The sequence below is a fragment of the Cellvibrio sp. ATLC23 genome (genome assembly GCF_057196725.1).
Genome location: NZ_JBXUOS010000014.1, coordinates 1 through 115,343, shown reverse-complemented (window position 1 = coordinate 115,343; position 115,343 = coordinate 1). Strand labels below are relative to the sequence as shown.

The following is a 115,343-nucleotide window of genomic DNA, read 5'->3' as shown; positions in this document are numbered from 1 at the left end:
CGACTGTTACCAGAACTTTGACTACGGCAACGCGAGGCTACGAAACTGCAGTTGTGAAATACAATGCTTTGGTTGCCAAGGTGGAGCCATTGCAAACCCAGTTGAATACCGCAATTGCTGCTTATAATTCTGCCGCAACAGATGCGGCCAAGGCGTCCCGGTTAACGGCATATAACAATCTGGTGACCAGATACAACGCGCTGCTGGAGCAAATTGGTGCGGCTGCGTCAGCAGTAAATACTGCACAACAACAAATTGCGCCCGCCACTGCAGCAGTTGCGACTGCCACCAATATTTACAATGCAGCAGTTGCCGCAACTACTGCAGAAAAAGCCAGAACCGCTGATTTAACAACTGCGGTCGCCAATGCGTTGGCTGCATTTAAAGCGCTGGATGTTGAATACAAGGCGGCACTCAGGTTGTGCAAATGTACGGTGTAGCCTTGATGCGCTTGTCGCGCAAAGGTGAATGATTTTTTAGCTGTCTGATTGACTCAGTTGTTGCCCGGTTTATGCCGGGCTTTTTTTTGAGGGCTATAGTTTGTTTACATTGAGCCAGAGTTCTGGCCTGTGCACGGGTGTATCTGGATGCATTTCCGGATTCGGAATGCGCAGAATAAGACGATTGGCAAGATTGGTGCGGTTTAGGGCGTCCTTAATCAGAGTGTTGTTGAAAAATAATAGATCGAAACTGCCATCCGCAATGGCCAATTCCAAACCTTGGTTGAGCTTGTGATGTAAGGCGCGATTGTCTTTGCGAACATAGAGATACATCGCATAGGGGTAGATCAACAGCAGTCTTTCTTCGACTTTTAAATTCAATGTAGGGTGGCTGGCGATCTCTGCCCAGGGTTCATGAACTGCACGTGGAAAATAATCAAACCTGCCGCCGTCTAACATATAAAACAAGCTGGGGTACTTTACCGCTTTGACCACCGGCAAACCGGCTGCTTCCAGAACGCGGGTGGAACCCCAAAGTGAGCCCATGCCGGCGTGCAAGGATTTTAAATCGTCGAGGTTGGATACGGCATCGTATTTAGGTTGGTCTTCACGCCTAATGAGAAAGACTCTATGACCTAGCAAGCCTTTTAACAGGGGGATACGGACGGGCAGCATTCGTTCATCTAAATCTTTTGATGAGCCCGCCCACAGCAAATCCAAAGAGCCGTCTTCCACTCCCGAGGCCCAGCGGCCTTCCGGTATGACTTCGTCTAACTGTTCAATCTGAACGTTAGGATCTACTTTTTCCAAGGCGAGTTTAAGTAGCGAAAAAATAAGTTCTTCTTTTTCCCCTTCAACCTTATTTATCTTTAATGTTTCTGCGGTAGCGAGGGGAGCGAACAGCACTATGGCAGTGATAAGGGATAGCAATCGACCCGACATAGAATGACCTCATGCTGGCACAGAGTTTTATAGGAAGCAGCCAAAAGCCCCAGTACCAACGGGGATTTTGGCTGGCGAACAAATTCCGCTTATGGTTTCACTGACTTACCTACCGTTAAGCGAGTGAAAGTCACGCTGGTATAGTCACCAGCCGCTTTGTCCTTTTCCCAGTCGCCGGTACCCGGGCATGCTGCATACCAAGAGCCAGCTTGATCGGCTGAGCTACATTGGTTGTATGCACCGGCTTTAAAGTACATGGCATCGCCCAGGTAGCCATAGGGGTGGTCTTTCGGGTCTACCTTGCCATAGGCATCAACATTGTTGGCAAGATTGATTTCATATTTGACTGTTTCGTGATTGGGCGAGCTGAAGGTGAGGTACATAATGTCTTCGTGCACATTGATTACATAGCTAAATTCTTCACCTAAGGCTATGCCTTTATCACCTGGGTCCTCTGGGTTTTCCCAAGTGTTGCCCCAGATGGGGTAAGCGATATCGATGCGGTTGGGATTGTCTTTGGCAAGATTGCGTTCGTAGTTCCAAAACACCGAACCCTTGGCGTGATTTGGCCACTTTTTGTAATAAATTTTGATGGGTTCATTGCCCCAGCCAAAACCGGTTTTCTTCTTCAGTTCATCAGAGCCCTTGTCAGCATGAATTTGCCCGACAACCACTGAATAGGCTGGGGGTTTGTTGCCATATTTCGCTCTTGTCGCCACATGATCAACATACAGCGTGGCTTCTAGCTTGCCGCCGACCATGGCGAATTTACGCGATAGCGGGTGAGTCTTTATTGCAAAGTTATTGCGTGGGTCGTGTGTACCAATTTTTGTTTTGGTGCCGCGCAACATTTGGCGCAATTCACTGCGAGTATTGGTTGAACCGGAAGTTGTGGTGGCAACATTGGGCGCGACAAAAACCATATGTCCCTTTTCATTCAAATAGAAAAAATCGTTGTGGCTGTATTTTTTTATTTGTTTCACATCGATTTCATCGACCTTGCCATCACTATTGGCATCCATGGGCAAGGTGAGTTTCCATTGGCTGAGGTCAAACTTGGTGGCAGGTACATTTGAGTCGGCAGCAGTTGCTACTACAGGGAGCAGCACCAGTGCTCCCAGCGTGGATGTCAAAGTGGAATTCAGCCATTTCATTTTCATAGATCACCTTTAGTCGTTATTTTTTTGCTCAATCTGCTAAGCAAAAGATAATTTCAACATGCTCTAAGAGTGCTGCACCCAGTTAGATATGGTTGCCAGCTTTGGTGTGGTTTCGCTTGTCGAGAGCATAACCAAACCCAATACGCGCTCTTATGTACACTAGTTGGTTTACGCGTGTTTTCCATTATTTAATGATGAAAACTACGGTAAAAGGGTGGATTAAAAGCTCCAGATTTTATGCGGTATATCTGGAGCTTTTTTAAACGAGTCAGATCAAAAAACTATTATTTGGCAAGTTCCGCGACTCTTACGTCTGAGGTGCTGCTGTCGTAAGTAAGTGCGGTGGCGCCGATTGTTGCACCACTGAGATCAGCACCTACAGCGTAAGATTCGAAGTTATCTTCATACACTATGGTTGTGCCGGCTTTATCAGAGTAGAGCTTCACATCGTCTACATAAAAAGCTTTGCTTGAGGTAATGACAGCCGAGTTGTCTGCAAGTCTGAATGCAACCGCTGAAACCCCGCCAACCGCAGTGCTGGACGCTGGATACGAAAGAGCATTGGCGGTATCGCCATCGATAACAATAGTCACCGTCGCTTGTGCGGTGCCAGCATAATCCCAGGTGATCGCAATAGTTTGCCAGGCACCGGGTTTGAACGGCGTATTAACGGTAATGCCCGCTTGGTCGCGAATACTGAAAGCTGAGGTTCCAATAAGGAGGTCAAGAATTGCCCGGCCACTGCTAGTGGAGTTGGCGGAGTTAAACAACGTAATGTAAGCGTTTTTTTCAACTCCATTTGAATCTACGAGATCGGCATCTTTCAAGAAAGACAGGGTTAACTTACCTTGGAGCTGGTCATCGCCCGGGATTACAAATCGCAATTCACCTGTGTCACCGGAGTTAGCGTCGTAAATCTTGGCTACTTTTGACAGGGCGGCGGCGGAGCTAGAGCTAACTGCCACCGAGCTAGGTGCTGCAGAGCTAACCGCTACGGAGCTGGGTGCTGCAGAACTGACTGCCACCGAGCTAGGTGCTGCAGAGCTAACAGCCACAGAGCTAGGTGCCGCAGAGCTTGGTGTGCCTGGATTAACCGGTGCAGGTTGATTTAAACCGCCACCGCACGCACAAAGTACGCTGCTTAGGCCGAGTACAATAAGGGCTTGAGTCTTTTTCATGTTGCTACCTTTAAGGATTATTGGAATAGGTATTGATGTTTTGATTGATAACATCGCTTATATTGGTATTACCAAATATCAATATAAATTGTCTTTGTTGGTAATAATTTAGGATCCTAAGGGCTTTTTACGCAAGGTACAACCGAAAATTATCTTCCTTCTAGATTATTTGGTAACTAGAAGATAGGTGAAATGTTAAAAGATATGCATCATTGGCAGCCTTCTTGGTCATTCCAAAGAGGTATTTTTGTATTACAGGTTGTTGGGGTGAGGCGGAGTTGGAATGGCAAACGGCTCATGCGCCGGTAACCAAGGGATGGCGTGCGCCAGCTTAAAAGGTGGGGGTAAGTCCGCCATTAATCTAGCGGGTGCGTGCGAGTCAGAATTGGCTGATTTTGTGCTAGTATGCGCCCACTTTATCCATCGCTGGGGCCGATGATCATGCATTGTCCGTTTTGTAGTGCGGAAGATACCAAAGTTATCGATTCGCGCCTGGTGGCAGAGGGCGATCAGGTTCGCCGCCGCCGCGAGTGTTTATCCTGCCATGAACGTTTCACCACCTTTGAAGTGGCTGAATTGGTGATGCCGCGCATCATCAAGCAAAACGGCACCCGCGAGCCCTTCGATGAAAACAAACTGCGTGCCGGTTTATTGCGTGCGCTGGAAAAACGCCCGGTAAGTATTGAGGCTATTGAATCGGCCATTAACCATATCAAACACTATTTACAGGCGACCGGCGAGCGCGAAGTGAAAGCCTTGTTGGTCGGCGAAAAAGTGATGGAGCAATTGCAAAAGCTCGATGAAGTTGCCTATGTGCGCTTCGCCTCTGTGTATCGCCGCTTTAAGGATTTGAACGAATTCCGCCAGGAAATCGATCGCCTCGAACAGCAACCCGAAAGCGACTAATTTTTTGATGACCCTATCCGCAATTGATTTTGAATTTATGGCGCACGCGTTCCGTTTGGCGGAGCGCGGCCTCTACACCACTACGCCCAATCCGCGGGTCGGTTGTGTGTTGGTAAAAGACGGGCAGGTGATTGCGGAAGGCTGGCATATTCGCGCCGGTGAAGCCCATGCTGAAGTCAATGCGTTACTCGCGGCGGGCGACAAGGCGCGCGGCGCAACTGCGTACGTCAGCCTTGAACCCTGCAGTCACACCGGTAAAACCGGCCCTTGTTCGCAAGCGCTAATCGATGCCGGTATCGCGCGGTTGGTCTATGCCATGGAAGATCCAAATCCTCTGGTCTCGGGCAATGGTATCGCCATGGTACGCGCCGCTGGCATGCAGGTCGATGGCCCGGTGTTGGAAGACGATGCACGCGCGCTCAACCCAGGTTTTGTTCGGCGCATGGAGCGCAAGCTGCCTTATGTGCGCTGCAAAATGGCGATGAGTATCGATGGCCGCACGGCCATGGCATCCGGCGAAAGCAAATGGATCACCGGCCCCAAAGCGCGCGCCGATGTTCAGCGTTTGCGCGCCCGCTCCTGTGCGATTGTTTCAGGTGTCGATTCTATTTTGCAGGACAACGCCTCGCTCACTGTGCGCGTGGATGAACTGGGTTTGCCCAATGCCGACGAAGCAGCGGCGAAACAACCCTTGCGAGTGATTCTGGATTCGCAACTGCGCACACCGCGCAACGCCTTGATGTTTAAACAATCCACCCCGATATTGCTGGTGCATAACGGCAAGGTTGATGCGGCGCAATTACAGGGCTGGCCGGATTTTGTCGAGCTGATTGCCCTGCCGGGCAAAGATGGCCGCATTGATTTAACTGCGCTCTTGCGCGAACTCGCCAAGCGGCACTGCAATGAAGTGTTGGTCGAAGCGGGTGCAACACTTTCCGGCAGTTTTTTACGCCGAGGCCTGCTCGATGAAATCATTATGTACATGGCGCCAAAACTGCTCGGCAGCAATGCGCTGCCGCTGTTTAATTTGCCACTCGATACTATGTCGGCCGCGCTCTCGCTGAAAATTAAAGATATTCGCGCCGTTGGGCGGGATTGGCGTATCACTGCCGCGCCCGACACTGAATACTAAATAGGTAATCTTTTGAACGACCAAGCTCCCGACTCTTCGCCGAATCCAACTTTGCCACAGGCCGACAATACCGCTGCGCTAAGCAAACGTTTTTGGGCGTTTATGCTCGATGCGGTCTTTATGATGATCGCGCTGATTATCTTGATGCAATCCATGGGGCTGCTGGATCCGGCCAGCTCTAATGATATGCAGCTCGCCCAGAAAGAATTACAGGAGCGGGTAAATGCTTTGTCTGATTCGCAAAAATCCCTGCTGGCGATTTCGCCCTTTATCATCTTTTTTGTCTTGCACGGATTTCTGTTGCAGCAATATGGCCAAACTATTGGCAAGCGCATGATGGGCATCGCGATTGTCACGCTGGATAATCAAAAGCCCACGTTTTTACTGTTGATCGTCCAGCGCTATTTGTCGCAATGGATCATGGGCATGGTGCCGGTAGTGGGTATATTTTTGCGGCTCGCCGACATACTGTTTATTTATCGCGCTGACCGCCGCTGTATCCACGATCATCTCGCCAAAACCAAAGTGATTGATTTGCGTATTCCTGCTAGTCAGGGCAAGCCCACTAGCATCATCGTATAATTTTTGGCAGCACCGCCTCCGAGGTAAAACTATGTTCACCGGCATTATCGAAGCCATCGGCGAAGTGGTGGCGTTACAACCCAAAAATGGTGACCTGCGCCTACGCATCAAAACCCACAATTTGAATCTGGGCGATGTTCATTTGGGTGACTCTATCGCCACTAATGGCGTGTGCCTGACGGTGGTGGAATTGCCCGGCGATGGTTACTGGGCGGATGTGTCGCGCGAAACATTGGATAACACCACCTTGCCCGGCTGGAAAGTCGGCCAGCGTGTCAACTTGGAAAAAGCTCTCACGCCGCAAACCCGGCTGGGCGGCCATATTGTCAGTGGCCATGTGGATGGTGTAGGTGAGGTGGTCATCCGTCAACCCGATGCGCGCTCTGAGCGCTTCCGCATTCGCGCACCTAAAGCATTGGCAAAATATATCGCCCACAAAGGGTCAATCACGGTGGATGGTACTAGTCTTACCGTTAACAAAGTGGATGGCGCTGAATTTGAACTCAATATTGTCCCGCACACACTGCAGTGGACGATTATGGATAGCTACAAAACCGGCACCCAACTCAATCTGGAAGTCGATGTACTGGCCCGTTATCTGGAACGCTTGATGCTCGGCGACAAAGCCGCCGAAGGCGAAGGGCAGGGCATCACCCTGGAGTTTTTGGCGAAGAATGGTTTTGCGTGATTACTGGCAGATGTTGTGAGATATTAATGGCATAGTATGCCAATCGCGCGTCTTCAGGAGTTCAGATTATGCCAACTAGAAATATTGTGCTCACAGACCATCAAACCCATCTCATAGAACAACTTGTAGACTCAGGCCGCTACCAGAACGCCAGTGAAGTCTTACGTGAAGGGTTGCGTATGGTAGAGCGTCGCGAGCAGGAAGATGAGTTGCGTCTTGCGAGATTACGCGAGGCGGTACAGCTCGGAATTGATGATTTCGAAGCTGGTCGTTTTCAGTCTTTTGATTCAACCGAAGCGTTAAGCCGGCATTTGAAAGGGTTGGCGGATGAGGTAATCGGAAGCTAATGACACCAACCAAATGGACGCTCGAGTTTTCGTCCTCAGCATTAAAGGACTATCAGGATATTTTGGCTTGGACACTCGATAGGTTTGGTGCACAGCAGGCCAGAGTCAACGCCCGAGCAATCGAGTCCGCTTTTCAGGAATTACATCAGGGGCCTGATGTGGTGAGCCTTAGATGGCGACCCGAATTGGGTGTTCGCGTCGCCAGCCTGCATGTGGCTCGCAACGGGTATAAAGGTCGGCACATGATTATTTTTAGCCTGCCAGCGTTAGAAGACGAGGCGGTGATCAGAGTGCTGAGATTGCTTCACGACAGTATGGATCTGCAGCGGCACCAGTTATTTACTGATGCAGAATGATTTGTTTTTGAGAATTGACTATGCAACTCAACACCATTGAAGAACTGATCGAAGATCTGCGTCACGGCAAAATGGTCATCCTGATGGATGACGAAGACCGTGAGAACGAAGGCGATATCATTATGGTCGCCGAACAGGTGCGCCCGGAAGATATCAACTTTATGGCGACCCATGCGCGCGGGTTAATTTGCCTGACGCTCTCGCCGGAGCGCTGCAAGCAGCTGGAATTGCCGCTGATGGTGAGCGATAACAAATCCCAGCATTCGACTAATTTCACCTTATCAATTGAAGCCGCTGAAGGTATAAGCACCGGTATTTCGGCGGCTGACCGTGCGCTCACTGTACGCACCGCGGTAAAAGCGAATGCAAAACCGAGCGATATAGTTCAGCCCGGTCATATCTTCCCCCTCATGGCGCAACCCGGCGGTGTGATGAGCCGAGCTGGCCATACCGAAGCGGGTTGCGATCTTGCGCGCTTGGCCGGATTTGAGCCTGCGGCAGTGATAGTAGAGGTGATGAATCCAGACGGCACCATGGCGCGCCGTGCGGATCTTGAGCGATTTGGCGAGCAACACGGGCTGAAAATCGGTACCATTGCCGACCTGATTCACTACCGCGCCACCAAAGAGCAAACCGTTGCCTGCATCAATACCCGCAAAGTAGAGACACTCTACGGTGAATTTGAGTTGCGCACCTATCGCGACTTGGCGCGCGGCGATTTGCATTTTGTAATGGTGAAAGGCGAAATCGACGCAGAGCCAACGTTGGTGCGTGTGCATGTGATGGATATTGCCCGCGATGTGCTGAGCCTCAAGCGCACCTCAGTCGCCGGTGGCAAAAGCTGGACCTATCAAGATGCGCTGCGCAAAGTGAGCGAAGAGGGTAAGGGTGTCGTACTGCTGATCTGCCACGACGAATCGACCAAAGAAGTAGAAGACAGTATTGATTGGCTGATCTCAGGCAAACAAATGCGCCGCAGCTCAGAGGTGCTCTACAAACAAGTAGGAACCGGCTCGCAAATCCTACGCGATTTGGGCGTGCGCAAAATGCGCGTGATGTCCGCCCCTATGCGCTATTCCGCGCTCTCGGGTTTTGATTTGGAAGTGGTGGACTATGTTTGCCCGGAGGGTGATTAACCCCTCCCCAGCCCTCCCCTTAAAAAAGGGAGGGAGCAGGGCGCGCTCCGAAATCAAGTAGGGAGTGAGGCTCCTCCCCCATGTGAAGGGGGCGGTTGGGAGGGGGTAAATGAATTTAAAAATTTGAAATCTTAAAGAGAAAATAGCATGAGCAATATCAAAGTTGTTGAAGGTGATTTTTCCGCATCAGCAGGCAAATACGCCTTGATCGTTAGCCGCTGGAATAGTTTTGTAGTGGAAAGTTTGAAAGACGGTGCATTGGATACCTTGCGTCGCCACGGTATCAAAGATGAATACATCACCATCTATTACGCGCCCGGCGCATTTGAATTCCCACTGACCGCACAAAAAATTGCTGCGAAAAAAGAATTCGATGCAATCATCGCTCTGGGGGCAGTAATTCGCGGCGGTACACCACACTTTGACTATGTCGCCGGTGAATGTACTAAAGGTTTGGCTCAGGTTTCCCTGCAATACGGTGTACCGGTAACCTTTGGTGTGTTGACGGTAGATTCAATCGAACAAGCTATAGAGCGCTCTGGTACCAAAGCAGGTAACAAAGGTGTTGAAGCTGCTTCAACTGCGCTGGAAATGGTTTCCTTGTTCGGCAAAATCTAATTTCGCTAAACGTTTACGCGCGAAATATTTTTTAGTTAGTATTTTATTTCATGCCTGCGCACGCAGGCATTCAAGTTCTTTATCAGGTAATTGTTCATGACTACTCCTTCAGGTCACGCCGGAGCATCCGCGCAAAAAGGCCACACCGCTGCAACTCGCCGTATGGCTCGCCACTACGCAATGCAAGCGCTGTATCAATGGCATATGACCGGCAACTCACTCAACTCAATCGAAGCGGAATTCCGCACTGATAACGACATGAGCAAAGTGGATGTGGAATATTTCCACGATATTCTCCACGGTGTGCCTGAGCATTTAAGTGAACTTGATGCGGTATACGAACCCTTCCTAGTCGATCGTTCACTGGTGGAGTTGGATGCAATTACGCGCGCGCTGCTGCGCCTTGCCAACTACGAATTTAAATTCCGTATCGATGTGCCCTACAAAGTAGTGATTAACGAAGCTGTGTCACTCGCGAAAAAATTTGGGGCAGAAGACAGCCACAAATTTATCAACGGTGTGCTGGATAAATCCGCGGCGGTATTGCGTTCGCTGGAAGTCAGTGCCGAGCGCAAAACACGTTAATGCGTTGGGCGGTCGTTGATCGCCCCTTACTTCAAATAATATTTCACTCTTCTAAAACGGCGTAACAGTGCCCAGCGAATTCCAACTCATCCAGCAATTTTTCCAACGCGAGCAAGCTGAACAGCCTGCGGAAGGTGTGTTGCTGGGCATTGGCGATGACTGCGCACTGTTGCAAATCCCTGCCGGCAAACAATTAGCAGTATCAGTCGATACGCTGGTTGCCGATGTTCATTTCCCAGCCGATGCAGAACCTGAACTAATTGCCGAGCGCGCGCTCAGAACGAATTTGAGCGATCTCGCCGCAATGGGCGCTGAGCCATTGTGGTTTACACTCGCATTAACCTTGCCCGAGGCCAGTGAAGACTGGCTGCGCAGTTTTAGCCGCGGTTTATTTAAGTGTGCACGTGAATACGGCATAGTTTTGGTGGGTGGTGATACTACATCCGGGCCTTTATCGATCACCATTCAAGTGATGGGTGCAACCCTGCCGCAACAAACATTGCGTCGCGATGGCGCCAACATCGGCGATTTTGTATTAGTCACTCATTATCTGGGCGATGGTGCAGCGGCATTAGCGGCGATCCAAAACACACAAGTGTTTACCGATGAGCACAGGGCCTATTTACACGAGCGTTTTTATCGCCCAACGCCGCGCCTGCTTGAATCGGCATTGATACGTGAATTTGCCAGCAGTGCGTTGGATATTTCTGATGGTTTAGTGGCCGACTTGCAACATATTTGTGATGCGAGTGACTTGGGTGCGGTGATTGATGTGGAAAATCTGCCGCTATCGCCTGCGTTAAAATCGTTAAATAGCGATGCACAAACCTATCAGTGGGCGCTCAGCGGCGGTGATGATTACGAACTGTGCTTCACTGTGCCGCCGGAAAAAATGGCCGATATCGCCATGTTGATCGCACAGGGAAAATTGCAGGCTACAGTGGTCGGCGAGCTGATTGCCGGCAATAAAGTCATCTGTGAGTATGAAGGTCAACCTTTTGCGCTCCCTCAAACTGGATATCAACATTTTTAATAATGAATACACCCAGCTTTAAACAGTTGTTGGCCAATCCCAATCATTTATTTGCATTTGGATTTGGCAGCGGCCTTGCTCCCAAAGCGCCGGGCACCTTCGGCACACTCGCCGCTATTCCCTTTTTTTTACTGCTGCAACATATATCCTGGCCGGTGTATTTAAGTTGGCTATTGGTTACCTTTGCATTGGGTGTGCTCTGGTGCGATCGCTCATCTAAAGCCTTGGGTGTGCATGATCATGGCGGCATTGTATGGGATGAATTTGTCGGCTTCTGGATTACCATGTTTATGGCGCCCGCCGGTTGGATCTGGATCCTGATTGGCTTCGTATTATTTCGCTTGTTCGATATTGTAAAACCCTGGCCAATTAATTGGCTGGATAAAAAAGTTCACGGCGGATTCGGCATTATGATCGATGATGTGCTTGCTGGAATTTATGCGCTGCTAGTCCTGCAGCTGATTGCGTTTTTTGTGAGGTAGTCGTGACTATTCGCTTTGTGGAATCTACCAAATTACCTACGCCATTTGGCATGTTCACCATGCACGGTTTCAGTGATGATGAAACAGATAAAGAACACGTGGTGCTGACGATGGGGGATTTGAGTGATGGAGAGCCATTGCTCGCGCGCGTACATTCCGAGTGTTTGACCGGAGATGCACTATTCAGTATGCGCTGCGACTGCGGCCCGCAATTGCAAGCGGCCATGCACAAAATTTCGGTAGTAGGGCGCGGCGTTATATTTTACTTGCGTCAGGAAGGGCGCGGTATTGGGTTGCTGAATAAAATCAAGGCCTACAATCTGCAAGACCAGGGTGCCGATACAGTTGAGGCCAATGAACAATTAGGTTTTGGCGCAGACATGCGCGATTACTCGATTCTTAAGCCCATGCTTGAACATCTCGATATCAAAGCATTGAAACTGCTCACCAATAATCCGCGCAAAGTAAAAGCGTTGCAGGATATGGGTATTAATGTGGTGGAACGCATCCCGCATCAAACCGGTCGCAATCCCCACAATGCCAAATACCTTGAAACCAAAAAAGGTAAACTCGGCCACTTATTTAACAGTGAAGACGACGAATAACTTCCAGTATTTTTTTGAGATGAAGACCATGACAAGAATAGCAATTGCCGGTGCCGCAGGCCGAATGGGTAAGGCGCTGATTGAAGCTACGCAAAAAAATCCACAAACCACATTGGGTGCCGCAACTGTGCGCGCCGGCAGCTCACTGATTGGTGTAGATGCCGGTGAGCTGGGCAATGTGGGCAAACTTGGTATCACACTGGTCGATAACATCGCCGCAATGATTGATCAGTTCGATGTGTTAATTGATTTCAGTTCACCGCAGGCGACACTTGATCACGTAAAAATTTGCGCCGCGCACAATAAGCCTATAGTGATTGGCACTACCGGTTTTAGCGCAAGCGAAAAAGCCGAGCTGCTCGCCTATCAAACACAAATTCCTTTATTGCTCTCAGCGAACTTTTCTACCGGCGTGAATTTGTGTTTTAAATTATTGGATCTCGCCGCGCGTGTGTTAGGCGATGAATACGATGTAGAAGTCTATGAGGCCCATCACCGTCATAAAGTTGATTCGCCTTCAGGCACCGCCGTGCGTATGGGCGAAGTACTCGCGAATGCGCTGGAGCGTGATTTGGAGAAGGTAGCCGTGTATGGCCGCGAAGGGCAAATCGGTGCGCGCCCGCGCGATACCATTGGGTTCGCCACTGTGCGCGGCGGCGATGTAGTGGGCGACCACACGGTGATGTTTATGGCCGATGGCGAGCGCGTGGAAATTACCCACAAAGCTTCCAGCCGTTTGGCATTCGCCAATGGCGCCGTGCGTGCGGCGGTCTGGTTGCAGCAGCAAAAGACTGGATTGTTTGATATGCAGGACGTTTTGGGCTTGCGTTAATTATTTTCAAAAACATGCAGGGATTTGATAATGGCTGGCTCCAGTTTATTAATGTTGATTGATGATATCGCCACTGTGCTTGATGACGTGGCGGTCATGACGAAAGTGGCCGCAAAAAAAACGGCGGGTGTATTGGGCGATGATTTAGCTCTCAACGCGCAGCAAGTTGCCGGTGTACGCGCCGAGCGTGAGTTGCCGGTAGTCTGGGCGGTTGCCAAAGGTTCGATGCTGAATAAAGTCATTCTGGTTCCAGCCGCATTACTGATTAGCGCATTTATTCCCTGGTTAATTGTTCCCCTGTTGATGGTCGGTGGCGCCTATTTATGCTTTGAAGGGTTTGAAAAACTAGCACACAAATATCTTCACTACAGTGCTGAAGATACCGCTCATCACCGCGAATTAATTGCAGCGGTAGTCAATCCTGAAGTCGATATGGTTGCGTTTGAAAAAGAAAAAATCAAAGGCGCCATACGCACAGATTTTATTCTCTCAGCTGAAATTATTGTGATTGCACTTGGCTCGGTAGCGGCGGCCACTTTTGCGCAGCAAGCCACAGTGGTGGTCACTATTGCCGTGCTTATGACGGTAGGTGTCTACGGTTTTGTAGCCTTAATCGTAAAGTTGGATGATATAGGCCTGCATCTGTGCGAAAAATCAGGCGCTGTCGCCCAATTTTTCGGCAACATATTATTGGCGGCTGCGCCACGTTTAATGAAACTGCTCTCTGTTGTCGGTACTGCGGCTATGTTTATGGTGGGTGGCGGTATTGTGACGCACAACATTCCTGTTATTCATCACGCGATTGAGCATATTGCTGTTGCAACTGAGCCGGTGGGCTGGCTTACATCGTCACTATTAAATGCTGGCGTCGGGGTGGTAATTGGGGCATTGGTGTTGGCAGTAGTAACCTTGGCTACAAAGTTATTTCGCAAAAGCTAATGTCGAGCTGAATTAGGGCAATATCCATTGGACAGTCGCGGGCGACTCCCGTAGAATTCGCGGTCAGATTGCGGCCGCCTGAAACGGCTCTGCACAAGAATACAAAACGGTTCGCACAAGAACATAAAAAGGCGAGATGAGATCAGAGTTTCATCTCGCTTTTTTACAACCAAACGTTTTACAGTCAGATCAATTTTGCCTTTGTACTCAATAACTTATCGCGCTGTCCACTTTATAAGTGTCAATGCGACCGTTTTTTTGAGCCTGAAAAAACTGAACGTCTGTGCGATTTGGATGACGAACCTACAACGATTTATTAGCTTGCTTTAAGGGTATCCCGCAGGGTTTGTGACTGCCGGTGTTCTCCAAGCCAAAACCCAACCAGCTCAGGAGGTTGTTTTGACTACTCAGGAATCCCTTCCTGCCCCGAAGAAGGCCATTTTGGTTCTTGCCGACGGTAGTGTTTTCCGTGGTACCGCAATTGGTGCTGAAGGTTTATCGGTAGGTGAGGTGGTATTTAATACCGCAATCACCGGTTATCAGGAAATCCTTACCGATCCATCCTACGCACAGCAAATTGTTACCCTCACTTATCCCCACATCGGTAATACCGGTACTAATAGCGAAGACGAAGAATGCGAGCGCATCTGGGCAACCGGTTTGGTGATTCGCGATCTTCCGCTGTTAGCGAGCAGTTTCCGCAATCAAGAAAGCCTTTCGGATTACCTTAAAGCACGCAATGTGATTGGCATTGCCGATATAGATACCCGTCGCTTGACCCGTATCCTGCGCGATAAGGGCGCTCAAAATGGCTGCCTGATGGCCGGCGATGACATAGATGAAGCCAAGGCGCTTGCTGCTGCTAAAGCCTTTGGCGGGTTGAAAGGCCTGGATCTCGCCAAAGAAGTCACCGTAAGTGAATCCTATCAGTGGAATGAAAGTACCTGGGCGCTGGGTGAAGGGCATAAAACCTTGACCGGTGCGAAAAAATTCAAAGTCGTAGCTTACGACTACGGCGTTAAGCGCAACATTTTGCGTATGCTCGCGGATCGCGACTGCGAATTGATTGTAGTGCCTGCAAAAACGCCCGCAGCCGATGTGTTGGCAATGAACCCAGGCGGTGTTTTCCTCTCCAATGGCCCTGGCGATCCTGAGCCTTGTACCTATGCCATCGAAGCAATTAAAACCATTTTGGAAACCGACATCCCTGTATTTGGTATTTGCCTTGGTCACCAACTCTTGGCGCTAGCCTCGGGTGCCAAGACTATCAAGATGAAGTTTGGCCACCACGGTGGCAACCATCCGGTACAGGATCTGGCCACCAAGCGGGTCATGATCACCGCGCAAAACCACGGTTTTGCGGTTGAAGAATCCAGCTTGCCCTCCAATCTTAAGGCGACCCATAAGTCGCTGTTCGATGGTTCTCTGCAGGGTATTCACCGCACGGATAAACCTGCGTTCAGCTTCCAGGGGCACCCCGAAGCGAGCCCTGGTCCACATGAGGCCGACATCCTGTTTGACCACTTTATTGAATTGATGCAAGCCCGCAAGTCTTAATCGGAGCCGACATGCCAAAACGTACAGACATAAACAGTATTTTGATTCTCGGCGCTGGCCCGATTGTAATCGGTCAGGCCTGTGAGTTTGACTACTCTGGCGCCCAAGCCTGTAAGGCCCTGCGTGAAGAGGGTTACCGCGTCATTCTGGTTAACTCTAACCCAGCCACCATCATGACCGATCCGGCCATGGCGGATGCAACCTATATCGAACCGATTGAATGGCAAACCGTTGCCAAGATCATCGAAAAAGAGCGCCCCGATGTAATCCTGCCCACCATGGGTGGGCAAACCGCATTGAACTGCGCCTTGGCACTGGCCAAAAACGGTGTGCTGGAAAAATACAATGTGGAGTTGATCGGCGCGAAAGAAGAAGCCATCAACATGGCGGAAGACCGCAACCTGTTTGATCAGGCGATGAAGCGTATCGGCCTCTCCTGCGCGCGCGCCAAAATCGTTCACAGTTTGGAAGAAGCCAAAGAAGCGCCAAAAGAATTTGGCTTCCCCTGCATTATCCGCCCGTCATTCACTATGGGTGGCTCAGGTGGCGGCATCGCTTACAACTGGGATGAGTTTGAAGAAATTTGTACCCGCGGTTTGGACCTTTCCCCCACCAACGAATTGTTGATCGACGAATCTCTGCTCGGCTGGAAAGAGTACGAGATGGAAGTGGTGCGCGACAAAAACGACAACTGCATCATCGTCTGCTCGATTGAAAACTTTGATCCGATGGGCGTTCACACCGGTGATTCGATTACTGTTGCGCCAGCGCAAACCCTGACCGACAAGGAATACCAAATCATGCGTAATGCATCGATTGCGGTATTGCGTGAAATCGGCGTGGAAACTGGCGGTTCTAACGTGCAATTTGCGGTGAACCCGGTTGATGGCCGTATGGTGGTGATCGAGATGAATCCGCGTGTATCGCGTTCATCGGCACTGGCTTCAAAAGCTACCGGTTTCCCGATTGCAAAAATCGCCGCGAAATTGGCCGTGGGTTATACCCTAGATGAATTGCAAAACGAAATTACCGGCGGTGCAACACCGGCTTCGTTTGAACCATCAATCGATTACGTGGTAACAAAAGTACCGCGCTTCACCTTTGAAAAGTTTGGCGATGCCGATGCGCGTTTAACTACACAAATGAAGTCCGTAGGTGAGGTGATGGCAATCGGTCGCACCTTCCAGGAATCCTTACAAAAAGCCCTGCGCGGTTTGGAAGTTGGCTCTGCCGGTTTTGAATCCAAAGTGGATTTCACTACCGAAGAAGGCGCCGCAAAAGTTCGCCGCGAATTGACTACCGCTGGCGCTGAGCGTATCTGGTATGTCGGCGATGCTTTCCGTATGGGCATGAGTGTTAACGACGCCTTTAATCTCTCTAAAATTGATCCTTGGTTCTTGGTGCAAGTTAAAGAACTGATTGATTTGGAATTGTCGCTGCGCGGTAAATCATTAACTGATTTGGATGCAGACAAATTATTCCAGCTCAAGCGCAAAGGTTTTTCCGATAAGCGTTTAGCGCTCTTGCTCGGTGCAACCGAAAAAGAAGTGCGTCACTATCGTCAAGGTTTAAGTATTCGTCCGGTCTATAAGCGTGTGGATACTTGTGCCGCGGAATTTGCTACCTCAACGGCGTACATGTATTCGACTTACGAAGAAGAGTGCGAAGCGAATCCGAGCGATAAGAAAAAAATTCTGGTTATCGGTGGTGGTCCAAACCGTATCGGTCAGGGTATCGAATTCGATTACTGCTGTGTACATGCGGCACTGGCGATGCGCGAAGACGGTTACGAAACCATTATGGTTAACTGTAACCCTGAAACCGTTTCAACCGACTACGACACTTCTGACCGTTTGTTCTTCGAGCCAGTAACACTTGAAGATGTATTGGAAATTGTCCACAAAGAAAAACCGGTTGGTGTGATTGTGCAGTTCGGTGGCCAGACGCCGCTGAAGTTGGCGCGCGCGCTGGAAGCCGAAGGTGTGCCGATTATCGGTACCAGCCCGGATGCAATCGATAAAGCCGAAGACCGTGAGCGCTTCCAACAAATGATCCACAAACTGGGTCTGTTGCAGCCGCCTAACGCGATTGTGCGTTCACTCGAAGAAGCATTGCTTGCGGCTGACAAAGTTGGCTATCCATTAGTGGTTCGCCCGTCCTATGTGTTGGGTGGCCGTGCGATGGAAATCGTATATAAAGAAGAAGAGTTGCGCACCTACATGCGCACCGCAGTACAAGTATCGGAAGATGCACCGGTATTGCTCGATCACTTCCTCAATAACGCGATTGAGGTAGATATAGATTCTGTGTCTGACGGTCAGCAAGTAGTGATCGGCGGCATCATGCAGCATATTGAACAGTGTGGTGTTCACTCAGGTGACTCAGCTTGTTCACTGCCGCCTTACTCGCTGCCAGCAGATGTGCAAGATGCAATGCGCGAGCAAGTTAAACAAATGGCAATTGAATTGGGTGTGATCGGTTTGATGAACACCCAGCTCGCTTATCAAGATGGCAAGATTTACGTTATCGAAGTGAACCCGCGTGCATCGCGCACGGTGCCGTTTGTTTCCAAGTGTATTGGTGTTTCTTTGGCAAAAGTGGCTGCGCGCTGTCAGGCGGGCATGTCATTGGCGCAGCAGGGCTTCACCAAAGAAATTATCCCAACCTATTTCAGTGTGAAAGAGGCGGTATTCCCATTCAATAAATTCCCGGCAGTTGACCCGATCCTCGGGCCAGAAATGAAATCCACCGGTGAAGTGATGGGTGTGGGCGATACCTTCGGTGAAGCCTATGGCAAATCACAGCTGGGTGCTAGCAACCGCATTCCTGAAACCGGTACCGCGTTCCTGAGTGTGCGGGATATGGATAAAGATGGCATTGTGGGTGTTGGTAAAGATCTTGCCGAACTCGGCTTTAAATTGGTAGCAACACGCGGCACTGCTGCAGTATTGGAATCTGCTGGCTTGAGTGTGCAAGTTGTCAACAAGGTTCAAGAAGGTCGTCCGCATATTGTGGATATGATCAAGAACGATGAGATCGACTTAATCCTTAATACCGTAGAAGGGCGTCAGGCTACGCGTGATTCATCATCGATTCGCCGCAGTGCCGAAAATCACCGTGTTTATTACAACACCACACTGGCTGCCAGTCAGGCAGTTTGTATGGCGCTGAAACAGGGTCAACATATTGAAGTTCGCCGCTTGCAGGATTTACATCTGCGACTGAATAAATAAGGATTGTCCATGAGTACTAAGTTCCCCATGACGAATCAAGGCGCTGAAAAATTAGCGCTGGAATTGGAAGACCTGAAAAAAGTACAGCGCCCGCGCATCGTCAACGCGATTGCCGAGGCGCGTGCCCATGGCGATTTGAAAGAAAACGCCGAATACTCTGCTGCGCGCGAGCAGCAGAGTTTCTGTGAAGGTCGCATTCAGGAAATCGAGGGCAAACTCAGCAATGCGCAAATCATTGATGTGACCAAGATTCCTCATACCGGCAAAGTGATTTTTGGCACTACGGTTACTATTATCAACTTGGATACCGATCAATCTGTCACCTATCAAATTGTGGGTGACGATGAGGCTGACGTGAAAGCCAATAAGATCTCGGTGAACTCACCTATCGCGCGCGCGTTGGTGGGTAAAGAGGAGGGTGATGTAGTTGTGGTTAGAGCACCTGGTGGCGATGTGGATTACGAAATCGATAAGGTTGAACATATCTAGTCGATGTAGTGAGCATCTCCCATAAAAAAACCGCCATTGAACATGGCGGTTTTTTTATGGGCGCTTAAATGAGATGTATCGATTAGCGCTGGATATTAGACAGTTTTGGGTTGGCTCTTTTATTGTGGCGATAGAGTAAAACTACTTTGCCAATTTCCTGAATCAGTTCAACATTGGGCAGTGCAACAAGCTCAGCGACAACTTCTTTGCGCTCTTCGCGCTCGGCAATAGCCAGTTTCACCTTGATCAGCTCATGGTCGTCCAGTGCGCGATTGAGTTCAGCAAGAACCCCATCGCTCAAACCATTGCCTGCAATAGTGACGATGGGATTAAGCTTGTGGCCTATGGTACGAAATTGTTTTTTACGCTCTGGGTTAATCGGCATAAACTTACCTTAACGAATGGAAGAAATAATGGCCGGCATTCTACTCCATTCTGTGTGTCGAGGTTTGGAATTGCCACAAACTGGGTCCCGTATCGCTTGATTTTATTGTCTATTCGGGGCGGTTTTACCTGTCTGCACTTGCAATATGTGCACTGAGCCCCCAAATGAACGGCATAGATAGTTTTGTCTGGCCGCTAGTCTAAGGTATCCTGAGCGTTCGTATACCGAGATGATAAATGGTCGCCTATAAGGTTCGATTGGGTGTTATAGGGCGTTAAGCTGTGAAAAAATCGACGATTTAAGCTGACGAATGTGTAAGTATCTGCCTTTCCCTGTTTATAGATCGGGCATTTTAGTTGCTAGCCATTAACAATTTGATGTAACTGTGAGGAATTTTCCTTGAACGATATAACCAAGAATCTCGTGCTCTGGCTGGTCATTGCCGTTGTCCTCTTCAGTGTTTTTGAGGGCTTTAACAAGCAATCGGCTAGCAACACGCTCAATTATTCCGATTTTATTTCCAGTGTGCGCGATGATCGAGTGCAGGAAGTGACTATCGATGGTTTGGTTATTGAGGGTGTTAACAGAGACAACTCTACCTTCAAGACTATTCGCCCACAGGTTCAAGACCCCAAGTTAATTGACGATCTTTATAACCACAATGTGGTGATCAAAGGGCGCGAAATTGAACAGCCAAGCTTACTTAATCAGCTACTGGTGGCCAGCTTCCCGATCTTGATCATTATCGCCGTATTCTGGTTCTTTATGCGTCAGATGCAGGGTGGTGCAGGTGGTAAGGGTGGCCCCATGAGCTTTGGTAAAAGCAAAGCGCGCCTGCTTGGTGAAGACCAAATCAAAACCACCTTTGCCGATGTGGCTGGTGTCGATGAAGCCAAGGAAGAAGTGCAAGAGCTGGTGCAGTACTTGCGCGACCCCACTAAATTCCAGCGCTTGGGTGGTCAAATCCCTCGTGGCGTCTTAATGGTTGGCCCTCCGGGTACCGGTAAAACCTTGCTGGCAAAAGCAATTGCGGGTGAAGCTAAGGTGCCTTTCTTTTCTATTTCCGGTTCTGATTTTGTTGAAATGTTTGTCGGTGTTGGTGCAAGCCGTGTGCGCGACATGTTTGAACAGGCTAAAAAGCAGGCACCGTGCATTATTTTTATCGATGAGATCGATGCTGTCGGTCGTCATCGCGGGGGCGGTCATGGTGGTGGTCACGACGAGCGCGAGCAAACCCTGAACCAATTACTGGTTGAGATGGATGGTTTTGAGGGCAATGATGGCGTCATTATTATCGCAGCAACTAACCGCGCTGATGTATTGGACAAGGCCTTGCTGCGCCCGGGTCGTTTTGACCGTCAGGTTTATGTTGGTTTGCCCGACATTCGCGGTCGCGAGCAAATCCTTAAAGTTCACATGCGCAAAGTGCCTATCGATGAGCGTGTTAGTGCGTCGGTTATTGCTCGGGGAACACCAGGTTTTTCTGGTGCTGAATTGGCTAACCTCGTCAACGAAGCGGCGTTGATGGCTGCACGCGGCAACAAGCGTTTGGTCACCATGGAAGATTTTGAAAAAGCGCGCGATAAAATCATGATGGGCGCCGAGCGCAAATCTATGGTGATGAGCGAAAAAGAGAAAGAAAATACTGCTTACCATGAAGCTGGTCACGCCATTATTGGCTGTATGGTGCCAGAGCATGATCCCGTGCATAAAGTCTCGATTATTCCCCGTGGCCGGGCTTTGGGTGTAACGCACTATTTACCCGAAGAGGATAAGTACAGCTACAGCAAACGCGCCCTAGAATCCAGCTTGTGCAGTCTTTTTGGCGGTCGAATCGCGGAAGAGATGACATTGGGCTTGGATGGCGTTACCACTGGCGCTTCTAACGATATTGAGCGCGCAACAAGCTTGGCGCGCAATATGGTGACTAAATGGGGTTTGTCGGCTAAGTTGGGCCCACTTCACTATGGTGAAGAAGAGGGCGCTTATCCGGGCATGGCAACGCAGCAATATTCTGGTGAGACATCCAAGCAAATCGACGAAGAAGTTCGCCGTATTATTAATGAATGTTATGCGCGTGCAACAAAAATCCTGGAAGATAACCGCGATATCCTTGAGGCGATGAAAGATGCGTTGATGGAATATGAAACTATCGACTCTGATCAAGTAGCTGACTTAATGGCTCGCCGCAAAGTGCGCCCGCCGCGTGAGTGGAATGATGATGACTTCAATAGTCATCTGCGCGATAAAGATGTTCCGGGTGAAAACCCAGCGGGTCCTATTGGCGGACCAGCAAATACTCATTAAGTATTTGCGTTGAATATCAACAACAACCCCGAGCTTGCTCGGGGTTGTTGTTTTATTCCTCGCAAGGTTTTAAAAAAGCATTCGAAACGCTCAGGGTATATATGCAATTTCCTCCATCCTCACTTATTTGCGGCCAGCATCTACTGGATATTTCTCGCCCGGTGGTGATGGGAATTTTGAATGCCACGCCCGATTCTTTTTCAGATGGCGGCAGTTATTACTCGGGTAATACGCTCTCGTTAGACCTTGTTGTTCGCCGTGCTGAGCAGATGTTGGATGAAGGAGCGAAGATCATTGATGTGGGTGGCGAGTCGACCCGCCCTGGTGCGGTCGCTGTGTCCGAGCAAGAAGAGTTGGATCGCGTGGTTCCCGTGGTATCCGCGCTGGTTGATAGGCTTGGTGCTTTGGTTTCAGTTGATACAAGCACAGCGAGTGTGATCACTGAGTCCGCTAAAGCGGGCGCGAGTCTGATTAATGATGTGCGTGCATTGCAAAGAGAAGGGGCGCTGGCCGCAGCTGCCGCCACGGGTTTGCCTGTTTGCCTTATGCATATGCAGGGGCAGCCAGATAATATGCAGCAAAATCCTCATTACAGTGATGTCATCGCAGAAGTGAGTAATTTTTTGCGCGGGCGCATCGCTGATTGCCATGCGCATGCTATTCCTTTGGAGCGAATCCTTCTTGATCCCGGATTTGGCTTTGGTAAGACACTCGCGCATAATCTCGCGCTTTTGCGGCGTTTGCCCGAGTTGGGTGAGTTAGGCTGCCCGTTATTGGTGGGCATGTCGCGTAAATCGATGGTGGCGCAGTTGCTTGATCGCGCGGTCGATGAGCGTTTGCCGGGTAGTTTGGCGCTGGCATTGCTTGCCGCGCAGCGCGGTGCTGCCATTATTCGTGTGCATGATGTCGCTGCCACGGTCGATGTGTTAAAGGTTTTCGCCGCTGTGGCTGAATAGCCCAGCGTAATTATTGTTAGCGGAGTAAGGCATTATGTCGCGCAAGTATTTTGGTACTGATGGTATTCGTGGTTTGGTCGGTGAAGCGCCAATCACCCCGGATTTTATGCTCAAGTTAGGTTGGGCTGCAGGCTGCGTGCTCAAGGATCGTTTTGATGGCCAAAATATGATTCTGATCGGCAAAGATACGCGTATTTCGGGCTATATGTTTGAATCTGCCTTGCAGGCCGGGTTGATTAATGCGGGTGTTGATGTTGGTTTGTTGGGCCCAATGCCTACGCCTGGTGTCGCTTATCTCACCCGTACCTTCAAGGCACAGGCAGGTATAGTCATCAGCGCGTCGCATAATAGTTATGTCGACAACGGCATTAAATTTTTCGGTGGTAACGGCAGCAAGCTTCCCGATGAGTTGGAAACACTAATCGAAGCGCAGCTGGAAAAGCCCATGTTTACCGGCGAAAAACTGGGCAAGGCGCGCCGGATTGCCGATGCGTCGGGACGCTACATTGAATTCTGTAAAGGGACAATGCCTTGGGGGTTTAACCTCAAGGGCATGCATATCGTTTTGGATTGCGCTAATGGTGCGACCTATAACATCGCCCCCGATGTATTTACCGAGTTGGGCGCACATGTTACTTCGCTGTTTGTTGAGCCCAATGGCACCAATATTAATCGCAGTTGTGGTTCAACCAAACCGGAAGCGCTGCAAGAAAAAGTAGTGGAATTAGGTGCGGATATTGGCATCGCATTTGATGGCGATGGCGATCGTGTCGTATTTGTGGATCACAAGGGTGAGTTGGTTGATGGTGATGAATTACTCTACATTATCGCCGCCTATCAGCAGGAATATGCAGGCGGTTGTGATGGTGTTGTTGGCACTTTGATGAGTAACTTTGGTTTTGAGTTGGGTCTTAAAAAACTGAATGTTCCTTTTGCGCGCGCCAAAGTGGGTGATCGCTATGTGATCGAAATGATGCGCAGTAACGGTTGGCGTTTGGGTGGTGAAAACTCAGGCCATATTGTTTGCAGCAATGTAACTACTACAGGTGACGGCATTATCTCTGCACTTCAAGTTTTATTGGCTGTTACTACTATGGGGGACTCATTGCATCGCATCAAGAAAGCGATGAATAAGTTGCCTCAGGTCATGATCAATGTGCACATGGCCAAGCGTGTAGATTTAAGCAGTAACGATGTTGTGCAAAAGGCAGTAAAACTAACAGAAGACAAGCTTGCAGGAACAGGGCGGGTGCTTTTGCGGCCATCAGGCACTGAACCTGTTGTAAGGGTTATGGTTGAGGGGGAAGACAAGAATCAAGTTAAAGAGCTCGCCCAGGAGTTGGCGGCAACTGTAGAAGCCGCGCTTGCCTAATGCCACAAGGCATGTCTATCAGTTAAAAATACAATTAAGATCCGCGTTTGAAAACTGGTCGAGGTGCATGTTTTGTATTCAGGCAGTGCGTGACTTGTGCAGAAATATCGGTGAGCGCACAAAAAAACAGATAAAAATCAGGGTGTAAGCGAAGATTCGGTTGTATGTTGAAATCATCTTAGCTAACATTGGCGCCCGCTTTGGGGGAGGTATTGCTGTTGAACAAAGCAAGTAACGCCAAGCGTCGCCAACTGGTGGTTGGCAACTGGAAAATGAATGGAAATCTGCGTGAAAATGCAGAGTTGTTGGCCAAGGTAGTGGCAGGTTGGCAAGGCGAGCACAGTGCTGAAGTTGTTATTTGTCCGCCCTTTCCATATTTGATGCACGCCAATAGATTGTTGGCTGGTTCGACAATATTGTTGGGCGCGCAAACTGTTAGTGAGCATGATAAAGGTGCTTATACAGGTGAAATTTCTGGATCAATGCTTGCAGATTTGGATTGCAAATTTGTAATAATTGGTCACAATGAGCGCCGCCGAATGCAGGGTGAAACGGATGAGCAAGTTGCTCGCCAATTTATCGCTGTGCAGAGAGCTGGTTTGATTCCGATACTTTGTGTAGGCGAATCCTTGCAGGACCGTGAGCAGGGGCGCCATTTAGAAACGATTAGTCGACAGCTCAGTGCAGTTTTTGCACATACAGGCAAAGCAGTATTTAAACATGCAGTGCTTGCTTATGAGCCTGTATGGGCAGTGGGTACAGGTAAGACAGCCACGCCAGAACAGGCAGAAGAGGTGCATCGTTTCATGCGTGCACAGCTAGAAGAATTGGCTAGCGAAGTGAGAATTTTATACGGTGGTAGCGTTAAGGCGCACAATGCACAGCAGTTATTTGCATTGCCTGATATAGACGGTGCCTTACTCGGCGGTGCATCTTTAGACGCTGACGAGTTTTTAGCAATCTGTAAGGCTGCAGATTAATTTCACCAGCCAAGCACTAAGCGCTTAAGAGAAATTCGTAATGGAAAAATTAGTACTTATTGTTCATTCGCTTGCTGCATTAGTCATTATAGGCTTGATTTTATTGCAACAAGGTAAAGGCGCAGCAGCCGGTGCATCGTTTGGCGCTGGCGCTTCGCAAACTGTATTCGGCAGTGAAGGTAGCGGTAACTTTTTTACTCGCGCGACCTGGATAATCGCCACCGTATTTTTTTGCACTAGTTTTGGTTTGGCGATTATTGCAAAAAATCATTCTAAAGTAGCAACACAAGGTTTGGTTATCCCAGCTGCGCAGCAACAAGAAGTTCCCTCAGCTTCTGACGTTCCTGCGAGTGAAGTGCCAGCCGCTACTGTATCGGATGTTCCTGCTGTAGAATCGCAAGTTGCTCCAGCTGCTGACGATGTAGCCGCGCAACCAGAAGAAAAGAAAGAGTAATTTAAAGGTTAATGCCCCGGTGGTGGAATTGGTAGACACGCTATGTTGAGGTCGTAGTGGCGAATGCTGTGCCGGTTCGAGTCCGGCCCAGGGCACCAAAAGAAAGTTTGATGACTTCCCAAAACATCCCTAAAGCCCCGTAAATCGGGGCTTTTTGCTATCTGGCGTTCCTAACGCTCTATAATGACCAATAGAAGTTACTTCTATTTGGGGACACAAAATGGGGTATTAAAAAAGTGCGGAGGTCAGGAAAAATAAGGCTTTCTTACCTGCTTTCTGTGTAATACCGAGTAGTGGTCTTTGGCGCCCAACTTGGTTAGTATCCTGCTCTAATAAGAACTGCAGCAGCCGAGTAGGAAGCATGGCCGATACGACCAATTTTGATTTTCTTCAAGAACACGATCCCGTTTTCGTGCAGCTCGCGGCAGCGGCTGAGCGTTCTTTTATCAGCGATCCTAACACTACGCTGATTAAGCTGCGCCAACTGGGTGAAGCTATTGCTCAGGATTTGGCTGTTCGTTGCAATATCCGTTTTGATGACCGTACCGCTCAGCTGGAATTGCTGCAGCAGATTCGCCATGAGATTCGCCTAGAGCCTAATGTGCTGGAGCTGTTCCACTTATTGAGAGTGGAGGGTAATAAAGCAACGCACAAATTTAAAACTCACCACAAAGAAGCCATCACCGGGATGAGTGCTGCGCGTGAGCTGGCGGTTTGGTACCAGCGCGCCTTTGGTAAACAAGGTGCTGCATTTAAGCCCGCGCCTTTTGTAGCCCTTAAAGATCCTTCAATCGAATTGCGCGAGCTGCAGGTTCAAATTGAGCAGTTAAAAAGCCAGCTAACAGAAACGAATCAATAGTCATCCGGCAATATTCAGCTGCAAGAACTATTACAGCGCGAAAAAGAAGAATACGAAGTACTCGCACAGCAGATGGATGCTGAAGCTCGCCAATACAAACAGCTTGCCCAAGATAATGAAAATAAACTTATCGCCCAGCAGCAAGAATTTGAAACGCGAATAAAACAGCTACAAGATGATCTTGCCCTTCAGTCAGCTGAACATCAAAAAGTCTTGCAGCAGCAAGTAATGCAAGTAAGCCAAAAAACACAAAAGGCCAGTGCACAATTAACGCTGAATGAAGAGTTGACCCGGATCATCATTGATCAGCAATTAATTGATGCAGGTTGGGTAGCTGATACCCAAGAACTTGATTACAAAAAGGGCGCTCGTCCTGAAAAAGGTAAGAACAAAGCGATTGCAGAGTGGCCCACAACAGGGGCGCAACGCGCAGACTATGTGTTGTTTGCCGGGCTGATTCCCATTGCCGTAGTAGAAGCAAAGCGCGAAAACGAAAACGTCGCCGGTAAAATTCCTCAAGCCGAACGCTATTCGCGTGGATTTAAAGCCGATGCAACGCTGATGCCTGCTTGGGCCGAGCAGGGCAGAACCATTGCATGGCCAGATGCAGCCGATGGCCATTTTCATATACCGTTTGTTTATTCCTGCAATGGCCGCGCTTTTGTAAAACAGTTGAAAGAACAATCCGGCACCTGGTTTAGAGATGTGCGCGAAGCATCGAATATTGCAGAGCCGCGCGAAACATTTCATTCACCCGCTGGCTTGTTAGATAAATTAAAACGCAGCCGTGAACTTGCTGAACAAAAACTAAAAGCAGAAGGTTTTGCTTACCTCAAGCTGCGGGATTATCAAGAAAAAGCGATTGTTGCGGTTGAATCTGCACTAGCCAATGACCAGCGTAATTGCCTGCTGGCGATGGCAACCGGTACCGGAAAGACCCGCACCATTATCGGTTTGATTTATCGCTTCCTAAAAGCTGAACGGTTTAAACGCATTTTGTTTTTGGTGGATCGCACGGCCTTAGGAAATCAGGCATTGGATTCCTTTAAAGAAGCCAAGCTTGAAGAAAATAAAACCCTCTCCTCGATTTATAACATCGCCGAATTAGGTGATATGGCTGCTGAAGCGGAAACCCGTGTTCAAGTGGCTACCGTGCAGGCGATGGTGAAACGCTTATTCGCCTCTGACAACCCACCCACTATTGATGCCTACGATTGCATCATCGTAGACGAAGCTCACCGTGGTTATACCCTTGACCAGGAAATGACTGAGGGCGAATTAGCCACGCGCGATGCTGCGCAATATCTTTCCAGTTATCGCCGCGTACTAGATTATTTTGATGCAGTTAAAATCGGATTAACTGCCACACCTGCAAAACATACCAGCGAGATTTTCGGTAAACCCGTTTATACCTATTCATACCGTGAAGCTGTGGCCGACGATTGGCTAATCGACCATGAACCGCCGATTCGCTATGAAACCTTATTGAGCAAAAATGGCATTAAGCTTGATAAAGGTTCGGCGGTCAGTGCGATCAATACCTACACAGGCGAAATTGAATCCGCCTTGCTGGAGGATGAAATCAATTTTGATGTGGAAGCGTTTAATCGCAAAGTCATTACCGAAGGATTTAACCAAGTTATTTGCGCGCAATTAGCCAAAGAGTTAGATCCTTTTGGCGATGAAAAAACCATGATCTTTTGTGCGACCGATTTACATGCCGATATGGTTAAACGCCTGTTAGATGAAGCCTTTAAAGAAATTCACAACGGCAGCTACAGCGAAGCCGCCGTGCGTAAAATTACTGGCAAAAGCGACAAGGTAGATCAGTTAATTCGCAACTATAAAAACGAACGTTACCCCAATATCGCCATTACCGTGGATTTGTTAACAACGGGTATAGATGTTCCAAAAATTTGCCATTTGGTTTTTCTGCGCCGGGTTAAATCACGCATTTTGTACGAGCAAATGATTGGCCGTGCCACACGCCGTGCCGATGATATTGGCAAAACCGTATTTAAAATTTACGACCCAGTGGATATATACGCTGCCTTGCAAGCTGTCAGCACTATGAGGCCGCTGGTACGCGACCCGAATATCACGCTGGAACAATTGGTTGATGAACTGACTAATCCCGATACGCTTGAAAAGGGTTTAAATGCACCCGGTGTGCAAGCCGAAACCAGTCATGCGCAAGATGTATTAGCAGAGCTTGGCCAAAAAGTGATGCGAGTAATGCGTAAAGCGAATAAAGCGGCAGAATCAAAGCCGGAGCTGAAGCAAAAGCTGGATGAATTGGAAAACCTTTGGGGTGTTGCACCGCAAAAATTGCATCAGCATTTACAAGAATTAGGTCCACGCCAAGCGGCGGAATTTATGCGCCGCAACAACGGTTTTATCAAATCAGTCGATGAAGTGAAGTTTATTCTGGGCAGTGAACATAGGCCGATTATTTATGAAGGGCGCGACGAGTTTATTGCGCGTGAGCAAAACTTTGGTGTGCATGAAAAGCCCGCTGACTATTTGCTCAGCTTTAATGACTTTATTAAAAACAATATCAACCAGTCGGCAGCACTGGCGGTAGTGGTGAACAAACCCAAAGACCTAACCCGCGAACAACTCAAAGAAATCAAAGTGCTGTTGGATAACAACGGCTACAGCGAGACCAAACTCAAAGCCGCATGGCGCAACAGCACCAATCAGGAAATCGCCGCCAGCATTATTGGTCATATTCGCCAAGCGGCATTAGGTGAGCCATTGATCCCCTTTGATCAGCGTGTAAACAATGCGCTGCAAAAAATCCTCGCCTCACACTTGTGGTTGCCCCCGCAGCGAAAATGCCTTGAGCGTTTAGGTAAGCAGTTAGTGCATGAAGTCATTATTGATCACAACTTCGTCAATACTGCCTTTGCGCAAGAGGGCGGTGCCAAGCGAGTAGATAAGCTACTCAATAACCAACTGGATGAGGTGCTAAACACCTTGGCAGATGGGCTTTGGGGTGAGGCTGGCTAGTCCCCTAGGGCGAAAGGCAGCAGGTATAGAAAATGGTTTTTTTGTACCTGTAAGCTTCTACATGTTCATAAAACCCCATTTTCTATACATGACGATCCTGATATGTATATTTTTTTAGGTTTTCTATACATATAGCTACTGATATGTATAGATTTTTACGATTTTCTATACATAATGGCCCGGATATACATAGAGAAATGCCATTTTTATACATGGCGTCCAAAATAGGCCCCACTAAATGACTAGTTTCCCCCTGTGCGAACTACCTTTTGCCGATATAGCCCAAATTGAGACTCGCGCCGTGCTTAAGAAAGTGGCTGAGGCTAACCGTTACCTGGCAGAGCTGAAAGGTGTCGGCAGTACCATCCCTAATGAAGCGATTTTAATCAGCACCTTGTCGCTACAAGAAGCCAAGCACAGCTCGGCGATTGAAAACATCGTCACCACACACGATGAAATGTACAAAGCAGAGCTATTTAACGACATGCCTGTGAATCCTGCCGCTAAGGAGGTTCAAGACTACGCAGTCGCGCTGCGCGAAGGCTTTGTTTCTGTGCGCACATCAGGACTTATTCGTTTGGCAGACATACTCTTTGTGCAGCAAACCTTAGAAAAAAATAACGCCGGATTTCGCAAGCTGCCGGGTACAGAGTTAAAAAATGCATTAACGGGGAAAGTGGTTTATACGCCGCCACAACACCCAGCCGATATAGAGCACCTAATGCAAAATCTGGTGAGCTATATAAACGACAATGAGTTATGTGATGCAGACCCCTTGGTAAAAATGGCATTGATTCATCATCAATTTGAAAGCATTCATCCCTTTTACGATGGCAATGGCCGCACGGGGCGCATCATCAATATGCTCTACCTGGTTGCCCAAGGCTTATTGGATTTACCCATTTTGTATCTCAGCCGTTACTTAATTAACACCAAATCGGAATACTACCGGCAACTACAAGCCGTGCGCGAAACCAATAACTGGGAAGCCTGGGTGCTCTACATGTTGGAGGGCGTAGTTCAAACGGCGCAGGAAACCATTGAATTAGTCAAAGCCATTAAATCGCTTATGCAAGACTATAAAAATACTATGCGCGAGCAACTGCCAAAAATTTACAGCCAAGAACTGTTAAATAACTTGTTTAGCCACCCCTACACAAAAATAGAATTTGTGATGAATGATTTGCAGGTGAGCCGCTTAACAGCAACCAAATATTTAGAGCAGCTAGTGGCCATTGAGCTAATTAAAAAAGAAAAAATTGGCCGAGCCAACTACTACATTAACCAACCCTTATTCGCGCTATTTACTGCGTAAACAATTGAGAATCACATGACCAACAACGATATAGTCCAAAAACTCTGGAATCTGTGCGACGTGCTGCGCGATGACGGCATTAACTACAGCGATTACGTGACCGAATTAGTCTTGCTTCTATTTATAAAAATGGAGTTTGAAAATACCGAAGCAGGTTTACTTAATAAACACAAATTGCCTGAGGGTTGCCGCTGGGGCGATTTGAATGCGAAATCCGGTTTAAATTTATTAAACGACTACAAACGCATTTTACTCACACTGTCCACCGGTAAAGATTTGGAAGGTAAACCGGTAGTCACTGATCCGTTAATCCTTGCGATTTATAACGATGCCCAAACCCGTCTGCGCGAACCGCGCCATTTGGAACAATTAATTAAAACGCTGGATGGCATCGATTGGTTTAGCGCGCAAAAAGACGGCTTGGGTGATTTGTATGAAGGCCTGTTAGAAAAAAACGCCAACGAAACTAAATCCGGCGCGGGGCAATATTTCACTCCAAGAGCACTTATCGACAGCATCGTTCGTTGCATCAAACCGCAAGCGGGTGAAACCATTCAAGACCCGGCCGCAGGCACCGCAGGCTTTTTAATTGCTGCCGATAAATACATTAAAGACAACACCGACAATTTATTTGACCTCACCCAAAAACAAAAAGAGTTTCAATTAAATAACGCCTTCATCGGCGTGGAATTAGTACCCAGTACCCGCCGCCTTGCGTTAATGAATTGTTTGCTCCACGGCATGGAAGGCGATGACGAAGGCGTAGTGCATTTGGGTAATGCCCTGGGTGATAGCGGCAAAAGTTTAGATAAGGTGGATGTAGTCCTCGCGAACCCACCTTTTGGCACCGCCAAGGGCGGTGAAGCCAGCATTACGCGCGACGATTTAACCTACAAAACCAGCAACAAACAACTTGCTTTTTTGCAGCATATTTATCGTACCCTAAAACCCGGTGGCCGCGCGGCAGTGGTATTACCAGATAACGTGTTATTTGAAGCTGGGCAGGGCACAGACATTCGCCGCGACTTAATGGATAAATGTAATCTGCACACTATTTTGCGTTTACCCACCGGTATTTTTTACGCCGCTGGTGTAAAAACTAACGTGCTGTTCTTTACCAAAGGCACCGCACAAAACCCCAAACAAGAAGAAGGCTGCACACAAAATGTGTGGGGGTACGACCTGCGCACCAACATGCCAAGCTTCGGCAAACGCACGCCATTTGGTGAACAACATTTAAAACCCTTTGAGGCCTGTTACGAACTTTTGCACTCCGTAGGTTGGGCTGAGCGTAGCGATGCCCAACAATCCGATCTTCCCGCAACCACTTCGCCCAGCCAGTGTTGGGCATCGCAAGCTCAGCACCAGCCTACATTATGCGACTTCGCATGGATGGCCGATGATGTTGAAAGAACACCGGAAAATTCCCGCCTGCGAAATTTCACCCGCGATTACATCCGCGACACCAAAGGCGACTCGCTCGATATTTCATGGTTAAAAGACAACGACTCTGTAGACGCCGCCAGTTTGCCAGAGCCGGATGTATTGGCAGCGGAAGCCATGAGTGAATTAACGGAAGCCTTAAGAGAGTTAGATGGTTTGCTCGCGGCATTGGGCGCGGGGGATCAGGCGAAGGTGCAGAAAGATTTGTTGGCGGAAGTGTTGGGTTTGGGTGATGGGGTGAAGGTGTGAGTGAGTTTAGGTTGCCGGAGGGCTGGGCATATTCATCAATTGCTGATTTCGTATTGAACGTTAACGGTTCAAGAAAACCCGTTTCTTTGAGTGAGCGAGCTTCGATAAAAGGGGAGTATCCATACTATGGGGCAACAGGCCAAATTGATGCGTTAAACAATTATACGCATGAAGGTGAACACGTTTTAATTGGTGAAGATGGGGCCAACTTATTAAGCAAATCAAAAGATTTAGCTTTCATTGTTAAAGGGAAGTTTTGGGTAAATAACCATGCTCATGCTTTGAGATGCTTGGCTGGTGTTCCGAGTAAATACTTGGCTTCTTTTGTAAATTCAATTGATCTAACTCCGTATGTAACTGGTTCGGCACAGCCTAAGTTAACGAAAGGGAACTTGGATAATATTGAAATTCCCGTGGCCCCCCTCGCCGAACAACAACAAATCGCCCAAAAACTCGATGAACTTCTCTCGCAGGTAGACATCCTAAAAAACCGCCTCGACGCGATCTCCAACATCTTAAAACGCTTCCGCCAATCAGTGCTCGCCGCTGCGGTTAGTGGGAGGTTGACGGAGGAGTGGAGGGGTATCAATGAAACTCCAATCAAAAATAATCTATTGAAAGAAATTGGTGAATATTGGGCAGAATTTTACAAAATAAAAAATAAAAAATTTAAGCCTCCTGTAATTCCCGCACTTGAAAATCCTTCAGAGGAACTGCCAGAAAGTTGGATAAGTACCCAAATTGGCTATGTTTTCGATGTTCATGTAGGCGCAACTCCGAGTAGAGCAGAGAAAAGTTATTGGGGTGGCGAGGTTAACTGGGTTAGTAGTTCTGAAGTGTCATTTTGCAGAATAAAATCTACAAAGGAAAAAATCACAGAAGAAGGATTAAAGTCAGCATCCACAACAGTCCATCCTAAGGGCACAGTAATGCTGGCCATGATTGGCCAAGGAAAAACACGTGGCCAAGTTGGTATTTTAGATATTGAAGCCTGTCACAATCAAAATACGGCTGCTTTGCGTGTTCCAGAGGATTACGCGAGTTCAATGTATTTATATTTTTATTTAACAAAACAATATGAAGAAACCAGAAGAGTTGGCTCAGGAAATAATCAGCAGGCGTTAAATAAAGCAACTGTTCAAGGCTTGCCATTTCCTTTACCCCCACTCGAAGAACAAACTGAAATCGTCCGCCGCGTAGAACAACTCTTCGCCTACGCCGATCAAATCGAACAGCGCGTAAAAGACGCGCAGGCGCGGGTGAATCATTTAACGCAAAGTGTTTTAGCCAAAGCCTTTCGCGGTGAACTCACCGCCGACTGGCGCGCGCAGAACCCGGAATTAATTTCTGGCGAAAATTCCGCAGCAGCGTTGTTGGAGAGGATTAAGGCGGAGCGGGAAACAGTGGTTAAGAAGGGCGGGAAAAAAGCTGCCGTGGCTGCTAAACGCTAAGTTTGATAGTCTTTACTTAATAGTCTTGGCCTACCTCGAAAAGGCAATTGTATGAAACCGGTAATAAATAGAGATCACCTGAGCGAAATCAGAATCGCGGGATATAAATCCATCGCAGAATGCACCCTAAAAATGGGGTGTTTAAATGTGCTGATCGGCGCAAACGGTGCAGGTAAATCCAACTTTATTGGCTTTTTCCGCTTAATTGCGACTCTTTTGGATCTTAGGCTTCAATCCTTGGTGGGCAAAGCTGGCGGCCCGGACGCCATTTTGCATTTTGGTCGCAAAAAAACCGAGCGCTTAGTGGCGGAGTTATATTTTGGCAACAATGGCTACAAGTTTGCCCTGGAGCCAACCAACGATAACCGTTTGATGTTTCAACGTGAGGCGCTCTGGTGGAATATGACAGGTGATGCTGGCGTATGTTCGGGGCATTTTGAGTCAGAAGCTGAGCAGCATAAATCAAACATTAAACAATATGTTTTACCGCCCATGAGAAGGTGGCGCGTATACCATTTCCATGACACCAGCGACTCTGCAAAAGTAAAGCAAATACACCGTATTAACGACAATGATTACTTGCGTGAAGATGGCGCAAACCTCGCAGCGTTTTTGTTTCGTTTGAAAAGTCATCACACCAGTCACTACAAGCGAATTATAAAAACTATCCAGATGGTTGCTCCATTTTTTGGTGATTTTTACTTGCGCCCCACAGTAGATAACGCTGATTACATTCAACTTGAATGGACTGAACGCGAGCAGGATGTGCCGTTTAAAGCAAGTGAGCTGTCAGATGGTACGCTGAGGTTTATTTTGCTAGCGACAGTGCTTTTGCAACCAGAAGAATTTATGCCCAGCTCAATTATTATTGATGAGCCAGAGCTAGGCTTACATCCTTATGCGATTAATGTTCTCGCGAATTTAATTAAAAGCGCCAGTGAGGAACATCAATTAATTATTTCCACTCAGTCGGTCGAGTTAGTAAATGAGTTTGATGCAGAAGATTTAATTGTTGTTGATAAGGTCAATAGCGCCTCTACCTTTAAGCGACTTGATCTTGAAGAATTGAGCGTTTGGCTCAGCGAGTACAGTTTGGGCGATTTATGGAAGAAAAATCTGCTTGGCGGGAGGCCGCAGCGATGATAAGGATTAATGTGTTTGTAGAAGGGCAAACCGAAGAGACATTTGTTCGCGATGTACTTGCACCTTATTTTGTTAATAGCCAAATTTATCTATCTGCAACAATTGCTAGAACCAGCCCTGGCCATAAGGGTGGAATAGTAAGCTATGGAAAAATAAAGTGGCAGCTTGAAAACTTGTGCAACAGCGATCCATCTGCCTACGTTACCACCATGATGGACTACTACAAATTTCCGGAAGATTTCCCTGGCTTAGGTGACATTAAAGACGTTGTAGCCTTGCAGCGAGTGCAAAAGATAGAGCAAGCACTTTCCATCGATATCGGCGCGCGCAATTTTATACCCAATTTAATGTTGCATGAGTTCGAAGCACTATTATTTTGTGCTCCTGAAAAGTTTGGGGATTGGATTGATGAAGATGCGCCAGTACAACAACTGATTCAAATAAAACAACAATTCGATTCACCAGAGCACATTAATAACGATCCCAATACAGCGCCCTCAAAACGTATTTTGCGGTTAATTCCTAAATATAAAAAGCCGTTACATGGACCTTTGATTGCAGGTGACATAGGGTTGGATGAAATACGGGCGCAATGCCCTCACTTTAATCAATGGATAAATAAATTATCTGCGCTATCGCAGCAGAGGTAACTTATGGCTGTCTGGTTAGTCAGAGCCGGCTCTCACGGCGAATATGAACAAAAATTTCTACAGGAAAATCGTATTTATTTAACATGGGATTATTTAAATAGTCCGTTGGATAAATTGCCGGAACGTGATGCTTTAATAAAAATGCTGAGCAGTTTGGATACTGAAGCCAAACCCAGAAAATTGGTGAATCACGCCAGTCAGATTTGGCCGTTTGCGCACGATATGCAGGTCGGGGATCGCATCATATTGCCTTCCAAACTTCAGCCAGTAATTTATATCGGAAAAATCACTTCTAGATATCATCACCAAGCGGATGCCGCTAATCCGTTCTATCACTGGCGCAGTGTGGAATGGTTGCCTGATGCTGTGCCGCGTTCTCATTTTTCGCAGGATTTACTTTATAGCTTTGGTGCATTTCTTACCGTGTGCCGCATTACTCGTAATAACGCTGAAATGCGTTTAGCACAAATGGAAACAAACGGATGGAAAGCGGAATCGGTTAAGGATCTTATTGCCCATACCAACGAATCCAATGAGTTGGACGCGACTGACGAGCAGGTTGATACAGATTTAGAAGAGCTGGGGCGTTCACAAATTGTAAAATTGATTGAGCGTAAGTTTAAGGGGCACCAACTTACTCGATTAGTAACTGCAATATTGCAAGCTCAAGGCTACACCTGTTGGCAAAGTCCTGAAGGCGCCGATGGTGGGGTGGATATTCTCGCGGGCGATGGCCCAATGGGTTTTGGCAATCAACGTATTTGCGTTGAAGTGAAATCCGGTGATGGATTAGTAGATCGTCCAACTGTCGATAAGCTGATGGGCGCTATGACCAAGTTCAACGCAACTCAGGGATTGTTTGTTGCTTGGGGTGGTTACAGGTCCAATGTACAGAAAGAATTGGCATCCAGTTTTTTCCGTGTGCGCTTATGGAGCCAGAAAGAATTGTTGGAGCAGCTATTTCTGGTATACGAAAAGTTGGATGATGAAATTAAAGCGGATTTGCCATTGATGCGTATCTGGACAGTGGCGCAGCCTGAATAATTTTTAAATTCAATCGAGTTGTCTTCATGAAATCGCCCGCCTCTGTAAAAACCCTGGAAGAATTTGGCCGAGTACAATTATCCAAATCTTTTTTCATGCGCGATTTTCTCTATTCCGAAATATCGCAAATCGAAAAAATCCCTAATATTCCCGATGATCCCGATCTGGCAATCGCAGCGGGCAGGGCGCTGTGCGAAAACGTACTAGAGCCTATTCAAGATGCATTGGGGCGGATTGCGATTCGTTCTGCGTTTCGCTCTTGTGCAGTCAATGCAAAAGGTGCAGAGAATAAAAACCAATACAACTGCTCACGCAATGAGGCGAACTATGCCGGGCATATATGGGATATGCGTGATGCAGATGGTTGTATGGGCGCAACAGCTTGTATTGTGGTGACCCGTTTTCTTCCTTATTACGAAGCAACCAAAGACTGGCAGGCGCTGGCGTGGTGGATACATGACAACATCCCCGGCTACTCGCATATGTATTTCTTTCCAAAACTCGCTGCATTCAATATTTCCTGGTATGAGCGGCCTGAAAAGAGGATTGATAGCTACATAGAACCTAAAGGGTGTTTGACCAAGCGAGGTATGGAAAATCATACGGGTGACCACTCGGTAGCTTATCAAGGTTTTATCGATAGTCTCCGTGATTTGGGCAAGCATGATTAAGCAGCTCCTGAAACATAAAATATGCCGACAGTTTTTTACTCCTTTTGCCTACCGGCGAGAGCAAGAAAGAAATATCTACTTGAATACTGTCAGGGTCGAGGTAGGGGAGTTCTTCTCTAAGCTGCCGAGATGTGCTGACAAGGTCACTTTGGTATCGCCGGTTTATTATCGCGAGGGTTTAATACAGGAGCGCCACCGATTTTTGCCTGACTTTATTGAGAATGGCGAAGTGCGGGGGGAGGTTTTAATAAAATCGCCGGAGCTTGCTGACTATCTGGAAGCTCGTAGCCGGGGCCATTACGGTTGGAGTGACTATGAAATTTGGCTTGCTGCCTTTGTTAATTGGCTAAAAAGTGCGGATATGTCCGCTGACTCAGCAACGATAGTTCCTAAATCTCTGCACACCAAGCTAATCGACTCCATCATTCCTGATCTGCTCAAGAAATGCTCTGTAGAAGTGTTTTGCTGGGATTGCCGACAAAATTACTCAAATCTTACTTTTGCCGCTAACCAACCCAGCTTAACAAAGGGGTGGAATTTTTTTGAAGAGACTTGGCGCTGCGCCGAGGGGCATTCAATCTATAAATTTATTGAAGATATGCATGTCATTGGTTGTTTTCCGCGCGCTGATACTGAAAATCTTGATTAGGTACTGAAGCCGTCTCCCTCCTCGTTGGCTTTTGTAGTACCATGCGGGACGTTGTGGGATCGAGATATTCGATCTCTACCCGGAAAAAGTGTTAATTATTTTGAACAGTTTTTTTAGGGCGATTTGCGGAATTTTAAAGTGGATTTCGGTGATCCGGACTGGTACCGAGTGCACGATGAAAACTGGGGGCACAAAGAGGGGCACTTTTTACCTTTGCCAGTTTTGAGGCTAGTAATTTCAAGCGTTCTGGCTGGGTTTTCGAGTGAGGCCCAGGCACCAAATAAAAAAGCGCTCAATAGAGCGCTTTTTTTTCGTCTGTAATTTGATTATTTTAACAATTGTTTTGTGTAGGTGTTTGATGGTTGGCGAATATTCAAATCAATATCTCCAACTGCGCGCGCAACGTTTGGCTTTGTCTACGCGGGAGTTTCTGGCGCGGGGTAAGTCGGTGGTGCGCTGTGAGGCTTGCCAGTTGGCGGTGTTTGCGTGTCTTTGCCCGTGGCGGCCAGAGTTGGCGGCGCGCTCGGAATTTGTCTTGTTGATGCATACCGATGAGGTGTTTAAGCCCACCAATACCGGGCGTTTGATTGCGGATATTTTGCCGCGTCAGACCCATGCTTTTAGTTGGAGCCGCACCCAGCCAGCACCGGAATTATTGGCTCTGTTAAGTGATCCGCAGCGGCGCTGCCTGATTGTGTTTCCGGTGGATGCCAGTGATGCCAACGCCAAGCCGCGCAAGTTGATTGCTGAATTGCCGGACGATGGCAAAATCAATACGTTTGTTGTGTTGGATGGCACCTGGAAGCAGAGCGGGCGGATGTTTCATTTGAGCCGTTGGTTGGAAAATATCCCCTGTGTGATATTGCCGGAAGCGTTGGTGCGTGGTTACGCGGTACGTAAATCCCATCAAGAGCATTATTTATCGACCGCAGAAGCGGCGAGTTTATGTTTGGAAATGGCGGGTGAGCCGCGTATCGCCAATGCGCTGCAGGATTATTTTCAGCTATTTAATGTGCATTACCTGGCGACACGCGGTGCAGTTACACCGGTTGTGGGTGAGCTACATGAGCGTATGCAGGCTTACAAAAAAGCCTGAGATTCGCCTTATTTCCTCTGGCGTATAAGCCAATCGCCGCAGCGTGCTGTAGTTGATTTCCTACATGAATCAGTGAATTTTGCGACTATTCCCAACCCTGCGTTTGCTTGAAAATGGCTTCTAACAAGGAGGTCGTCAGGGAGGGTAGGTTGACCAAGCAGGGTCAAGGGAAGCGCCTAATTCGTATCGCCATTTTCACTCAGCTGTGTCATGCGGATGCAAGGCGATTACAAGGTTCGGGACGGGATGTGTTGAGCTTTGTGCGTTAAAGAAACGGGATCAGTCAATCGCTGATCCCGTTTTTATTTTGGGCAATTATTGTGGGTTGTTGCCGGTCAACTCACTGCCGCTGGCTTTTTGTTTCATAAAACCGCGCACGCGCCCCAGCAAATAACTTTGATGGTCTTGCTCAACTATTTTAGGTTGAGCATCGCTCAGCAGTTGTTGGTAATCGACTAACTTTTTGCGCATGGCTATGGCGCGGTGCAATTCGCGCGCGTCGTGTTGCTCGGCATTGTCTGGTGCAAAAAAGATATCCATTACCGGTAATTGCACCGCACTAAAAATAGCTTCCAGCTCGGTTTTGTTAATTGGCTCTTGTTGCTGCAGATTGGTGATTACCAAGGCTTGCAGGGGGCCATCCACTACGCTGGTATCGCGCCTATTCTCTTTGATTTGTGGCAGCAAGTTTTGCAGGACTTGATGGGCAGAACTGTTGTCTGTTAACACCACTACATTAAATCGCCCTTTCTCTTTGAGAAAGCTGAAGGCCGCATCGACATAGGTTGCGATCAAAACTTCCCGCGCAACACTGGAGGATGCTGCACTTGATGAGCTAGGTGCGCTGCTGGATGTGGCAGCTACCGCTTCTTCTTGAGCGGCATTTTCGTCTGCAGGTGCGGCATCTTCTGCGTTGCCCTCAGTTTCACTGCTTGCGCTAGATGCTGATGCGCTAAATGACGACGAGCTCGGCCGCTCCGGAATTGGGGCTGGATACTTATGCGGCAAGCTAATCGCCAACGTCTCCCAACCATAGCGAGGCAGATTGGCGCGCAGGTTTTCCAGCACGGGCGGCCAGAATTGCGGGTTTTCGGCGGCGTGAAAAAGAATCAGCACACCCAGCGTCTTTTTGGCTTCGGTAGGGCGATAGAGCGCGAGGATTTTTCCGTGTTCTGTGTCCAGCCATTGGGCTTCATCTTTGATCTCATCGGCAAATAAACTTTTGTCGCGCATGGCGCGGGATGGATAAAGTGGCGCTTCGGAGGATTTGTTGCTGGAACTGCTCGCTGCCGATGACTCTGCATTTTCTTCCGGCTCTTGCGCAGTGCTTATCAGTGGCAAGAGGCAAAGTAGCAGCGCGCCGCACAGCAAGCCTGCAGGGGTTTTGATCGATCTTGTTGGCCATAAGCCGACTGCTAGCATGGTTCAGTCCTGGGGTGGGTTTTGGTGGCAAACCTTATCACGTAGAATGCGCGCTGCCATTTATCCATATCGGGACATTTATGCAGAACTTTAAGCGAGATTACCAAATAGCGCCCTCAATTCTCTCGGCTGACTTTGCGCGCTTGGGCGCAGAAGTGGATGCAGTGCTCGCCGCGGGTGCCGATATCATCCATTTTGATGTGATGGACAACCATTACGTCCCCAACCTGACCGTCGGCCCTATGGTCTGCAAAGCCCTGCGCAAATACGGTGTGACGGCGCCAATTGATGTGCACCTGATGGTCGAACCAGTAGATGATTTGATAGTGCAATTTGCTGACGCTGGCGCTACCTACATTACCTTTCACCCGGAAGCCTCACGCCATGTAGATCGCTCCCTGCAGCTGATTAAAGATAAGGGCTGCAAAGCTGGATTGGTGCTCACACCCGCCAGCTCCCTCGACCATATCAAATACGTGATGGGCAAGTTGGATATGTTGCTGTTGATGTCGGTCAACCCGGGTTTTGGCGGTCAGGCATTTATCCCTTACGTACTCGACAAGTTACGTGAAGCGCGCGCCCTGATCGATGCCAGCGGCTTTCCGATTCGCTTGGAAGTTGATGGTGGTGTTGGCTTGGCGAATATCCGCGAAGTAGCAGAGGCGGGGGCAGATACCTTTGTCGCGGGCTCGGCGATTTTTAATGCGCCGGATTATGCAGCGGTTATCGCCCAAATGCGCGAGCAGTTAGCACTGGTTTAATCTGCTGTGAATTTGCAGGTATTGGTAGTGGTTTGAGGGTAGGCATCGGCAATTTATTTAAGTACACTTACTCTCACTTAAACAGGAATCATCCTCGTGAAACACGCAGCCTACACAACAGAGTGCGCTACCCGCCTTGCCGCCCGATGGCGTCGCTAGTTCATCCCGCTTGGTCAAAATCCGTCGCGATTTTGCGCTGAGCCTGCCTTTCCCTGTTTGCGCATCGGAATTGGTTAGTGGTTTTGCCATTAATTCTTTTCCATTAATTGTGCTGCGCAAATACAATACTGAAAAAGATAAAAGCTTGCCCCCTATCAGGTGAGCGTAAAGGTAATGCCATGACTTCCGACCCGTTTATCGATCAAACCAAGTTTGCCCAATTAGCCGCGCAAGGTTACAACCGTATTCCTGTTATGCGCGAAGTGCTGGCTGATTTGGATACACCGCTGTCCTCTTATCTCAAACTGGCGGCTGGCCCATACTCCTATTTATTTGAATCCGTACAAGGCGGCGAAAAATGGGGGCGTTACTCCATGATCGGCCTGCCTGCACGTACTGTATTAAAAGCATTTGGCGATGAAATACAAATCGAGCGCGATGGCACGGTGGTGGAAACCCATAGCTGCGCCGATGCCCTAGGCTTTGTAGAAGAGTTCAAGCAGCGTTATCGCGCACCTGAATTGCCTGGCTTGCCGCGTTTTACTGGCGGGTTGGTTGGCTACTTTGGTTATGACTGTGTGCGTTATGTCGAGCCACATTTAAAAGCCAGCACACCAAAAGATGTAATCGGTACGCCGGATATTTTGCTCAGCGTTTCTGATGAAGTGCTGGTGTTTGACAACCTCGCCGGTAAATTGATTTTTGTGATTCATGCGAATCCAGACGTTGAAAATGCATTTGCCAAAGCGAATGCTCGATTGGATGAACTGGAGCAAAAACTGCGCGGCGAAATTCCGGCAACGCCGAGTTTATCGCTAGGCAATAACGGTCACAACGAACCGCTGTTTACCTCCAACTGCGGCGAAGAAAGCTTTCATCAGTATGTCGATAAAATCAAAGATTACATTCTGGCGGGCGATACCATGCAAGTGGTTGTCTCCCAGCGTTTATCGATTGATTTTACTCAGGAGCCAATCAATCTTTATCGCGCCCTGCGCAATTTAAATCCATCGCCCTACATGTATTTTATGGATCTCGGCGATCACCATGTGGTCGGTTCCAGCCCGGAAATTCTCGCGCGTCTGGAAGATGGTGAAGTGACGGTGCGCCCAATCGCCGGAACTCGCCGTCGCGGTTATACACCGGAAGAAGATAAAGCGCTGGAAATTGAATTGGTTAATGACCCGAAAGAAATTGCCGAGCATTTAATGCTGATTGATTTGGGGCGCAATGATGTTGGCCGCGTGGCAAAAATCGGCAGTGTGAAACTGACCGATAAAATGGTGGTAGAGCGTTACTCCCATGTAATGCACATTACCTCCAACGTCACCGGTAAATTAAAAGATGACTTGCGCGCGATGGATGTATTGCGTGCAGCCCTGCCTGCCGGAACCTTAAGTGGTGCACCGAAAATCCGCGCGATGGAAATTATCGATGAGTTGGAGCCGGAAAAACGCGGTATCTATGGTGGTGCAGTAGGTTATATCGCCTGGAATGGCAATATGGATACTGCGATTGCGATTCGCACCGCAGTGATTAAAAACGGCAAACTTTATGTGCAGGCGGGTGCCGGTGTTGTTGCAGACTCTATTCCCGCGCTGGAGTGGAAAGAAACCATGAATAAAGCGCGCGCGATTTTTAAAGCCGTTGATATGGTGGGAGCTGCAGCAGTAAAAGGGGATGCAAAATGATTTTAATGATCGACAACTACGATTCGTTTACCTATAACCTGGTGCAATATTTTGGTGAGCTGGGTGCAGACATCAAAGTGGTGCGCAATGATGAAATCACCATCGAAGAAATTGCCGCACTTGCACCAGAAAAAATTGTGATTTCCCCTGGCCCTTGTACGCCGACGGAAGCTGGCGTATCGGTCGATACGATCAAAACCTTCGCCGGAAAAATTCCGTTGCTTGGTGTTTGCCTCGGTCACCAAAGCATTGGTCAGGCGTTGGGTGGCAAGGTAATTCGCGCACCCTTTGTGATGCACGGAAAAACCTCGCCGGTGTATCACAACAACAACGGTGTATTTGCCGGATTAAACAATCCATTTCAGGCTACGCGTTATCACTCATTGGTCATTGAAAAAGAATCACTACCCGACTGCTTGGAAATAACGGCTTGGACGCAAAATGAAGATGGCAGCATGGCGGAAATCATGGGGGTAAAACATAAAACCCTCGCGCTGGAAGGCGTGCAGTTTCACCCGGAGTCTATCTTGACGGAACACGGCCACGATATGTTGCGCAATTTTTTAACCGCGTACTGATTCATCAAAGGTAATGGCAATGGATATCAAACAAGCATTAACAAAATTGGTAGCACGTATCGACCTGACCACAGAAGAGATGATTGCGGTAATGCGTGTGGTGATGACAGGAGGTGCAACACCCGCGCAGATCGGTGGCTTTTTAGTGGCGTTGCGCATGAAAGGCGAAACGCTGGATGAGATCAGTGGCGCCGCAATGGTGATGCGCGAGTTGGCTACGCCGGTTGAGTTAGATGTTCCCTTTTTAGTGGACACCTGCGGTACGGGTGGCGATGGAGCCAACTTATTTAATATTTCTACGGCGAGTGCATTTGTTGTCGCCGCTGCCGGTGGGCGTGTTGCCAAACATGGCAATCGCTCTGTCTCCAGTTCAACTGGTAGTGCTGATGTGCTGGAGGCGGCAGGTATTAAATTGGATATCACCGCTGAACAAGTTGCCCGCTGTGTGCGTGAAATCGGTGTGGGTTTTATGTTTGCGCCAGCGCATCACGCGGCGATGCGCCACGCGATTGGCCCACGCAAAGAATTAGGCATGCGCACCATTTTTAATATGCTTGGCCCTATGACCAATCCCGCAAAAGTTAAACGCCAAGTGATAGGTGTGTTCAATGGCGATTTGTGTAAACCAATGGCCGAAGTGCTGGCGCGTTTGGGCAGTGAGCATGTCATGGTGGTTCATGCCAAAGATGGTTTGGATGAAATCAGCTTGTCGAGTGAAACCCAAATTGCTGAATTAAAAGATGGCGAAATTCGAGAGTACACAATCAAGCCGGAAGATTTTGGTATGCAATCCAAAAGTCTGATCGGTTTAAGTGTGAGCAATGCTGAGGATTCTCTTTTGCTGATTCGCGATGCGTTAGGAAATCGCCGTGGGCAATACGCCGAAAAAGCAGCTGATATTATCGCGCTTAACGCCGGCGCCGCAATTTACGTGAGCGGTGTTGCCAGCACCTTGTCCGATGGTGTTGAAATGGCGCGCGATGCTATCGGCAGCAGTCTTGCGGGCGAAAAAATCCGCGAGCTGGCAGCCTTCACCCAATATTTGCAATAATTTTTGTAAACCGTTTTTGGAATTGATTCATGTCTGATACACCAACAGTATTGCGTAAAATTATTGCGCGTAAATGGGAAGAAATTGCCGAGCGTAAAACACAGGTTTCGCTGGAGGAATTAAAACAACGCGCTGCAGCACAAGCACCGGCGCGCGGTTTTGTTGCGGCGATTGAACACAAAATCGCACAAGGCAAATCGGGTGTGATCGCTGAAATCAAAAAGGCATCACCGAGTAAGGGCGTGATTCGCGAACACTTTGTGCCAGCTGAATTGGCGCGCTCTTATGAGCAGGGCGGTGCAGCCTGTCTGTCGATCTTAACCGATGTGGATTTTTTCCTGGGCGCCGATGAATATCTACAGCAGGCGCGTGCCGCCGTGAATTTGCCGGTGATCCGCAAGGATTTTCTGGTCGACGAATACCAAATTTACGAAGCGCGGGCGATGGGCGCCGATTGTGTATTACTGATCGTTGCTGCACTCACTGCTGAAAAATTAGTGGAGCTTAATACACTGGCGCAGGCTATTGGTTTGGATGTATTGGTAGAAGTGCACGACGAAGCTGAGTTGGATATAGCCTTGACCTTACCGAATAAATTAATCGGTATTAATAACCGCAACTTGCACACCTTTGAAGTAACCTTGGAAACCACCTATAAATTGCTGGATAAAATCGGCAGCGACCGCATTGTGGTCACTGAAAGCGGAATTCTCGCGCCCGCCGATGTGCAGGCAATGCGCAGTAAACATGTTAATGCGTTTTTGGTGGGCGAAGCGTTTATGCGCGCCGATGAACCTGGCGTTGCGCTTGCTGAGTTTTTCGCGCAGTAACTCTGGCGAAACTATTCAGTTTTATATTGAGCAGAAAAAACAAAGCCCGCGTAAAGCGGGCTTTGTTTTTTGCGCTAACGAAATCTATTAGCGGGTGCCGTACACTACCATGGTTTTGCCTTTTACCATCACCAAGCCTTGTTCTTCCAAAGTCTTGAGTACGCGGCCAACCATTTCGCGGGAGCAGCCAACAATTCGGCCGATTTCCTGGCGAGTGATTTTAATCTGCATTCCATCTGGGTGCGTCATGGCATCTGGTTCTTTGCAGAGTTCAAGTAAAGTACGTGCGACGCGGCCTGTCACATCAAGGAAGGCCAAGTCGCCAACCTTGCGTGTGGTGGCGCGCAAGCGACGCGCCATTTGGCTGCCGAGTGCAAACAAAAATTCAGGGTGCGATTCAGAGATCTCCTGAAATTTTGCATAACTGATTTCGGCAACTTCACATTCAGATTTTGCGCGCACCCAAGCGCTGCGTGAATCTTTCTCGTCAAACAAACCCATTTCACCAAAGAAGTCGCCATCATTTAAATAGGCAACAATCATTTCATGACCTTCATCGTCTTCAATCAAGACGGTAACCGAGCCTTTAACTATGTAATACAGAGAATCGCTTTTGTCGCCCGCATAAATAATGGTGCTTTTGGCTGGATAACGGCGGCGATGACAGTGTATTAAAAATTCTTCCACATTCTTAATGTGCGGTGTGAGTGAGACAGCGACCAAGGTGTGGCTCCCTATTGATCAGTAGTAATGGTTGATGAATTTTTATATGACTAATTCAGCTATGAAATTTATTATGACGACAAGGTCATCGCACTGCTATAGATATGCCATGACACACTGAAATTTTGTGATGCAGTTATAAGCCTAGACAATTCAATTGTCTATCAAAAGTGATTATTCAGGGATTAATTGTTGTTTTTCGCGACATTTTCGGTTTTTTGGCCTGCTGTGTTACCCTAGGCGACTTTTTATTGGCGCAATTTTTACAGCGGGTACGATTATGCAAGCAGTAGTGAAATGGGTGGATGGTGCGCAATTTCTAGGTGAGTCGGGCAGCGGCCATGCAGTATTGATGGATGGCCCACCAGATCATGGCGGTCGCAATACCGGTGTGCGCCCAATGGAAATGCTGTTGCTTGGCTTGGGTGGCTGTTCCTCATTTGATGTGATGAGCATTTTGACTAAAGCGCGCCAGCAGGTGACGGATTGCCGCTGTGAACTGGAAGCCGAGCGCGCGGAAGGCGTACCTTCGCCATTTACCAAAATCCATATGAAATTTTTGGTTACCGGTAAGGAATTAAAGGAAGCGCAGGTAAAACGTGCAGTGGAATTATCGGCGACCAAATATTGTTCAGCATCGATTATGTTGGAAGCCGGTGGAGTAGAGATCACTCACTCCTATGAAATTCGTGAAGCCTAGAATTTGTCTAGGTACCATATAAAAATACCCGCGAGTTGCGGGTATTTTTTTGCGCTGATACTCCAGGTTTAAATGCGATAGCTGGTGGTGGTCATCACTTTGGAGACCAGTGTCATCAGGCCTTTTACTGGTGTGGGAAAATTGTAACCGCCTGCACTCAATGCCATATCCGCATGGCGCGCTTCATCTTCCAGCATCTGTTCTACCACGGCGCGACTGCGCGTATCACCTTCAGGCAGTCGTGTTAGATGATCTTGCAGATGCTTGCAGACCTGATCTTCGGTTGCCGCAACAAAGCCCAAACTGACCTTGTCACTTACCAAACCAGCGCCAGCGCCAATTGCAAATGAAAGCCCGTACCATACCGGGTTCAAATAACTGGTGTGGCTACCCAGGGCATCAATACGCTCCTGACACCAGACCAAATGATCAACTTCCTCTTCGGCGGCTTTTTCCATCTCGGCACGGACAATCGGTAATTTGGCAGTTAAAGCCTGACCTTGGTAAAGCGCTTGCGCGCATACTTCTCCGGTGTGATTAACCCGCATCAATGCGGCAGCTTGTTGGCGTTCGGCATCGCTGAGGTCTGCTTCATTTAGTGGGCGGGCGGGCGATGGGCGCTCGCTGGTCATATCGCTACCGGCTGCCAGCGTGCGCAAGGCGCGGTCGGCATTGATGATAAATGTGTCGATCAGGCTTAAGTGTCTGTTGGGCATAGAGGTTTCCCCTTGGGCGATAGGCTATTTAAACAGAAATCTGGCAGCCGCTTAACCCTATTTTACTTGTATGCAAACAAAACCCTATTTATAGTCATAAAAACAATAACCATTTGTTGCAAGTCTGCCGGGGAAATTCCTTATGTTTTTGGTTCGATATGTACTGTTGATAGTTGTCGGCAGCGGTTCTGCTCTGTGTTTTTCCCAGCAAGCGGCGCCAATAACTCCAATGCCGGTTTATCAGGATTTGTCGCGCAGTTTTGAAGTGCGCGCAGCGGATTTGGTTGCGCGCATGACACTGGAAGAAAAAGTCAGCCAAATGCTCAATGATGCCCCCGCGATTCCGCGCTTGGATATTCCCAAATACGAATGGTGGAATGAAGCCCTGCATGGTGTGGCGCGCGCGGGCGATGCAACTGTATTCCCCCAGGCGATTGGATTGGCTGCAACCTTTGACCCTGAATTGGTGGGTCGTGTCGCGCGAGTGATCAGTGACGAAGGCCGTGCAAAACATCACGAGTTTGTGAGACGCGATCAGCGGCTGCGCTATCAAGGGCTGACGTTTTGGTCTCCCAACATCAATATTTTTCGCGATCCGCGCTGGGGGCGCGGTCAGGAAACCTATGGTGAAGATCCTTTTCTCACCAGTCGGATGGGAGTTGAATTTGTAAAAGGCTTGCAGGGCGATTACGCCGGTGCACCCACCCATAAATATCGCAAAACCGATGCAACCGCTAAACATTTTGCAGTGCATAGCGGCCCGGAGGCAGATCGCCACTATTTTGATGTGCATCCCAGTGAGCGCGATTTGTATGAGACCTATTTGCCCGCTTTTAAAGCTTTGGTGCAAGAGGCTAATGTCGCGTCGGTGATGGGAGCTTACAATCGCGTCAACGGTGAGTCGGCATCGGCGAGCCAGCGTTTATTGATCGATGTGTTGCGCAAAGATTGGGGCTTTAAGGGATACGTGGTGTCTGACTGCGATTCGATTGAAGATATTTTTTTGCATCACAAGATTGTAAAAACCGCAGAAGAGGCTGCCGCGCTCGGTGTTAAACAAGGCACTGAATTAAATTGTGGCAAAACTTATCAGGCATTAGTAAACGCAGTAAACCAAGGTTTGATTACCGAGGCAGAGCTGGATGATTCGCTGCGTCGATTATTCCTGACTCGTTTCCGGCTGGGTATGTTTGATCCTGACGGCGATGTGCCCTGGGCGCAAATACCCTACGGGATCAATCAATCCGCTGAGCACGATCAGCTCGCGCGCAAAGCCGCACAGTCATCAATCGTATTATTAAAAAATAATGGCATTTTGCCGCTTAAAAAATCGTTGAAAAATATTGCCGTCATTGGACCCACGGCGGATGAAGTGATGTCGCTGCTGGGCAATTATTACGGTACTCCCGCGGCGCCCGTTACAATTTTGCAAGGTATACGCGCGGCTGTTTCACCTGACACGCAGGTACGTTATGCACGCGGTGTGGATTTGGTGGAGGGCAGGGAAGATCCGCGCGCAGCGCCCGTCATCGAGCCAAGCTATTTGCGCCCCTCATCCAACTCCACTGAGCAGGGTTTGCGCGGCGAATATTTTAATAATGCCGAACTCTCCGGATCACCCTTATTGACGCGGATTGATTCGCGCATCGCCTTTCGTTGGGATCGCGGCGCACCCACTGATTCGCTGGTCGCGCGCGGTGAAATTGCTGCGGGCGCCGGTTTGCCCAGCGATAGTTACAGTGTGCGCTGGTCGGGGCAGCTCTTGCCGCCGGTATCGGGAAACTATGAATTAAATGTCAGTGCTAATGACGGTGTGCGCTTAAAAATCAATGGCAAAACCCTGATCGACTCGTGGGAGTTGGCCGAGCGATTGCGTAGCCACAGTGCGTCGGTAGAATTGGAGGCCGGCAAAGCCTATGACATCACGCTCGAATATTTTGAAGATATCCGCGATGCCGAAATTCGTTTGGGCTGGCGTTTACCTAATGCTCAGGCACCGTTTGATGAAGCCTTGGCAATTGCGCAAGATGCAGAGGTGATTATTTTTGTCGGTGGTTTAACGGGCGATGTTGAAGGCGAAGAAATGAAAGTGAATTATCCCGGTTTTGCCGGTGGTGATCGCACCGATATTCGCTTGCCTGCAATCCAGCAAAAATTGTTGGAAGCCCTGCACAAAACCGGTAAACCCGTTGTCATGGTGCTGACTGGCGGCGCCGCTATGGCGATTGATTGGGCTGATAAAAATCTGCCAGCTATTGTGATGGGGTGGTATCCCGGTCAGCGCGGCGGCAATGCGATGGCCGATGTATTGTTCGGCGATGTAAATCCCGCAGGTCGTTTGCCGGTGACGTTTTATAAGGCCGATGAAAAATTGCCCGCATTTGATGATTACTCCATGCGCAACCGCACCTATCGCTATTTTACCGGTGAAGCGCTTTATCCCTTTGGTTATGGTTTGTCCTACACGCGCTTTAACTATTCCAAGTTGGTCGTGAATCAAAAAGCCTTCACTCCAGCGCAAACCATCAAGGTGCGCATGCAGCTAAAAAATATCGGTAAGTATGCAGGCGACGAGGTGGTGCAGATGTATATCAAACCCGTTGAACCTTTGCGTTCACGTGCACTAAAAGAGTTGCGTGCAGTGCAGCGTGTGCATTTGCAAAAAGGCGAGCAGCGAGAAATCAGTTTTACCCTTATCCCTAATAAGGACGTGTTAATTTACGATGAGCAGAAAAAGGCCTATGCCGTAGATCCTGGTCGTTATGAAATCCAGATCGGTGCATCCAGCAATGATATTCGTTTGCGCCAGGTAATTGATATCCGCGAGCCTTAAGCGATAGAAAACAGGCTCTACAAAAAACTATTGCAAGGATGCAATCCGCACTTCATGCTTGCTTCGCCACTATAATTATTCGTCCGGCTGAAAGGAGACACGCGTGCAAGATGTTAACGAAATAAAACTGCTGTTGGATTCCCGCATCCCTCTGTTGGTGATAGAAACCTTCGAAGAAAAAAAAGCACTGGATGTACTGCTCAAAGTTGCCAATAAACAAGGTAAGGATTTGCACTGTTGGTCGATAACCGAAGGCCTTACACGCTTGAATTTTGGCCCGCAATTAGTGCCCAAAGGCAGCGAGCTAAATGATCCTGAAGAAATGCTGCGTCACATTAAGCAGCAACAGCAGCCGGCGATGTTTGCACTCTGCGATCTCCATCCCTTCCTTACCGATCAACCGCAGGTTGTGCGTTTGTTAAAAGATATTGCGCTCAATCATTTCGCGGTGCCGCACACGCTGGTTCTGCTCAGCTATCAATTGCGCTTACCCCTAGAACTGACACGCTACAGCGCCTCTTATTCACTCACTTTGCCCGATGACGATAAGATTATGGAAATTATTCGCGAGGAGGCAAAAGATTGGTCAGATCGTCACGGCAATGCGCGGGTTAAAACCGATAATCTCACTTTGAAAAAAGTGGTCAATAATTTACAAGGCATGAGTGTAAGCGATGTGCATCGTTTGGTGCGCTCGGCGATTTGGAATGATGGTGCGCTCAATGAAGATGATTTGCCTCGCATCAACAAAGCTAAATTTGCGCTGCTGGATATGGAAGGTGTTATCAGCTTTGAGCAGCAGACAGAAGATTTTTCCAATGTGGGTGGTTTGCACAATTTAAAACGCTGGCTGTTAACACGTCGCGATGCATTTAACAATGACGATTCCAAACTGGATCGCCCCAAAGGCATATTATTGTTGGGGGTGCAGGGCGGTGGTAAAAGCCTTGCGGCCAAAGCGGTGGCCGGTTTGTGGGGGTTGCCGCTGATGCGAATGGATGTGGGCGCGCTCTATAATAAATTCCACGGCGAAACTGAGCGCAATTTGCGTGAGGCATTAAAGCTAGCTGATGCTATGTCGCCCTGTGTGTTGTGGCTCGATGAAATTGAAAAAGGTATGGCGCAAGATGGCAACGACAACGGCGTCTCACAGCGTTTGCTCGGCACCTTATTAACCTGGATGGCAGAGCGCCGCACACGGGTATTTATTGTCGCCACCAGTAATGATATTGCGCGTCTGCCGCCGGAATTGATCCGTAAAGGCCGCTTGGATGAAATCTTTTTTGTCGATTTGCCTGAATCAGCGGTGCGCAAAGATATTTTTTCCATCCATCTGCGCAAACGCAACTGTGTTGTGGGCGATTTTAATCTTGAACAACTGGCTGCAGCGACCGAAGGGTTTTCCGGTTCGGAAATTGAGCAGGCGATAATCGCTGCGCTCTATTCAGCTGGCGCAGAGGGCAAAGTGCTTGCGACAGATATTTTATTGAATGAAATTGCAGCAACCAGCCCGCTCTCAGTCGTTATGTCCGAACAAATTGCGAGCTTGCGTTTGTGGGCGCAAGATCGGACTATTCCGGCGTAATCTTAATAATTTCTGGTATGTAAATGATTGATACTAAGGATAATGGCGCAATGATTTGTGATGGTTGGCTGCAATGGGCGACACATTGCCCATCGCCCAATTTTAATTTGCGCCCGGATGATGGCGAGATCAGCTTGCTAATTATCCACAATATCAGCTTGCCGCCCGGTGACTTTGGCGGTGGTTATGTGCAGGATTTTTTCCAAAATAAACTGGAAGCAAGCTTGCACCCCTATTTTGAAACTATCGCTGAACTCAAGGTTTCTGCCCACTTATTCATCGAACGTGACGGTAACGTCACACAATTTGTCCCGTTTGATGCGCGCGCCTGGCATGCGGGCAGCTCCAGTTTCGGCGGGGTTGCCGACTGCAATAATTACAGTATCGGCATTGAATTGGAGGGCGCAGATGATATTCCTTACAGCGATGCGCAATACGCTGCGCTGGAGAAAGTTTCTCGCCAGTTACTGCTGACTTATCCTAAACTAACACCTGAGCGTATTGCCGGTCACTCAGATGTGGCGCCCGGGCGTAAAACTGACCCCGGTCCCGCCTTTGATTGGTCGCGTTACCGCGCTTCTCTCGGCTAATGTTTCGGCTAATGCCATTTTCTCTATTGACTGAAGAGTGATTAAACAAAATGATTTTTCTCAGTTTGGTTGTTGTACTCGCTATCGTCTATTGGCTCGGTTCGGCCAGTGTTCTGCAATATGATGGCTGGTTCAAATGGCTTATCAATCGCCTGCAAAAAATTCCTGGTCTCTCTGCTTCAGCAATACCGCCGCTGTTATTAGCGCTATTAATCCCGCTAGTGGTTTTGGTGTTTATATTTTTGTTAATTGATCAATTGGCCGGTAAGCAGTGGTTGTTTTTTCTTTATGTACCTGTGCTGCTCTATAGCTTGGGGCGCGGCAATATTCTGGCCGATGCGCAGGAATATATTGCACTGGCTACGCGCGGCGACAATGTGGCGGCAGTGCAATTGCTCGATCGTTTGCGCGCCGGGCACTCGTTTGATGCAGCTGATGTTGACTCTGCCGATTGGCGCAGCCTGCATACTGAGGCGTTAAAAGTGTTTGCTTATCGCGGATTTGAGCGCACGTTTGCGGTGCTCTTCTGGTTTTTTATCGCTGGGCCTTTTGGTGCCTTGTTGTACCGCCTAAGTGTGTTGTACCGCGATTTTTCAGCAGCGGGCAGCGATGCATATGCCACCGCCAGTAAGTGGTTGTGGCTGTTAGAGTTGCCGTCAGTGCGTTTGATGGGTATTACCTGGGCGCTGGTAGGGAATTTTGAAACTTGCCCACTGCGTAAAAACTTATTAGATACCCAAAGCTCATCCGACTATGTGCTAAACGAATGTTTGCGCGGTGCATTAGGTGCGCCAACAGACTGTTCGCAAGCAGCCATGGCACAAATGGAGCCAGTTGCAAAAGCCGAAGCGGAAGAGGAAATGGAAGAGGAAACTCAAGATATTATCGAGGATCTGACGGGTGATGTAATCACTACTCACACTGAGCCTGCCTATTCATTTGCTTTGGTAAAATCGAGCTTGCCGCTGTATTCTCGCTCTTTATTGTTCTGGATCTGTGCGATTGCATTCGCAACGCTGATTGTTTAATTACTGCCGATTTAATCGGAGTTTATAGTGTTTGAAAGAGGTTAGTTATGCCATCGTTTGATGTGGTTTCAGAGGTTGATAAACACGCGCTTACCAATGCAGTTGATCAGGCGGGGAAAGTTATCGTCAGCCGTTATGATTTCAAAGGTGTAGATGCCAAGTTTGAGCGTAAAGAGTATGAAATTACCATTACGGCCGATAATGAATATCAACTCGACGCGATGTTGGATTCGTTAAGAAGCGCGATGCACAAAAACGGTATAGGTGTTTCTTGTTTGGATGTTAAGCCCGTTAAAACGGCGGGTAAACAAGTCAAGCGGGATATTCTGGTGCGCACCGGTGTGGAAACTGAGCTGGCGAAAAAAATCGTACGCATGGTGAAAGATGCCAAACTAAAAGTTCAGGCATCTATTCAGGGCGATCAAGTACGGATTACCGGTAAGAAGCGCGATGATTTGCAAGAGGCAATTGCCATGTTGCGTACCGCCGAAGGAATCGATTTGCCATTGCAGTTTGAAAACTTTAGGGACTAATGATTTTTAATCTTCTATCTTTTTTGCTATTTGAGTAACTTATTGTTATCGCGCAAAAAGCCGCTGGATATCATTATCCAGCGGCTTTTTTCATTGTGCTGTATTTGAGTGTTGTGTGCTGCCTTGAATGCGGCTCCAAATCCACATTAACAATAGCAAAGTGGGTACAACAGAAATGGTGCTCAGAATAAAAAACGTGGAATAACTAGAGGCTTCCACTATGTAGCCAGACAAGCCGCCTATAAATTTCCCGGGCAAATGTGCGAGTGAAACAAGCAGTGCATATTGAGTTGCGGTGAAATTGCGATTGGTGAGGCTGGACATAAACGCGACCAGTACTACTCCGGCAAAACCTTGCGATAAATTATCGGCGCTGATGGTTGCAAAAAATGCCCATTGTTCCGAGGGGTGGATCGCCATTAATAAATAAACCAGGTTAGAAATTGCAACGGCAATTGCGGCAATTACCAGCATAGGCTTGATATTAAACGCCGCCACACACACACCGCCTAAAAACGCGCCCGCAATGCCAATCCATACTCCGTAGACTTTGGATACAGTTGCAATATCGGCTTTGGTAAAGCCGGAATCCAAATAAAATGGCCCTGCTAATACTCCGATCATTTGATCTGGTAGTTTAAATAGTCCAACAAAGGCCAACAAGGCAAGTGCGAGCAATACACCATTGCGCGAAAAAAACTCCTGAAAAGGTTTTATAAAGGCATCGCGCAAATGAATTTCGCGCACAATTAATTTTTGTGCGGCAGGCTCTTTGGATAACAGCCCTGCCACAAATGGCAATAAAATACATGCTGCCATGATTAAATAGGCAGTGGTCCAGCCTGTTAACTCTGCTAAATACAGTGCGATTGCGCCCGATATAATCAGCCCAAAGCGATAACCCAAAATATAGGTCGCCGCCAGTGCGGCTTGCGCTTCAACGGGTGCAACCTCAATGCGGTAGGCATCCACCACTATATCTTGCGTGGCTCCCGCAAATGCCGCTAGCCCAGCTAACAACACAAATAACCACAATGATTCCGGGCCGATTACGGCCATGCCTGCAAGTGCGGTAATGAGCAGCAATTGTGACAGCGCCAACCAACCTTTTCGGCGACCTAAAAACGGTAGTGGATAGCGATCAATTAGCGGCGCCCACGAAAATTTCAGTACGTAAAAAAAGCTGGCGTAACTGATTAGGCCAATCACACTTAAGGCAACGCCTGTGTCGCGCAACCAGGTGGAGAGCGTAACGCCAACCAATAAAAAAGGCAGGCCAGAACCAAAACCCAAAAACAACATCGTGAGTGCAGAAGGAGTAGCAAACGCGCGTTTGATACCGCGCCAGCCTTTAAAATTATTATTGTCGGTTGAGCTGGGTGTAGATGAGTTCATAAAAACCGTATGGGTGTTAGTTGGGTGTGAGCGTAGTGTAACCGTAAATACGCAGATTAATTTTGTTGTTGGTAAAAGTTACGCCTTCAGCCTCCAGCCGTTTTTTTTGTTCCTGATAAGCACTGGAATTTTCTGGTAACGAAATTTTTCCCTGCGCGTTAATGACTCTGTGCCAAGGCAAATCAGTTTGCTCGGGTAGCCCGCACAACACAGTGCCGGCCAAACGTGCTGCACCGGGCAACCCTGCCAGTGCGGCGAGCTGGCCATAGGTAATTACTTTTCCCGCCGGGATAGACATTAACGCCAGATAAAATGCTTCGCGGTTAGCGGTAGTGTTGTTCATAAGGGTTAACTTACTTGAAACGATGGATTGTATGTTGTTTGCGCGATTTGCGTGCGCAGCCATCATTATCGACGCTGGATTTACGTCACTAAACTCAAGGTAACTTAAATTAACATTATTAACACTTTTGGCGTTGCAGCGCTGGGCTGTGCTCACTTTAATGGCTATTAGGCTTCTGATAAACCATTCCTGCTCATATTTCCGCTAAAAAGGTTAGTTGTGAAAAAAATCCTATCGCTGTGTTGTTTGCTGTTGTTATGGCTCAGTGCAACTGCTGTGGCTGGCGTTGTGGAGTTGTTAAATGGCGATCGTCTGGAGGGGGAGCTGGTTAGTATCGATGACGACTATTTACTCTGGCGCTCCAAAAATTTTGGCGAGCAAAATATCAAGAAGACGAATATTAAAAACATTCAGACGGATGTTGCGCTGAAAATCAATGGTAATAATGTGCCTTGCAAGTTGGAGCCAATGGATGCTGAATATTTGCGCTATCGCTGCGCTGAATCTGATCGTGTAAAACGCGCTTCACTGCTGCGTATCAAAACCCTTATGCCCTATGAGGATTTTAAAAAGGGCGCCTATGTGCACCACGGGCGTCTCAACTTGTGGGGCGCCTATTCGCGCGGTAATGAGGTGCGCGATGAGTGGAATGCACAGGGTGAAATCACGGTGCGGCGCAATGATTTTCGCCATGTGGCGGGCGGTGAATTTGCGCGCGCTTCGTGGAATTTTTCTGCGCCACAGGAGCGCTGGAATCTACATTATTCGCTCGATTGGTTTTTGGGGGAGCATTGGTTTTGGTACAACAGCCTGTTAGCGGGCGCAGATCCCCAACGCGGTATGCGCTCCTATGAGCGCCTTGGCTCGGGAGCGGGATATCAATTTTTTGAAAACAAAACCATGACTTTATCGCTTAAAACCGGTTTGGCGTTACACGATGAGTCATACCAGCTGCCGGATGGATTGGTGGGCGATTATGCGCTGGAAGATGACTTTGTCGCGCTGGGAGCGGCGCTGGATTTTCGCTATAACCTACCTTGGGGAGTAGGCTTTTTTCACAACAATGAAATGCTGCAATCAACTGAGGACGAGCCGAATGTGCAGCTGAAAACATCGACTGGACTGAGTTCGATGATCCTGAAGCGTATTTATTCTGAATTCAAAGTTGATTATTGGCTGGATAAAGACCCGCAGCCGACACGCCAGAGCAAAGATACACGTATGTCGCTGGGCATAAGTTACAAGTGGTAAACTGCCTACTTCACTATTTTGGATGCCGATAATGCGCCTGCCGATTCTCCCGCTGTTGTTATTACCTTTCCTTGAACTCTGGTTGATGATTGTAATCGGCGGCGAAACAGGGGCACTGGCGGTTATTGTCTGGCTGGTGGCGATGATTTTTCTCGGTATCAACTTGCTACGCTATTTGGGTGCGTCGAGCATGTTGCGTGCGGCACAAAATGTTCGTAGCGGCGGCGAGTTGCCCGCGCAAGCGCTGGCAGATGGGCTGTTTAAAGCGGTGGGCGCGGTGTTGTTAATCATTCCGGGTTTTATCAGTGATGCACTGGCATTGCTGTGTTTTATCCCACTGGTACGCCGCTTAATGCTTAAGCGTTGGCTGGCAACGATGGCGGTTAATAGCCAGGCCTTTCACTCCTTTAGCGCTGGTGGATTTACCCGCTCAACCGGCAATGTTTATGAGCATCAAGGGGCGGCTAATGTTGAACCTGAATCAGATGGGAAAGGCATACTTATTGACCAGAAGCCCGAATCTACCTCGTCTACTGAGCGTAAAAACGACTAAATAGTCGCGCAAAGAAGAATTTTCATCATCCTTCCGTTGAAATCCCCAAACCTAACCCCAGATAGGTGTCACCGCATTTAGGTTGCCGTATTACAGGGAGCACCTGAGCTCATTCCTGTAAAGCGGCCGCTTTAATGGCAGCCTTGAAAATTGTCAGCTTGAATTTTTTTAGCTTGAAACTTTTTTGGTTGTCCCTATATGTCACACGCGGAGCCCGTACTCTTGCTATCACACCGCTGTGGGTAAGAGTCAGGTTCCAAGCTCGTTTAACTTGTTTTGTTAGGAGACAAAGTTCCATGAAAATTCGTCCGTTGCATGATCGCGTTGTTGTTCGTCGCAAAGAAGAAGAAACCAAAACCGCTGGCGGTATCATCCTGTCCGGTGCAGCGAAAGAAAAGCCCAACCAAGGTGAAGTGCTGGCTGTAGGAAATGGCCGTGTACTGGCAAGCGGTGAGCTGCGTCCTTTGGATGTAAAGGTGGGTGATGTCGTAGTGTTTGGCAAATATGCAGGCAGCGATACCATCACTATTGATGGCGAAGAGCTGGTGATCCTGAGCGAGTCCGATATCAAAGCGGTTCTGGTGTAATCCGACTGCTTTAAGAATTTAACGTGAAACCGCCCTGTGTTGGTTTCCCTGTGTTAACAAAAGACTGTAGGAATTGAAGATATGTCAGCTAAAGATGTGAAATTTGGTGATAACGCACGTCAACGTATGTTGGTTGGTGTCAATGTGTTGGCCGATGCGGTTAAAGCGACTCTTGGACCAAAAGGCCGTAACGTTGTATTGGAGAAGTCATTCGGCGCTCCTACCGTGACTAAAGATGGTGTGTCTGTTGCGAAAGAAATCAACCTGAAAGACAAGTTCGAAAACATGGGCGCACAAATGCTGAAAGAAGTAGCTTCACGCGCTTCTGACGATGCGGGCGACGGCACCACTACTGCAACTGTGTTGGCGCAATCTATCGTTAACGAAGGTTTGAAATCTGTTGCTGCGGGCATGAACCCAATGGACTTGAAGCGTGGTATCGACAAGGCAATCACTGCTGCTGTTGCACACGTTAAATCTATTGCTCAGCCATGTGTGGATAGCAAGTCAATCTCGCAAGTGGGCAGTATTTCTGCTAACAGTGATGCCTCTGTCGGTGCTTTGATTGCAGAAGCGATGGACAAAGTAGGTAAAGAAGGTGTGATCACCGTTGAAGAAGGCACCAGTCTCGACAACGAGTTGGACGTAGTAGAAGGTATGCAGTTTGACCGCGGTTACCTGTCGCCTTACTTCATCAACAATCAAGACAACATGAGTGTTGAGCACGACCACCCGTACATTTTGTTGGTCGACAAAAAAATCTCCAACATTCGCGAATTGCTGCCGGTGTTGGAAGGTGTTGCCAAATCAGGCAAGCCGCTGGTAATTGTTGCAGAAGACGTTGAAGGCGAAGCCTTGGCTACGTTGGTAGTGAACAACATTCGCGGCATCGTAAAAGTAGCTGCGGTTAAAGCACCTGGTTTCGGCGATCGTCGCAAGGCAATGTTGCAAGATATCGCCGTATTGACTGGCGGTACTGTGATCTCTGAAGAAGTTGGCTTGGATTTGGAAAGCGCCACTTTGGAGCACTTGGGTACGGCAAAACGCGTCACCATGAACAAAGACAACACCACTATCGTTGATGGTGCTGGCAATGCAGAAGAAATCAAATCTCGCGTACAACAAATTCGTGTACAAATCGAAGAGACTTCTTCTGATTACGACCGCGAAAAACTGCAAGAGCGCGTAGCCAAATTGGCTGGCGGTGTTGCGGTAATCAAAGTGGGTGCTGCCACTGAAATGGAAATGAAAGAGAAGAAAGCACGCGTTGAAGATGCTCTGCACGCTACCCGTGCAGCAGTAGAAGAGGGCGTGGTGCCTGGCGGTGGTACTGCTTTGTTGCGCGCTGTTGCGGCAATCAAAGACCTCAAAGGCGACAACGAAGATCAAAATGCCGGTATCGCCATTGCACGCCGTGCAATGGAAGCGCCGTTGCGTCAAATCGTTGCCAACGCAGGTGATGAGCCATCAGTTGTTGCTGACCAAGTGAAAAAAGGCACTGGCAACTACGGCTATAACGCTGCGACCGGTGTTTACGGCGACATGATCGAAATGGGTATTCTCGATCCAGCTAAAGTAACCCGCTCTGCGCTGCAGGCTGCAGGTTCTATCGCTGGTTTGATGATCACCACCGAAGCAATGGTTGCTGATATGCCAGAAGATAAACCATCTGCACCTGATATGGGCGGCATGGGTGGTATGGGTGGCATGGGCGGTATGATGTAAGCCGAACCATTCGATAATTACGGCCCCTAGTGGGCCGTAATTATTTTTACCGATGTATTCAAAAATATTAGCGATAGCGAATTTTTAATAAGCGCAAATTCATTTAATTGTTATCATTCGCTGGCGGATTTTGACAAAGATTGAATCTAGACAAGCGTGAACTATCTACACAACCGTGAATTAGGAGAAACATCATGGCTTTTGAATTACCAGCACTGCCTTATGCAATTGACGCTTTGGCTCCTCATATTTCGCAAGAAACTCTGGAGTTTCACCACGGCAAACACCACAAAACTTATGTAGATAAGTTGAACGGCCTGGTTCCTGGTACTGAGTTTGAAGGTAAATCGTTGGAAGAAGTGATCAAAACCTCTTCTGGTGGTGTATTTAACAACGCGGCACAAATCTGGAACCACACTTTCTACTGGCACTGCCTGAGCCCTAACGGTGGCGGCGCAGCGACTGGTGCAGTTGCAGAAGCAATCAACAAAGCATTTGGTTCATTCGACAAGTTCAAAGAAGAGTTCACTAACTCTGCTATCAACAACTTCGGCTCAAGCTGGACCTGGTTGGTGAAAAAAGCCGATGGTTCTGTAGCCATCGTTAACACCAGCAACGCTGCAACTCCGTTGACCGATGCATCTGTTACTCCAATCCTGACTGTGGATTTGTGGGAGCACGCTTACTACATCGACTACCGCAACGCGCGCCCAACTTACATGAACGCTTTCTGGGCGTTGGTAAACTGGGAATTTGTGAACGCAAATTTCGCAAAATAATCAAGGCGCCAACTTATTGGTGAACTTGCATTAAAAAAACGGGCATCGCGCCCGTTTTTTTATGGCGCAAAATAAAATATTGCTGTCATCCCATACTGCTGAACTATGTTTGTACTGGTCGCTGCTATAAAATGCGCGCACACTAAACGTCCATTTGATCCATCGTCTTAACCGCTAAGGTATTTGTTGTTATGGAACGCAGAGAACCCACATTATCGACTGGCGGAATATCTGAGCCAGCGGAATCCACAAGTCGTCGTCAGCAGCCACCAGCGCGCGACCACGATGATGATTCGCCGCCAGCGCGCCCGGCACGAAAACCCGCTCCGCAAGCAACACCTGCGTATGCGCCCGCTGCTCCGTCTAGCAGTCTGCCTGCTATAGCGTTGGTGATTGCATTGGTTGCTGCTGGGGGTGCCGGTTTTCTTGGCTGGCAATTGTTTCAGGCGCAGGCGATGCTGCAGCAGGCCGATACTCGTATTAAAGGTTTGGAGCAGCAGCTGAGTTTGACCTCGGAAGAGTCCAGCGCATCGGTAGTGACCTTGCAATCTAATTTGAAAAAAATGGATGCTGAGGTGCGTCGCATTACGGCGTTGATTGAAACCAACCGCAAAGCGATTGCGGCAAATACCGAAAAAACGTCCGCAGTTGCGCGCGATGCAGCTAATGCCCAAAAAGTGGGTGCTGAGGCGCGCACTCTGGCCACTTCGCTCAAACAGGAGGTTGCTGCCAATAAAGCGGTTGCCGATGCGGCTGCGGCAAAAATTGATGGTATGAGTGCGGCTGCTAGTAAACAAACCCAAAGTGTACAAAATTTAAAAGAAGAGTTGGATAAGATGCAGTTAGAAATGACCGCACTGGATAGTTTGGCGGCGCGCTTGCGTACTAACGAAGAGGCTATCGCAGCAATTGATGCTTTCCGTCGCGGTACCAATCGTGAACTTTTACAGATTAAGCAACAACTGGGCACTGCACCCAAATAATTGAATTGTTTACCTGTGTTATCTCTAATTTAAAAGAGGGGCTGAGTTAAATCGGCTCCTCTTTTTTTTGCGGGTACTGTCGTATTGCGACCTTGTCAGGTCTCTGGCTCGGATACCTGAAACTATCCAGCTTGATAGTGTAGAATTACCGCCACTTTTTCCCCGTTCCGCTTTACGGCCTAACAATCGAGAAGTTCATTATGCCAACCGTGATTCGCCAACAAGATTTGATCGACAGCGTCGCCGATGCGCTGCAATTTATTTCCTACTACCATCCCGTTGATTTCATTCAGGCAATTCATCAAGCCTACGAGCGCGAGCAGAACAAAGCTGCTAAAGATGCGATGGCGCAGATCCTGATCAATTCGCGTATGTGTGCTATGGGGCGCCGCCCGATTTGTCAGGACACGGGTATTGTCACTGTGTTTGTAACTGTGGGTATGGATGTGCAGTGGGATGCGCAAATGAGCCTCACCGATATGGTTAATGAAGGTGTGCGTCGCGCCTATATGAATCCCGATAACGTGCTGCGTGCGTCGATCCTCGCTGATCCGGACGGTGCGCGCAAAAATACTGGCGACAATACTCCCGCCGTTATTCACTACAATATAGTTCCCGGCAATACAGTCGATGTACATGTAGCGGCCAAGGGCGGCGGATCTGAAGCAAAAACCAAATTTGCGATGTTGAATCCTTCTGATTCAGTAGTCGATTGGGTATTAAAGGTTGTACCCGAGATGGGCGCTGGCTGGTGTCCGCCAGGCATGCTCGGTATCGGCATCGGTGGCACCGCAGAAAAAGCCATGTTGCTCGCCAAAGAAGCCTTGCTCGATCCAGTCGATATTCAAGAGCTGCAAGCGCGCGGTGCAAGCGATCGCTACGAAGAATTGCGCATCGAGCTGTACGATAAAATTAATCGCTTGGGTATTGGTGCGCAGGGTTTGGGTGGTTTGACCACCGTAGTGGATGTCAAAATTAAAGACTATCCCACCCATGCGGCGAACAAAGCAATTGCCATCATCCCCAACTGCGCTGCAACTCGCCATGCGCATTTTGTGCTGGACGGTTCTGGCCCATCATTTCAAACCCCGCCGGCCCTTGAAGACTATCCTGAAATTAGTTGGGATGTAGGCGACAGCGTGCGCCGTGTGAATCTCGATACCTTAAAGCCAGAAGTTGTATTGGATTGGAAAACCGGTGAAACCGTATTGCTGTCAGGCAAAATGCTCACCGGTCGCGATGCCGCGCATAAAAAGATGATTGATATGCTCGCCAAAGGCGAAGAGCTGCCAGTGAGTATGAAAGGCCGCTTCATTTATTACGTTGGCCCGGTTGATCCAATCCGTGATGAAGTGGTTGGCCCGGCTGGCCCAACTACCGCAACACGCATGGATAAATTCACCCGCACTATGCTGGAGCAAACTGGCTTACTGGGTATGATCGGTAAATCCGAGCGCGGCCCTGCTGCAATTGAAGCGATTCGCGATAATAAATCTGTGTATTTGATGGCCGTCGGTGGAGCAGCTTATTTGGTTGCACAGGCCATTAAATCCGCCAAGGTATTGGGCTTCCCTGAATTAGGTATGGAAGCGATTTATGAATTCGACGTCAAAGATATGCCCGTCACTGTCGCGGTAGATTCGCGCGGTGAGTCCGTGCATACCACCGGCCCGCAAATTTGGAAGGCAAAAATTGAAGAAGGTGTGGTGAACGTGCAATAAACATATGGCGTTCAATATTACATTAGTTGTATGTGTAATAAAAAAACCGGCTGTGAGCAACAGCCGGTTTTTTTGTTGTTAGAGAAAACCTAAAAGTTGGAAATTAAAAAAGATTTTATAATAGTTTTAAATTTTATTGTCTTGTATCAATTGTTGAGCTGTTTATTTAATAATAATTTGAACAAATGGCTTTCCTGGCAAGCAAACTAAAATAAACCTGCTACTTTTAAAAGGACTTGTTTGTCGACAGGTTAAGTTGTGGTCGACTCAGTTTATTTGTTTTAAAGGGTGGAGGAATTAATGTCTGATTCAGCTGTAATAAAAATGCCAAAGCGATTTGATTATTCTTCCAGTTCTACGTTTAATCAAGACGTACTTTCGGCGCTGGAGGGCGCAGATGTTATTACATTGGACTGTGCCGAGATGGAGTATATCGATAGCGCAGGAATAGGCCTGCTTGTGATGGCGCAAAAAAAAGCTCAATCCAGACAGTCTAAGATTGCAATTGCTAATCTGCAGTCGACTCCGCGAGAAATTCTAAAGTTAGCAAATTTGCAAAAAATAATTGAAATTAGCTAGTGATTGTCCATTATGAAAGATGCTTCATCTGGCCAAAAATATTCAATTTTAGTTGTGGATGATGATGAGATTCTAAATGAGTTAATGTGCCAGTTTTTGCGAAGTAAAGGGTTTGTTACTCATTCTGTATATAGCTATTTGAAATCATTTGAATTGTTGCAAGCACCTATGACATTTGACTTGATAGTGTTGGACTATCAGTTAGGTGATGGTACTGGGTTGGAGTTTTTGGCTGACCTGAATTTTCATAACAAGAATAATAAACCTCCGGTGATAATGATCAGCTCCAATCAGGACGCTGTTCTTCTTGAAAGCTGTTTTGGGAAAGGCGTTACAGACTACTTAATTAAGCCGGTTAATCTTTCGTTGCTCGCATTGAAAGCTGGTGCTTTGATAAATGCTGTCGCAATGCAAAATCTCATTGCTGTGCAAACGGCTGAGCTTGAGCGATTTAAGTCTGAAGCGGAGCGCGAAGAGTCTATCGCCAAAGAAATTTATGAATACTTATTACGTCAAAATAGTCAGAGCGTTGAAGGTGTCACTAATTGGTTGAAATCTTCGTCTTCCTTTAGTGGTGATATTGCTTTAACTAAATTTTCCCCCTCTGGTGATCTCTTTTTTTTATTGGCTGATGCTACTGGGCATGGATTGTCTGCAGCGATTACATTGATGCCGATGGTGTCTGTTTTTAGCAGTATGGTGGATAAGGGTTTTCACCTTCAGCCGATAGTGACTGAGATTAACAAAAAATTAATACACGATACGCCAGGCGATCGATTTATCGCTGCGGTAATGATTCATTGGCGTCGCGAGCAAAATGAACTTGATGTTTGGAATGGCGGCATGCCTCCAGTGTATTGGGTGCATCAAGGGAGGCTGTTACATCAATTTGTTTCGCAGCACATGGCTTTGGGGATCTTAGAAGAGGGGATGTTTGATGCTGGTGTTGTTAGTTGCCCTGCGCAAAGTGTTGGACTTATCCTTGCCTATAGCGATGGGTTGATAGAGGAAGTAAATGATGGCGGTGTTTCATTTTCAAGCGATCAAGTTGTCGCGGTTGCGCTTACCAATTCTACAGAAATATTGCCGTCATTAATTGTGGGACTGGAGCAGCACACTGGGCGCAAGAAATACCGCGATGATGTTTCTATTTGTATTTTGGATGCGGCGCGTATTTTTACCCCTGATTAATCAAGTTATCTCTGTTGCAGCCGGGTTCGAGAGCGATTTTTTCAGGGATAGGCTTTGATAAAATGTCGGGCAGTAACGGGATGTGCTATTAAATTTCCTTGGCTGCTTGCAGGAACTCAACAATAAAATAATATTCCTCTCCCTTCTGTTCTATGTGTATTTTTCCATGCATTTTTTCTATGATTTCTTTGGCGATTGCCAGCCCTAGGTCTCCTTCTGCATACCGTTCTTGATTTGTAGGCTTATGATTTGTTCCAAAATACAATAGTAAGCTATTGCGCTCTACTTCACTTGGTTTCCCCGCGATTGCGATGGCAATTTTTACTCGGTTGCGGTCTTCACTAATGCGTATGTCTAATTCGGATTTTGGCTCAGAGAGCTTTAGTGAGTGTTGTAGTAGATGCGTCAGAGCTTGATTCAAACGTGCGCTATCTATATGTGCTGTGAGGTTTGTTTCTGTTGCTGTTATTGAAACGCGGCATTGATAAATGTCAATGTAAGCTTCATTTCGTTTTAGGGTTTCTTTAATTAGCGGGTATACCATTTGTGTTTTTAATTTATAGGGTGCGTCGCCTTTGGATAGGTTGTGCACTTCGATTAAATCACTCATGAGTTTTTGTAATTTAATGCTGTTGTTTTGTGCTATGCCGACAGCGTGAAGCAAGGGCTCGGGTAGGTGGGTAAATGAATCATTTTGCAGCAGGCTAATAGCTTCTGTTATAACATTAAGTGGCCCCAGGATTTCTTTACTGGCAGCGGTAATAAATTGACTGTGAAGCCCATCAATACGTCGTTTTTCAGTTATGTCGCGTACTATGCCAATAAATAGTGGTTCATCGTGCTGAAAAACACGCGAAACCATTAGGTCCATTGGGAATTCATCGCCGTTGCGGCGTAAACCAATTACTTCTCGCCCTATTCCAAGTATATTTTTTTTGCCTGTTTTTAGATATTTTTTTATATATTCATCGTGCATTGATTTGTGGGGTTCAGGCATTAATGTACTGATGTTGCTGCCGATAATATGTTTGGCTCTGTATCCAAAAATGGTTTCCGCTGCGTGGTTAAAGCTTTGAATTATGCCGTCTTTTGAGATGGTGATGATGCCATCGGCAATATCATTAAGAATAGTCTGTGTATGTTGGCTGCTGGCCTCGAGTGCTGCTTTGTCCTTAGCGTGCTGCTGTTCATGATTCATCGTTTGAATAAATTGAGCAATGCTTTTAAGAATGGGTTCCAACTCTTCTGCAGTTTGATTTGTGTAGCCAAGTGGTGAGTTGGCGAGCCCGAGGATAGCTATTTTTTCTTGGCCATTAAAAATAGGAATCCCAATAAAGTTGTTGATGGCAGGGTGTCCCGGTGGCAGTGTGGTAGCGCGCATGTCGCGAGCAAGATTGGGGCTGATGATGGGTTTTTCAGAGCGCAGAATCATGCCGAACAGATTGTCCAAATTTCGGTACTCACCATTCTCTGGCATGTTGGCTGTGCGAAATTTTTCCAGTGCCCGATCTTCTTTTTTATGGCTGCCAAATACCAAGGTGCGCATAAAAGGATTTTGTTCGGCATCTTTTGCTACTTGCCCAATGAAACCTAGTTCGCTGCGACAGATCGGCAATGTTTCTTTTAGTAGTGCGCTCAGTGCAGACTTAATATCCCCGTCGCCGATGTAAATAGACTGGGCATTATTAATGATTTTTTCCAGTTTCTGCTTTTGATTTAATTTATTTGTAATTTTTAGCAGGTGAAAGTTCTTATTGAGTTGGTCTTCCATGTTATGGCGCGCACGTGTGGTGCTGGCAATCACAAAAAAGATAAACAACAGTGTCATGCTGGTCATTGCGATTGCTGTGGGACCATCCTCGATAAAAATAATAATGCTGAGTGGGGTGATGGCGAGAACAACAAAACCAATGGATGAATATTTGTCGACGGTGAGCGATGTTATTGAGCCACTGGCTACACCTGCGAGAGAAAACGCGAGTAGCGCTTGGTAAACTGTATCATCCGGCGCAAATAATAAAACCGCGGTGGCGCCCCAGGCGGAGCCGGTTAACCAGACACCGATGCGAAAGCTGTTCAACCAAAAGCGTGCGGGGTAAAGTTGGTGTGCGTTATGCCAGAAAATCCATAAGATCAGGCGCCCAAGCAGGGTGCAGCCTAAGAGTAAATTCCACAGGATAATTTCTGCTTGACCAATAATTGGCCAATGCGAGATGCTGAGAATTAAGGCAATAATTATGGAGGAGAGGAGTGATACCGGAAGGCTATGGTAGAGCGAGCGCATTTGTTCGTTAGCCAGTGTCGATTGGCTGAGCGACTCGTCGTCAATAGATTGCTGCAATAGCGATTTCTCAGGCATTCAATGTTCCGTTAGTCGACAGATAGGGCTAGAAAAGGGTTGTGTGCGGCAGCAATAGAATTGATATTAAGCTGATGAGAGTATAGGACAGTCTGTACGCCTTTCTAGTCAGTGTTAGGAATCAGCATAGCTGATTGCTTGGGGGGCTCCTATTACAAGTTATTACTTAGGCAGGGGGAGGTGAGATGCTGGTTCTGTCGATCAGATGACACTTCAGCAGTGCTTATTTTTTGATTGTGTGCATAGAGAGGCTGCTGATGAGTGCTTTAAGTGAAAAAACCTGCAGTAGTTGTCGCGCTGATTCACCTTTGCTCGATAATGTAGCGATACAGGCGGCGCTCTTGGAATTGCCGGAGTGGACAGTAGAAATCGTTGCAGGCGTAAATCAATTGATGCGGGTGTATCGGTTTAAAGATTTTGTGCGGGCAATGGATTTTACCTTGGCTGTGGGGGAACTGGCGGAGGAGTATGGCCACCACCCGGCATTATTGACCGAGTGGGGCAGGGTAAGAGTGAGTTGGTGGACGCACAAGATTCATGGCTTACATGAAAATGATGTGATTATGGCTGCTAAAACAGAGCAGTTGTTTCGAGCGCGTTTTGCCACTCAACCCTAATAGAGGCGATATTGCTCGGGGATCTGTTCGATTGCATCGATTGGCGGCATGAGCTTGCGCAAAATGCCGTCGTGAATATCGTAAATCCAGCCGTGAATTGTTAATTCTTGCCCGCGTGCCCAGGCGTTTTGCACTATGTTGCTGCGCGCCACATTTTCCACTTGTTGCACTACGTTTAATTCGCAGAGGCGGTTGACGCGATCATTGGGGTCGGAAATCTCATCCATAATGTCTTTGTTTTTGTAGTAGACATCGCGAATATTGCGCAGCCAATAGTCAATCAATCCTAATTTATGGTTTTCCATCGCCGCTTTTACCCCGCCACAACCGTAATGGCCGGTGACCATCACGTGCTTTACCTTGAGAAACTCAACGGCGTAGTTGAGTACGGTCATACAATTCAGATCGGTGTGGATAACTACGTTGGCGACATTGCGATGTACAAATAATTCGCCCGGTGCCAGGTCGACAATTTGGTTGGCGGGAACGCGGCTGTCAGAGCAGCCAATCCATAAATATTCAGGTGCTTGTTGCTCAGCTAGTTTGGAGAAAAAGTTGGGCTCGTTGCGTTTAATGTTTTCGGCCCACTTAATATTGCTGGCAAATAGGCTCTCTAAATCACTCATTGTGTTGCTCCTGGTGGTCACGTACAAAGGTCAGAATAGCGGTACGACATTTAGCCGCAAAAATCAGGCCGCAGTATAGGGGAAAGCGATTGTCGAGTGTTACATTGCACCTTTTCAGATGCTTGGATTGGATAGTTTAAAGGGATAAAAATGATGAAGCCCACTACACAAAACACTCTCTATTGGCACGATTATGAAACCTGGGGGGAGGTTCCGGCGCTGGACAAGCCCTCGCAGTTTGCTGGCATCCGCACCGATGAGGATTTAAATATTATCGGCGATCCCCTGATGGTTTACTGCCAACCGGCGGCGGACTTATTGCCCAAGCCCGAAGCTTGTTTGGTCACCGGCTTGTTACCTCAGGTCGCTGCAGAGCGCGGTGTGCCAGAGTATCAATTTATTGCGGCGATTCACGCGGAATTATCTCGCCCCGGCACCTGTGGGGTGGGTTATAACTCGATCCGTTTTGATGACGAAGTGACGCGTTATACGCTGTATCGCAACTTTTATGACCCTTACGAGCGCGAGTGGCGCAACGGCAATTCGCGCTGGGATATTATCGATATGGTGCGCATGACGCGCGCGCTGCGCCCCGAGGGTATTGAGTGGCCGGATTACGAGGATGGTCGCCCCTGCTTTAAGTTGGAGATGTTGAGTCAGGCCAACAACCTCAAGCATGAGGCGGCGCACGATGCGCTCTCGGATGTTTATGCCACTATCGCGGTGGCCAAGCTGATCAAGATAAAACAGCCCAAGCTTTACGATTACGCCTATCGTCTGCGCGACAAACGGTTTGTCGCCAGTTTGATCGATATCGACAGCCATAAACCGCTGCTGCATATCTCATCGCGTTTTCCCGCAGAGAATGGCAATGCGGCGCTGGTTTTGCCGCTCGCTATGCATCCCACTAATAAAAATTCAGTGATCGCCTTTAACCTCGGCACTGACCCTAATGCCTTACTGACGTTGCCGGTTGATGAATTGAAGTTGCGTCTGTTTACCCGCACCGAGGATCTACCCGAAGGTGTTGAACGGTTGGCACTCAAGGAAATTCATTTCAATAAAACACCGATGGTGTTACCACCATCAATGTTGGATGACGCAACCGCACAGCGCTTGGCAATCGATAAACAAGCTTGTGAGCGGCATTGGCAAACGCTGCGCAATCTCACTAGGTCTGAGCAGCAGCTGTTGCGGCAGAAGCTTTACCAGCTGTACAGCAGTCAGGAATTTGCCGAAAAAACCGATCCTGAGCAAATGCTCTACAGCGGCTTTTTTGAAGCGCACGACAAGCGCTTAATGGATCGCGTACGGCAGGCAACGCCTGAATCGCTGGCCAGTGAGGTGTTTGATTTCCACGATGCGCGGTTAACGGAAATGTTGTTTCGCTATCGCGCGCGCAATTTCCCTACTAGTCTTAACTCTGAAGATCGCCATCGCTGGCAGGCGTTTTGCCGTTGGCGGTTGACCACTAAAGAGGCTCAGGCCAGTTTGACGCTGGAAGAGTTTGAGGCGCGGCTGCAGTTGCTGATGGCGGATGTGAATATCTCGGCGGTACAGCAAGATTTGTTAAAGCAATTGGCACTCTATGCCGATAAGCTCAAACAGGATTTGTAAATTGATAATGCAACCTTGGCGGTTTGTGTTGCGGTAAGTACCACAACAGTGGGTAGGTTGATTAAAAAAAGGAAAGAGTCTGGCCGGTATTCAGAATATCTTTCCCTCGACAGCTATCTTTCCATATGTTGGATGGATCATTCCGTTGGAGATCAAATAATGTCGGCTCACTGGTCATTACGTAAAAAAATAAGTGCATCAGTCGCCATATCGCTGTTGCTCGTAGGATGTGCCGTTTCCTACCTCTCTTACACCTCTGCGATGGCGGCGATGGAGGTTAGTATCAGTCGCCAAGTTGCCGGTATTTCGGCGACTTTTAGCAAATATGTGAGCGACTGGTTCGCTCTCAAAGGGAAGGCGCTGGAGGGCTTTCCGGCTAGCGCTAGCGAGGGCAATTACAACGCGCACCTTACCCAAGTGAAGATTTCCGCCAACGTCGACAATAGCTTTTTAGCTTTTGCCGATGGCAGGCTCTTTAACGCCAATAATTTAGTGATGGCGCCAGGCAACGACGATCCTCGCGTTTGGGGTTGGTATATCGCTGCGGTTAAAAACCCACGTGAGACCTATATAGCGGATCCTTCGGTGGCTTCAGCCACGGGGAAAAATGTGGTATCGCTTGGGCGCGCTGTGCTTAATAGCGATGGCAGTATCAAAGCAATCTTGGGGATTGATGTCGTCATTGACGATATAGTCCAGCAGCTGCGCGATATCGACCTGCCGGGCAATGGGTATATGTTTATTGTACGTGGCGACAAGGTGTTTTCCCATGCAGATCAAAAACTGCTCAACAAACCCTTGCGCGACATATCCTCTGATTTTACCGCGATTCGGCTGGAAAAAATATTGCGTGAAAAAGGGGCGCAGCATCTGATTCAGGTGAACGGCAAGGCAGTGCAGGTTTTTGCTGACGCTATTCCAGGGTCGAATTTGGTATTGGTGATGCTGCTGGAGCGTGAGTTGTTAGTGGGTCCCGTACAAGCGGCGCTCATGGGGCAGTTAGCGGTGATTTTGATATTGCTGGTGGCAACATTATTGGTGCTGAATTGGCTAAATGGCATACTTTTGTTGCCGCTGCATAATGTTTCTCAGGCCCTGTCGGAAATTGCCTCTGGCGGCGGTGATCTGTCGCGCCGTCTGCCTGTTACATCGAATGATGAGGTGGGTTTGCTGGCGGCTAATTTCAATTCATTTGTTGAGCATATGAATGACCTGGTTGCGCATATACGTGCCCAGGCGGCAGAGTTGCAGGACAACGCCCGCTCCATGGCAGATTCAGCGGTGAGCTCAGTGCGTGAATTGGGGGTGCAGCAACAGCAAATCGGCATGGTGGTAGTGGCCATGAATGAAATGACCAATGCAACGCAAGAGATTGCCCATCATACGGAGCACACTGCAGACTCTGTGCGCGAGTCGGTAAGCAGTGCGAGTGAAGGTAAGCAGCAAGTGGACAGAACTCGCGATTCGATTGTGGTGCTTGCTGAAAAAGTGGAGCAGGCCTGTAGCGTGATTTCGACTCTTAATAGTAATGCGCAAAATATTAGTGGGATTCTTTCCACCATTCAGGGGATTGCCGAGCAAACCAATTTACTTGCACTCAATGCTGCTATCGAGGCCGCACGCGCAGGCGAGCAGGGCAGAGGATTTGCGGTAGTTGCCGACGAGGTGCGGGTATTATCGCAGCGCACACATGCTAGTACAGAAGAGATACAGTCAATGATTGGTTCGCTACAATCTACTGCGCAAAATGCAGTTTCCATCATGGAAGAGGGGCGTCATCTGGCAACCGGAAGCGTTGAAAACGCTGATAGCGCCTCCAGTTCCCTCGAGAAAATCAATTCGGCTGTAGGGACGATCAGTGGCATGGCGGTGCAGATTGCAACGGCTGCTGAAGAGCAAAGTCAGGTGGTTAAAGAGGTGTTGAATAACATCAACTCGATTAAGGCGGTTGCGGATAGCTCTGCTGCTGCCGCTCATCAAGGTGACTCGCGCGCGCAAAGCTTACAGAATTTGGCGCGTGCACTTAACGCCAAGGTGTCAACCTTCCGGCTGTAACAATCTGTTGTTTTACTCCTGTAACAAAAGCAGCCATTAGTGCTGCTTTTTTTTGGGTGAGTCAGACGGTTGGTGGCTGAGATGCATTTTCATTTAGCGTTAAAAGCCGCACTTTAACCCTCGTAAGTGTGGGAATTTCCGTGGCTTGCGAGTACAATTCCGCGCCCAAGTAGGTACTGGTCTGTGGCTTGTGCCCGGTGAATTGTCAACGAGTTATAGCGGGAGCTTCCCATGTCATCTATCAAAAAAGTCGTGTTGGCCTATTCCGGTGGCCTCGATACCTCAGTAATCGTCAAATGGCTGCAAGAAAACTACAACTGTGAAGTCATCACCTTCACCGCTGACATTGGTCAGGGCGAAGAAGTAGAGCCAGCGCGCGCCAAAGCCCAAGCGCTCGGCGTTAAACAAATTTATATTGATGATCTGCGCGAAGAGTTCGTGCGCGATTTCGTATTCCCGATGTTCCGTGCCAATACCATCTATGAAGGCGAATACCTGCTCGGTACGTCTATCGCTCGTCCATTAATCGCCAAGCGTTTGATTGAAATCGCTAACGAAGTAGGCGCCGACGCGATTTCCCATGGCGCTACCGGTAAAGGTAATGACCAGGTGCGCTTTGAGCTGGGTGCCTATGCACTTAAGCCTGGCATCAAGGTAATTGCTCCATGGCGTGAGTGGGATCTGACTTCCCGTGAAACCTTGATGGCTTATTGCGAGCAGCACAATATTCCGGTTGATTTCAACAAAAAGAAAAAGTCGCCTTACTCTATGGATGCCAACCTGCTGCATATCTCCTATGAAGGTGGTGTGTTGGAAAACCCATGGACTGAAGCAGAAGATGATATGTGGCGCTGGAGTGTTTCGCCTGAAGCCGCCCCTGATCAGCCAACCTATCTTGACCTGACCTATGAGAAGGGCGATGTGGTAGCGATTAATGGCGAGCGCATGTCACCGGCTACCGTGCTGACCTATTTGAATAAAGTGGGTGGCGAGAATGGTGTTGGTCGTTTGGATATTGTTGAAAACCGCTTTGTAGGCATGAAGTCTCGCGGTTGCTACGAAACTCCTGGCGGTACCATTATGCTGCGCGCGCACCGTGCGATTGAGTCCATCACCTTGGATCGTGAAGTGGCGCATTTGAAAGATAGCCTGATGCCCAAGTATGCCGAGATGATTTACAACGGCTTCTGGTGGAGTCCCGAGCGTAAGATGATGCAAACCATGATCGATGAATCGCAAGAGTATGTGAATGGTGAAGTTCGCGTGAAGCTTTACAAAGGTGCGGTACATGTAGTTGGTCGTCGCTCGGCTGACAGTTTGTTCGATGAAAAGGTTGCAACCTTTGAGGATGATGCTGGCGCATACAACCAAAAAGACGCGGAAGGCTTTATTAAACTAAATGCCTTGCGCATGCGTATTGCTGCAAACAAAGGCCGTATTCTCAAGTAAGGTATGAAAAAACCGCCCCTGTTCAAGGGGCGGCTCACAGATTAGTAGCCCATTGTTGTTCTATTGATCAAAGTCGCTGCGTTCGCGGTAAAGAGCGCATAAATAATTTGATAAATATCAATCCTACATCGACAAGGGTGAGACAAACTGCCGCTCATCAGGCAGAATGCCGCACCAAAAGTAGGGTTATAGGGTTGTCAAATTGCCGTGTAAGTCCGGGCGATAAATAGCGCTGACAGAGACAAAAAGTTTTCATTTTCTTTTAAGTAATAGGAAAGTCCTATGGGTAGTCATGCGGTAGTAGCTGGAGATCCTCCGGCATACGACTTCGATATAGTGCGCAAATTCTCCATTATGACCATTGTTTGGGGCATATTTGGGATGGGAATTGGTGTTCTTATCGCTTCTCAATTGGTTTGGCCGGGTCTCAATGATCTGCTTCAACCATACACCAGCTTCGGTCGCTTGCGTCCGTTGCACACTAACGCAGTTATTTTTGCATTCGGCGGTTGTGCGCTTTTTGCTACCTCTTATTACGTGGTTCAGCGCACCTGTCAGACTACATTGTTTGGTGGTTGGTTAGTTCCATTCACCTTCTGGGGCTGGCAGGCTGTTATCGTTTTGGCAGCAATCACCTTGCCTCTGGGCATGACCTCGGCAAAAGAGTACGCCGAGCTGGAATGGCCAATCGATATTTTGTTAGCACTGGTGTGGATCTCTTACGCGATTGTGTTCTTTGGCACTATCGTTAAGCGTAAAACCTCGCATATTTATGTGGCCAACTGGTTCTACGGCGGTTTTATTGTGACCGTAGCGGTGCTGCACATCGTTAACAGTGCCGCGATTCCCGTTACTCTAACCAAATCTTATTCCGCCTATGCGGGTGCCGCTGATGCGATGGTGCAGTGGTGGTATGGTCACAACGCGGTAGGTTTTTTCCTCACCGCAGGTTTCCTCGGCATGATGTACTACTTTGTACCCAAGCAAGCTGGCCGCCCGGTTTACTCTTATCAATTATCTATCGTTCACTTCTGGGCGCTGATCTCACTGTACATTTGGGCGGGCTCGCACCACTTGCATTATTCCGCATTGCCGGATTGGACCCAGTCGTTGGGTATGGTGATGTCCTTAATTCTGCTCGCGCCAAGCTGGGGCGGTATGATCAACGGGATTATGACTCTGTCAGGAGCCTGGCATAAGCTGCGCACCGACCCTACCTTGCGTTTCCTTGTCGTTGCTCTTTCTTTCTATGGTATGTCTACCTTTGAGGGCCCGATGATGGCCATCAAAAACGTAAATGCCTTATCGCACAACACCGACTGGACTGTGGGTCATGTGCACTCAGGTGCTCTGGGTTGGGTGGCGATGATTTCTATCGGCGCGCTCTACCATATGCTGCCAAAACTGTTTAACCGCGAAGAAATGTACAGTGTAAAACTGATTAATTTGCACTTTTGGCTGGCAACCGTCGGTACTGTACTTTATGTAGTGGCTATGTGGATCAACGGTATCGGGCAAGGATTGATGTGGCGTGCATTCAACCCGGACGGTTCGTTGACCTACAGCTTCATCGAGACAGTTGTGTTCAGTAAAGGCGGTTATGTTATGCGCGCGATTGGTGGTGCCTTCTTCCTAGCCGGCATGCTGATCATGGCGTACAACACATACCGCACTGTAAGCGCAGCTAAAAAAGCGGCCGAGAGTGTTAATCAGCCTGTTCAGGCGCCAGCTGTTTAAGGGGAATGCCATGAAAGGTCATGAAATAGTAGAAAAGAATATCGGCTTGATGACTGTGTTTATGGTTATCGCCATTAGCTTTGGTGGTTTGGTGGAAATTGTTCCGCAGTTCTTTCTTAAGCAAACCACTACGCCCATTGAAGGTTTGAAGCCGTTGAATGCGGTGCAACTGGAAGGGCGCGATGTTTATATCCGCGAAGGTTGCCATGTCTGCCATACCCAGATGGTGCGTCCATTGCGCGCGGAAGTTGAGCGCTATGGTCACTATTCAGTGGCGGGCGAATCGGTTTACGAGCATCCATTTCTCTGGGGTTCCAAGCGTACCGGCCCTGATCTGGCGCGTGTGGGTGGTCGCTACTCCGATGATTGGCACAAAGTGCATTTATTCAATCCGCGTATCGTAGTGCCTGAGTCAATTATGCCTGCCTACCCCCAGCTGTATGACAATAAACTGGATGGCAAGCACACTGAGGCAAAAATGCGTGCTTTGGCAAAAGTAGGCGTTCCTTATACTGAAGAGGATTTTGCCGGTGCAGAGCGAGCTGTTAAAGGCGTCACTGAAATGGACGCGCTGGTAGCTTACCTACAAAATCTGGGCGTACTGCTCAAAGAGAAGCGCTAATGGACGTAGGTACAATCGGCGCAATCTCTACGGTACTGGTCACTATTGCGTTCTTCGGCGTTTGCTTTTGGGCATTTTCTCCCAAACTCAAGAAACGTTTTGAAGAAGATGCCAAGTTGCCATTTGCCGATGAACCTCAAGACAAGCACACAGATGATCATAAGTAATCATCGATTAGGGCGGATTTAACTATGAGTACTTTTTGGAGCCTTTGGATCATTATCCTCACAACCACCAATTTGGTGCTGTTGTTATGGATTCTCTTGGCTACCCGCAAGAAAGTGGTGGCGGGCGAAGCAAGCACGGAAGCACAAACGACTGGCCACGAATATGATGGTATTGAGGAATATGATAATCCTTTGCCGCGCTGGTGGTTTTGGATGTTCATTTTGACGTTTGTATTTTCTGTTGGGTATTTAATCATTTATCCAGGTATGGGTGCCTACGAAGGTATCAAGGATAAGGACGGCAAGGCTTGGACATCCGTCAACGAGTTGCGTGGCCATCAGGCAGAAGCAGAGCAAATCTATGCGGAAACCTATGGTGTCTATTCCAAGATGCCAATCGAGGAGCTTGCTAGAAATCCGGATGCACTGAAAATGGGTTTCCGTTTGTTCTCCAACAACTGTGCTGTATGTCATGGTGCAGATGGCGGTGGTAATCCAGGCTTCCCGAACTTGACCGACAAAGATTGGCTCTACGGTGGTACGCCAGAAAAAATTCATGAAACTATCGTGAATGGTCGTAAAGCCGCTATGCCTGCTTGGGGTTCAATTTTAGGTGAGGAAGGTGTTGTTAATGTTGCTGAGTATGTGCTGCAACTATCGGGTGGTGAACACAATGCCGAAAAAGCTGAAGCGGGTGCAAAACTTTATACTGCTAACTGTGTGGCTTGTCATGGAGTTGATGGTAAGGGTAATCAGTTAGTGGGTGCGCCTAACCTGACCGATAAAATTTGGCTTTACGGTGGCGAGCCAGCCACGATTCGCCAAACAATACGTGATGGCCGCAATGGCGTAATGCCCGCGCAACAAGAATTACTGAAAGAAGATCGTATACATCTGCTGGCTGCGTACGTATACAGCTTGTCTTTGGAAGAATCTAACTAATTCTTCCTGCAAAGGAGGCAGGCTTAGGCCTGCCTTTTTTTTCGCATGTCATTAACGTTGTTGATTGCCATAGCAACGGGAGTAGTGAGGTAGTTCCCTTGAGTGAAAAGCCTTCGTCGAAGCAAGTGTCATCGTCTGCAGATACCGGTATCCGCTATGTGAACCTCTATGAGGCAGACGACAAGATCTACACTCGTCGTATCACTGGCTTTTATCAGCGCTTGCGCCGTTATACCGGTTTGCCTTTAATGTTGGGTTTTCTGTTAATGCCGTGGCTGATGATTGATGATCGGCCGGCGATTTTGTTTGACCTGCCTGAGCGTAAATTCCATATCTTGTGGCTGACATTTTGGCCGCAAGATGCAATGTATCTCGCCTGGTTATTGGTGATCGCGGCGTTTCTTTTATTTACCGTAACCGTCTTAGTCGGGCGTGTCTGGTGCGGTTTTACCTGCCCGCAGACCGTCTGGACCCAAATGTTTATCTGGGCCGAACATCTCTGTGAAGGTGATCGCAACAAGCGTATGAAGTTGGATGCTCAGCCTTGGGGATTTGAAAAGCTGTGGCGTAAAGGTGCTACACAATCAATCTGGATTGGCATTTCACTAGTGACCTCGCTTACCTTTGTTGGTTATTTCACACCTATCCGTGAATTGATCACCGGTTTTTTCACCTTTCATCTGGATCTAGTCACCACCTTTTGGGTGCTGTTCTATGTAGCGGCGACCTACATGAATGCCGGGTTTATGCGCGAGCAGTTTTGTAAGTACATCTGCCCTTATGCGCGCTTTCAAGCGGTCATGTATGATCACGACACCTTGACTGTTTCCTACAACAATATCCGCGGCGAAAAACGTGGCCCACGTAAAGCGGGTGATGATTACAAGGCGCAGGGCTTGGGCGATTGTATCGATTGTTCCTGGTGTGTGCAGGTGTGTCCGGTGGATATCGATATTCGCGATGGATTGCAGGCGGAGTGTATCGATTGCGGGCTCTGTGTTGATGCTTGTAATAGCGTCATGGATAAAATGGATTATCCGCGTGGGCTGATCAGTTTTACCACTGAAGATGCCATTCAAACCGGCACCACTAAAGTATTTCGTCCGCGCTTACTGGGCTATGGCTTGATGCTGACGATTATGATTTCCCTGTTCGTTTACTCCATCGCCACCCGTGTGCCTGTGGGGCTTGAGGCTCAGCGTGATCGCGGGGTGCGAATGTATCGCGTGGTAGAAGACAATATACAAAATGTATATACCTTGAAGATCAGCAATATGGATCGCAACACCCATATCTACGACATAGAAGTAGACGGTGACTATGACTTTGATATTCAGGGGTATAAAGCTATTCCCGCGGTTGAGGGTGAGGTGTTGACGATTCCAGTGCGGGTATCAGTCAAGCAGGCAGAGTTAAAGAGTAAAAAGTCGGAGATTCATTTCCGCGTTCGCGCCCGTGAAAACCCTGCAATTACCGCGACTAACACCACCACTTTTATTGGCCCTTAATTTTGCCTTTCAATTATTTTCCCAAGGTGTTTGCATGAGTATTGCGCAGAAAGTTGCCTCCGAGAGAGATGTGATGAGCGAGACAGATGACGAAAGTGTTAAGCCCTGGTACCGCCAGTTCTGGTTCTGGTTTGTATTCAGCCCGTTGATTTACATCATCATCATGTGCTCTGTTACGGTGACCATTGCGCTCAAGGGTGCCGATGATGTGATTATCGATAACTACTATAAAGAAGGGCGCATGATTAATCAGGCGCTGGAGCAGGATAAACGTGCGCAGGCGCTGGGCTTAAGTGGCAACCTAAGCTTTGATCGCACTAGTGGCGAGGTCTCCCTGACCATCGCCAATCCGCCTACCGAGGCGACCTTGATGCCTGAAAAGTTGTTGTTGCTGATGGGGCACCCAGTGAAAGCGGCAAAAGATCAGTTGATCGCGCTGACTGCGATTGCTCCGGGCAAGTACCGTGGCGAATTATTGGTCGAGCCGGATTACTCCTGGTATCTCACGCTTTATCCCGTTAATGATTTAACACTGCGTAAAGATGCACCCTGGACCTTAAGCGGTGAAATAGATTTCCGTGCTGCTGAAAATACCCAATTGGCGCCGCGCGTCCACTAGTTGAGTAATAAATGGCGACCCCAACGCCCTCCGCAAGTATTTCCGGGCAGGCCTGTTATCACTGTGGCCTGCCTGTACCTCCCGCTTGCAACTACCCCGTCAATATTCAAGGGCAAACACGGCTAATGTGCTGCCCCGGCTGCCAAGCGGTGGCTATGGCGATTGTCGATGGCGGGTTGGAAAGCTTTTACCACTTTCGTACCGCTAGCAATGAACGCCCCGATACGGCAGGGCAGGCAACCCAGCGCTGGGATATTTACGATTTGGCGGAAGTGCAAGCCGAGTTTGTCGTTCCTTTTGACGATAGGTTTAAACAAGCCAATTTACTGCTTGAGGGTATTAGTTGCGCTGCCTGCAGCTGGTTGATCGAAACTCACCTCAAAAAAAATCCTGCGATCCAATCGGTAACGGTCAATCTCAGCACCCATCGCTGCGCGATTGTGTGGGATTCGCAATTCCCGCTCAGTGAAATATTTCAATCTCTTGCGGCGATTGGTTATCTGCCGCGCCCGGCGACGGATGATCAGCAGCAGCAATTAATCAAAAAAGAAAACCGTATTGCCCTGTTTCGCATCGGTGTCGCCGGTTTTGGCACTATGCAGGCGATGATGGTGGCGGTGGGTATGTATACCGGTGCGACCGACTTCTGGTTGGATTTTTTGCGCTGGCTGTCGATGCTGGTAGCGACGCCGGTGGTCTTTTTTTCCGCCTGGCCATTTTTTCAAGCTGCCTGGCGCAGCATGCAAATGCGCCATTTGGTGATGGATGTACCGGTCGCGTTGGCGATAGGTTTGGCCTATTGCGCCAGTGTTTGGGCGACAGTTTCGGGCACCGGTGAAGTCTATTTTGAATCTGTCTCCATGTTTACCCTGTTCCTGTTGGTGGGGCGTTATGTGGAGCTGCGTGCGCGCCATCGTAACCGTTTGGCGTTTGGCAATCTCGCGCAATTAATGCCGCTCACTGCCTGCTGCTTGCGTGAAGAAAATGGCTGCGAAATTGAGCAGCCTATGCCCATTAAAACCCTACAGTTAGGTGATGTAATTTTAGTCAAAGCAGGCGAAACCTTCCCCTGCGATGGCCGTGTTTTGGCGGGGGAAAGTGCGGTAGTAGAAGCGCTGCTGACCGGTGAGTCCCGCCCCATCAGCAAGCAACCGGGCGATATGGTGATCGCCGGTACGCTGAATAATCACAGCCCGCTCAAAGTGGCAGTCACCGCTTTGGGCGCGGCAACCCAACTCTCGGCTATTGAGCGGTTGGCAACCCAGGCGGCAGAGGAAAAACCACAGCAAGTTTTGGCGGCTGATCGCATGGCGCGCTTTTTTATCGCCCGGTTGTTAATTGTATGCAGTGCTGTTTTCGCTTTCTGGCTTTGGTATCGCCCTGAGCAGGCGCTCTGGGTAACCTTGTCGGTATTAGTCGTGACTTGCCCCTGTGCTTTGGCTTTGGCTATGCCAGCGGCGCTATCGGCGGCAACGGCTAACTTGCGTAAACGCGGTTTTTTGGTGGCGCGCGGTCATGTCATCGAGGCGCTCAACGGGGTTAATCGGGTAATTTTTGATAAAACCGGCACCCTCACCAAAGGCAAGTTTGTTGTGCAACAGGTACAAGCGTTTGCGGCCGTTGATCTATCGCGCGATCAATTATTAGGCTTAGCCGCGGCACTTGAGGCTGGCTCGAACCACCCGCTAGCTGCTGCGTTTCGCCCGTGGCAAGGTCTGTATCAAGCACAGGATATTAAACAAATCACTGCCGCCGGAGTGGCAGGGCGGATCGCCAATCAGGTTTACTGTTTAGGCACAGCCGAGTTTGCGGCCGAGCTTCTGCCTGATCCGAACGTGCCACTTGTATTGCCTGATTCTATTCATACCTGGTTATTGTTGGCCAATGAAGTGGAACCCTTGGCCTGGATTGCCCTTGTGGATGAAGTGCGCCCCGATGCGGCGGCTTTGATTCAGCGGCTTAAAGGGCATGGGGTCGCCGTTGAGTTGTTGAGTGGTGACCAATCCGGCGCCGTTGCCCAACTCGCACAGCAACTGGGTATTGATGACTATGTTGCCGGCGCCAAACCGGGCGACAAATTGTCGCATCTGAGCCAGCGCCAAGCAGCGGGTGATAAAGTGCTGATGATTGGCGACGGCATTAACGATGTGCCCGTATTGGCCGGTGCCGATGTGTCGGTCGCTATGGCTTCAGCATCGGATCTGGCGCAAACTCGCGCTGACTCAGTGCTGCTGAATGATCGCCTCGATGTAATTGCTGATGCCTTGGAAATCGCCCAGCGAACCAAAGGCGTCATCAGCCAAAATCTGCGTTTCTCACTGGCTTACAATCTGCTCGCTTTACCACTTGCTGCGGCTGGTATGATTCCACCTTGGCTGGCGGCGATAGGTATGACGGCCAGCTCCCTGATCGTCATTTTTAACGCGCTGCGTTTAACCAAATAAGTTCATCACCGTGAGTAGTTAATGGAAAGTCTGTATTTTCTTGTCCCTTGCGCACTGATTTTTATCGGTCTGGCGATCAAAGTGATGTTTTGGGCAATCAACAATGGCCAGTACGATAACCTCGATACCGAGGCGCATCGCATCTTGTTTGATGCGGACAAAAAACAACAAGATCCTGCCTCAACCCCCAATACGCCTGCTAATACCTCTAACGATAAGAACGCCCGCCCATGATAATCGACTGGTCTGCCCTCACTGCCGCGTTTTTGCTCGGCCTTTTTAGTAGTGCCCATTGTGTGGGTATGTGCGGCGGGATCATGGGCGCGTTGAGCATGGCAGTTCCTGCTCATGCCAAGGCGCGGCGCTGGTTTATCCTACTCAGTTACAACCTCGGGCGCATTGCTAGCTATGCCTTGATGGGGGCGATAGTCGGCCTCTTCGCCGCGCAGATTACCGAAGCGGGTGGTGCAGTCTGGTTGCGCTGGCTGGCAGGTGCGTTGCTGATTGCGATGGGCTTGTATCTTGCCAACTGGTGGCGGGGGCTGACCTATCTGGAAAGTGGTGGGCGCTATTTGTGGGCCTACTTGCAGCCGCTAGGTAAAGCCTTAATGCCGGTCGATACTGTGCCGAAGGCGGTTACACTCGGCGGTATCTGGGGTTGGTTGCCCTGTGGTTTGGTCTATTCAGCGCTGGCTTATGCCATGGCACAAGGTCATGCTGTCGGCGGCGGTTTGGTGATGCTCGCCTTTGGTTTGGGCACTTTGCCCGCCGTGCTCGCAACCGGTTTTATTGCACAACAATTGGGGCGTTTGTTGCAGCGCCCGCGCATCCGCTGGAGCTTTGCGCTAGCGGTGATGCTGTTTGGTCTGTGGACTATTTGGGGTGGCGGTCACGGCAGCCACCAGCACCATCACGACAATCATTCATCTGTGCACGAAGGCATGGGTCATTCGACGATGGATCACTCAGGCATGGATCACTCGCAAATGAATCATTCAGATATGAAGCACACTATGATGGATCATGTTGCAACAGATCTTTCAGATAGTGATGACTCCTCTCCTCCGCAACTGCCGGCAGAGCAAGGTTCTGTGCCCGAGCAGACAGAACCCAATCTGCAACATGCCGTAAAATCCTCGGCTGCAGTACATGAGTAAGCTGGTTAAAAACTCTTAACAGAGGTGTGCTAGGCGAACGAAATTCACCATGCTAAGGTGCGTGCCTGCTAAGCTTGCAACTGAATAAAGACTTTCTTGTCCAATTATTCGCCAGCATTTTTTCCATCGCTTTTTAAGCGCGCGTTTGAGATATCACTATGACTAAAACCCCGTGTCTTGGGTTCTTCTGCGCTTTGATTTTGTTATCGGCGATGTTGGGTGCCCTGCCGGTGAAGGCAGAAACCCAAACCGAGCCAGCCATTGAGACTGATTCCAGTTGCGAAAGCTTTGAAGGGCGGCGTATTAAAATTGCCGATGCCAAAAACACTCGTATCGAAACTCATTTGTTTGATGATTTACAAGGCAAACACATTCGCAATATACAATTCACTAGTTTATCGGTGTTTGATAAAAACGATCCGAACGAAAACAACAGTCTCTATTTATTTTTGAATAAGCTTCATGTCAATACTCGCTCTAGTGTTGTGCGGGCACAATTATTATTTAATGAAGGCGAGCTTTTAGATATCAGCAAAATTCACGAGAGTGAACGTATTCTGCGTAAGCGCCCCTATCTTACTAACGCCTATATTATTCCTGTCACTGTCTGCGCAGATCAGCTCGACATAATGGTGGTGACTCAGGATGCATGGGCACTTGAGCCACAACTTTCACTGAGCAAAGAGTCAGAGGGAACGAAATCTGGCTTTGCCATTTCTGATGGTAATATTTTAGGCACTGGTAATAGTTTGACTATTGGCTATGAGCAAAATACCCAGCGCAATTTGATCAGTTACGACTTCAGCAATCCACATATTTTTAATTCACAAATCGCCACAAAAATTTACTATGCCGATACCAGTGATGGCCGCGATACAATTGTGGATATTTCTCACCCTTTCTATTCGTTACAAACTCCCTGGGCCGCCGGTTTCTATACGCAAGACGTAACGTTGGAAGAACCCATCCGCCATATGGATGAACAAATAAATGAATTTCGCCACCAAACTATGCATAACCGAATTTATTTTGGCGTGGCGACTGATGTCACATCTACCCATACCCAGCGTTGGCTAGTGGGTATCTCTAACGAAGAAGACAATTTTTTTGTGTCGGATGAAACTCTGCAAGCAATTCCTGAGCAACGTAAAGCGGTCTATCCATGGATTGAATATCAGTACCTTGAGAACCGATTCGGTGTATTTAAAAACGTAAATCAAATTCAGCGCCCGGAAGATATAGCGCTGGGGCAAAATTTACGTTTTCGCGTGGGCTATGCTGGAACACAATTTGATAACCCCGATGATGTGATCCGCTACATAGGGAATTACTCGAATATCGTTGATTTTGACAAGCAGCATATCTTCGAAACTACATTTGAATTGGATGGGCGCCATCACTCCAGTATCAATGGTATTGATAGTACTGTCGCAGGTATTAATCTTACCTACAATTATTTTCAAGATGAAAAGCGTCGCTGGTATCTCGGTTTTCGCTATGACATAGGGCAAGATCTGGCGCAGTACGAAGAGCTAACCGTAGGTGATATTACCGGCTTGCGCGGCTACCCTACGGATTATCAGCGCGGTGACGAGCGCTATGTACTAACACTAGAACGCCGTTATTTCACCGATATTCATATTTTTAATCTGTTGCGAGTTGGCGCTGTAGCTTTTGTAGATGTAGGTAAGGCATGGGGGATAGAGCAATATGGTTACAGCCCACTTTTGAGCAACGTGGGTTTTGGTTTGCGTCTTAGCTCCAGTAAAGTGCGCATCGGCAATGTAGTGCATATCGATGTCGCTATGCCAACATCGGCGCGCAATGCCGAAGGTGTCAGTCGGTATCAATTGACTGTCGGAGCTGAATCAAAATTTTAACTTGAGTTGTGAGTCGCCTAGCACTCGCCCAGGTTAATTTATCTTTATTGGCCGTAGCTACGGCGACATTTCCCGTAATAGTTAGGGCAATGGTTACAACGACTAAATTTTTGGAAAAATATCTATGCGAATTCTTCATACCATGTTGCGTGTTGGCAATCTACCCAAGTCTATAAAGTTTTACACTCAGACACTGGGAATGAAACTTTTGCGGCAGCAGGATTATCCCGAGGGAAAATTTACCCTGGCATTTGTGGGCTATGGGGATGAAGCCAGCAATTCCGTTATTGAGTTAACGTACAATTACGGTGTTGAGTCATACGATTTGGGCAAGGGCTACGGGCATATTGCTTTGGGTTGTGACGATGTTTATGCCACCTGCGAAAAAATTCGTGCAGCCGGTGGAAAGATTGTGCGTGAGCCTGGCCCCATGCTGCATGGCACCACCATATTGGCGTTTGTTGAAGATCCAGACGGCTACAAAATTGAATTGCTGGGTGTTAAATAGTTCGCGCAGCAATATCATCATCGGCTTTGCAATCTGTTTGTTTTTTTCGTCCTACCGAGATGAGCGTTTGTCGCTCTTGAATTATGATCACACACCTGTCTCAACTGCAATTTGATAATCGCTTGGTGCGTGGATTGCCCGCTGATCCTGAAACGGAAAATTATCGCCGCCAGGTGACCGGCGCAATTTATTCGCGCGTAAATCCTACCCCAGTCAAAAGTCCCCGTTTGGTTGCCGGTGCAAAAGAAGTTGCTGCTTTACTAGATTTACCTGAATCGGTCTTTCAGCAAACCGAATTTGCGCAAGTATTTGGCGGCAACCAATTAGTTGCTGGCATGGAGCCTCATGCCTGCTGTTATGGTGGACATCAATTTGGTAATTGGGCGGGGCAGTTGGGTGATGGTCGTGCTATTAATTTGGGCGAGGTACGCAATCAACATGGCGAACACTGGACACTGCAATTAAAAGGTGCCGGCCCCACACCTTATTCACGCACGGCCGATGGCTTGGCAGTGCTGCGCTCTTCGGTGCGCGAATTTTTGTGCAGTGAAGCTATGTTTCATTTAGGTGTTCCCACTACTCGTGCATTGAGTTTGATTAGCACCGGTGAGTGGGTGCGGCGCGATATGTTTTACGACGGCAATGCGCAACTGGAAGCCGGTGCCGTAGTCTGCCGCGTCGCCCCCAGTTTTACCCGCTTTGGCAATTTTGAAATTTTGTCCGTACGCGGTGATATTGATTTACTGAAACAATTAGCCGATTTCACTATCCGCACCGATTTTTCACATCTGTTAGAAGGTGCAACAGATGAAATTACCACCGATACCTACCTGCAATGGTTTACGGAAATTTGTATTAGCACCGCGCAGTTAATGGCGCATTGGATGCGCGTTGGTTTTGTGCACGGGGTGATGAATACCGACAATATGTCGATCCTTGGTTTAACGATTGACTATGGTCCCTATGGTTGGCTGGAAGGCTACGAGCCGGATTGGACACCAAATACAACTGACGCCCAAGGGCGTCGCTATCGCTATATCAATCAGCCACGCATTGCGCTGTGGAATTTGGCACAGCTCGCCAATGCACTCTATCCATTAATCAATAGCGTTGAACCATTGCAGCAGGCGCTGGAAAAATATCGTGCGGAATATGAACGCTGTGCACAGCGCGATATGGCCAATAAATTAGGTTTAAGCCAATTTGATCCAACGCAAGATCAAGCGCTCACCGATAACTTGTTGCAAACGCTGCAAACAGCAGAAATCGACATGACGATTTTTTATCGTATGCTTGCGCGCTTGTCACTCGATGACATTGATCAATATACGGAGCAGCAGTGGGTTGATATTGTGCGTACGGCTTATTATTCCGCACCAGATGCCAGCGCGGAAAGGGCTATGGCAACTTGGTTGCGCAGTTACGCGCAGCGGTTGCAACAAGATTATATATTGACTGGGAATGATGATACGCAGCGGCGCGCGCGCATGAATGCGGTTAATCCAAAATATGTGTTGCGTAACTATCTTGCGCAGCAAGCGATTGATAAAGCCACCGAAGGTGATAACTCTGAAGTAGAAAAGTTGTTGCAAATATTGCGCAACCCCTATGACGAACAGCCTGAGTATGAAGCCTATTTTGCCAAGCGCCCTGAATGGGCGCGGCATAAGGCGGGCTGTTCAATGTTGTCTTGCAGCTCCTAACAAATCTCATTCTGTCGTCGTCTCCTGAATTCCATATTTAAAATTTAGTTAGAGAAAAATATGATCGGAAAAATTTTGGGTTTTATCGCAGGTATTTTTGCTGGCGGTCCTTTCGGCGCAATTGTGGGCGCGCTGCTGGGGCATTTTTTAATCGATCGCAAAAAACATGCAGCCCCTAAAATGTCGCAGGAACAATTGCATGCGGTGCAGGTGAATTTTTTCACCACCGTGTTTTTATTGTTAGGGCATTTGGCAAAAGCTGATGGACGTGTCAGCGAAACCGAAATTCAACTGACCGAGTCGTTAATGAGTAAAATGGGGTTAACCCCGGAGCATCGACGTGAAGCCATACGCTTATTTAAAGTAGGTACCACGGATGAGTTTGAACTTGATGCGGTGATGAATGACTTTAAACAACACTGCGGTGCCAGCCCTAACTTGATTAACATGTTATTGGTTAATCTCGTTAATTTGGCGATGGCTGATGGTGTGTTGGATAATCAAGAGGCGCAGGTGCTGCGCTTGGTTGCCGAGCGCTTGGGCTTTTCCCGTTTTGCCTTTGAGCAGTTGTTGCGTATGCTCAACGCACAAAATAGTTTCAGGCAAGAGCAGGGGCATCATCGGGCTGGGCAACAACAGGCGCCGCGCGCCGATGAGTTAGCTTTAGCTTATGAGGCTTTGGGCGTAGAAAAAACTGTCAGTGATGCTGAGCTGAAAAAAGCTTATCGCAAATTAATGAGTGAATATCACCCTGATAAACTCATCGGGCAGGGTATGCCGGAAGATATGATTAAAGCTGCTACCGAGCGCGCTCAGGAAATTCAAGCCGCTTATGATTTGATAAAAAAATCTCGTTAATACTTTTCCTCAGTGAGGCGTTTTATTCCCTGAGGAATCTTTTTCTGGTGTTTTTCTTATAGCTGTTTCTGTTTCGAATCGCCTCAAAATCCCCTCTATTACGACAAATAAGTATAAAGCGCGTTTGCGCCATTTACATTTCTCGGCTGCAGTATTTCTAGGGCATGTGTGAATTATTGTGACGCTTAAAACATTTTTAAGGTAAATCGTTGACAACGTTGTCCAGTTGGGTGTAATTTCATCATGTCTGTTGCGTTTACACATTTTCACAATAATAAAAACAGTGTGGTAAGCCAAGGAGCGATAGTGAAGACTAATTTCCCTCGCTGGAAATAATCATGGTTTTCATGGACTTTTCTTTATCAGGACATTGACTCCACCTTGTGTTTATCAAGGTGCGCGCGGTTGTTTTTTCAATTTCAAATCATGAATTTTTATTGGGTGATAACTCAGGGCTGACTATTGCCTGCAGGTTTCTTTTGCCCGAAAGAAGACGGAGAAAGGTTAGGCAGGACGCTTGTCTGACGGACGAAAAATAACAAATGGAATAGGGGTGTTGAACGGGTTGCAAGACCTGAATGTGCAAGTCCGGGAGATTCTGTGTTGCCCTAATGCGCAACAAGAATGTGATGAAAACAAAAAAATATACCGAGGAAAACCAATGAGATCCTTCAAACCATTTACTCTGTTAACAAGTCTGGGGCTGTTATCAGTCGCAGCATTGGCCAGTGTTCAAGCACAGGCCTACAATTGCAGCAATGTGGCTGCGTATAAACAAGGCACCTATGCCAACGGCGCAGTAGTGCAAAATGTAGGTAGCGCCTATTCATGTACCGTTGGTGGTTGGTGCTCGGTAGGCGGCCCTTATGAGCCTGGTGTAGGTTGGGCTTGGGCAAACGCTTGGAGCAGTTTGGGTGCATGTGACGGTGCTACCACCAGCAGTGCTGCATCCAGCGTTGCTTCAGTGGCATCTTCAAGTAAAAGTTCTGTACAAAGCTCGGCAGTTGCTTCCTCTATCACTGCTTCTTCCGTTGGGTCTGTTGCTGGATGCGGCGGTGTAGCTGCCTGGAATAGCACGGCAGTTTATACCGGTGGCAATCAAGCGAGCCGCAATGGTGCTCTCTATCAAGCAAAATGGTGGACTCAGGGCAATGACCCGGTTACCAACTCAGGTCCTGATGGTGTTTGGGTAAACAAAGGTGCTTGTGGAACTGCGTCATCCTCTGTTGTTTCTTCCGTTGTTGCCAGCTCTACTCCTAGTTCTGTAGCGCCTAGCTCTAGCTCTACTCCAAGCTCAGTTGTGCCTAGCTCTAGTTCCAAGTCATCTGCAGCTAGCTCGGTTAGCTCAAGCACTAGTTCAGTACCATCTGCTGGTGGCAAAAAAGTCGTAGGCTATTTTGCTGAGTGGGGTATTTATGGCCGCAACTATCATGTGAAAAATATTGCGACCAGTGGTTCAGCGGCGCAACTGACTCACATTCTTTATTCGTTTGGTAATGTGCAAAATGGTAAATGCACCATTGGGGATTCTTACGCAGCCTACGATAAAGCCTATGATGCAGCGGGCAGTGTCGATGGTGTAGCGGATACCTGGGATCAACCATTGCGCGGTAACTTCAACCAATTGCGCAAGTTGAAAGCGATGAACCCTAACCTCAAAGTGATTTGGTCATTTGGCGGCTGGACTTGGTCAGACGGCTTCCCGCAAGCAGCACAAAATCCAACTGCGTTTGCCGACTCTTGTTATGCATTAGTAGAGGATCCTCGTTGGGCCGATGTATTTGATGGTATCGATATCGATTGGGAATACCCGAACGAATGTGGTTTGAAATGCGATACCACCAGCGGTTTCTCAGGTTATAAAAATCTGATGCAAGCACTGCGTGCACGTTTTGGTAGTAATGCATTGCTTACTTCTGCGATTGGTGCAGGCGCTGCAAAAATTAACGCAGCAGATTACGCCGGCGCCGCTCAGTATGTCGATTTCTATATGCCGATGACCTATGACTTCTTTGGTGCGTGGGATAAAACTGGCCCAACATCTCCGCACTCTGCTTTGTACGATTACGCCGGTATTCCTAAGGCGGGTTATAACTCGGACAACGCGATTCAATTGATGAAGTCTAAAGGTATTCCGGCGAGCAAAATCCTCTTGGGTGTTGGCTTCTACGGTCGCGGTTGGACTGGCGTTACTCAAGCGGCACCTGGCGGATCAGCAACCGGTGCAGCAGCAGGTACTTATGAAGCGGGTATTGATGATTACAAAGTATTGAAATCAACATGCCCAGCGACTGGAACTGTAGGCGGCACAGCTTACGCGTTCTGCGGTGGCAATTGGTGGAGCTACGACACACCACAAACACTGGTGGGTAAAATGGATTATGTTCATCAACAAGGTTTAGCTGGTACTTTCTTCTGGGAGTTAAGCGGCGATACCAACGATGGTGAATTGATTCGTGTAATCGGCAACGCTATGCGTTAATTACCCTCAGGCGATTAACAATAATCCGGCAGTCTCAGATTGCCGGATTTTTTGCGTTTAGAGAGTTCAAAAATAGTACGGATAAAATAAAACAGGCATAAAAAAACCGGCGGTAAAATCACAGCCGGTTTTTTTAATAAAGCGTGGTAAAAATTATTCGTGATTCAATATCATCACATCGGTATCAACTGCGGCGATCAAACGCTCGGCAGTGTTGCCACGACGGGTCTTGGTCATGCCGTTTTGCCCCAAGGTTCCCATTACGATCAAATCTGCACCAATCTTTTCCGCTAAGGCTGATACTACGTCAGAGGTGTAGCCATTTTCGACGTGAATTTTGTCATTCGCCAAACCGGTTGCATTGACCAATTTGCCGCGGTCGGGATAGTTCATTGAATCCAGATAGCCATTGATTACATGCAGATCTGCACCATAGGTTTCTGCATAAAATTTTGCAGTGGCGATAATCTTTTTGTTCAGCTCTACTTGCACATCGCGTTGTGCTTGCACATTCACTGCGGCAAGAATCACTTTGCGCTGTGCTTTCGCGCCCGGGCGAATCAAAACCACTGGGCAGTAAGCGCCTTTCAATAATTCCCATTTTGATTCAGTGAAGAAGAAGCGGCTGTTGTTATTGCTGGCATGTACTGGCAGATAAATCAGATCTGCATCAAAACGCTTGGCCGATTCCATAATGGATTTTTGCCACTCGGAAGACCAGGAGATCTCCATAGTGTATTCAATACCAGCGTTAGCTAATGGGGATTTGATGTTTTGTTCAAACCAGGTCAGGTCGCGAAATAAATGATCGTTGACTGAGCGGGTGTCCACTGCATCGCCATCTACTGCAACAAATGCATGAACTTTTGGTTTGTCTTGCATCAGCGAGGAAACAATAATCGCGCGTTCAAGCGCTATGTGGTGGGTATCATTGGGGTCAACAACAACGAATAGCTTTTGTGACTTGGACATACTGGCTCCTACTGGTTCCCTAAATAAAGAGAGTGGGTTGTTATTTTCTGGTTGGGGCTAGCATAGCAACCCCTTTGTGGTTTTTACAGCGACAAAGCCGCTTGTGGTGCTCTATAGCGCTTAAATAAGGTTGATATAGATTAAACTGTACGCCTTTTTTACAGACCCTCAGGGATAACACTATGAATTTGCTTGAAAATTATCCAATCGCCGAGCTTGTGGTCGGGCAGCGGGCCAACTACAGCAAAACGCTGACAGAGCGGGATGTCATCCTGTTTGCCGCCTGTTCCGGCGATGTCAATCCGGTGCATCTCGATAAAACCTACGCAGCGACTACACCTTTTGGTGAACCTATCGGCCACGGTATGTGGACTGGCGCTTTGGTGTCGGCAGCGATTGCGACCTGCCTGCCTGGCCCCGGGTCTGTCTATCGCAGTCAAAGCCTCAGTTTTAAACATCCGGTAAAAATAGGCGATACAGTGACTATCACACTGATTATCAGCGAGATTAAAGAGCGGGTGAAATTGGTGACCATTGAGTGCGAAGCGCACAATCAGGACGGCAAATTAATTGCTAAGGGTGTGGCAGAAGTGATTGCACCGGCGGAGAAGTTAAATATTAACGCCGGTGAAATACCAGAAATAACAATCGGTTGATTTTGGTATTCACAAATCCATAAAAACTCGGAGCGAAAGTGAGTTTTTATGGATTGTATTGTCGCTCTTGGTGGCGATTAGTTATTCCGTTTCTTCATCGCTATATTCATCGCCAACCCAGCCGCCTAGTTCTTTCCAGCGATTTACAATCACACAAAATAATTCGGCGGTTTTTTCTGCATCGTAAGCGGCGGAGTGGGCGGCGCTATTGCTAAATTCAATACCGGCAACCTGGCAGGTTTTGGCGAGTACGGTTTGGCCGTAAGCCAGACCGGCGAGTGTGGCTGTATCAAATACCGAAAACGGATGAAATGGGCTGCGTTTAATATTGCAGCGAGCGATGGCCGCGTTAACGAAATTCAAATCAAAATGGGCGTTGTGGCCAACGATCACCGCGCGAGTGCAGCCGTTTTCTTTTACGGCGCGGCGCACGGCGCTGAGCAAATCGGTCATTACCATTAATTCCGGTTCGGCCATGCGGTCAGGGCAATCGAGATCAATACCGGTGAAATCCAGCGCGGCCTGTTCAATGTTGGCGCCTTCAAATGGATCGACATGAAACGAAAAGGTCTCGTGGCGATGCAAATAGCCCTCTTGATCCATACGGATGGTGACTGCGGCGATTTCCAGTAGTGCATCGGTAAAGGAGTTAAATCCACCAGTTTCTACATCAACTATCACAGGCAAAAAGCCGCGAAAGCGCTGCGCCATAGGTGAATCGGGATCGCGGGAATTTTCAGGAGGATTCACAGGGTCGCCTTAAGCAGTTTGTAACTGCCAACGAAGGGTTTCACCAGCGCGCAACGGCACCAGCGGTTGGTCGCCCATGCTCAGGGCGTCCGGCACTTGCCAGTCTTGTTTGAGCAGGGTGATGGTATCGGTATTGCGCGGCAGGCCATAAAAATCAGCGCCGAAATGGCTGGCGAAGGCTTCGAGTTTATCGAGCGCGCCGGCATCTTCAAAGGCTTCGGCATAAAGCTCGATGGCGGCATAGGCGGTATAGCTACCGGCGCAACCACAGGCGGCTTCTTTTTTATCTTTGGCGTGGGGGGCGGAATCGGTGCCTAAAAAGAATTTCGGGCTGCCGCTGGTTGCCGCGCTGATCAAAGCTTGCTGATGTGTACTGCGCTTTAAAATCGGCAGACAGTAGTAGTGCGGGCGAATCCCGCCAGCGAGCATATGGTTGCGGTTGTACAGCAGGTGATGCGCAGTAATGGTTGCCGCGATATTGGCGGGCGCATCGGCGACAAACTGGGCGGCATCGGCAGTGGTAATGTGCTCCAACACCATTTTTAGCGCTGGAAAATCTTTTACTACCTTGCTGAAGGTGCGCTCCAGAAAGACTTTTTCGCGATCAAAAATATCGATGGCGCTGTCAGTCACTTCCCCGTGCAACAAAAACGGCATACCGGCATTTTGCATCGCCTCCAGCACTGGGTAGATCTTGTTCAGATCAGTCACGCCCGAAGCCGAGTTAGTCGTCGCGCCCGCTGGGTAAAGCTTGCAGGCGGTAACACCCGCCGCTTTAGCGATGGCGATGTCGGCGGGGTTGGTATTGTCCGTGAGGTACAACACCATTAACGGCTCAAACTGGCTACCTGCCGGGCGCGCCGCGAGGATGCGCTCTTTATAGGCCAGCGCTTGCTCGGCATTCATCACGGGTGGCACCAGATTGGGCATGACAATCGCACGGGCAAATTGTTGTGCTGCATCGCCCACGGTGCGGGTGAGTGCTGCGCCATCGCGCAGGTGGATATGCCAATCGTCGGGGCGGGTAAGGGTTAGCTGCTGTGTCATGGGGTAAGCATGTCCAAAAAATAGAGGGGAGTAACAGTCAAAAGTGGCCGCATCCTACCAAAATTGGCTCTTCTTCGCAGCCTTAATTCCTCGGTTGTGGCTTGGCGCATTCGCCAGCATTCTGCGCTGAGCTGGCTATACTCGGAAGTATCCTTGTTTTTATGCCGTTGGAATTGTTCATGTATTTGGCTACTGCTTATCGTTTATGCCCTGCAATCGTATTGGTATTTGGCCTTGCGCACAGCGTATCGCTTTGCGCCCAAACCTACAGTGCCGGTTTTAATGATGCGCAATGGACAGCCAAAAGCGGGTCATTTGCCTGCAGTTTGCACCATGAAATTCCCGGTTTTGGCAGTGCGCAGTTTGTGCGCAAAGCCGGCGGCAGTGAGTTTCTTGAGTTGAAACCCAGTGGTCATGTTGCCTTTAGCGATTTGGTTAGAATTGAGGCGGTGCCACCTATGTGGCGCAGCGATGCAGCAGCCAGCCCTCTGGGGCAGTTGCAAGTCAATGGCAAGCAACCACTACGGGCAACGGCCGCGCAGATCAAGACGATCAGCGCTGCCTTAGCGCAGGGCACCAATGTGCAATTCAGCAGTGCACAAATGGACCTCAATGGCCTTACCCTGCGTGTGGTTCTGGAGGCGCGCAACTTTAGTCCCGCCTATGGGCGCTATCAAACCTGCATCGGCGCATTGATTCCCTATACCTTTGACCAGATCGCACGCATGCTGGTGAATTATGCTCCCGACGCCAGTGAGTTGAGTGCTGCCACCAAAACCCAGCTCGATAAAATCGTGCGCTACAGCAAAGCCGATCCCAATGTATTGGGGATTTTGGTTGATGCCCACAGCGACAAATTGCCCACACCGGAAAAGGGCGATGCGGCATCACAACGGCAGGCGGAATTGGTGACGGCTTATCTGGTCGCTAAAGGCCTGCGTGCCGATATGATTACTACCCGTTGGCATGGCGATAAGTTTCCTATCGCCAACAATTACACCAAGGCGGGGCAGGCTAAAAATCGGCGTGTTACGGTGCGTATGGAAAGTGAAACCACCCGCAAACAAATGGAAAAGAAAATCGCGGCCATTATCGCGGCCGAAGAAAAAGCGGCTGAGCAAAAAGCTGCAGCAGAAAAGGCTGCGCAGGAAAAAGCATCACAGGTGCCCGCTGCATTACCAGCGAGCCTGCAGCAACTTGAACAGATGGTTGAACAGCAAGATCTCACCAGTGGCAGACAGCCCACACCGCAAGCCAGGTAAGGTCAATCGCAAAACCCGATTGATTGCACTTGCATTTTTTTAGCACAATTCCCAAATCATTCTTAACCCGGATTTTACGCCCGGGTTGGAATTATTTTTAAACTCATCAGTCTGAACTTGCGCACCAGAGGCAATTGCATCCTGAGATGCGAATTGTCTGTTGTTATTCATTGAGGAGCCTTGTATGTACAAAATGACTGCCAAATGGGCGAGTCTTATCGCAGTAGTGACCTTAATTTTATTGCCTGTCGCCAGCTTTGCAGCACAGCTGCCGGATTTCACCGAGCTTATCGAGCAGCATTCGCCTGCTGTAGTAAAAATTACCGCTGTGTCCAAAGGCGCAATGGCGCAAGCACCACAACAACTGCCGCCGAATATGGAAGGTCTGCCGGATATTTTCCGCGAATTATTAGAGCGCCGCCAAATGCCGCGCGATAGAGGTTCACTGGGTTCAGGTTTTATTATTTCCAGCGATGGTTATGTGCTAACCAATAATCATGTGATCGATCAGATGGATACCATCACCGTTATCCTCAATGATCAGCGTGAATATACGGCTAAATTAATTGGCAGCGATGAGCGTTCGGATTTGGCCTTGTTAAAAGTCGATGCCAAAAATTTACCCACGCTGACCCTCGCACGAGATGAAAAATTAAAAGTTGGCCAATGGGTTATCGCAATCGGCTCGCCGTTTGGATTGGATTACTCAGCGAGTGCCGGCATTGTCAGTGCTATTGGGCGCAGCATTCCTTCGGCGCGCAATGAAAGCACTTACGTTCCCTTCATCCAAACTGATGTGGCAATTAACCCGGGTAATTCAGGTGGGCCGCTCTTTAATATGGATGGCGAAGTAGTCGGCATTAACTCACAAATTTATTCGCCCAGTGGTGGCTCTGTTGGATTATCGTTTGCAATTCCCTCATCGCTGGCGCTGGATGTGGTTGCGCAATTAAAAGATAAAGGCCGTGTTGATCGCGGTTGGTTGGGCGTGATGATTCAGGATGTGGATAAAAATCTCGCCAGTTCATTGGGTATGGATAAACCCATGGGCGCGTTGATTAGTGAAGTTGATGGAGAAGGCCCTGCAGCAAAATCCGGTTTAAAAGCAGGCGATTTGATTATTAAATTCAACGGCAGCGATGTTCACACCTCAAGCGACTTGCCTTATTTGGTTGGCCGCACGCCACCAAAATCCAAAGTGCCGGTGGTGATTATGCGCAAAGGCAAAGAGCAAAATTTAAATGTCACGGTTGGTATTTTGCCTGTATCACCTGCGGAAGCGGCTGCACGCCCGGCGTCGGGGCCGATTGATAATTCCGTTGATGTGCTGGGCTTAGTGGTAAGCCCGCTGGAGCAAACCCAGCGCGGTGGCGCAGACTCTGGTGTTGTGGTGCGCGAGGTAAAACCGGGCAGCCCGGCAGCGGAAACGGGAATACAAGTGGGAGATGTAATTACCCAGCTCGCGTTTAGCGATATTAAATCGCCCGGCGATTACGCCAAAATTGTCAAAAAATTACCCAAAAATGAACCGCAAGCGATTCGCTTTTACAGTCAGGGGCGTCCGGTATTTCGCTCGATTGTTATCAAGTAGTAGTTAAAAACATTTATCTTTTCTGCCCATTAAAAACGCCAGTATTGCTGGCGTTTTTAATGGGTATAAGGTGGATTTAGATTCCCCCAATGTTTGTTATAAACCGAGCTCGTCTTCCAGTGCATCGGTTTCTTGTTGATATTCAGCAGAAGCGCCTTTTTTGCGTTGCTCTTCCATTTGTTTTTGCATGGCTTGTGCCTGCTGTTGCAACTCCTGAATTTTTTTCGGGTCGCTATACATTTTTTGCATTTCGGCGATTTGTGCCGCTGAACCCATTTGTGCATCTTTAGCGAGTTGCTCGCCCTGGGCTTCCAGTTTTGCGCGGGCTTGTTGTTCTTTGTCGTAATCACCGATTAATGAATAAAAATCACTTGCCCGTTGATACTGCGCTGCAGTCATAGCTTGGTCAGCGTAAGTGCGCGCTTTTTGTTCCAGGGTTTTAATTTGTGTTTCTTTATCCAGTTGGCGATAAAACTCCAGCGCGTTTTCCAGTAACGTTGCTGTTCCGCTGTAGGATTTGTTGATGCGGTCGGCATGTGCCAAGCGGGCTTGGTCGATTTTAGCGCGCAGTGCCTCGGCCTCTTTGTAGTCGCGGACTTGTTGCGTCCAACTATGGGCTTCATCAAATGCTTTGCGGATATCTTCAATGCGGTCGGTTTTCCATTGCTGCTGGAATTGCGTTGCTGCTTGTTGAGCATTCATTGCACTGATCATATCGCCAGGTTTGATGGCATCTTTTTGCTGCTCCAGCTTGGCTAAGGCTTGCAGGTACGCATCGGGCAGTAAGGTTGAATAACTATTTAACAAACGGTTGATGTTGGTGGGTGGCAGGCTCACAACATAGGGGTCAAAACTGGGGTCCAATTTGTAGCCGCCGGTCATTCCGATCGCCATTTTATTGTTGGAGATAAAATAATCCTGTGCACGCACTTTAAAATGTTCTTGCGCAAATGCGGAGAGTGCTACGTTAGCTGGTGTTTTTTTCAAGGCGGCGATCAAGGCTTTATCGGCCGCTGCAAAATGCGAACCTTTTTCATACCATTGAAATGCACCGACAGGTTTTCCATCCTTAAATAAATTACCCTTTTGCTCTTCAATTTTTCCCTGCTTATTACCCAGCTCAATTGCTTTACTGAGCGCTTGTTTAGCAACAGGGTTGCCGCCATCTTCACAGACATAACCTTGTGCGACATCGTATTGATTGATGGCGTCCCAGAATTGTCCTTGTGCTTCAAGGTTTGCACCCTGTTGGTAAGCGCGCTGCGCGTCAGCCACGCTTAAATCGGCAACACAATCGGCAAGGCTCAGGGGGGCAGCGAGCGAGAGCAGGCTGCAGATAAATAACTTTTTCATGGTAAAAATCCTTGTGCTAAATCCCTGGTTATTGCGGTTTAAAATTTTTCATCATGTTGCCCATGCTGGGCATAGGTTGATAGCCAGGAGGCAATTCAAATAGCGCCGCTTCTTGCGGTTCCACTTTGAGATTTTTGAGTATCATGGTGACGCGATTTTTATCTTTCCCTTCTTTGCTCAAGAAATCCATTTTGACTGGAATATTTTCTGGCGATAACCAGATAAAACCACCGGCACTTTTATCTTTCATCAGGATTTTATATTTGGTGGTGTTCATGCCATCAAGTGCGTCACTGCCTATTTTTTCAATGGTGACATCATCCGGCGCTTTGCCTGACATCTTGTTGGCCGATTTTATATCGATTTTCATATACATTTTTTGCATTGGCATTAATTGCCAGGCAACATTTTTATCCGGGCGGATAATTGAAATCATGCTCATGCCTTCCATTTGCATTTCATTGCGTTCTTTGCCGTGGGAGTGATGCACTGTTTGAGTGAAACTGCCTTCTGCCATTACCACTTGGCGTACCCCGGAGTATTCGGTATTGGGTGCGGGAATCGTGTCGGCGCTGCTGGCATGGGAGAATAGCAGTGCGGTCATCATGGAAAATAGAAGTGTGAATAAATAGGTGAGATGTTTCATGATATTAAGTCCGTTTGTTGGTGATAAAAAATTGCAAGTAATAAAAAACACCTGCGGTATCTGGCATCGATACCCTTTAATGGTTAACCCGAAAAAGGCCGCAGGTGAAAGCTGAAAGGCAGAAGTACATGAGGTGATTAACAGTGGCGGCATGATGCGCCAGCACCTGGTGCGAGTCTGTAAAAAATTGTGCAATAGCTCACCTTTATCGGCCTGAATTAACCTGTTTCAGACCCGTGCGCTGCTCATAGCACGCACTTATCAAATAGGCTAGAATGCCGCCCACTATTTCCGCCCCCCATTCCGGGGACATATTCCAACATCTAAAGTAGTTAAGCGCCTGTGACTGACCTGAGCCATATCCGTAACTTTTCCATCATCGCCCACATTGACCACGGTAAATCCACCATCGCCGACCGCTTTATCCAGATGTGCGGTGGCCTGAGCGACCGTGAAATGGAAGCGCAAGTGCTTGATTCCATGGACTTGGAGCGTGAGCGCGGTATCACCATCAAGGCGCACAGCGTGACTCTGTATTACAAGGCGCGCGATGGCAAAACCTACCAGCTCAACTTTATTGATACCCCCGGCCACGTGGATTTCACCTATGAAGTATCCCGCTCCTTGGCGGCCTGTGAAGGTGCGTTGCTGGTGGTGGATGCAGGGCAGGGCGTAGAAGCCCAGTCAGTCGCCAACTGCTATACCGCTATCGAACAGGGGCTGGAAGTGATTCCGGTACTGAATAAGATGGACTTGCCGCAGGCAGAGCCAGATCGTGTCGCGCAGGAAATCGAAGATATTATCGGTATCGATGCCACCGAAGCCGTGCGCTGTTCGGCCAAGTCTGGTATGGGCATGGAAGAGGTGCTGGAAGAGTTGGTGCGCCTGGTTCCCGCGCCAGTTGGCGATGTAGATGCTCCCTTGCAGGCATTGATTATCGACTCCTGGTTCGACAACTATCTGGGCGTAGTGTCGCTGGTGCGCGTTAAGCAGGGCACTCTGCGCCTGAAAGACAAAATCATCACCAAAACCATTGGCAAAGCACAAATCGTCGATGGGGTGGGTGTATTCAGCCCGAAGCCCACGCAATTAAAAGAACTCAAAGCCGGTGAAGTAGGCTTTGTTGTTGCCGGTATTAAAGATATTCACGGCGCGCCCGTGGGCGATACCATCACCCATGCACAAACGCCGGATGTGGAAGCCTTGGCCGGTTTCCAAAAGATCAAACCGCAGGTTTATGCGGGCATGTTCCCCATCAGCTCCGATGACTTTGAAGATTTCCGCGAAGCGCTGGCCAAGTTAACACTGAACGACGCATCTCTCTTTTATGAACCAGAAAGTTCCGATGCGCTGGGCTTTGGTTTCCGTGTGGGTTTCCTTGGCATGTTGCACATGGAGATCATTCAGGAACGTCTGGAGCGCGAATACGATCTCGACCTGATCACTACAGCCCCTACTGTAGTATTTGAAGTGGTGAAGCGCGGTGGTGAGGTTATCTTTGTTGATAACCCATCCAAATTGCCGGATCCGGGTGCGATTGAAGAGATGCGCGAGCCGATCGTAGAAGCCAACATTCTCGTGCCTCAAGAACATTTGGGCAATGTGATTACGCTGTGTATTGAAAAGCGCGGCGTGCAGAAAGATTTGCAATTTACCGGTTCGCAAGTGTCGGTTAAGTACGAGTTGCCGATGAATGAAGTGGTGACTGACTTCTTTGACCGCCTCAAATCTGTGAGCCGTGGTTTTGCATCGCTTGACTACAGTTTTGTGCGTTTTCAGGCGGCAAATCTGGTGCGTTTGGATGTGTTGATCAATAGCGAGAAAGTCGATGCATTGGCGATCATTGTGCATCGCGATAAAGCGCACGGCATGGGGCGTTCGCTTACGGAGAAGATGAAAGAATTAATTCCTCGCCAGATGTATGACGTTGCAATTCAGGCTGCAATTGGCGGTCAAATTGTGGCGCGTTCTACGGTTAAAGCGCTGCGTAAAGATGTAACCGCAAAATGTTACGGTGGTGACGCAACCCGTAAGAAAAAGCTGTTGGAAAAACAAAAAGCCGGTAAAAAGCGTATGAAGCAAGTGGGTAGTGTTGAGATCCCACAGGCTGCATTCTTTGCCGTATTGAAAATTGACAGCTAATAAGTAGCTGACAATAACCACTAAGGAAACTCGATGAGCAGTATTAACCTTCCTCTAATCCTCACACTCGCGGTATTGATTACTGGTTTGGTGTGGTTGTTTGATGCCTTGGTATTGTCGCGTCCCCGCAAAGCTAAAGTAGCTGCGGTGGAAAAGCAGTTTTCGGGCATGGCGTTGGAAACTGAACAGCAGAAGAATGCATTTGATGAAGCTAAATCTGTTGCGGCAAAAGAGCCGATTTTAGTTGAGTATTCCAAATCGTTTTTTCCGGTTTTGTTTATTGTTTTCTTTTTGCGTTCGTTTTTAGTTGAGCCCTTTCAGATTCCATCCGGATCTATGATTCCCACGTTGGAAGTAGGGGATTTTATTCTGGTGAATAAATTTGCTTACGGTGTGCGCGCACCTGTGCTCAATACTGAAATCATCCCGATTGGTAAACCCGAGCGCGGCGATGTGATGGTGTTTTTCCCGCCGCATCAACCTGAGACTTATTACATCAAGCGCGTTATTGGTTTGCCGGGCGATCATATTTCTTACAATAATCACGTATTGACCATTAATGGCAAGGTGATTGAAGAAAAACTGGTTGCTGAACTGCCCGCCGGCACGCCGGTGTTGCGTATGGTGAAAGAGACCATTGACGGCAAAGAGTTCACCGCCTATAAACACATACAGCCCAGTCGTTTAAGTGTACATGGCTCATGGGTAGTGCCTGCGGGTCATTACTTTATGATGGGCGATAACCGCGACAACAGCCTCGACAGTCGTGAGTGGGGGGTTGCCTCCGAAGATATGATTGTAGGCAAAGCCTTTGCAGTGTGGATGCACTGGGAGAAGTTCCTGAGCATTCCATCTTTTGATCATGTTGGCGTTATTAAATAAGTGCTTGTGTTAGGTTTAACCTCAATCATTCTTACCGAGCGGAGCTAGTTACGATGAAAGCGAATAACCTTAAGTTGATTAAACATCAGCGCGGTTTGGGTATGTTGCAATGGGCGTTGGTAATTGCAACTGCCGGCTTCTTTTTATTGTTTGCTTTCAAGGTTATTCCACTCTATGCCGAGAATCGTTATGTCGAAGCTGCTTTGCGTTCACTAGAAACTGGTGGGGAAAGGCTGGATCTAATGACTGATACAGAAATCAAAAGTAAGCTCAATAAGTTTTACACTATTAATAACGTTCGCAGTATTGGCCCTGTTGAGAGTATTAAAGTTGAGCGCGAAAGCGAAAAAGCCGTAGTTACTGTTGATTATGAAACCCGCGTTCCGCTGTTTTACAATATAGATTTAGTATTGAGCTTTCAGAACCATTTGGATAGCACTCGTCCTGGCCAATGCTGTAAACCGTCCGCCACACTGAAGACCAAGTAATTTGTGTTAACACTTAAGTATCAACGCCTTGAACAACGTCTTGGCTATCATTTTGAAGATCAGCGCCAGTTGCAACTGGCGCTGACTCACCGCAGTCATGGTGCGACCAATAATGAGCGGCTTGAATTTCTCGGCGACTCGATTTTAAATTTTATTGTCGGCGAAGAACTCTTTAAACGTTTCCCTGAAGTCCGCGAAGGTCAGTTGAGCCGTTTGCGCTCGCAAATGGTTAAGGGGGACACCTTGGCTGAAATTGCCCGCGAATTTGAGTTGGGTGAATGTCTGATACTCGGTGAAGGCGAAATGAAATCCGGCGGCAATCAGCGCGATTCCATTTTGGCGGACAGTGTTGAAGCCATTATTGGTGCAATCTATCTTGCTAGCGGTTTGGAAGTTTGCCGCGAGCGAGTACTCACATGGTTTGCGCCGCGCTTGAATAAGTTAGGGCTCAATACCAGCGCTAAAGATTCCAAATCGCGCCTGCAAGAATACATGCAGGCCCAGCGTCAACCCTTGCCTGACTATGTGGTAGTTGATGTGGGTGGCGAAGGCCATGCGCAAATGTTTACCATCGAATGCCGTGTTGCTGTAACCAAACAACCGACCCGTGCGATTGCATCCAGTCGCCGTGAAGCTGAAAAACAAGCGGCAACCTTAATGCTGGCGCAGTTAAATATCGATTAGTTGCTGTAGGCTAAAGTGTTAATGCTCGCGCCTAATTCTCATTCTTTCTTTTCAGTATTATTTATGACTTTTGCATCAGATACAGATCAGCCTGAAAATACCGGCAGTCACTGCGGCTATGTTGCCATTGTTGGTCGCCCCAACGTGGGTAAGTCCACTTTGCTCAATCATATGCTCGGGCAAAAAATCAGTATTACCTCGCGCAAGCCGCAAACCACACGCAATGCAGTGGTAGGTATTAAAACTGAAGGCGATGTACAGATTATTTTTGTTGATACTCCCGGTATGCATCTCGGCCAGCAAAAGGCGATCAATCGCTATATGAATAAAGCGGCCACCAGCGCAATGAAAGATGTTGATGTGGTGGTCTTTGTGATCGATCGTTTTATTTGGACTGAAGAAGACGAAGCAGTTGCTGAAAAATTACAGTATGTAGGTTGTCCGATTATTTTGGCAGTTAACAAAGTAGATCAAATCGACGATAAAGAATCTTTATTGCCCCACTTACAGGCATTGTCAGAAAAACTAAATGTCGCTGAAATCGTACCTATGTCGGCGCTGCGCAATACCAATCTGGATCGCTTGGAGCAGTTGATTACAGAGCGATTGCCGCAGGGTATTCATATGTATCCGGAAGATCAGATTACCGATCGCAGTTCGCGGTTTATGGCGGCCGAAATTGTGCGCGAAAAAATCACTCGTCAATTGGGTGATGAGTTGCCCTACGAGATGGCGGTGGAAATTGAAGAGTTCAAACAGGAAGGCAATTTACTCAATATTTCTGCGTTGATTCTGGTAGAGCGCGATGGCCAGAAAAAAATCCTGATTGGCGATAAAGGCAGCCGGATTAAATTGATTGGTACTGAAGCCCGCACCGATATGGAAAAATTGTTTGAGATGAAAATCATGCTCAAGCTTTGGGTGAAAGTAAAGTCCGGTTGGTCTGATGATGAGCGTGCCCTACGCAGTCTCGGCTACAACGAGTTTTAATTCACCGTTATGCGTGTTGATCTCCAGCCCGCGTATATTCTGCACACCCGCCCGTATCGCGACACCAGTTTGTTGATCGATTTTCTCACGCCCGACTATGGGCGTGTCACTGCGGTGGCGCGTGGCGTCCGCAAAAACAAAACCCCCAAACGCCAATTATTAAATCCGTTTAGCCGCTTACTGCTTTGTTGGCAGGGTAAAACGGATATGAAATTGCTGACCAGTTTTGAATCAGATAATCATTTCCTCACCCTGACCGCTAACCATCTGTATTCCGGTTTTTACCTCAATGAATTGTTGGTGCGGCTTTTGCCGGAAATGGATAGGCACAACGGTTTATATTATGCCTATGAGCAGACGCTAGATGCCCTGCAAAACAAGAGTGATATTGAGCCACTGCTGCGCGAATTTGAATTTCGTTTATTGGATGAGCTCGGCTACGGTTTGGATTTTAGTGCGGATGCGCGCAGCGGTTGCGCGATAGATACAGAAACAAGGTATGAGTGCCACGTACAAGAAGGTTTTTTTAGTGCTGGCATCGATGTGCCTGCGCAATTTCTAGTAAAAGGTGAATGGCTATTGGCGATTGCCGCGGGGGATTACTCTGATCCTGCCACTCGCCTTGCAGCCAAACACCTGTCTCGCCGTATGTTAAAACCCTTATTGGGCAGTCGTCCACTTAACAGTCGGCAGTTATTTGTATCTGCAAAATAAGGCTGATCTTATGCTGAAATATTTGGTGTTAAGTTGTCATTGTTTCCAAGCCAAATAATGGGTCTAGCTCTTTATCGCGCCCCCAGTTAATTAAATCATCGAGTGCGTGATTAAGGGCGGGAATGGCATCGCGCGCTTGTTCATATTGTTTACTTTGAAACAGTTTGTCGAGTAAGCCACTGATGTGTTTTAAGCGTGGCACACCGCAATAACAACTGCTGCCGTACAGCCGGTGTATTAACTCTTCCAATTCGTCAAAATTGTTAGTCGCCAATGCGTTATTAATTTGTTGCTTTTCTGCGGCCAAACCGTTCAATAACATTCTCAACATGTCGCGGGCGAGGGCGGGTTTATTGTTGGCTAGTTTTAAACACAAATTGATATCCACTGAGCCGGTGAGGTCTTGAGTGGGTAGTGGTTCCCGCACTGGAAGATTCTGTGGCCTTTCCTCTGCTTGAATAACAACTTCTTTTTTGCCAGACAAACTGGCCCAGCGATTAATGATGTGTGCGAGCTGTGCCTCGTTAACCGGTTTGCTAATGCAATCGTCCATGCCCGCGAGTAATAGCTCTGCCTTTTGTTCCGTAATTGTATGTGCAGTGAGCGCAATAATCGGTGTGCGGCGTTTACCTTGTTCCAGTGCGCGAATATGGCGTGTGGTTTCCATGCCGTCCATGCCCGGCATTTGAATATCCATAAAAATCACATCAAATTCATTTTCGTTACAGATATCAATAGCCTGTTTGCCATTGTTGGCTTGCGTGACCTGGGTGTTCAAACCGCGCAATAATTCCGAGGCGAGTTGCAAGTTGGCAAGATTGTCATCCACCAACAGGACTGACACGCTGGGGCGCGATGCTTCTTCCTCATCTTGTTCGCGCATATCTTTAATATGTAGATCTAGCTGACGTCCCAACACTTGCAGTAGAGAATCGTAGGCAATTGGTTTGTTGATAAACAAGATTGGCGATTTATCTAGATGTGCGCGAAATAAACGTTGGTGTGCAGGTGTGCAGCAGGCGATAAGCGTGCAGTTAAATTCAATATTTAATTGCTCGGCGAGATTGTTGAGTAGCACGGGCGGAATTTTACGTTCGCTGGGCGCAATATCCAGAATCAATAAATCAAAACTGTTGTTGTTATTGCGTGCATCGCGCAAGATTGGAAAACAATCGTGAATTGCAGGAATGCTTTGTGTGTTGCTGTTCCATTCGTGCAATAAATTATCAATCTGGCGTAATGATGCTGGATTTTCCCCGCACAACAAAATCCGGTATTCACTTAGGTTAACTAATTGACTCACCGCTGGTTGGCGTTTATCGATCCCCAAACGTGCGGTAAACCAAAAGGTAGAGCCTTTCTCTGGTTCGCTGACAACGCCGATTTCACCGTGCATGCGCTCGACCAATCCTTTGCAGATTGCCAGGCCGAGGCCAGTGCCCTCATGTTCACGGGTGTTGGATGAATCGGCTTGGTTAAACGGGCTAAATAATTCATCTTGCTCTTCGCGTGTGAGGCCTATGCCCTCATCGCTCACACACACTTTGAGTGTGATTTGCGTTTCCTGCTGCTGCAATATACTCACGTCAACCAGAATGTTGCCGGTATTACTGTATTTGATGGCATTGCTGATCAAATTGGACAGTACTTGTTTAAAGCGCAGCGCATCCCCTAATAAATTTTTAGGTATTTTTGTTTCAACATAATTGATTAATTCAACATTTTTTTCATGGGCATCCGGTGCAAAATATGTAGCACTTCATCAATACAATTGCGAATTGGTAATGGCGCGTAATCGAGGGTGAGTTTACCTGATTCAATTTTGGAAAAATCCAGAATCCCGTTAATGACGGTGAGCAGATTTTGGGCGGAGTCGCGAATGGTTTCCATATATTCGCGTTGTTGTTCATTAAGTTCGGTTTTGAGTGCAAGGTTAATAAAACCGAGAATACCATTTAACGGTGTGCGAATTTCATGGCTGGTATTGGCGAGAAATTCAGATTTAATGCGGCTGGCTTCCAGTGCTTCTTTGCGCGCTAAATCTAATTCCACGTTTTGAATTTCAATGGTTTCCAGTGTCTCGCGCAAATCTTCAATGGCATGGTCGATGTGTGATTGCATATCGGCTTGAGCGGCTTCCATGTAATCCGCCATAGTGTTAATGGATTCTGCTAAATCTAAAAATTCACTGGAGCGTTGTGGCTCGACCCGTTCATTTAAGCGGCCGCGTGCTAATGCATGCACAATATTTTTAATGTGATCAAGCGGATCGGTGATGCGGTAATAAAGAGAAATTGCAAAATAAGCTCCAATAATTAAACACAGCACGGTGAGTGCGATAGTGAGAACAATCGCCTCATAGCGCACCACGGCATAGGGTGCCGCCATTAATTCAAGCTCTACCCAGCCGATGGGATTTTTATTGTCGAGATTAACTAGCGGATGCGCGAAACGCAGAGTGCGATAAGTGCTGCGCTCCAACGGCTGTTGCAGATTAGGCTCGCCCGCATCATTGGTGCGCATAAATTGTGGGCCGCTGTGAAAGCTTTGATCTGTATCGCTGTAATAGGCGTGTGCGGCGCGAATATAGGGTTCTTCGAGAGATGCATCGAGGATGTATTGCACCAGTTCGCGATTATTTTCCAGTAGGGGCTTGTGCAGTAAGTGTGCAGTTTTTTGGGCAAGTACTCCGCCGCGCAAATCGATAAATTTATTAATTTGTGAGATACACAAATAGGTGAGGCTGACGGCAATCAGAATAATAATGGTGATGGAGGGAATAAAAATCAGGCGCCAAACATCGGATTTAATACTGCTGCGTTTATTCTTCATGGTGTTCTGCCTTGATTTTTTATACCTGCTTGCGCTGTGCCTGAGTGAGTTTTTTCACAGGGTGTTCGCAGGGTGGGTGATCAAGGGTAGAATAGCCGCCCTACGCGCGCTAGCGCAACCGGCTATTTACCGGAATTATCAGCTTTGAGGTCAGTATGGATTTTCCCTCCATCGATGCATTTGTCGGTAATACACCTCTGGTGCGCATGCAGCGCTTGCCCGGTGTATCGAGCAATACAATATTGCTGAAGCTGGAGGGCAATAATCCTGCCGGTTCAGTTAAAGATCGCCCGGCTTTATCCATGATCAGTCGCGCAGAATTGCGCGGTGATATTCAATCGGGTGATACATTGATCGAAGCGACTAGCGGCAATACCGGCATCGCCTTGGCGATGGTGGCGGCAATCAAGGGCTACCGCATGATCTTGATCATGCCCGACAACGCCACTGCAGAGCGTAAAGCGTCTATGTTGGCTTATGGTGCCGAGTTAATTTTGGTCAGCAAAGAAGCAGGCATGGAAGGCGCGCGCGACCTTGCGCTGAAAATGCAAGCAGAAGGCAAGGGCAAGGTGTTAGATCAATTTGCCAACTCCGATAATCCGCTCGCACATTACGCCACCACCGGCCCCGAGCTTTGGCAGCAAACGGGCGGCACCATCACTCATTTTGTTAGCTCTATGGGTACCACTGGCACCATCATGGGCACTTCGCGCTATTTAAAAGAAAAAAATCCCGCTATTCAGATTATTGGTTTGCAGCCATCCGAAGGTGCACAAATTCCCGGCATTCGCCGCTGGCCAGAAGCCTATCTCCCTAAAATATACGAGCGCGATCGCGTTGATGGCATTGTCAACATGCCCCAAGCACTTGCTGAGCAGACCATGCGCGAGCTCGCGCGCAAAGAGGGAATTTTTTGTGGTGTGTCATCGGGCGGTGCAGTAGCTGCAGCGCTGGAGTTGAGTCAACAGGTCGAAAATGCGGTGATAGTGGCGATTATTTGCGATCGCGGCGACCGCTACTTATCGTCTGGTTTGTTTAATGATTAGTATTAATGGTTAATGTTTAGCTGATGATTGTTTGTGTCGGCGTTTGCCAATTAATTTTCTGTCCATCCGGAATTATTCATGTCTATAAAAAGTGGTAAACCAGGCGGTAAAACGCCGGGTGGTAAGGGTTCACTTCTTGGCCAAAAGCCGCGCGGTAAAAAAGCCGATGGCAAAGTCTATGTGCGCGATGATGCACCGCGCCGCAATCACGCGCGCGTTGAAGAAAAACAGTTGCCGCAAACCAATAAGCGCCTCGGCGAATTTATGATTGATCGCCTAAGTCACGATGGCCGTGGTGTTGCCAGCCTCGAAGGCAAAACAGTGTTTATCGATGGTGCTTTGGTGGGCGAAAAAGTCACTGCGCGGTTGGTGGAAGATCACGCGCGTTTTATTGATGCGCGTATCGATCAATTGATCGATAGTTCCCCCGAGCGTGTTGCGCCACCTTGCGAACACTTTGCTCAATGCGGCGGATGTCAGTTGCAATATATGCAACCTTCGGCGCAAGTGGCGATGAAGCAGAACGCAGTGCTGGAGCAGCTGCGGCGCTGGGGTGGAGTTGTACCTAAATATGTATTGCCCGCGATCAGTGCGGATGATCGCGCCTATCGCAGCCGTGCGCGTTTGGGCGTTTGGTATGAAGCCGATGGCAGTGTGACATTGGGTTTTCGTCAGCGTTACAGCAATGAAATTACCCCCATCAGTCAATGTATCGTCTTGGTACCTGAATTAAATGCGCTGCTTGCACCTTTGCATCTCTGGTTGACGGAGTTGCGTGCGAGCAAAGCGGTAACTCATATTGAATTAGTAAAAGGGCAAAGTGAGATTGCGATCATTTTGCGGCACACCAAAAAATTGGCCGATGCCGACCTTGCGGCACTGGCGCAATTAGCGGGACCGGCTGGTGTTAAAGTCTGGCTGGAGCCCAATGGCAATATAGGTTTAACCGATCTTACCGGGCAGCCGTGCGATCCGCGTTTGGCATATCAGGTCGAAGGGGTGGAGCTTTTGTTTCATCCGCAGGATTTTACTCAGGTAAACCCGCAGGTGAATCAGCAAATGGTCGCGCAGGCATTAGCCTTGCTTGCGTTGAAGCCAACTGATCGAGTGCTGGATTTGTTTTGTGGTATCGGCAACTTTACGCTGCCCATCGCCCAACAGTGTGCGGAAGTAGTGGGTATAGAGGCGATTGAGTCGATGGTGTTGCGCGGGCGTGAAAATGCCGAGCGGTTACAGATCGGCAATGCAAAATTTATTGCCGCCAATCTGACGGATATGACCCATACTCAATTACAGCGTTTGGGTGGAGCCAATAAAGAACAGGGGATCGATGCGATTTTGCTCGACCCGCCCCGCGATGGTGCAAAAGATATTATCGCCAGCATTCTGCGTTTGGGTGCGGGGATAGGTAAGCAACTTTCCCCTAAGCGGATTGTCTACGTCAGTTGCAATCCCGCGACCTTGGCGCGTGACTCTGCCTTACTGGCTGAGGCGGGTTATCAATTGGATAAGCTTGGTGTACTGGATATGTTTCCGCACACCAGCCATGTTGAATCTATGGCGCTTTTTTTGCGTTAGCAAAAGCTTTCATAACGAGCAGCGTTAGCAAATGCTTTCATAAAAAACTGCGTAAGCAGGGCGCCTATTTAGTTGAAGTAACGCGTATGGTTAAAGTTAGAGCAGATCACCCCATAGCGGCGGATGGTCAGGTTGATATAGATGCTTGGATTGATCGCCTTAATCAGGGTTATACCCAGTCCGAAGCGAGCCGTGCCGAGTTGCGTCGCGCTGCTGAATTAAGTTTGTCACTGGTTGATATTCACGCTGAAGACGATCACAACTGGGGCGAGGATTTCTCCTGCTTTCGTATCGGTTTGGAGATGGCTGAAATTCTTGCCGATTTGCAGCTCGATCAGGATGCACTGGTCGCTGCGATCCTCTACCGCGCTGTGCGCGAGCACAAAATCACGCTTATCGATATTCAATCCCGTTTTGGCGATACGGTCAGTAAGCTGGTCAAAGGTGTGTTGCGCATGGCGGCGATCAGCTACCAGCGCAACGAAGAGGAGCGAGTGCTCGGCTCCCAAGCGACCGAGCAGGCGGAAAAGATTCGCAAAATGCTCGTGTCTATGGTCGATGACGTGCGTGTCGCCCTGATCAAACTGGCCGAGCGCACCTGCGCTATCCGCTCGGTAAAAAATGCCGAGCCTGATCGTCGCCGGCAGGTATCCCGCGAAGTTGCCGATATCTATGCGCCGCTGGCTCATCGCCTCGGCATTGGCCACATTAAATGGGAACTGGAAGATCTCTCATTCCGCTATCTGCAACCTGATGATTACAAACGTATCGCCAAATTACTGGATGAGCGCCGTCTGGCGCGGCAGGAATATATTGATAGTTTGCTCAACCTGATTCGCGACGAATTAAAAAAAGCGGGCATTGAAGGTTCCGTGGGTGGGCGTGCTAAACACATCTACAGTATCTGGCGCAAAATGCAGCGCAAAGGTATTCCATTTTCACAGGTATATGACATTCGTGCGGTACGCATTCTGGTGCCCAGCGTGCGGGATTGTTATGCCGTGCTCGGTATAGTTCACAGCCTGTGGCGCAATATTCCCCACGAGTTTGATGATTACATCGCCTCCCCCAAAGAGAATGGCTATCGCTCGCTGCACACCGCCGTGTGGGGGCCAGAAAATAAAGTGCTGGAAATTCAGATCCGCACTAATGCCATGCATGAAGAATCCGAGCTGGGCGTATGCGCCCACTGGCGCTACAAAGGCACCGATACCAAAGCAGTGCAAGACGGCTATGAGCAAAAAATTGCCTGGTTACGCCAAGTCCTCGAGTGGCATGAAGAACTGGGGGGCGACTCCGAACATCTGCAAGATGACCTGCGCTCGGTCAATCAAGATCGCATCTATGTGTTTACGCCGGAAGGCCATGTGGTGGATTTGCCGCGTACCGCCACGCCGCTGGATTTCGCTTATAAAATTCATACCGATGTCGGCCATCGCTGTCGCGGTGCCAAGGTTAACAACCGCATAGTGCCGCTCAATTACCAATTGACCAATGCGGATCAGGTAGAAATTCTCACTGGCAAAATGGAATCGCCTAGCCGCGATTGGCTCAATGCCGCGCTCGGTTATGTCAATACACCGCGCGCGCGCGCAAAAATCCAGCACTGGTACAAGCAGCAGGCGCGCGACAAAAATATCGCTGAAGGTCAGGCGCTATTGGATCGCGAATTCAAACGTCTTGCGCTGCTCGATTTAGACTTTGAGGAGCTAGCAAAAAAATTACACTTTAATAATCTCGATGATCTTTACGCGGCGGTGGGTGCGAGTGATGTAGGTGTTGGGCATGTATTAAATGCGGCGCAAAAACAATTGGATGATGCCAATCCGCAGCAGCCGTTGATTCCATTCAAAGTGAAATCGCCGCGGCAGAAAAAAGATTCGGATCTGTATATCGAAGGTGTGGGCAATTTGCTCACTCAAATCGCCAATTGCTGTAATCCGGTACCTGGCGATGCGATTACTGGCTACATCACGCTCGGCAAGGGCGTCTCTATTCACCGTCAGGATTGTACGAATATTTTGCAATTGCAAACCGACGAGCCGCAACGGGTTATCAAAGTAGAGTGGGGCGATACTCCGCAGAGTTTCTACTCGGTGGATGTGGTGATTGAAGCCTACGACCGCTATGGTTTGCTCAAAGATATTACCGCGCTGCTGGATACCGAGCGCATCAATATTGTTGCTATGCAAACCTTGTCGGACAAACGTAAAAACACCGTGGACATGCAGGTAACGCTGGAGATTCGCAGTTTTGATGAATTGAGCCGCATACTCACTAAACTCAATCAGTTACCGAATATTGCATCTGCGCGGCGTAAACATTAACCGAACTGTCACGAACATTATTGGAAGCACTTGTGAGCCATCAATACACTATCGACGATTTACTTTATTTGATGGCGCGCCTGCGCGATCCACAAACCGGTTGCCCTTGGGATATCACCCAGGATTACGCCAGTATCGCGCCTTCAACCTTGGAGGAGGCCTACGAGGTTGTGGATGCGATTGAAAAGCAGGATTTTGCGCATCTCAAAGAAGAGCTGGGCGATTTATTATTTCAGGTGATTTTTTACAGCCAGCTCGGTAAAGAAGAACATCGCTTTGAATTTGCCGGTGTGGTCTCTGACTTGGTCGCGAAATTAGTGCGCCGCCATCCCCATGTGTTTCCCGATGGGACTTTGCATAGCCAAATCGAAAATCGTCACACCTTACCGGGTGATGTTAAAGCCCGCTGGGAGGCCATTAAACAACAAGAGCGAGCAGAAAAAGGCGCGCAAGGTTTATTGGCGGATGTTCCTCTAAATTTGCCATCGCTCAGCCGTGCAGCAAAATTGCAAAAACGTGCTGCCAGCGTCGGTTTTGATTGGGATGATGTCTACGGCCCTATCGCCAAGGTGCGCGAAGAGCTCATGGAGGTAGAGGCTGAGCTGGCGTCCGGTAACAGAGTTGCGCTGGAAGAGGAGCTGGGCGATTTATTATTTGCCGTGGTGAATATAGCGCGCTACCAAAAGATCGACCCGGAACAAGCTTTACGTCGCGCCAATCACAAATTTGAACAGCGCTTTCATTTTATCGAGACCAATAGCTCTACGCCTTTAGTTGAAACCTCAATAGATGAGATGAATCGTCTTTGGGATGAAGCTAAAAGACAGTAAGTTAATGCCCTCTATGAGCAGCTCTTCAGTGTAGTTTGCGCGCCCCACGACTAATGGGTTTTGGCACGCAAATTATCGTTATCTATCTAAGAGGAGTGCTTACTCATAGCTTTTTGTTACATGTGACCGGTTTCAAAAGCAGCTATGATTTACCAGTAGCAAGCAAACGAAGCCCCCCAGTTGTAACAATAAAAACATCAAAAGTGAGGTTCCTTTGGATCGGCGAGAAGTAAAGCCGGGCTATGTGGATAAGACGCTCAGCACCATCAAAATCCACATCTCAGAGCTGAAAATAGGCATGTTCGTGTCCAAGCTTGACCGCGATTGGCAAGAAACCCCGTTTTTATTGCAGGGTTTTATGATCGAGAGTCTCGATGACATAGATACAGTGGCTGAGTACTCCCAACACGTCTGGATCGATGCGGTCCGTGAACAGTGGGTTTCCCCGGAAGAGCGCGGCGTGGCTGGCCCTGCTATCGCAAAATCACAAACTTACATTAATAAAATTGAAGCCCAAAAAGAGCACCAAGCGGCTATTGGTATTTTTCGCGAAGCAAAAAAACTCACTAAAACCCTACTTGATGATGTGCGTTTGGGGGGGGTGGTTAACACCGAGCAGGCAAAAGCGACAGTTAAAGATTGCGTCGGTAGTATTTTGCGCAATGCCGATGCACTTATCTGGATGTCGCGTATGCGCAATGAAGATGAGTACACCGCAGAGCATTGTTTAAATGTTTGTATTCTGGCGATTGCTTTTGGTCGTCATTTGGGCATGAGCGAGCCGGAGCTGGAAAAACTAGGTTTATGTGGTTTGTTGCATGATGTAGGCAAAATGCGTGTGCCGCAAAATGTGCTGAATAAATCAGATCCATTGAGTGATAAAGAATTTAGCATGATAAAAGCGCACACTGTGCACGGACGGAATCTGCTGATGTCATCGCCCGGTGTGCCCAGCTCCACAATTGATGTGGCTTACAGTCATCATGAACGTGTCGATGGCACAGGCTACCCACGCAAACTAAAAGCAGCTGGTATTTCTGATTTTGCGCGAATTATCAGTATTGTTGACGCCTATGATGCGATGACCGGCGATCGCTGCTACTCCCGCGCAATTCCCAGTACCGATGCGCTCAAACGTATCTTCCAAGATCGCGGCACTCATTTTGACGAGCGTCTTGCGCTTGAATTTATCAAGTGCGTTGGTTTATATCCACCGGGCAGTATTGTCGAATTGGTGAATGGCTTGGTGGGCATAGTGTTGGAGTCTAATCACCGCTATCGTCATCTACCCAAAATCATTGTGGTAAAAGATTTAAACCGACCGCTCGAAAAAGAACAAATTGTCAATTTGAACGAGATCGAACAAAAGACTTTGGATAAGAGCTTTTTGATTAAACGTGCGCTCTGTGATGGCAGTTATGGCATTCGCATACGTGAATATCGCGAGAAGGGCTTGGCATTTTCATACGGTTGATTTTTTGTTATCAACAGATAAGGCGCTCTAGGGCGCCTCAGACCGCTGACAAACCCCTAGCCAAACGCTGGGGGTTTTTATTTAATGGCAGCACATTATTTTGCGATGACTGCCATGCTCAAAGAACCCGCTCCGCGCCAACACAC

Annotated in this window: 104 protein-coding genes and 1 tRNA gene (1 of these 105 running past the window's edge); 87 read left to right on the top strand and 18 right to left on the bottom strand. The window is 48.3% G+C overall.

The window, feature by feature from the left end; genetic code table 11:
- Positions 1-440 carry the end of a M12 family metallo-peptidase gene (locus AC2CG4_RS18795; RefSeq protein WP_484487723.1) on the top strand. It extends 1,048 nt beyond the left edge of the window, so 440 of the gene's 1,488 nt are visible here — the last part of the coding sequence; the start codon falls outside the window, past its left edge; its stop codon occupies positions 438-440.
- A 93-nt stretch (positions 441-533) separates the two neighbouring features.
- Here the strand turns inward: AC2CG4_RS18795 and AC2CG4_RS18790 are convergent, their stop codons facing one another.
- From AC2CG4_RS18790 to AC2CG4_RS18780, 3 genes are all read right to left on the bottom strand, one after another.
- Entirely contained in the window at positions 534-1,382 is an 849-nt protein-coding gene (locus tag AC2CG4_RS18790; protein WP_484487722.1) for a diguanylate cyclase, read from the bottom strand.
- An 89-nt stretch (positions 1,383-1,471) separates the two neighbouring features.
- Complete coding sequence (locus AC2CG4_RS18785; RefSeq protein ID WP_484487721.1) at positions 1,472-2,542, bottom strand: polysaccharide lyase family 7 protein; 1,071 nt, start codon at positions 2,540-2,542, stop codon at positions 1,472-1,474.
- Between the two features lie 284 nt (positions 2,543-2,826).
- Entirely contained in the window at positions 2,827-3,720 is an 894-nt protein-coding gene (locus AC2CG4_RS18780) for a hypothetical protein (protein ID WP_484487720.1), read from the bottom strand.
- A gap of 441 nt (positions 3,721-4,161) precedes the next feature.
- Between AC2CG4_RS18780 and nrdR the strand changes: the two genes are divergently transcribed.
- The 17 genes from nrdR to greA all read left to right on the top strand — a co-directional run bounded on the left by nrdR (position 4,162) and on the right by greA (position 19,240).
- Positions 4,162-4,626 (top strand): transcriptional regulator NrdR, encoded by a 465-nt coding sequence (gene nrdR / locus AC2CG4_RS18775; RefSeq protein WP_062063575.1) that lies wholly within the window; start codon positions 4,162-4,164, stop codon positions 4,624-4,626.
- Positions 4,627-4,633: 7 nt separating this feature from the next.
- The gene (gene ribD, locus AC2CG4_RS18770; protein ID WP_484487746.1) at positions 4,634-5,758 is read left to right on the top strand and encodes a bifunctional diaminohydroxyphosphoribosylaminopyrimidine deaminase/5-amino-6-(5-phosphoribosylamino)uracil reductase RibD; all 1,125 of its coding nucleotides are present in this window, start codon (positions 4,634-4,636) and stop codon (positions 5,756-5,758) included.
- A gap of 12 nt (positions 5,759-5,770) precedes the next feature.
- A complete protein-coding gene (locus AC2CG4_RS18765; protein WP_484487719.1) occupies positions 5,771-6,340 on the top strand; it encodes an RDD family protein in 570 nt (189 codons plus the stop codon).
- A gap of 31 nt (positions 6,341-6,371) precedes the next feature.
- On the top strand, positions 6,372-7,028 hold the full coding sequence (locus AC2CG4_RS18760) for a riboflavin synthase (RefSeq protein WP_484487718.1): 657 nt from the start codon (positions 6,372-6,374) through the stop codon (positions 7,026-7,028).
- A gap of 68 nt (positions 7,029-7,096) precedes the next feature.
- Positions 7,097-7,375, top strand: a complete 279-nt coding sequence (locus AC2CG4_RS18755) for a type II toxin-antitoxin system ParD family antitoxin (RefSeq protein ID WP_484487717.1) — start codon at positions 7,097-7,099, stop codon at positions 7,373-7,375.
- Entirely contained in the window at positions 7,375-7,731 is a 357-nt protein-coding gene (locus AC2CG4_RS18750; protein ID WP_484487716.1) for a type II toxin-antitoxin system RelE/ParE family toxin, read from the top strand. Before AC2CG4_RS18755 ends, AC2CG4_RS18750 begins: the two co-directional genes overlap by 1 nt.
- Before the next feature lie 20 nt (positions 7,732-7,751).
- On the top strand, positions 7,752-8,867 hold the full coding sequence (ribBA, locus tag AC2CG4_RS18745; protein WP_484487715.1) for a bifunctional 3,4-dihydroxy-2-butanone-4-phosphate synthase/GTP cyclohydrolase II: 1,116 nt from the start codon (positions 7,752-7,754) through the stop codon (positions 8,865-8,867).
- 147 nt (positions 8,868-9,014) lie between these two features.
- Positions 9,015-9,485 (top strand): 6,7-dimethyl-8-ribityllumazine synthase, encoded by a 471-nt coding sequence (gene ribH / locus AC2CG4_RS18740; protein ID WP_484487714.1) that lies wholly within the window; start codon positions 9,015-9,017, stop codon positions 9,483-9,485.
- Positions 9,486-9,581: 96 nt separating this feature from the next.
- Positions 9,582-10,070 carry a transcription antitermination factor NusB gene (gene nusB / locus AC2CG4_RS18735; RefSeq protein ID WP_484487713.1) on the top strand — a complete coding sequence of 163 codons (489 nt, stop codon included), beginning with the start codon at positions 9,582-9,584 and terminating at the stop codon, positions 10,068-10,070.
- Between the two features lie 67 nt (positions 10,071-10,137).
- Entirely contained in the window at positions 10,138-11,103 is a 966-nt protein-coding gene (gene thiL, locus AC2CG4_RS18730; RefSeq protein WP_484487712.1) for a thiamine-phosphate kinase, read from the top strand.
- Positions 11,104-11,105: 2 nt separating this feature from the next.
- The gene (locus AC2CG4_RS18725; protein WP_484487711.1) at positions 11,106-11,585 is read left to right on the top strand and encodes a phosphatidylglycerophosphatase A family protein; all 480 of its coding nucleotides are present in this window, start codon (positions 11,106-11,108) and stop codon (positions 11,583-11,585) included.
- 2 nt (positions 11,586-11,587) lie between these two features.
- Positions 11,588-12,190 (top strand): GTP cyclohydrolase II, encoded by a 603-nt coding sequence (ribA, locus tag AC2CG4_RS18720; protein ID WP_484487710.1) that lies wholly within the window; start codon positions 11,588-11,590, stop codon positions 12,188-12,190.
- A gap of 28 nt (positions 12,191-12,218) precedes the next feature.
- A complete protein-coding gene (gene dapB, locus AC2CG4_RS18715; RefSeq protein WP_484487709.1) occupies positions 12,219-13,022 on the top strand; it encodes a 4-hydroxy-tetrahydrodipicolinate reductase in 804 nt (267 codons plus the stop codon).
- 30 nt (positions 13,023-13,052) lie between these two features.
- Entirely contained in the window at positions 13,053-13,961 is a 909-nt protein-coding gene (locus AC2CG4_RS18710) for a DUF808 domain-containing protein (protein WP_484487708.1), read from the top strand.
- A gap of 399 nt (positions 13,962-14,360) precedes the next feature.
- Positions 14,361-15,518 (top strand): glutamine-hydrolyzing carbamoyl-phosphate synthase small subunit, encoded by a 1,158-nt coding sequence (gene carA / locus AC2CG4_RS18705; protein WP_484487707.1) that lies wholly within the window; start codon positions 14,361-14,363, stop codon positions 15,516-15,518.
- Positions 15,519-15,529: 11 nt separating this feature from the next.
- Positions 15,530-18,751: a carbamoyl-phosphate synthase large subunit gene (gene carB / locus AC2CG4_RS18700; RefSeq protein WP_484487706.1), complete on the top strand. Its 3,222-nt coding sequence runs from the start codon at positions 15,530-15,532 to the stop codon at positions 18,749-18,751.
- A 9-nt stretch (positions 18,752-18,760) separates the two neighbouring features.
- Positions 18,761-19,240 (top strand): transcription elongation factor GreA, encoded by a 480-nt coding sequence (gene greA, locus AC2CG4_RS18695; RefSeq protein ID WP_062063220.1) that lies wholly within the window; start codon positions 18,761-18,763, stop codon positions 19,238-19,240.
- A gap of 82 nt (positions 19,241-19,322) precedes the next feature.
- On the opposite strand, the gene AC2CG4_RS18690 is transcribed toward greA, so the two are convergent.
- Positions 19,323-19,625 (bottom strand): YhbY family RNA-binding protein, encoded by a 303-nt coding sequence (locus tag AC2CG4_RS18690; protein WP_484487705.1) that lies wholly within the window; start codon positions 19,623-19,625, stop codon positions 19,323-19,325.
- Positions 19,626-20,024: 399 nt separating this feature from the next.
- On the opposite strand from AC2CG4_RS18690, the gene ftsH reads away from it, so the two are divergent.
- The 17 genes from ftsH (at position 20,025) to AC2CG4_RS18605 (ending at position 39,276) form a co-directional block, all read left to right on the top strand.
- Positions 20,025-21,932 (top strand): ATP-dependent zinc metalloprotease FtsH, encoded by a 1,908-nt coding sequence (gene ftsH / locus AC2CG4_RS18685; RefSeq protein WP_062063216.1) that lies wholly within the window; start codon positions 20,025-20,027, stop codon positions 21,930-21,932.
- Positions 21,933-22,033: 101 nt separating this feature from the next.
- The gene (gene folP, locus AC2CG4_RS18680; RefSeq protein WP_484487704.1) at positions 22,034-22,888 is read left to right on the top strand and encodes a dihydropteroate synthase; all 855 of its coding nucleotides are present in this window, start codon (positions 22,034-22,036) and stop codon (positions 22,886-22,888) included.
- Between the two features lie 34 nt (positions 22,889-22,922).
- Positions 22,923-24,260: a phosphoglucosamine mutase gene (glmM, locus tag AC2CG4_RS18675; protein WP_062063213.1), complete on the top strand. Its 1,338-nt coding sequence runs from the start codon at positions 22,923-22,925 to the stop codon at positions 24,258-24,260.
- 218 nt (positions 24,261-24,478) lie between these two features.
- Positions 24,479-25,240 (top strand): triose-phosphate isomerase, encoded by a 762-nt coding sequence (tpiA, locus tag AC2CG4_RS18670; protein WP_484487703.1) that lies wholly within the window; start codon positions 24,479-24,481, stop codon positions 25,238-25,240.
- 40 nt (positions 25,241-25,280) lie between these two features.
- On the top strand, positions 25,281-25,694 hold the full coding sequence (gene secG, locus AC2CG4_RS18665) for a preprotein translocase subunit SecG (protein ID WP_062063211.1): 414 nt from the start codon (positions 25,281-25,283) through the stop codon (positions 25,692-25,694).
- 13 nt (positions 25,695-25,707) lie between these two features.
- Positions 25,708-25,792, top strand: a tRNA-Leu gene (locus AC2CG4_RS18660).
- 263 nt (positions 25,793-26,055) lie between these two features.
- Entirely contained in the window at positions 26,056-26,553 is a 498-nt protein-coding gene (locus AC2CG4_RS18655) for a DUF4145 domain-containing protein (protein WP_484487702.1), read from the top strand.
- Positions 26,554-26,565: 12 nt separating this feature from the next.
- On the top strand, positions 26,566-29,565 hold the full coding sequence (gene hsdR / locus AC2CG4_RS18650) for a type I restriction-modification system endonuclease (protein WP_484487745.1): 3,000 nt from the start codon (positions 26,566-26,568) through the stop codon (positions 29,563-29,565).
- Between the two features lie 238 nt (positions 29,566-29,803).
- Entirely contained in the window at positions 29,804-30,880 is a 1,077-nt protein-coding gene (locus tag AC2CG4_RS18645) for a Fic family protein (protein ID WP_484487701.1), read from the top strand.
- 15 nt (positions 30,881-30,895) lie between these two features.
- On the top strand, positions 30,896-32,572 hold the full coding sequence (locus AC2CG4_RS18640; RefSeq protein ID WP_484487700.1) for a class I SAM-dependent DNA methyltransferase: 1,677 nt from the start codon (positions 30,896-30,898) through the stop codon (positions 32,570-32,572).
- The gene (locus AC2CG4_RS18635; protein WP_484487699.1) at positions 32,569-34,023 is read left to right on the top strand and encodes a restriction endonuclease subunit S; all 1,455 of its coding nucleotides are present in this window, start codon (positions 32,569-32,571) and stop codon (positions 34,021-34,023) included. The genes AC2CG4_RS18640 and AC2CG4_RS18635 overlap by 4 nt, the downstream gene beginning before the upstream one ends.
- 51 nt (positions 34,024-34,074) lie before the next feature.
- Positions 34,075-35,166 (top strand): AAA family ATPase, encoded by a 1,092-nt coding sequence (locus AC2CG4_RS18630; RefSeq protein WP_484487698.1) that lies wholly within the window; start codon positions 34,075-34,077, stop codon positions 35,164-35,166.
- Positions 35,127-35,816 carry a DUF4276 family protein gene (locus AC2CG4_RS18625; protein ID WP_484487697.1) on the top strand — a complete coding sequence of 230 codons (690 nt, stop codon included), beginning with the start codon at positions 35,127-35,129 and terminating at the stop codon, positions 35,814-35,816. Before AC2CG4_RS18630 ends, AC2CG4_RS18625 begins: the two co-directional genes overlap by 40 nt.
- A 3-nt stretch (positions 35,817-35,819) precedes the next feature.
- Complete coding sequence (locus AC2CG4_RS18620) at positions 35,820-36,860, top strand: restriction endonuclease (protein WP_484487696.1); 1,041 nt, start codon at positions 35,820-35,822, stop codon at positions 36,858-36,860.
- 26 nt (positions 36,861-36,886) lie between these two features.
- A complete protein-coding gene (locus AC2CG4_RS18615) occupies positions 36,887-37,531 on the top strand; it encodes a hypothetical protein (protein ID WP_484487695.1) in 645 nt (214 codons plus the stop codon).
- Positions 37,524-38,180, top strand: a complete 657-nt coding sequence (locus AC2CG4_RS18610; RefSeq protein ID WP_484487694.1) for a hypothetical protein — start codon at positions 37,524-37,526, stop codon at positions 38,178-38,180. The genes AC2CG4_RS18615 and AC2CG4_RS18610 overlap by 8 nt, the downstream gene beginning before the upstream one ends.
- Before the next feature lie 358 nt (positions 38,181-38,538).
- Entirely contained in the window at positions 38,539-39,276 is a 738-nt protein-coding gene (locus AC2CG4_RS18605; RefSeq protein WP_484487693.1) for a tRNA-uridine aminocarboxypropyltransferase, read from the top strand.
- 315 nt (positions 39,277-39,591) lie between these two features.
- On the opposite strand, the gene AC2CG4_RS18600 is transcribed toward AC2CG4_RS18605, so the two are convergent.
- Positions 39,592-40,698 (bottom strand): DUF3530 family protein, encoded by a 1,107-nt coding sequence (locus AC2CG4_RS18600; RefSeq protein WP_484487692.1) that lies wholly within the window; start codon positions 40,696-40,698, stop codon positions 39,592-39,594.
- Positions 40,699-40,778: 80 nt separating this feature from the next.
- Here AC2CG4_RS18600 and rpe point away from each other — a divergent pair, with 80 nt between their 5' ends.
- From rpe to trpC, 5 genes are all read left to right on the top strand, one after another.
- Positions 40,779-41,459 (top strand): ribulose-phosphate 3-epimerase, encoded by a 681-nt coding sequence (gene rpe / locus AC2CG4_RS18595; RefSeq protein ID WP_062066865.1) that lies wholly within the window; start codon positions 40,779-40,781, stop codon positions 41,457-41,459.
- Between the two features lie 338 nt (positions 41,460-41,797).
- On the top strand, positions 41,798-43,309 hold the full coding sequence (gene trpE / locus AC2CG4_RS18590) for an anthranilate synthase component I (protein WP_484487691.1): 1,512 nt from the start codon (positions 41,798-41,800) through the stop codon (positions 43,307-43,309).
- Entirely contained in the window at positions 43,306-43,887 is a 582-nt protein-coding gene (locus AC2CG4_RS18585; protein ID WP_484487690.1) for an anthranilate synthase component II, read from the top strand. The genes trpE and AC2CG4_RS18585 overlap by 4 nt, the downstream gene beginning before the upstream one ends.
- Positions 43,888-43,906: 19 nt before the next feature.
- Positions 43,907-44,938 carry an anthranilate phosphoribosyltransferase gene (gene trpD / locus AC2CG4_RS18580; RefSeq protein WP_484487689.1) on the top strand — a complete coding sequence of 344 codons (1,032 nt, stop codon included), beginning with the start codon at positions 43,907-43,909 and terminating at the stop codon, positions 44,936-44,938.
- Positions 44,939-44,967: 29 nt separating this feature from the next.
- Entirely contained in the window at positions 44,968-45,768 is an 801-nt protein-coding gene (trpC, locus tag AC2CG4_RS18575; protein WP_484487688.1) for an indole-3-glycerol phosphate synthase TrpC, read from the top strand.
- 87 nt (positions 45,769-45,855) lie between these two features.
- Here the strand turns inward: trpC and crp are convergent, their stop codons facing one another.
- Positions 45,856-46,491 (bottom strand): cAMP-activated global transcriptional regulator CRP, encoded by a 636-nt coding sequence (gene crp, locus AC2CG4_RS18570; protein WP_394982205.1) that lies wholly within the window; start codon positions 46,489-46,491, stop codon positions 45,856-45,858.
- A 280-nt stretch (positions 46,492-46,771) separates the two neighbouring features.
- On the opposite strand from crp, the gene AC2CG4_RS18565 reads away from it, so the two are divergent.
- Entirely contained in the window at positions 46,772-47,191 is a 420-nt protein-coding gene (locus AC2CG4_RS18565; RefSeq protein ID WP_062066237.1) for an OsmC family protein, read from the top strand.
- Positions 47,192-47,259: 68 nt separating this feature from the next.
- On the opposite strand, the gene coq7 is transcribed toward AC2CG4_RS18565, so the two are convergent.
- On the bottom strand, positions 47,260-47,907 hold the full coding sequence (gene coq7, locus AC2CG4_RS18560) for a 2-polyprenyl-3-methyl-6-methoxy-1,4-benzoquinone monooxygenase (RefSeq protein ID WP_484487687.1): 648 nt from the start codon (positions 47,905-47,907) through the stop codon (positions 47,260-47,262).
- Between the two features lie 142 nt (positions 47,908-48,049).
- Here coq7 and AC2CG4_RS18555 point away from each other — a divergent pair, with 142 nt between their 5' ends.
- The 5 genes from AC2CG4_RS18555 (at position 48,050) to AC2CG4_RS18535 (ending at position 54,476) form a co-directional block, all read left to right on the top strand.
- Entirely contained in the window at positions 48,050-50,740 is a 2,691-nt protein-coding gene (locus tag AC2CG4_RS18555; RefSeq protein ID WP_484487686.1) for a glycoside hydrolase family 3 protein, read from the top strand.
- Between the two features lie 103 nt (positions 50,741-50,843).
- A complete protein-coding gene (locus AC2CG4_RS18550; RefSeq protein WP_484487685.1) occupies positions 50,844-52,325 on the top strand; it encodes an AAA family ATPase in 1,482 nt (493 codons plus the stop codon).
- A gap of 23 nt (positions 52,326-52,348) precedes the next feature.
- Positions 52,349-52,915, top strand: coding sequence for a 1,6-anhydro-N-acetylmuramyl-L-alanine amidase AmpD (gene ampD, locus AC2CG4_RS18545; RefSeq protein ID WP_484487684.1), 567 nt, complete (start codon positions 52,349-52,351; stop codon positions 52,913-52,915).
- 50 nt (positions 52,916-52,965) lie between these two features.
- Positions 52,966-53,943, top strand: a complete 978-nt coding sequence (gene ampE / locus AC2CG4_RS18540; protein ID WP_484487683.1) for a regulatory signaling modulator protein AmpE — start codon at positions 52,966-52,968, stop codon at positions 53,941-53,943.
- 47 nt (positions 53,944-53,990) lie between these two features.
- Entirely contained in the window at positions 53,991-54,476 is a 486-nt protein-coding gene (locus AC2CG4_RS18535; protein ID WP_062066224.1) for a YajQ family cyclic di-GMP-binding protein, read from the top strand.
- Positions 54,477-54,566: 90 nt separating this feature from the next.
- Here AC2CG4_RS18535 and AC2CG4_RS18530 read toward each other — a convergent pair whose 3' ends face one another.
- Together AC2CG4_RS18530 and AC2CG4_RS18525 are read right to left on the bottom strand one after the other, a co-directional pair.
- Positions 54,567-55,871, bottom strand: coding sequence for an AmpG family muropeptide MFS transporter (locus AC2CG4_RS18530; RefSeq protein WP_484487682.1), 1,305 nt, complete (start codon positions 55,869-55,871; stop codon positions 54,567-54,569).
- A 16-nt stretch (positions 55,872-55,887) separates the two neighbouring features.
- Complete coding sequence (locus AC2CG4_RS18525; protein WP_484487681.1) at positions 55,888-56,214, bottom strand: MGMT family protein; 327 nt, start codon at positions 56,212-56,214, stop codon at positions 55,888-55,890.
- Between the two features lie 219 nt (positions 56,215-56,433).
- On the opposite strand from AC2CG4_RS18525, the gene AC2CG4_RS18520 reads away from it, so the two are divergent.
- From AC2CG4_RS18520 to AC2CG4_RS18480, 9 genes are all read left to right on the top strand, one after another.
- Complete coding sequence (locus AC2CG4_RS18520; RefSeq protein WP_062066218.1) at positions 56,434-57,465, top strand: DUF481 domain-containing protein; 1,032 nt, start codon at positions 56,434-56,436, stop codon at positions 57,463-57,465.
- A gap of 31 nt (positions 57,466-57,496) precedes the next feature.
- Positions 57,497-58,018 carry an FxsA family protein gene (locus AC2CG4_RS18515; RefSeq protein WP_484487680.1) on the top strand — a complete coding sequence of 174 codons (522 nt, stop codon included), beginning with the start codon at positions 57,497-57,499 and terminating at the stop codon, positions 58,016-58,018.
- A gap of 296 nt (positions 58,019-58,314) precedes the next feature.
- Positions 58,315-58,605, top strand: a complete 291-nt coding sequence (locus tag AC2CG4_RS18510; RefSeq protein ID WP_049630449.1) for a co-chaperone GroES — start codon at positions 58,315-58,317, stop codon at positions 58,603-58,605.
- 81 nt (positions 58,606-58,686) lie between these two features.
- Positions 58,687-60,330, top strand: a complete 1,644-nt coding sequence (gene groL / locus AC2CG4_RS18505) for a chaperonin GroEL (RefSeq protein ID WP_484487679.1) — start codon at positions 58,687-58,689, stop codon at positions 60,328-60,330.
- Between the two features lie 194 nt (positions 60,331-60,524).
- On the top strand, positions 60,525-61,109 hold the full coding sequence (locus tag AC2CG4_RS18500) for a Fe-Mn family superoxide dismutase (RefSeq protein WP_484487678.1): 585 nt from the start codon (positions 60,525-60,527) through the stop codon (positions 61,107-61,109).
- A 191-nt stretch (positions 61,110-61,300) separates the two neighbouring features.
- A complete protein-coding gene (locus AC2CG4_RS18495) occupies positions 61,301-62,092 on the top strand; it encodes a hypothetical protein (protein WP_484487677.1) in 792 nt (263 codons plus the stop codon).
- A 200-nt stretch (positions 62,093-62,292) separates the two neighbouring features.
- Positions 62,293-63,813 (top strand): fumarate hydratase, encoded by a 1,521-nt coding sequence (locus AC2CG4_RS18490; protein WP_484487676.1) that lies wholly within the window; start codon positions 62,293-62,295, stop codon positions 63,811-63,813.
- A 300-nt stretch (positions 63,814-64,113) separates the two neighbouring features.
- Positions 64,114-64,392 carry an STAS domain-containing protein gene (locus AC2CG4_RS18485; protein ID WP_484487675.1) on the top strand — a complete coding sequence of 93 codons (279 nt, stop codon included), beginning with the start codon at positions 64,114-64,116 and terminating at the stop codon, positions 64,390-64,392.
- A gap of 12 nt (positions 64,393-64,404) precedes the next feature.
- A complete protein-coding gene (locus AC2CG4_RS18480) occupies positions 64,405-65,583 on the top strand; it encodes a SpoIIE family protein phosphatase (protein ID WP_484487674.1) in 1,179 nt (392 codons plus the stop codon).
- A gap of 88 nt (positions 65,584-65,671) precedes the next feature.
- On the opposite strand, the gene AC2CG4_RS18475 is transcribed toward AC2CG4_RS18480, so the two are convergent.
- Entirely contained in the window at positions 65,672-67,867 is a 2,196-nt protein-coding gene (locus AC2CG4_RS18475; RefSeq protein ID WP_484487673.1) for a PAS domain S-box protein, read from the bottom strand.
- 332 nt (positions 67,868-68,199) lie between these two features.
- Between AC2CG4_RS18475 and AC2CG4_RS18470 the strand changes: the two genes are divergently transcribed.
- The gene (locus AC2CG4_RS18470; RefSeq protein WP_484487672.1) at positions 68,200-68,559 is read left to right on the top strand and encodes a 4a-hydroxytetrahydrobiopterin dehydratase; all 360 of its coding nucleotides are present in this window, start codon (positions 68,200-68,202) and stop codon (positions 68,557-68,559) included.
- On the opposite strand, the gene can is transcribed toward AC2CG4_RS18470, so the two are convergent.
- The gene (gene can, locus AC2CG4_RS18465) at positions 68,556-69,185 is read right to left on the bottom strand and encodes a carbonate dehydratase (RefSeq protein ID WP_484487671.1); all 630 of its coding nucleotides are present in this window, start codon (positions 69,183-69,185) and stop codon (positions 68,556-68,558) included. The two genes, AC2CG4_RS18470 and can, sit on opposite strands and share 4 nt — an antisense overlap.
- Before the next feature lie 153 nt (positions 69,186-69,338).
- On the opposite strand from can, the gene sbcB reads away from it, so the two are divergent.
- The 17 genes from sbcB to AC2CG4_RS18380 all read left to right on the top strand — a co-directional run bounded on the left by sbcB (position 69,339) and on the right by AC2CG4_RS18380 (position 90,933).
- The gene (gene sbcB / locus AC2CG4_RS18460) at positions 69,339-70,802 is read left to right on the top strand and encodes an exodeoxyribonuclease I (RefSeq protein ID WP_484487744.1); all 1,464 of its coding nucleotides are present in this window, start codon (positions 69,339-69,341) and stop codon (positions 70,800-70,802) included.
- Between the two features lie 159 nt (positions 70,803-70,961).
- A complete protein-coding gene (locus AC2CG4_RS18455; protein WP_484487670.1) occupies positions 70,962-72,857 on the top strand; it encodes a methyl-accepting chemotaxis protein in 1,896 nt (631 codons plus the stop codon).
- Between the two features lie 231 nt (positions 72,858-73,088).
- On the top strand, positions 73,089-74,306 hold the full coding sequence (locus tag AC2CG4_RS18450) for an argininosuccinate synthase (RefSeq protein ID WP_484487669.1): 1,218 nt from the start codon (positions 73,089-73,091) through the stop codon (positions 74,304-74,306).
- A gap of 282 nt (positions 74,307-74,588) precedes the next feature.
- Positions 74,589-76,043 carry a cytochrome-c oxidase, cbb3-type subunit I gene (gene ccoN / locus AC2CG4_RS18445; protein ID WP_484487668.1) on the top strand — a complete coding sequence of 485 codons (1,455 nt, stop codon included), beginning with the start codon at positions 74,589-74,591 and terminating at the stop codon, positions 76,041-76,043.
- Between the two features lie 10 nt (positions 76,044-76,053).
- On the top strand, positions 76,054-76,665 hold the full coding sequence (gene ccoO / locus AC2CG4_RS18440; RefSeq protein ID WP_484487667.1) for a cytochrome-c oxidase, cbb3-type subunit II: 612 nt from the start codon (positions 76,054-76,056) through the stop codon (positions 76,663-76,665).
- Positions 76,665-76,832, top strand: coding sequence for a CcoQ/FixQ family Cbb3-type cytochrome c oxidase assembly chaperone (locus AC2CG4_RS18435; RefSeq protein WP_062066141.1), 168 nt, complete (start codon positions 76,665-76,667; stop codon positions 76,830-76,832). Before ccoO ends, AC2CG4_RS18435 begins: the two co-directional genes overlap by 1 nt.
- Positions 76,833-76,856: 24 nt before the next feature.
- Entirely contained in the window at positions 76,857-77,774 is a 918-nt protein-coding gene (gene ccoP / locus AC2CG4_RS18430; protein ID WP_484487666.1) for a cytochrome-c oxidase, cbb3-type subunit III, read from the top strand.
- Between the two features lie 98 nt (positions 77,775-77,872).
- The gene (gene ccoG, locus AC2CG4_RS18425) at positions 77,873-79,282 is read left to right on the top strand and encodes a cytochrome c oxidase accessory protein CcoG (protein WP_484487665.1); all 1,410 of its coding nucleotides are present in this window, start codon (positions 77,873-77,875) and stop codon (positions 79,280-79,282) included.
- Between the two features lie 34 nt (positions 79,283-79,316).
- Complete coding sequence (locus AC2CG4_RS18420; RefSeq protein ID WP_484487664.1) at positions 79,317-79,901, top strand: FixH family protein; 585 nt, start codon at positions 79,317-79,319, stop codon at positions 79,899-79,901.
- 11 nt (positions 79,902-79,912) lie between these two features.
- Positions 79,913-82,345, top strand: a complete 2,433-nt coding sequence (locus AC2CG4_RS18415) for a heavy metal translocating P-type ATPase (RefSeq protein ID WP_484487663.1) — start codon at positions 79,913-79,915, stop codon at positions 82,343-82,345.
- A 21-nt stretch (positions 82,346-82,366) separates the two neighbouring features.
- Positions 82,367-82,579, top strand: a complete 213-nt coding sequence (gene ccoS, locus AC2CG4_RS18410) for a cbb3-type cytochrome oxidase assembly protein CcoS (protein WP_484487662.1) — start codon at positions 82,367-82,369, stop codon at positions 82,577-82,579.
- Positions 82,576-83,502: a sulfite exporter TauE/SafE family protein gene (locus AC2CG4_RS18405; protein WP_484487661.1), complete on the top strand. Its 927-nt coding sequence runs from the start codon at positions 82,576-82,578 to the stop codon at positions 83,500-83,502. Before ccoS ends, AC2CG4_RS18405 begins: the two co-directional genes overlap by 4 nt.
- Positions 83,503-83,660: 158 nt before the next feature.
- Entirely contained in the window at positions 83,661-85,382 is a 1,722-nt protein-coding gene (locus tag AC2CG4_RS18400; protein ID WP_484487660.1) for a BamA/TamA family outer membrane protein, read from the top strand.
- A gap of 124 nt (positions 85,383-85,506) precedes the next feature.
- On the top strand, positions 85,507-85,890 hold the full coding sequence (gene gloA, locus AC2CG4_RS18395; protein WP_484487659.1) for a lactoylglutathione lyase: 384 nt from the start codon (positions 85,507-85,509) through the stop codon (positions 85,888-85,890).
- A gap of 83 nt (positions 85,891-85,973) precedes the next feature.
- Positions 85,974-87,593 carry a protein adenylyltransferase SelO gene (locus tag AC2CG4_RS18390; RefSeq protein ID WP_484487658.1) on the top strand — a complete coding sequence of 540 codons (1,620 nt, stop codon included), beginning with the start codon at positions 85,974-85,976 and terminating at the stop codon, positions 87,591-87,593.
- Positions 87,594-87,653: 60 nt separating this feature from the next.
- On the top strand, positions 87,654-88,451 hold the full coding sequence (gene djlA, locus AC2CG4_RS18385; RefSeq protein ID WP_484487657.1) for a co-chaperone DjlA: 798 nt from the start codon (positions 87,654-87,656) through the stop codon (positions 88,449-88,451).
- A gap of 661 nt (positions 88,452-89,112) precedes the next feature.
- On the top strand, positions 89,113-90,933 hold the full coding sequence (locus tag AC2CG4_RS18380; RefSeq protein WP_484487656.1) for a glycosyl hydrolase family 18 protein: 1,821 nt from the start codon (positions 89,113-89,115) through the stop codon (positions 90,931-90,933).
- A gap of 153 nt (positions 90,934-91,086) precedes the next feature.
- On the opposite strand, the gene AC2CG4_RS18375 is transcribed toward AC2CG4_RS18380, so the two are convergent.
- Entirely contained in the window at positions 91,087-91,905 is an 819-nt protein-coding gene (locus AC2CG4_RS18375; RefSeq protein WP_484487655.1) for a universal stress protein, read from the bottom strand.
- Between the two features lie 182 nt (positions 91,906-92,087).
- Between AC2CG4_RS18375 and AC2CG4_RS18370 the strand changes: the two genes are divergently transcribed.
- Positions 92,088-92,561, top strand: a complete 474-nt coding sequence (locus AC2CG4_RS18370; protein ID WP_062066065.1) for a MaoC/PaaZ C-terminal domain-containing protein — start codon at positions 92,088-92,090, stop codon at positions 92,559-92,561.
- Between the two features lie 81 nt (positions 92,562-92,642).
- Here the strand turns inward: AC2CG4_RS18370 and rnt are convergent, their stop codons facing one another.
- Positions 92,643-93,311 (bottom strand): ribonuclease T, encoded by a 669-nt coding sequence (gene rnt, locus AC2CG4_RS18365; RefSeq protein WP_484487654.1) that lies wholly within the window; start codon positions 93,309-93,311, stop codon positions 92,643-92,645.
- A 9-nt stretch (positions 93,312-93,320) separates the two neighbouring features.
- The gene (gene pyrC, locus AC2CG4_RS18360) at positions 93,321-94,358 is read right to left on the bottom strand and encodes a dihydroorotase (protein ID WP_484487653.1); all 1,038 of its coding nucleotides are present in this window, start codon (positions 94,356-94,358) and stop codon (positions 93,321-93,323) included.
- A gap of 179 nt (positions 94,359-94,537) precedes the next feature.
- On the opposite strand from pyrC, the gene AC2CG4_RS18355 reads away from it, so the two are divergent.
- Positions 94,538-95,620 carry a MotY family protein gene (locus AC2CG4_RS18355; protein ID WP_484487652.1) on the top strand — a complete coding sequence of 361 codons (1,083 nt, stop codon included), beginning with the start codon at positions 94,538-94,540 and terminating at the stop codon, positions 95,618-95,620.
- Positions 95,621-95,804: 184 nt separating this feature from the next.
- Positions 95,805-97,211 carry a Do family serine endopeptidase gene (locus AC2CG4_RS18350; protein ID WP_484487651.1) on the top strand — a complete coding sequence of 469 codons (1,407 nt, stop codon included), beginning with the start codon at positions 95,805-95,807 and terminating at the stop codon, positions 97,209-97,211.
- A gap of 96 nt (positions 97,212-97,307) precedes the next feature.
- Here the strand turns inward: AC2CG4_RS18350 and AC2CG4_RS18345 are convergent, their stop codons facing one another.
- On the bottom strand, positions 97,308-98,564 hold the full coding sequence (locus tag AC2CG4_RS18345; protein WP_484487650.1) for a hypothetical protein: 1,257 nt from the start codon (positions 98,562-98,564) through the stop codon (positions 97,308-97,310).
- A 28-nt stretch (positions 98,565-98,592) separates the two neighbouring features.
- Positions 98,593-99,210 carry a DUF4412 domain-containing protein gene (locus AC2CG4_RS18340; protein WP_484487649.1) on the bottom strand — a complete coding sequence of 206 codons (618 nt, stop codon included), beginning with the start codon at positions 99,208-99,210 and terminating at the stop codon, positions 98,593-98,595.
- A gap of 342 nt (positions 99,211-99,552) precedes the next feature.
- On the opposite strand from AC2CG4_RS18340, the gene lepA reads away from it, so the two are divergent.
- The 6 genes from lepA (at position 99,553) to recO (ending at position 105,110) form a co-directional block, all read left to right on the top strand.
- Positions 99,553-101,352, top strand: a complete 1,800-nt coding sequence (lepA, locus tag AC2CG4_RS18335; protein ID WP_484487648.1) for a translation elongation factor 4 — start codon at positions 99,553-99,555, stop codon at positions 101,350-101,352.
- A gap of 33 nt (positions 101,353-101,385) precedes the next feature.
- Positions 101,386-102,234 (top strand): signal peptidase I, encoded by an 849-nt coding sequence (gene lepB, locus AC2CG4_RS18330; protein WP_484487647.1) that lies wholly within the window; start codon positions 101,386-101,388, stop codon positions 102,232-102,234.
- A gap of 53 nt (positions 102,235-102,287) precedes the next feature.
- Positions 102,288-102,722: a DUF4845 domain-containing protein gene (locus AC2CG4_RS18325; protein WP_484487646.1), complete on the top strand. Its 435-nt coding sequence runs from the start codon at positions 102,288-102,290 to the stop codon at positions 102,720-102,722.
- Between the two features lie 3 nt (positions 102,723-102,725).
- Positions 102,726-103,406: a ribonuclease III gene (gene rnc, locus AC2CG4_RS18320; protein ID WP_484487645.1), complete on the top strand. Its 681-nt coding sequence runs from the start codon at positions 102,726-102,728 to the stop codon at positions 103,404-103,406.
- Positions 103,407-103,469: 63 nt separating this feature from the next.
- Positions 103,470-104,396 (top strand): GTPase Era, encoded by a 927-nt coding sequence (gene era, locus AC2CG4_RS18315; protein WP_484487644.1) that lies wholly within the window; start codon positions 103,470-103,472, stop codon positions 104,394-104,396.
- Positions 104,397-104,405: 9 nt separating this feature from the next.
- Entirely contained in the window at positions 104,406-105,110 is a 705-nt protein-coding gene (gene recO / locus AC2CG4_RS18310) for a DNA repair protein RecO (RefSeq protein ID WP_484487643.1), read from the top strand.
- 28 nt (positions 105,111-105,138) lie between these two features.
- On the opposite strand, the gene AC2CG4_RS18305 is transcribed toward recO, so the two are convergent.
- On the bottom strand, positions 105,139-106,746 hold the full coding sequence (locus AC2CG4_RS18305; protein ID WP_484487642.1) for a response regulator: 1,608 nt from the start codon (positions 106,744-106,746) through the stop codon (positions 105,139-105,141).
- 74 nt (positions 106,747-106,820) lie between these two features.
- The gene (locus AC2CG4_RS18300) at positions 106,821-107,942 is read right to left on the bottom strand and encodes a histidine kinase dimerization/phospho-acceptor domain-containing protein (RefSeq protein WP_484487641.1); all 1,122 of its coding nucleotides are present in this window, start codon (positions 107,940-107,942) and stop codon (positions 106,821-106,823) included.
- A 155-nt stretch (positions 107,943-108,097) separates the two neighbouring features.
- Between AC2CG4_RS18300 and cysM the strand changes: the two genes are divergently transcribed.
- From cysM to AC2CG4_RS18275, 5 genes are all read left to right on the top strand, one after another.
- On the top strand, positions 108,098-108,988 hold the full coding sequence (cysM, locus tag AC2CG4_RS18295; protein WP_484487640.1) for a cysteine synthase CysM: 891 nt from the start codon (positions 108,098-108,100) through the stop codon (positions 108,986-108,988).
- Between the two features lie 78 nt (positions 108,989-109,066).
- Positions 109,067-110,566: a 23S rRNA (uracil(1939)-C(5))-methyltransferase RlmD gene (rlmD, locus tag AC2CG4_RS18290; protein ID WP_484487639.1), complete on the top strand. Its 1,500-nt coding sequence runs from the start codon at positions 109,067-109,069 to the stop codon at positions 110,564-110,566.
- Positions 110,567-110,652: 86 nt separating this feature from the next.
- Entirely contained in the window at positions 110,653-112,893 is a 2,241-nt protein-coding gene (relA, locus tag AC2CG4_RS18285) for a GTP diphosphokinase (protein WP_062065990.1), read from the top strand.
- 32 nt (positions 112,894-112,925) lie between these two features.
- Positions 112,926-113,723 (top strand): nucleoside triphosphate pyrophosphohydrolase, encoded by a 798-nt coding sequence (gene mazG, locus AC2CG4_RS18280; protein ID WP_484487638.1) that lies wholly within the window; start codon positions 112,926-112,928, stop codon positions 113,721-113,723.
- Between the two features lie 244 nt (positions 113,724-113,967).
- On the top strand, positions 113,968-115,197 hold the full coding sequence (locus tag AC2CG4_RS18275; protein ID WP_484487637.1) for an HD-GYP domain-containing protein: 1,230 nt from the start codon (positions 113,968-113,970) through the stop codon (positions 115,195-115,197).
- Positions 115,198-115,343: the final 146 nt, after the last annotated feature.

Bases quoted from the DNA above. Each gene is read 5' to 3' on its own strand.
- AC2CG4_RS18485 (WP_484487675.1), top strand. From the start codon at position 64,114: ATGTCTGATTCAGCTGTAATAAAAATGCCAAAGCGATTTGATTATTCT.
- AC2CG4_RS18785 (WP_484487721.1), bottom strand. From the start codon at position 2,542: ATGAAAATGAAATGGCTGAATTCCACTTTGACATCCACGCTGGGAGCA.
- AC2CG4_RS18475 (WP_484487673.1), bottom strand. From the start codon at position 67,867: ATGCGCTCGCTCTACCATAGCCTTCCGGTATCACTCCTCTCCTCCATA.
- AC2CG4_RS18725 (WP_484487711.1), top strand. From the start codon at position 11,106: ATGAATACACCCAGCTTTAAACAGTTGTTGGCCAATCCCAATCATTTA.
- sbcB (WP_484487744.1), top strand. From the start codon at position 69,339: ATGAAGCCCACTACACAAAACACTCTCTATTGGCACGATTATGAAACC.
- AC2CG4_RS18415 (WP_484487663.1), top strand. From the start codon at position 79,913: ATGGCGACCCCAACGCCCTCCGCAAGTATTTCCGGGCAGGCCTGTTAT.
- AC2CG4_RS18760 (WP_484487718.1), top strand. From the start codon at position 6,372: ATGTTCACCGGCATTATCGAAGCCATCGGCGAAGTGGTGGCGTTACAA.
- ribH (WP_484487714.1), top strand. From the start codon at position 9,015: ATGAGCAATATCAAAGTTGTTGAAGGTGATTTTTCCGCATCAGCAGGC.
- trpE (WP_484487691.1), top strand. From the start codon at position 41,798: ATGACTTCCGACCCGTTTATCGATCAAACCAAGTTTGCCCAATTAGCC.
- ccoS (WP_484487662.1), top strand. From the start codon at position 82,367: ATGGAAAGTCTGTATTTTCTTGTCCCTTGCGCACTGATTTTTATCGGT.
- dapB (WP_484487709.1), top strand. From the start codon at position 12,219: ATGACAAGAATAGCAATTGCCGGTGCCGCAGGCCGAATGGGTAAGGCG.
- rpe (WP_062066865.1), top strand. From the start codon at position 40,779: ATGCAGAACTTTAAGCGAGATTACCAAATAGCGCCCTCAATTCTCTCG.
- secG (WP_062063211.1), top strand. From the start codon at position 25,281: ATGGAAAAATTAGTACTTATTGTTCATTCGCTTGCTGCATTAGTCATT.
- AC2CG4_RS18500 (WP_484487678.1), top strand. From the start codon at position 60,525: ATGGCTTTTGAATTACCAGCACTGCCTTATGCAATTGACGCTTTGGCT.
- AC2CG4_RS18510 (WP_049630449.1), top strand. From the start codon at position 58,315: ATGAAAATTCGTCCGTTGCATGATCGCGTTGTTGTTCGTCGCAAAGAA.
- ribBA (WP_484487715.1), top strand. From the start codon at position 7,752: ATGCAACTCAACACCATTGAAGAACTGATCGAAGATCTGCGTCACGGC.
- AC2CG4_RS18655 (WP_484487702.1), top strand. From the start codon at position 26,056: ATGGCCGATACGACCAATTTTGATTTTCTTCAAGAACACGATCCCGTT.
- groL (WP_484487679.1), top strand. From the start codon at position 58,687: ATGTCAGCTAAAGATGTGAAATTTGGTGATAACGCACGTCAACGTATG.
- ribD (WP_484487746.1), top strand. From the start codon at position 4,634: ATGACCCTATCCGCAATTGATTTTGAATTTATGGCGCACGCGTTCCGT.
- AC2CG4_RS18455 (WP_484487670.1), top strand. From the start codon at position 70,962: ATGTCGGCTCACTGGTCATTACGTAAAAAAATAAGTGCATCAGTCGCC.
- greA (WP_062063220.1), top strand. From the start codon at position 18,761: ATGAGTACTAAGTTCCCCATGACGAATCAAGGCGCTGAAAAATTAGCG.
- AC2CG4_RS18470 (WP_484487672.1), top strand. From the start codon at position 68,200: ATGAGTGCTTTAAGTGAAAAAACCTGCAGTAGTTGTCGCGCTGATTCA.
- AC2CG4_RS18755 (WP_484487717.1), top strand. From the start codon at position 7,097: ATGCCAACTAGAAATATTGTGCTCACAGACCATCAAACCCATCTCATA.
- ccoP (WP_484487666.1), top strand. From the start codon at position 76,857: ATGAGTACTTTTTGGAGCCTTTGGATCATTATCCTCACAACCACCAAT.
- AC2CG4_RS18615 (WP_484487695.1), top strand. From the start codon at position 36,887: ATGAAATCGCCCGCCTCTGTAAAAACCCTGGAAGAATTTGGCCGAGTA.
- AC2CG4_RS18710 (WP_484487708.1), top strand. From the start codon at position 13,053: ATGGCTGGCTCCAGTTTATTAATGTTGATTGATGATATCGCCACTGTG.
- AC2CG4_RS18780 (WP_484487720.1), bottom strand. From the start codon at position 3,720: ATGAAAAAGACTCAAGCCCTTATTGTACTCGGCCTAAGCAGCGTACTT.
- cysM (WP_484487640.1), top strand. From the start codon at position 108,098: ATGGATTTTCCCTCCATCGATGCATTTGTCGGTAATACACCTCTGGTG.
- AC2CG4_RS18630 (WP_484487698.1), top strand. From the start codon at position 34,075: ATGAAACCGGTAATAAATAGAGATCACCTGAGCGAAATCAGAATCGCG.
- ampE (WP_484487683.1), top strand. From the start codon at position 52,966: ATGATTTTTCTCAGTTTGGTTGTTGTACTCGCTATCGTCTATTGGCTC.
- AC2CG4_RS18605 (WP_484487693.1), top strand. From the start codon at position 38,539: ATGGTTGGCGAATATTCAAATCAATATCTCCAACTGCGCGCGCAACGT.
- AC2CG4_RS18690 (WP_484487705.1), bottom strand. From the start codon at position 19,625: ATGCCGATTAACCCAGAGCGTAAAAAACAATTTCGTACCATAGGCCAC.
- AC2CG4_RS18530 (WP_484487682.1), bottom strand. From the start codon at position 55,871: ATGAACTCATCTACACCCAGCTCAACCGACAATAATAATTTTAAAGGC.
- AC2CG4_RS18585 (WP_484487690.1), top strand. From the start codon at position 43,306: ATGATTTTAATGATCGACAACTACGATTCGTTTACCTATAACCTGGTG.
- AC2CG4_RS18535 (WP_062066224.1), top strand. From the start codon at position 53,991: ATGCCATCGTTTGATGTGGTTTCAGAGGTTGATAAACACGCGCTTACC.
- nusB (WP_484487713.1), top strand. From the start codon at position 9,582: ATGACTACTCCTTCAGGTCACGCCGGAGCATCCGCGCAAAAAGGCCAC.
- AC2CG4_RS18370 (WP_062066065.1), top strand. From the start codon at position 92,088: ATGAATTTGCTTGAAAATTATCCAATCGCCGAGCTTGTGGTCGGGCAG.
- ampD (WP_484487684.1), top strand. From the start codon at position 52,349: ATGATTGATACTAAGGATAATGGCGCAATGATTTGTGATGGTTGGCTG.
- trpD (WP_484487689.1), top strand. From the start codon at position 43,907: ATGGATATCAAACAAGCATTAACAAAATTGGTAGCACGTATCGACCTG.
- AC2CG4_RS18405 (WP_484487661.1), top strand. From the start codon at position 82,576: ATGATAATCGACTGGTCTGCCCTCACTGCCGCGTTTTTGCTCGGCCTT.
- AC2CG4_RS18600 (WP_484487692.1), bottom strand. From the start codon at position 40,698: ATGCTAGCAGTCGGCTTATGGCCAACAAGATCGATCAAAACCCCTGCA.
- djlA (WP_484487657.1), top strand. From the start codon at position 87,654: ATGATCGGAAAAATTTTGGGTTTTATCGCAGGTATTTTTGCTGGCGGT.
- AC2CG4_RS18345 (WP_484487650.1), bottom strand. From the start codon at position 98,564: ATGAAAAAGTTATTTATCTGCAGCCTGCTCTCGCTCGCTGCCCCCCTG.
- AC2CG4_RS18625 (WP_484487697.1), top strand. From the start codon at position 35,127: ATGGAAGAAAAATCTGCTTGGCGGGAGGCCGCAGCGATGATAAGGATT.
- relA (WP_062065990.1), top strand. From the start codon at position 110,653: ATGGTTAAAGTTAGAGCAGATCACCCCATAGCGGCGGATGGTCAGGTT.
- AC2CG4_RS18645 (WP_484487701.1), top strand. From the start codon at position 29,804: ATGACTAGTTTCCCCCTGTGCGAACTACCTTTTGCCGATATAGCCCAA.
- ccoO (WP_484487667.1), top strand. From the start codon at position 76,054: ATGAAAGGTCATGAAATAGTAGAAAAGAATATCGGCTTGATGACTGTG.
- AC2CG4_RS18435 (WP_062066141.1), top strand. From the start codon at position 76,665: ATGGACGTAGGTACAATCGGCGCAATCTCTACGGTACTGGTCACTATT.
- AC2CG4_RS18380 (WP_484487656.1), top strand. From the start codon at position 89,113: ATGAGATCCTTCAAACCATTTACTCTGTTAACAAGTCTGGGGCTGTTA.
- AC2CG4_RS18480 (WP_484487674.1), top strand. From the start codon at position 64,405: ATGAAAGATGCTTCATCTGGCCAAAAATATTCAATTTTAGTTGTGGAT.
- AC2CG4_RS18495 (WP_484487677.1), top strand. From the start codon at position 61,301: ATGGAACGCAGAGAACCCACATTATCGACTGGCGGAATATCTGAGCCA.
- trpC (WP_484487688.1), top strand. From the start codon at position 44,968: ATGTCTGATACACCAACAGTATTGCGTAAAATTATTGCGCGTAAATGG.
- AC2CG4_RS18610 (WP_484487694.1), top strand. From the start codon at position 37,524: ATGATTAAGCAGCTCCTGAAACATAAAATATGCCGACAGTTTTTTACT.
- AC2CG4_RS18640 (WP_484487700.1), top strand. From the start codon at position 30,896: ATGACCAACAACGATATAGTCCAAAAACTCTGGAATCTGTGCGACGTG.
- AC2CG4_RS18390 (WP_484487658.1), top strand. From the start codon at position 85,974: ATGATCACACACCTGTCTCAACTGCAATTTGATAATCGCTTGGTGCGT.
- AC2CG4_RS18565 (WP_062066237.1), top strand. From the start codon at position 46,772: ATGCAAGCAGTAGTGAAATGGGTGGATGGTGCGCAATTTCTAGGTGAG.
- AC2CG4_RS18340 (WP_484487649.1), bottom strand. From the start codon at position 99,210: ATGAAACATCTCACCTATTTATTCACACTTCTATTTTCCATGATGACC.
- carB (WP_484487706.1), top strand. From the start codon at position 15,530: ATGCCAAAACGTACAGACATAAACAGTATTTTGATTCTCGGCGCTGGC.
- AC2CG4_RS18750 (WP_484487716.1), top strand. From the start codon at position 7,375: ATGACACCAACCAAATGGACGCTCGAGTTTTCGTCCTCAGCATTAAAG.
- era (WP_484487644.1), top strand. From the start codon at position 103,470: ATGACTTTTGCATCAGATACAGATCAGCCTGAAAATACCGGCAGTCAC.
- AC2CG4_RS18355 (WP_484487652.1), top strand. From the start codon at position 94,538: ATGTATTTGGCTACTGCTTATCGTTTATGCCCTGCAATCGTATTGGTA.
- can (WP_484487671.1), bottom strand. From the start codon at position 69,185: ATGAGTGATTTAGAGAGCCTATTTGCCAGCAATATTAAGTGGGCCGAA.
- AC2CG4_RS18420 (WP_484487664.1), top strand. From the start codon at position 79,317: ATGAGTATTGCGCAGAAAGTTGCCTCCGAGAGAGATGTGATGAGCGAG.
- rlmD (WP_484487639.1), top strand. From the start codon at position 109,067: ATGTCTATAAAAAGTGGTAAACCAGGCGGTAAAACGCCGGGTGGTAAG.
- ccoN (WP_484487668.1), top strand. From the start codon at position 74,589: ATGGGTAGTCATGCGGTAGTAGCTGGAGATCCTCCGGCATACGACTTC.
- folP (WP_484487704.1), top strand. From the start codon at position 22,034: ATGCAATTTCCTCCATCCTCACTTATTTGCGGCCAGCATCTACTGGAT.
- pyrC (WP_484487653.1), bottom strand. From the start codon at position 94,358: ATGACACAGCAGCTAACCCTTACCCGCCCCGACGATTGGCATATCCAC.
- AC2CG4_RS18555 (WP_484487686.1), top strand. From the start codon at position 48,050: ATGTTTTTGGTTCGATATGTACTGTTGATAGTTGTCGGCAGCGGTTCT.
- lepB (WP_484487647.1), top strand. From the start codon at position 101,386: ATGAGCAGTATTAACCTTCCTCTAATCCTCACACTCGCGGTATTGATT.
- AC2CG4_RS18790 (WP_484487722.1), bottom strand. From the start codon at position 1,382: ATGTCGGGTCGATTGCTATCCCTTATCACTGCCATAGTGCTGTTCGCT.
- AC2CG4_RS18525 (WP_484487681.1), bottom strand. From the start codon at position 56,214: ATGAACAACACTACCGCTAACCGCGAAGCATTTTATCTGGCGTTAATG.
- AC2CG4_RS18350 (WP_484487651.1), top strand. From the start codon at position 95,805: ATGTACAAAATGACTGCCAAATGGGCGAGTCTTATCGCAGTAGTGACC.
- recO (WP_484487643.1), top strand. From the start codon at position 104,406: ATGCGTGTTGATCTCCAGCCCGCGTATATTCTGCACACCCGCCCGTAT.
- AC2CG4_RS18400 (WP_484487660.1), top strand. From the start codon at position 83,661: ATGACTAAAACCCCGTGTCTTGGGTTCTTCTGCGCTTTGATTTTGTTA.
- glmM (WP_062063213.1), top strand. From the start codon at position 22,923: ATGTCGCGCAAGTATTTTGGTACTGATGGTATTCGTGGTTTGGTCGGT.
- gloA (WP_484487659.1), top strand. From the start codon at position 85,507: ATGCGAATTCTTCATACCATGTTGCGTGTTGGCAATCTACCCAAGTCT.
- nrdR (WP_062063575.1), top strand. From the start codon at position 4,162: ATGCATTGTCCGTTTTGTAGTGCGGAAGATACCAAAGTTATCGATTCG.
- AC2CG4_RS18620 (WP_484487696.1), top strand. From the start codon at position 35,820: ATGGCTGTCTGGTTAGTCAGAGCCGGCTCTCACGGCGAATATGAACAA.
- AC2CG4_RS18325 (WP_484487646.1), top strand. From the start codon at position 102,288: ATGAAAGCGAATAACCTTAAGTTGATTAAACATCAGCGCGGTTTGGGT.
- AC2CG4_RS18450 (WP_484487669.1), top strand. From the start codon at position 73,089: ATGTCATCTATCAAAAAAGTCGTGTTGGCCTATTCCGGTGGCCTCGAT.
- AC2CG4_RS18515 (WP_484487680.1), top strand. From the start codon at position 57,497: ATGCGCCTGCCGATTCTCCCGCTGTTGTTATTACCTTTCCTTGAACTC.
- AC2CG4_RS18300 (WP_484487641.1), bottom strand. From the start codon at position 107,942: ATGAAGAATAAACGCAGCAGTATTAAATCCGATGTTTGGCGCCTGATT.
- AC2CG4_RS18490 (WP_484487676.1), top strand. From the start codon at position 62,293: ATGCCAACCGTGATTCGCCAACAAGATTTGATCGACAGCGTCGCCGAT.
- AC2CG4_RS18375 (WP_484487655.1), bottom strand. From the start codon at position 91,905: ATGTCCAAGTCACAAAAGCTATTCGTTGTTGTTGACCCCAATGATACC.
- coq7 (WP_484487687.1), bottom strand. From the start codon at position 47,907: ATGCCCAACAGACACTTAAGCCTGATCGACACATTTATCATCAATGCC.